Origin of the sequence: Hymenobacter telluris (genome assembly GCF_017313265.1) — a bacterium.
In the GTDB taxonomy this organism is placed as follows: domain Bacteria; phylum Bacteroidota; class Bacteroidia; order Cytophagales; family Hymenobacteraceae; genus Hymenobacter; species Hymenobacter telluris.
Window position 1 is genome coordinate 172,768 of sequence record NZ_JAFLQZ010000002.1, and the last position, 115,343, is coordinate 288,110.

General features: G+C 57.0%; 94 protein-coding genes and 2 tRNA genes (1 of these 96 running past the window's edge). 42 read left to right on the forward strand and 54 right to left on the reverse strand.

From position 1 onward, the window contains the following. On the forward strand, positions 1-237 hold the final stretch of the coding sequence (gene rfbC, locus J0X19_RS03090; protein ID WP_206980969.1) for a dTDP-4-dehydrorhamnose 3,5-epimerase. It extends 306 nt beyond the left edge of the window; 237 of the gene's 543 nt are visible here — the last part of the coding sequence; its start codon lies beyond the left edge, outside the window; the stop codon is at positions 235-237. Between the two features lie 189 nt (positions 238-426). Here the strand turns inward: rfbC and J0X19_RS03095 are convergent, their stop codons facing one another. Further along, entirely contained in the window at positions 427-1,734 is a 1,308-nt protein-coding gene (locus J0X19_RS03095; RefSeq protein WP_206980971.1) for a UDP-N-acetylmuramoyl-tripeptide--D-alanyl-D-alanine ligase, read from the reverse strand. A 61-nt stretch (positions 1,735-1,795) separates the two neighbouring features. On the opposite strand from J0X19_RS03095, the gene J0X19_RS03100 reads away from it, so the two are divergent. After that, complete coding sequence (locus J0X19_RS03100) at positions 1,796-4,072, forward strand: FG-GAP-like repeat-containing protein (RefSeq protein WP_206980979.1); 2,277 nt, start codon at positions 1,796-1,798, stop codon at positions 4,070-4,072. A gap of 92 nt (positions 4,073-4,164) precedes the next feature. Here the strand turns inward: J0X19_RS03100 and J0X19_RS03105 are convergent, their stop codons facing one another. The 6 genes from J0X19_RS03105 to msrA form a co-directional block, all read right to left on the reverse strand. Further along, the gene (locus J0X19_RS03105; protein WP_206980981.1) at positions 4,165-4,956 is read right to left on the reverse strand and encodes an amidohydrolase; all 792 of its coding nucleotides are present in this window, start codon (positions 4,954-4,956) and stop codon (positions 4,165-4,167) included. Positions 4,957-5,166: 210 nt separating this feature from the next. After that, positions 5,167-6,327, reverse strand: a complete 1,161-nt coding sequence (locus J0X19_RS03110; protein WP_206980983.1) for a pyridoxal phosphate-dependent aminotransferase — start codon at positions 6,325-6,327, stop codon at positions 5,167-5,169. Positions 6,328-6,425: 98 nt separating this feature from the next. After that, positions 6,426-6,662, reverse strand: coding sequence for a DUF6252 family protein (locus J0X19_RS03115; RefSeq protein WP_206980991.1), 237 nt, complete (start codon positions 6,660-6,662; stop codon positions 6,426-6,428). Between the two features lie 5 nt (positions 6,663-6,667). Continuing rightward, entirely contained in the window at positions 6,668-6,964 is a 297-nt protein-coding gene (locus J0X19_RS03120; protein ID WP_206980992.1) for a hypothetical protein, read from the reverse strand. A 222-nt stretch (positions 6,965-7,186) separates the two neighbouring features. Further along, a complete protein-coding gene (locus tag J0X19_RS03125; RefSeq protein ID WP_206980998.1) occupies positions 7,187-9,490 on the reverse strand; it encodes a PAS domain-containing sensor histidine kinase in 2,304 nt (767 codons plus the stop codon). 227 nt (positions 9,491-9,717) lie between these two features. Continuing rightward, positions 9,718-10,398 (reverse strand): peptide-methionine (S)-S-oxide reductase MsrA, encoded by a 681-nt coding sequence (gene msrA / locus J0X19_RS03130; protein WP_394369088.1) that lies wholly within the window; start codon positions 10,396-10,398, stop codon positions 9,718-9,720. A gap of 190 nt (positions 10,399-10,588) precedes the next feature. On the opposite strand from msrA, the gene J0X19_RS03135 reads away from it, so the two are divergent. The 6 genes from J0X19_RS03135 (at position 10,589) to J0X19_RS03160 (ending at position 16,910) form a co-directional block, all read left to right on the forward strand. Further along, complete coding sequence (locus J0X19_RS03135; protein ID WP_206981000.1) at positions 10,589-10,984, forward strand: hypothetical protein; 396 nt, start codon at positions 10,589-10,591, stop codon at positions 10,982-10,984. A gap of 97 nt (positions 10,985-11,081) precedes the next feature. After that, on the forward strand, positions 11,082-11,339 hold the full coding sequence (locus J0X19_RS03140) for a hypothetical protein (RefSeq protein WP_206981002.1): 258 nt from the start codon (positions 11,082-11,084) through the stop codon (positions 11,337-11,339). A gap of 438 nt (positions 11,340-11,777) precedes the next feature. Continuing rightward, positions 11,778-12,233, forward strand: a complete 456-nt coding sequence (locus J0X19_RS03145) for a DUF2141 domain-containing protein (protein ID WP_242581928.1) — start codon at positions 11,778-11,780, stop codon at positions 12,231-12,233. Between the two features lie 96 nt (positions 12,234-12,329). Further along, complete coding sequence (locus J0X19_RS03150) at positions 12,330-15,221, forward strand: TolB family protein (protein WP_206981005.1); 2,892 nt, start codon at positions 12,330-12,332, stop codon at positions 15,219-15,221. A gap of 166 nt (positions 15,222-15,387) precedes the next feature. Then, the gene (locus J0X19_RS03155) at positions 15,388-16,092 is read left to right on the forward strand and encodes a dioxygenase family protein (RefSeq protein ID WP_206981007.1); all 705 of its coding nucleotides are present in this window, start codon (positions 15,388-15,390) and stop codon (positions 16,090-16,092) included. Between the two features lie 110 nt (positions 16,093-16,202). Continuing rightward, positions 16,203-16,910, forward strand: coding sequence for a pirin family protein (locus tag J0X19_RS03160; RefSeq protein ID WP_206981010.1), 708 nt, complete (start codon positions 16,203-16,205; stop codon positions 16,908-16,910). A 139-nt stretch (positions 16,911-17,049) separates the two neighbouring features. On the opposite strand, the gene J0X19_RS03165 is transcribed toward J0X19_RS03160, so the two are convergent. The 3 genes from J0X19_RS03165 to J0X19_RS03175 all read right to left on the reverse strand — a co-directional run bounded on the left by J0X19_RS03165 (position 17,050) and on the right by J0X19_RS03175 (position 19,579). Then, positions 17,050-17,808 (reverse strand): LytR/AlgR family response regulator transcription factor, encoded by a 759-nt coding sequence (locus J0X19_RS03165; protein WP_206981012.1) that lies wholly within the window; start codon positions 17,806-17,808, stop codon positions 17,050-17,052. After that, positions 17,805-18,929 (reverse strand): sensor histidine kinase, encoded by a 1,125-nt coding sequence (locus J0X19_RS03170; RefSeq protein WP_206981013.1) that lies wholly within the window; start codon positions 18,927-18,929, stop codon positions 17,805-17,807. The genes J0X19_RS03165 and J0X19_RS03170 overlap by 4 nt, the downstream gene beginning before the upstream one ends. Positions 18,930-19,093: 164 nt before the next feature. Beyond that, a complete protein-coding gene (locus tag J0X19_RS03175) occupies positions 19,094-19,579 on the reverse strand; it encodes a YdeI/OmpD-associated family protein (RefSeq protein ID WP_206981015.1) in 486 nt (161 codons plus the stop codon). 168 nt (positions 19,580-19,747) lie between these two features. Between J0X19_RS03175 and J0X19_RS03180 the strand changes: the two genes are divergently transcribed. After that, on the forward strand, positions 19,748-20,482 hold the full coding sequence (locus J0X19_RS03180) for a LytR/AlgR family response regulator transcription factor (protein ID WP_206981017.1): 735 nt from the start codon (positions 19,748-19,750) through the stop codon (positions 20,480-20,482). Between the two features lie 136 nt (positions 20,483-20,618). Here the strand turns inward: J0X19_RS03180 and J0X19_RS03185 are convergent, their stop codons facing one another. Then, complete coding sequence (locus J0X19_RS03185) at positions 20,619-23,069, reverse strand: hybrid sensor histidine kinase/response regulator (RefSeq protein ID WP_206981019.1); 2,451 nt, start codon at positions 23,067-23,069, stop codon at positions 20,619-20,621. Between the two features lie 351 nt (positions 23,070-23,420). On the opposite strand from J0X19_RS03185, the gene J0X19_RS03190 reads away from it, so the two are divergent. Continuing rightward, positions 23,421-24,404 carry an AAA family ATPase gene (locus J0X19_RS03190; RefSeq protein WP_206981021.1) on the forward strand — a complete coding sequence of 328 codons (984 nt, stop codon included), beginning with the start codon at positions 23,421-23,423 and terminating at the stop codon, positions 24,402-24,404. Between the two features lie 24 nt (positions 24,405-24,428). Here J0X19_RS03190 and J0X19_RS03195 read toward each other — a convergent pair whose 3' ends face one another. The 3 genes from J0X19_RS03195 to J0X19_RS03205 form a co-directional block, all read right to left on the reverse strand. Beyond that, entirely contained in the window at positions 24,429-24,728 is a 300-nt protein-coding gene (locus J0X19_RS03195; RefSeq protein WP_206981023.1) for a hypothetical protein, read from the reverse strand. A 246-nt stretch (positions 24,729-24,974) separates the two neighbouring features. Continuing rightward, positions 24,975-25,802 (reverse strand): hypothetical protein, encoded by an 828-nt coding sequence (locus J0X19_RS03200; RefSeq protein WP_206981025.1) that lies wholly within the window; start codon positions 25,800-25,802, stop codon positions 24,975-24,977. After that, positions 25,799-26,359 (reverse strand): RNA polymerase sigma factor, encoded by a 561-nt coding sequence (locus tag J0X19_RS03205; RefSeq protein WP_206981034.1) that lies wholly within the window; start codon positions 26,357-26,359, stop codon positions 25,799-25,801. Before J0X19_RS03205 ends, J0X19_RS03200 begins: the two co-directional genes overlap by 4 nt. A 236-nt stretch (positions 26,360-26,595) precedes the next feature. On the opposite strand from J0X19_RS03205, the gene J0X19_RS03210 reads away from it, so the two are divergent. Further along, a complete protein-coding gene (locus tag J0X19_RS03210) occupies positions 26,596-27,408 on the forward strand; it encodes a class I SAM-dependent methyltransferase (RefSeq protein WP_206981042.1) in 813 nt (270 codons plus the stop codon). Here the strand turns inward: J0X19_RS03210 and J0X19_RS03215 are convergent. From J0X19_RS03215 to J0X19_RS03225, 3 genes are all read right to left on the reverse strand, one after another. Continuing rightward, entirely contained in the window at positions 27,405-28,676 is a 1,272-nt protein-coding gene (locus tag J0X19_RS03215) for a lipopolysaccharide biosynthesis protein (protein ID WP_206981043.1), read from the reverse strand. The genes J0X19_RS03210 and J0X19_RS03215 overlap by 4 nt on opposite strands. 55 nt (positions 28,677-28,731) lie before the next feature. Beyond that, on the reverse strand, positions 28,732-29,916 hold the full coding sequence (locus J0X19_RS03220; protein WP_206981045.1) for a glycosyltransferase: 1,185 nt from the start codon (positions 29,914-29,916) through the stop codon (positions 28,732-28,734). Between the two features lie 154 nt (positions 29,917-30,070). Beyond that, positions 30,071-30,334, reverse strand: a complete 264-nt coding sequence (locus J0X19_RS03225; protein ID WP_206981048.1) for a hypothetical protein — start codon at positions 30,332-30,334, stop codon at positions 30,071-30,073. A 197-nt stretch (positions 30,335-30,531) separates the two neighbouring features. On the opposite strand from J0X19_RS03225, the gene J0X19_RS03230 reads away from it, so the two are divergent. The 4 genes from J0X19_RS03230 to J0X19_RS03245 all read left to right on the forward strand — a co-directional run bounded on the left by J0X19_RS03230 (position 30,532) and on the right by J0X19_RS03245 (position 36,819). Continuing rightward, on the forward strand, positions 30,532-33,414 hold the full coding sequence (locus tag J0X19_RS03230; RefSeq protein ID WP_206981050.1) for a TonB-dependent receptor: 2,883 nt from the start codon (positions 30,532-30,534) through the stop codon (positions 33,412-33,414). A gap of 47 nt (positions 33,415-33,461) precedes the next feature. Continuing rightward, positions 33,462-34,904: a cell shape-determining protein MreB gene (locus J0X19_RS03235; protein WP_206981051.1), complete on the forward strand. Its 1,443-nt coding sequence runs from the start codon at positions 33,462-33,464 to the stop codon at positions 34,902-34,904. 161 nt (positions 34,905-35,065) lie between these two features. Beyond that, the gene (locus J0X19_RS03240) at positions 35,066-35,956 is read left to right on the forward strand and encodes a YicC/YloC family endoribonuclease (RefSeq protein WP_242582000.1); all 891 of its coding nucleotides are present in this window, start codon (positions 35,066-35,068) and stop codon (positions 35,954-35,956) included. A 317-nt stretch (positions 35,957-36,273) separates the two neighbouring features. Beyond that, positions 36,274-36,819 (forward strand): hypothetical protein, encoded by a 546-nt coding sequence (locus tag J0X19_RS03245; protein WP_206981056.1) that lies wholly within the window; start codon positions 36,274-36,276, stop codon positions 36,817-36,819. Between the two features lie 119 nt (positions 36,820-36,938). Here the strand turns inward: J0X19_RS03245 and J0X19_RS03250 are convergent, their stop codons facing one another. The 6 genes from J0X19_RS03250 to J0X19_RS03275 form a co-directional block, all read right to left on the reverse strand. After that, a complete protein-coding gene (locus tag J0X19_RS03250) occupies positions 36,939-38,189 on the reverse strand; it encodes a M28 family metallopeptidase (RefSeq protein ID WP_206981058.1) in 1,251 nt (416 codons plus the stop codon). Between the two features lie 101 nt (positions 38,190-38,290). Further along, the gene (locus J0X19_RS03255; protein ID WP_206981060.1) at positions 38,291-38,698 is read right to left on the reverse strand and encodes a VanZ family protein; all 408 of its coding nucleotides are present in this window, start codon (positions 38,696-38,698) and stop codon (positions 38,291-38,293) included. A 19-nt stretch (positions 38,699-38,717) separates the two neighbouring features. Then, positions 38,718-39,098, reverse strand: coding sequence for a glycine cleavage system protein GcvH (gcvH, locus tag J0X19_RS03260; RefSeq protein ID WP_206981062.1), 381 nt, complete (start codon positions 39,096-39,098; stop codon positions 38,718-38,720). Positions 39,099-39,265: 167 nt separating this feature from the next. Further along, entirely contained in the window at positions 39,266-46,576 is a 7,311-nt protein-coding gene (gene sov / locus J0X19_RS03265) for a T9SS outer membrane translocon Sov/SprA (RefSeq protein WP_242581931.1), read from the reverse strand. Positions 46,577-46,877: 301 nt separating this feature from the next. After that, positions 46,878-47,483 (reverse strand): Holliday junction branch migration protein RuvA, encoded by a 606-nt coding sequence (gene ruvA / locus J0X19_RS03270; RefSeq protein WP_206981071.1) that lies wholly within the window; start codon positions 47,481-47,483, stop codon positions 46,878-46,880. Between the two features lie 113 nt (positions 47,484-47,596). Next, positions 47,597-49,861 carry an NADP-dependent malic enzyme gene (locus J0X19_RS03275; RefSeq protein ID WP_206981072.1) on the reverse strand — a complete coding sequence of 755 codons (2,265 nt, stop codon included), beginning with the start codon at positions 49,859-49,861 and terminating at the stop codon, positions 47,597-47,599. 445 nt (positions 49,862-50,306) lie between these two features. Between J0X19_RS03275 and J0X19_RS03280 the strand changes: the two genes are divergently transcribed. The 10 genes from J0X19_RS03280 to J0X19_RS03325 all read left to right on the forward strand — a co-directional run bounded on the left by J0X19_RS03280 (position 50,307) and on the right by J0X19_RS03325 (position 62,195). Continuing rightward, a complete protein-coding gene (locus J0X19_RS03280) occupies positions 50,307-51,071 on the forward strand; it encodes an SDR family NAD(P)-dependent oxidoreductase (RefSeq protein ID WP_206981074.1) in 765 nt (254 codons plus the stop codon). A gap of 132 nt (positions 51,072-51,203) precedes the next feature. Beyond that, entirely contained in the window at positions 51,204-52,061 is an 858-nt protein-coding gene (locus J0X19_RS03285; RefSeq protein WP_206981076.1) for a fumarylacetoacetate hydrolase family protein, read from the forward strand. A gap of 128 nt (positions 52,062-52,189) precedes the next feature. Next, entirely contained in the window at positions 52,190-52,978 is a 789-nt protein-coding gene (locus tag J0X19_RS03290) for an SDR family oxidoreductase (protein ID WP_206981078.1), read from the forward strand. 611 nt (positions 52,979-53,589) lie between these two features. After that, a complete protein-coding gene (locus tag J0X19_RS03295; protein ID WP_206981946.1) occupies positions 53,590-54,252 on the forward strand; it encodes an exopolysaccharide biosynthesis polyprenyl glycosylphosphotransferase in 663 nt (220 codons plus the stop codon). A gap of 110 nt (positions 54,253-54,362) precedes the next feature. Further along, positions 54,363-54,641, forward strand: coding sequence for a PID-CTERM protein-sorting domain-containing protein (locus J0X19_RS03300; RefSeq protein ID WP_206981080.1), 279 nt, complete (start codon positions 54,363-54,365; stop codon positions 54,639-54,641). A gap of 55 nt (positions 54,642-54,696) precedes the next feature. After that, complete coding sequence (gene xrtX, locus J0X19_RS03305) at positions 54,697-55,236, forward strand: exosortase X (RefSeq protein ID WP_206981082.1); 540 nt, start codon at positions 54,697-54,699, stop codon at positions 55,234-55,236. Then, positions 55,223-55,771 (forward strand): XrtX-associated membrane protein, encoded by a 549-nt coding sequence (locus J0X19_RS03310; protein WP_206981084.1) that lies wholly within the window; start codon positions 55,223-55,225, stop codon positions 55,769-55,771. The genes xrtX and J0X19_RS03310 overlap by 14 nt, the downstream gene beginning before the upstream one ends. 207 nt (positions 55,772-55,978) lie before the next feature. After that, positions 55,979-56,440, forward strand: coding sequence for a hypothetical protein (locus tag J0X19_RS03315; protein WP_206981086.1), 462 nt, complete (start codon positions 55,979-55,981; stop codon positions 56,438-56,440). Between the two features lie 112 nt (positions 56,441-56,552). Beyond that, positions 56,553-60,980: a CusA/CzcA family heavy metal efflux RND transporter gene (locus J0X19_RS03320; RefSeq protein ID WP_206981094.1), complete on the forward strand. Its 4,428-nt coding sequence runs from the start codon at positions 56,553-56,555 to the stop codon at positions 60,978-60,980. Between the two features lie 33 nt (positions 60,981-61,013). Further along, positions 61,014-62,195, forward strand: a complete 1,182-nt coding sequence (locus J0X19_RS03325; protein ID WP_206981096.1) for an efflux RND transporter periplasmic adaptor subunit — start codon at positions 61,014-61,016, stop codon at positions 62,193-62,195. A gap of 79 nt (positions 62,196-62,274) precedes the next feature. Here the strand turns inward: J0X19_RS03325 and J0X19_RS03330 are convergent, their stop codons facing one another. Further along, positions 62,275-63,612 (reverse strand): T9SS type A sorting domain-containing protein, encoded by a 1,338-nt coding sequence (locus J0X19_RS03330; protein ID WP_206981104.1) that lies wholly within the window; start codon positions 63,610-63,612, stop codon positions 62,275-62,277. A 218-nt stretch (positions 63,613-63,830) separates the two neighbouring features. On the opposite strand from J0X19_RS03330, the gene J0X19_RS03335 reads away from it, so the two are divergent. Next, positions 63,831-64,043 carry a hypothetical protein gene (locus J0X19_RS03335; RefSeq protein ID WP_206981107.1) on the forward strand — a complete coding sequence of 71 codons (213 nt, stop codon included), beginning with the start codon at positions 63,831-63,833 and terminating at the stop codon, positions 64,041-64,043. Between the two features lie 60 nt (positions 64,044-64,103). Next, the gene (locus J0X19_RS03340) at positions 64,104-64,559 is read left to right on the forward strand and encodes a hypothetical protein (protein WP_206981109.1); all 456 of its coding nucleotides are present in this window, start codon (positions 64,104-64,106) and stop codon (positions 64,557-64,559) included. A gap of 70 nt (positions 64,560-64,629) precedes the next feature. Here J0X19_RS03340 and J0X19_RS03345 read toward each other — a convergent pair. The 4 genes from J0X19_RS03345 to mutS form a co-directional block, all read right to left on the reverse strand. Continuing rightward, positions 64,630-64,713, reverse strand: a tRNA-Leu gene (locus J0X19_RS03345). Further along, entirely contained in the window at positions 64,696-65,169 is a 474-nt protein-coding gene (locus J0X19_RS03350) for an HNH endonuclease signature motif containing protein (protein ID WP_206981111.1), read from the reverse strand. Before J0X19_RS03350 ends, J0X19_RS03345 begins: the two co-directional genes overlap by 18 nt. Positions 65,170-65,241: 72 nt before the next feature. Next, positions 65,242-65,317 (reverse strand) — tRNA-Gly (locus J0X19_RS03355). Between the two features lie 258 nt (positions 65,318-65,575). Beyond that, complete coding sequence (mutS, locus tag J0X19_RS03360) at positions 65,576-68,317, reverse strand: DNA mismatch repair protein MutS (RefSeq protein ID WP_206981951.1); 2,742 nt, start codon at positions 68,315-68,317, stop codon at positions 65,576-65,578. Between the two features lie 210 nt (positions 68,318-68,527). Here mutS and J0X19_RS03365 point away from each other — a divergent pair, with 210 nt between their 5' ends. From J0X19_RS03365 to J0X19_RS03380, 4 genes are all read left to right on the forward strand, one after another. After that, positions 68,528-69,076, forward strand: coding sequence for an RNA methyltransferase (locus J0X19_RS03365; RefSeq protein WP_206981113.1), 549 nt, complete (start codon positions 68,528-68,530; stop codon positions 69,074-69,076). Between the two features lie 179 nt (positions 69,077-69,255). Beyond that, positions 69,256-71,910, forward strand: a complete 2,655-nt coding sequence (locus tag J0X19_RS03370) for a T9SS-dependent M36 family metallopeptidase (RefSeq protein ID WP_206981116.1) — start codon at positions 69,256-69,258, stop codon at positions 71,908-71,910. Positions 71,911-72,024: 114 nt separating this feature from the next. After that, positions 72,025-72,432, forward strand: a complete 408-nt coding sequence (locus tag J0X19_RS03375; protein ID WP_206981118.1) for a hypothetical protein — start codon at positions 72,025-72,027, stop codon at positions 72,430-72,432. Further along, positions 72,429-73,262 (forward strand): J domain-containing protein, encoded by an 834-nt coding sequence (locus J0X19_RS03380; RefSeq protein ID WP_206981120.1) that lies wholly within the window; start codon positions 72,429-72,431, stop codon positions 73,260-73,262. Before J0X19_RS03375 ends, J0X19_RS03380 begins: the two co-directional genes overlap by 4 nt. Before the next feature lie 103 nt (positions 73,263-73,365). On the opposite strand, the gene J0X19_RS03385 is transcribed toward J0X19_RS03380, so the two are convergent. Beyond that, positions 73,366-74,139: a TerC family protein gene (locus tag J0X19_RS03385; RefSeq protein ID WP_206981122.1), complete on the reverse strand. Its 774-nt coding sequence runs from the start codon at positions 74,137-74,139 to the stop codon at positions 73,366-73,368. A 100-nt stretch (positions 74,140-74,239) separates the two neighbouring features. Further along, positions 74,240-74,731 carry a YajQ family cyclic di-GMP-binding protein gene (locus J0X19_RS03390; protein WP_206981124.1) on the reverse strand — a complete coding sequence of 164 codons (492 nt, stop codon included), beginning with the start codon at positions 74,729-74,731 and terminating at the stop codon, positions 74,240-74,242. 229 nt (positions 74,732-74,960) lie between these two features. Between J0X19_RS03390 and J0X19_RS03395 the strand changes: the two genes are divergently transcribed. Both J0X19_RS03395 and J0X19_RS03400 read left to right on the forward strand, forming a co-directional pair. After that, positions 74,961-75,404: a GNAT family N-acetyltransferase gene (locus J0X19_RS03395; protein WP_206981126.1), complete on the forward strand. Its 444-nt coding sequence runs from the start codon at positions 74,961-74,963 to the stop codon at positions 75,402-75,404. 74 nt (positions 75,405-75,478) lie between these two features. Beyond that, positions 75,479-75,964, forward strand: coding sequence for a PaaI family thioesterase (locus J0X19_RS03400; RefSeq protein WP_206981128.1), 486 nt, complete (start codon positions 75,479-75,481; stop codon positions 75,962-75,964). 96 nt (positions 75,965-76,060) lie between these two features. Here the strand turns inward: J0X19_RS03400 and J0X19_RS03405 are convergent, their stop codons facing one another. The 3 genes from J0X19_RS03405 to J0X19_RS03415 all read right to left on the reverse strand — a co-directional run bounded on the left by J0X19_RS03405 (position 76,061) and on the right by J0X19_RS03415 (position 78,907). Beyond that, positions 76,061-77,068: an NYN domain-containing protein gene (locus J0X19_RS03405; RefSeq protein WP_206981131.1), complete on the reverse strand. Its 1,008-nt coding sequence runs from the start codon at positions 77,066-77,068 to the stop codon at positions 76,061-76,063. Positions 77,069-77,736: 668 nt separating this feature from the next. Continuing rightward, the gene (locus J0X19_RS03410) at positions 77,737-78,477 is read right to left on the reverse strand and encodes a metal-dependent hydrolase (RefSeq protein WP_206981133.1); all 741 of its coding nucleotides are present in this window, start codon (positions 78,475-78,477) and stop codon (positions 77,737-77,739) included. A 211-nt stretch (positions 78,478-78,688) separates the two neighbouring features. Next, positions 78,689-78,907, reverse strand: a complete 219-nt coding sequence (locus J0X19_RS03415) for a hypothetical protein (RefSeq protein WP_206981135.1) — start codon at positions 78,905-78,907, stop codon at positions 78,689-78,691. A gap of 200 nt (positions 78,908-79,107) precedes the next feature. Between J0X19_RS03415 and mfd the strand changes: the two genes are divergently transcribed. After that, complete coding sequence (gene mfd / locus J0X19_RS03420) at positions 79,108-82,632, forward strand: transcription-repair coupling factor (protein WP_242581944.1); 3,525 nt, start codon at positions 79,108-79,110, stop codon at positions 82,630-82,632. Between the two features lie 8 nt (positions 82,633-82,640). Here the strand turns inward: mfd and J0X19_RS03425 are convergent, their stop codons facing one another. From J0X19_RS03425 to J0X19_RS03445, 5 genes are all read right to left on the reverse strand, one after another. Further along, the gene (locus J0X19_RS03425) at positions 82,641-83,618 is read right to left on the reverse strand and encodes a P-loop NTPase fold protein (protein ID WP_206981962.1); all 978 of its coding nucleotides are present in this window, start codon (positions 83,616-83,618) and stop codon (positions 82,641-82,643) included. Then, on the reverse strand, positions 83,512-84,720 hold the full coding sequence (locus tag J0X19_RS03430; protein WP_206981137.1) for a Clp protease N-terminal domain-containing protein: 1,209 nt from the start codon (positions 84,718-84,720) through the stop codon (positions 83,512-83,514). Before J0X19_RS03430 ends, J0X19_RS03425 begins: the two co-directional genes overlap by 107 nt. 291 nt (positions 84,721-85,011) lie before the next feature. Beyond that, positions 85,012-85,917 carry an alpha/beta fold hydrolase gene (locus J0X19_RS03435; RefSeq protein WP_242581946.1) on the reverse strand — a complete coding sequence of 302 codons (906 nt, stop codon included), beginning with the start codon at positions 85,915-85,917 and terminating at the stop codon, positions 85,012-85,014. 234 nt (positions 85,918-86,151) lie between these two features. Beyond that, on the reverse strand, positions 86,152-86,547 hold the full coding sequence (locus J0X19_RS03440) for a response regulator (protein WP_206981139.1): 396 nt from the start codon (positions 86,545-86,547) through the stop codon (positions 86,152-86,154). Between the two features lie 7 nt (positions 86,548-86,554). After that, positions 86,555-87,979, reverse strand: coding sequence for a PAS domain-containing sensor histidine kinase (locus J0X19_RS03445; protein WP_206981141.1), 1,425 nt, complete (start codon positions 87,977-87,979; stop codon positions 86,555-86,557). Positions 87,980-88,305: 326 nt separating this feature from the next. On the opposite strand from J0X19_RS03445, the gene J0X19_RS03450 reads away from it, so the two are divergent. After that, a complete protein-coding gene (locus J0X19_RS03450) occupies positions 88,306-88,650 on the forward strand; it encodes a hypothetical protein (protein WP_206981142.1) in 345 nt (114 codons plus the stop codon). A gap of 169 nt (positions 88,651-88,819) precedes the next feature. Then, positions 88,820-90,034: an acyltransferase family protein gene (locus J0X19_RS03455; protein ID WP_206981143.1), complete on the forward strand. Its 1,215-nt coding sequence runs from the start codon at positions 88,820-88,822 to the stop codon at positions 90,032-90,034. A gap of 36 nt (positions 90,035-90,070) precedes the next feature. Here J0X19_RS03455 and J0X19_RS03460 read toward each other — a convergent pair whose 3' ends face one another. Further along, the gene (locus tag J0X19_RS03460; protein WP_317194744.1) at positions 90,071-91,099 is read right to left on the reverse strand and encodes an ABC transporter ATP-binding protein; all 1,029 of its coding nucleotides are present in this window, start codon (positions 91,097-91,099) and stop codon (positions 90,071-90,073) included. Positions 91,100-91,180: 81 nt separating this feature from the next. Next, on the reverse strand, positions 91,181-91,786 hold the full coding sequence (locus tag J0X19_RS03465) for a DUF4136 domain-containing protein (protein WP_206981144.1): 606 nt from the start codon (positions 91,784-91,786) through the stop codon (positions 91,181-91,183). A gap of 179 nt (positions 91,787-91,965) precedes the next feature. Between J0X19_RS03465 and J0X19_RS03470 the strand changes: the two genes are divergently transcribed. Next, positions 91,966-92,673: a hypothetical protein gene (locus J0X19_RS03470; RefSeq protein ID WP_206981145.1), complete on the forward strand. Its 708-nt coding sequence runs from the start codon at positions 91,966-91,968 to the stop codon at positions 92,671-92,673. Positions 92,674-92,687: 14 nt separating this feature from the next. Here the strand turns inward: J0X19_RS03470 and J0X19_RS03475 are convergent, their stop codons facing one another. Then, a complete protein-coding gene (locus J0X19_RS03475; RefSeq protein WP_206981151.1) occupies positions 92,688-95,141 on the reverse strand; it encodes a TonB-dependent receptor plug domain-containing protein in 2,454 nt (817 codons plus the stop codon). Positions 95,142-95,432: 291 nt separating this feature from the next. Between J0X19_RS03475 and J0X19_RS03480 the strand changes: the two genes are divergently transcribed. Further along, a complete protein-coding gene (locus tag J0X19_RS03480; RefSeq protein ID WP_206981153.1) occupies positions 95,433-96,431 on the forward strand; it encodes an aldo/keto reductase in 999 nt (332 codons plus the stop codon). 87 nt (positions 96,432-96,518) lie between these two features. Here the strand turns inward: J0X19_RS03480 and J0X19_RS03485 are convergent, their stop codons facing one another. The 6 genes from J0X19_RS03485 to J0X19_RS03510 form a co-directional block, all read right to left on the reverse strand. Then, positions 96,519-97,226, reverse strand: coding sequence for a DsbA family oxidoreductase (locus J0X19_RS03485; protein ID WP_242581949.1), 708 nt, complete (start codon positions 97,224-97,226; stop codon positions 96,519-96,521). 123 nt (positions 97,227-97,349) lie between these two features. Next, the gene (locus J0X19_RS03490; RefSeq protein WP_206981155.1) at positions 97,350-98,363 is read right to left on the reverse strand and encodes a fatty acid desaturase; all 1,014 of its coding nucleotides are present in this window, start codon (positions 98,361-98,363) and stop codon (positions 97,350-97,352) included. Positions 98,364-98,518: 155 nt separating this feature from the next. After that, positions 98,519-100,540: a LysM peptidoglycan-binding domain-containing protein gene (locus J0X19_RS03495; protein ID WP_206981165.1), complete on the reverse strand. Its 2,022-nt coding sequence runs from the start codon at positions 100,538-100,540 to the stop codon at positions 98,519-98,521. Positions 100,541-100,554: 14 nt separating this feature from the next. After that, complete coding sequence (gene gatA / locus J0X19_RS03500) at positions 100,555-101,997, reverse strand: Asp-tRNA(Asn)/Glu-tRNA(Gln) amidotransferase subunit GatA (RefSeq protein ID WP_206981167.1); 1,443 nt, start codon at positions 101,995-101,997, stop codon at positions 100,555-100,557. A gap of 14 nt (positions 101,998-102,011) precedes the next feature. Then, positions 102,012-102,437: a twin-arginine translocase TatA/TatE family subunit gene (gene tatA / locus J0X19_RS25090; RefSeq protein ID WP_206981175.1), complete on the reverse strand. Its 426-nt coding sequence runs from the start codon at positions 102,435-102,437 to the stop codon at positions 102,012-102,014. Positions 102,438-102,449: 12 nt separating this feature from the next. Then, the gene (locus J0X19_RS03510; RefSeq protein ID WP_206981177.1) at positions 102,450-102,677 is read right to left on the reverse strand and encodes a Sec-independent protein translocase subunit TatA/TatB; all 228 of its coding nucleotides are present in this window, start codon (positions 102,675-102,677) and stop codon (positions 102,450-102,452) included. Positions 102,678-103,016: 339 nt separating this feature from the next. Between J0X19_RS03510 and J0X19_RS03515 the strand changes: the two genes are divergently transcribed. Beyond that, positions 103,017-103,967 (forward strand): GAF domain-containing DNA-binding protein, encoded by a 951-nt coding sequence (locus J0X19_RS03515; RefSeq protein WP_206981179.1) that lies wholly within the window; start codon positions 103,017-103,019, stop codon positions 103,965-103,967. A 383-nt stretch (positions 103,968-104,350) separates the two neighbouring features. On the opposite strand, the gene J0X19_RS03520 is transcribed toward J0X19_RS03515, so the two are convergent. The 7 genes from J0X19_RS03520 to J0X19_RS03550 form a co-directional block, all read right to left on the reverse strand. Next, positions 104,351-105,748 carry a murein hydrolase activator EnvC family protein gene (locus J0X19_RS03520; protein ID WP_242581951.1) on the reverse strand — a complete coding sequence of 466 codons (1,398 nt, stop codon included), beginning with the start codon at positions 105,746-105,748 and terminating at the stop codon, positions 104,351-104,353. Then, on the reverse strand, positions 105,732-106,493 hold the full coding sequence (locus tag J0X19_RS03525; protein ID WP_206981181.1) for a DUF4292 domain-containing protein: 762 nt from the start codon (positions 106,491-106,493) through the stop codon (positions 105,732-105,734). The genes J0X19_RS03520 and J0X19_RS03525 overlap by 17 nt, the downstream gene beginning before the upstream one ends. Beyond that, entirely contained in the window at positions 106,486-108,315 is a 1,830-nt protein-coding gene (locus J0X19_RS03530; protein WP_206981183.1) for a tetratricopeptide repeat protein, read from the reverse strand. The genes J0X19_RS03525 and J0X19_RS03530 overlap by 8 nt, the downstream gene beginning before the upstream one ends. A gap of 238 nt (positions 108,316-108,553) precedes the next feature. Beyond that, entirely contained in the window at positions 108,554-109,564 is a 1,011-nt protein-coding gene (locus J0X19_RS03535) for a sugar phosphate nucleotidyltransferase (RefSeq protein ID WP_206981186.1), read from the reverse strand. 117 nt (positions 109,565-109,681) lie between these two features. Next, the gene (gene dut, locus J0X19_RS03540; RefSeq protein ID WP_206981188.1) at positions 109,682-110,116 is read right to left on the reverse strand and encodes a dUTP diphosphatase; all 435 of its coding nucleotides are present in this window, start codon (positions 110,114-110,116) and stop codon (positions 109,682-109,684) included. A gap of 113 nt (positions 110,117-110,229) precedes the next feature. Continuing rightward, positions 110,230-111,732, reverse strand: a complete 1,503-nt coding sequence (locus J0X19_RS03545) for an oligosaccharide flippase family protein (protein ID WP_206981190.1) — start codon at positions 111,730-111,732, stop codon at positions 110,230-110,232. A gap of 125 nt (positions 111,733-111,857) precedes the next feature. Continuing rightward, on the reverse strand, positions 111,858-112,646 hold the full coding sequence (locus J0X19_RS03550; protein WP_206981192.1) for an enoyl-CoA hydratase/isomerase family protein: 789 nt from the start codon (positions 112,644-112,646) through the stop codon (positions 111,858-111,860). Between the two features lie 237 nt (positions 112,647-112,883). Between J0X19_RS03550 and mscL the strand changes: the two genes are divergently transcribed. The 3 genes from mscL (at position 112,884) to J0X19_RS03565 (ending at position 114,965) form a co-directional block, all read left to right on the forward strand. Continuing rightward, positions 112,884-113,306, forward strand: coding sequence for a large conductance mechanosensitive channel protein MscL (gene mscL, locus J0X19_RS03555; protein ID WP_206981194.1), 423 nt, complete (start codon positions 112,884-112,886; stop codon positions 113,304-113,306). A 107-nt stretch (positions 113,307-113,413) separates the two neighbouring features. Further along, the gene (locus tag J0X19_RS03560) at positions 113,414-114,415 is read left to right on the forward strand and encodes a DUF3078 domain-containing protein (RefSeq protein WP_206981196.1); all 1,002 of its coding nucleotides are present in this window, start codon (positions 113,414-113,416) and stop codon (positions 114,413-114,415) included. 109 nt (positions 114,416-114,524) lie between these two features. Continuing rightward, entirely contained in the window at positions 114,525-114,965 is a 441-nt protein-coding gene (locus J0X19_RS03565; RefSeq protein WP_206981198.1) for a hypothetical protein, read from the forward strand. Positions 114,966-115,343: the final 378 nt, after the last annotated feature.

A 115,343-nucleotide genomic window follows, 5' to 3' on the forward strand; every position in this document is an offset into this window, starting at 1 on the left:
GATGCGCAGCGCTACAACATGCTGTACGTGCCCGTCGGCTTCGCGCACGGCTTTGTGGCCCTGGAAGACGACACGCTGTTTCTCTACAAATGCTCCGGCTATTACCAGCCCAGCGCCGAGGGCGGCATCCTCTGGAAAGACCCCAGCCTCCGCATCAACTGGGGCATCGACGACCCCAAAGTGTCCGACAAAGACCAAATCCTGCCCGTCCTGCAAGGCTTCGAGAGTCCTTTCTAAACCGCGGATTTTGCAGATTAATCGGATTGAACAGATTGCGGTGACGATTGAAAACGAAAGAAGGCTGCCAAGTGGTAGCCTTCTTTTGTTTTACACGTTTTATACGCCTGGCGTATCATGTGCCTGGTTTACAGCTTAATAATCGTCCGCAAAATTCGTGTAATCCGATTAATCTGCAAAATCCGCGGTTCAGACGAGGGTTAGCAGCGTTTCCAGGCCCATGCCGCGGGAGCCTTTGATGAGAATCTGGCGGCCTTGTAGCGCCTGGGCTTGCAGCCAGTCGGCGACTTCGGCCTTGGTGGCGAAATAGTGAGCTGCCCCACCGAAAGCTGCATGAGCCAGGCGCATTTCCGGGCCAATCAGTACTACCGTGCCAAATGGCAAATCGGCTAGCAGATGACCTAGTTCCGCATGTTCACCGGCGCTTTCGTCGCCCAGCTCGAACATGTCGCCTAGTATCACCACTTTGTTATCGTTGCTGGTGCCGGGGCGGGCCGCGAAGCTGCGCAACGCCGCTGCCATGCTACTGGGGTTGGCGTTATAAGCATCCAGAATAACCTCGTTGCGGCCGGTTTGCACCAGCTGGGAGCGGTTGTTGGTGGGCGCGTATTCGGCCAGCGCGGCCGCAATATCGGCGGTATGTACCCCAAAATGCTGCCCCACGGCGGCGGCGGCGGCCAGGTTCGGGAAGTTGTAGTCGCCGGTAATCTGAGCCTCCACCAGTGTATTATCTGCCAGGCGCAACGTGATGTTGGGGGTGGCTCCTACGAAAGTGGCGGGGTACGTATCGGTAGGGGCGGGGTAGCTGACGCGCTGCGGCACCACTTCCGCCAGGCCCGGCAGCCGCGCATCCAGCGTGTTCACGAAGGCCGTGCCGCCCGCTGTGGCCAGAAACTGAAACAACTCGGCTTTGCCTTTGGCAATGCCCTCCTGGCCGCCAAAGCCTTCGAGGTGCGCCTTGCCGATGTTGGTAATCAAACCGTGGGTGGGCTCGGCAATACTGCTGAGCAGCGCAATTTCGCCTTGGTGGTTGGCGCCCATTTCCACAATGGCCAGCTCGTGCTCATCGGGGCGGATACCAAGCAACGTGAGGGGCACCCCAATGTGGTTGTTGAGGTTGCCGCGGGTGTACTGCACCCGAAAGCGCCGGCTCAGTACGCTGTTAATCAGTTCTTTGGTGGTGGTCTTGCCGTTCGAGCCGGTAACAGCCAGCACCGGCATAGTAAGTTGCCGGCGGTGGTAGCGGGCCAGCTCTTGCAGCGCCAGCAGCGGGTCAGGCACGTAGGTGTAGCGGGCAGGGGCGGTGGCGGCCAGGGCGGCATCGTCGACTACGGCGTGGCGGGCGCCCTGGGCCAGGGCCTGAGCGGCAAAGTCGGCTCCGCGAAACGAAGGACCGTTGAGGGCAAAAAACAGAGTGTCCATCTGCGGCTGCCGCGAATCGGTGCTGACGGAGGCACTGGCACGAAACTGCTCGTAGAGGGCCGCTATATCTTGCATGATGTTTGTAGTAACTTAGACGTAAATTCTTGTGTTCTACCGAAAAGCAACGATGCCTTCTATGATTTCACGTTTCCTGTTCACTTGCGCTTTACTGGGCAGTTACATAGGCACGCACTCGGCTGTGGCACAGTCTACGGCATTCGGCTTCGAGCTTCGGTCGGTGGCAAAAGTAGTGCAAGGTACCGATACCCTGCGCCATGCCTGGGCCGGTGGCCTCGACTCGCCGCAGTTTTCCAACATCGACCTGAATGCCGACGGGCAGCAGGACTTGTTTATTTATGACCGGCGGCTGCGGCGCGTGCAGACCTACCTGAACGTGGCCAACCCGGCCGGGGGCCGCCAGTGGCAATACGCCCCCGACTACGAGGTGCTGTTCCCGACGGGCATGCACGGCTGGGCCCTATTGCGCGACTACGACTGCGACGGCCGCCCCGACCTGTTCACCAATGGCGACAGTGAAGTGGATATTCAGGTGTACCGCAACGTGGCCGGTGCCAACGGGCTGCCTACATTTCAGCGGGTTACTGCTGTAGTAACGGCGCTTATCGGTGCCAACCAGGTAAACATTGATACGGGTAACCATCTGCCTGCTATTGAGGATATTGATGGCGACGGTAAGGTGGATATTCTGATTTATGATTGGTCTACGCTTAAGTACATCACCTATTACCGCAACGTAAGTCCAACGTGCGGGGGCTTGCAGTTTCGGGTGGCGTCTACGGCGTGGGGAAACATTCAATCCTGCCTGAGTACCTGCGGCTCCTATAATATTTTCAATGGCTCGCTTTGCCGACCAACGGGTACGCAGCACAGCTCGGGCAGCAACGTAACGGTGCTGGACTTCGACGGCGACGGCGACAAGGATTTGCTGGTAGGGCGTGATTTCTGCACCCAGCTGACCTCGTTCACCAACCAAGGAACCAGCGCCCAAGAGGCGTTTACGGATGCCAATATCAGCAACGCCTTTCCGTTCGGAACCACGCCCGCCCGCGTCCCCAACTTTGCTACCGGTTACCACGTGGATGTCAACTTCGACGGCCGCCGCGACCTGCTGGTAGCGCCCGCCGTGTATGACAACCTCGACACCATTGAAACCCGCCGCTCGGTGTGGTACTACGAAAATGCGGGCACGGGTGCCGCAACCAATTTCCAGTTCCGGCAGAACGATTTCTTGCAGCGCGACATGATTGAAACCAGCTCGCTGGCCAGCACCACGTTTCTGGACGTGGATGGCGACGGGCTAAAAGACATGCTGGTGGCCGGTACTCGCCACGACGTAGGCACCTTGTTCACGGCGTCGTTGGCGCACTACCGCAACGTTGGTACGGCTAGCCGCCCCATCTACAAGCTCGTCACCAACGATTACCTGAACCTGGCCGCCAAGAAGTATGCCCGCCTGCAACCAGTAGCAGTGGATCTGAACCGCGACGGCGCCATGGATCTGGCGTTTACTGGCTACGAAACCTACGGTCGGGATGGGTTTCTGCGGTTTACGCTCAACCAGGCGGCACCTGGGATGCCGGCCAGTTTCAATACCACCACGCTGCGCTCCATCAGCAACTTGCCCAACAGCCAGTTTGATACGGCTGCTTTCTTCGATGTGGATAACGACGGGTTCGTGGACTTGCTCTACGGCACCAACACCAACCGCACTGACCTGCCCGCCGGCCAAAGCCTGCGCTACTACCGCAACAACGGCAGCAGCACCCTGGAAACAGCCTTCGTGATAACCAACTCTGATTACGGCCAGATTCGGACCGCTACCAACACCCGCCCGATTAATCTGTGCCCCGTGGTAGCCGATTTTGACGGAGACGGCGCCCCCGACCTGCTCACCGTGGATGTCAGCGGCCAGATTCGTATGTTCGGTAACATTCGGGCGCAGAGCGGTATCTTCCTGGACCGCACCAGCCTGTTCTACAACACGCTGCTTGCCACCTATAATGATGGTCAGTTAGGCATTCGGGACCAGAACCACATCACGCTGGCCGCGGCCGACGTGAATGGGGATGGCGCACCAGAACTGTTCATTGGCATGGAAAGCGGGGGCGTACTGGCCGCGGCCACCCGCAACCGGGTGCTGAGCACCCGTGGGGCTTCTCAAAACCTGGCCCTCTCGCTGTATCCTAACCCGGCCACAACCACTACCACCGTGGAAGCACCGCGCCCAGTGCGCCTCACTCTCTTCGACCTCACCGGCCGTGTAGTGCGCACCGTAGCAACGCCCGCTCGCCAGCATCAGCTGGATTTGCGCGGCTTGGCGGCTGGCCTCTACATTGTGCGCTGCGAAACCAATGATGGCCAGCTAGGCGTGCAGCGCTTAGAGGTGAAATAGTGAGGTGGTGAACTGGTGAGTTTGATGTTCCGCTTGCGCCAAATGCGTAGTATGTGCGGGTTGAACATCAAACTCACCAGTTCACCACCTCACTATTTCACCAACTGCGTTAGCTCGAAGGGGTCGGCATCGTGCAGGGCCGGAAACCGCTCCCGGAACGCCACGAGGTCGGCGTGGCGTAAGGAGCGGGTGATGCCGGTTTCCTGGTTGCCTACTTCTACCAAGTACTCGCCGCGCATATCCAGCAGCGCCGAGTCGCCGGAGTAGGCGAGGCTGTTGCCATCAATACCCACACAGTTTACGCCCATCGTGTACGCCACGTTTTCAATGGCGCGGGCGCGCAGCAGCGTCATCCAGGCGGTGCGGCGGGCAGCGGGCCAGTTGGCTACGTACAGCAGCAAATCGTAGGGTTGGGTGGCAGAGTTGCGGCTCCATACCGGAAAGCGCAAATCGTAGCACACCAGCGGGCAGATGCGCCAGCCGCGCCATTCTTCAATCAACCGTTCGGTGCCGGCGGTGTAGGTGTGCTGCTCGTTGGCCATCGTGAACAGGTGGCGCTTGTTGTAGTAGCTTAGGCTGCCATCAGGCCGCACCCAGAGCAGACGGTTGTAGTAATGGCCTTCCTCCTTGATGATGATGCTGCCAGTGATTACGGCTTTGCGAGCCGCCGCCAACTCTTGCAGCCATGCTACCGTGGGGCCATCCATGGGTTCGGCTAGCTTGGTAGCTTCCATGCTGAAGCCCGTGGTGAACATTTCGGGCAATACAATCAGGTCGGGAGATAAAGAAATTTCGTCGATATGCCGCTGTAGCTCAGCGCGGTTGGCGGTGGGATCGTGCCACTGCAGAGAAGCCTGCACGAAGGATACAGTTAAGTCAGACACAATGGTAGGGCAATAGGAAGGTAGGAGAAGCGCGGTATTTCTATTAAGAAATATAAGACGGTTGACAGCAGAAAAGAGTTATGCTAGCCTAAAATAATTTCCGGTGCGGCAGGCAACAGATTGTCGTCAGCAGAACATCAGAAATCAACCTTCAGCTTGCCAGAAAGGCGGTATTGCTAAGGGCTTGATACGCACGCGTGCGGAGTGTTCTTAAAGGAGGCGCAGCCGCTCGGCGGCGGCCCGTAGCGTGGTATCCTGCTTGGCAAAACAAAACCGGATCAGGCCTTCGTCGTGGCCGTTGTGGTAGAACGCCGACACGGGCACCACGGCCACGCCTGCCTCACGGGTTAGGCGCTGGGCAAAGGCCACGTCGGGCTCCGTGGAAATGCGGGCGTAGCGGGCCAGCTGAAAGTAGCCGCCGGGTACCGGCAGCAACTCGAAGCGCGACTCAGCCAGCAACTCCCGAAACAGGTCGCGCTTGGGCTGGTAGAAAGCGGGTAGCTGCTGGTCGTGGGTGGGGTCGGCGGCCAGCACGTCGGCAAGGGCGTGCTGGGTAGGTGTGCTCACGGCAAAGGTGAGGAACTGATGCACCCGGCGCACCTCGGCCGTCAGGGCCGGCGGGGCCACGCAGTAGCCCACCTTCCAGCCGGTGGCGTGGTAGGTTTTACCGAACGACGACAGCACGAAAGCCCGCTCCCGCAGCGCCGGTTGTTGCAGCACGCTGCCATGCGGCTGCCCATCAAATACCATGTGCTCGTACACTTCGTCGCTGAGCACCAAGATGTTGGTGTCGGCCAGGATGTCAGCTAGCGTATCGAGGTCGGCAGCGGAGAGGACCGCGCCGCTCGGGTTGTGCGGCGAGTTGAGCATGATCAGGCGGGTGCGGGGCGTGAGAGCGGCACGTACCCGGTCCCAGTCGGGGCGGAAGGTGGGCGAAGTGAGCGGCACGTACACGGGCACGCCGCCTTGCAGCCGGATGGCCGGGCCGTACAGGTCGTAGGCTGGCTCCAGCACCAGCACCTCATCACCGGGGTGGACTACGGCGGCCAGCACAGCATACAGGGCCTCGGTGGCGCCGCAGGTAACGGTTATTTCGGTGGCCGGATCGGGGGCGGGCACACCGTACACGCGGGCGGTTTTGGCGGCAATGGCCTCGCGCAAACGAGGCAGGCCGGGCATGGGCGCGTATTGGTGGTGGCCGGCGGTGCGGGCGTGGCGGGTCAGGGCCTCTTGCAGCGCCAGCGGCGGGTCATAATCAGGGAAGCCCTGGGCCAGATTGATGGCGCCGCACTCCTGGGCCAGCTGCGTCATCACCGAGAAAATGCTGGTGCCCACGTCGGGCAGCTTGGAAACTATAGTGGGCAGAGCCATACGGAAAGTCGGGGGGCAGTGGAACAGACGCCCAAAATACACCGCCCCGCCGAAATGTTTCCGCCGCCACTACTGCTATTGGCTTCCGGCCTTAAGGTTTACAGTTGGTAGTCGAAACGCCCATCCGTGACGCGGATGGAGTTGCAGCCGGGCTTGTAGAGCGTGAAATCGAACGTGCCGGAGATGATACCCGCTGTCAGGTCTAGGCGCGTGATGGTAAGTGTGCCCCGGCGGTAGGTGGTGGCACTGTCGTTTGTACTCCAATAACAGTTGGATTTTACATCGTCATAACTAGCCTTGGTGTCCTGTGGGTTGCGGAGAGAATAGCTACCCAACCCTGCTATGCGCCGAACAAAACAATGTATTGAGATTCAGTGGTGGTACTTCCATAGATGCGGTAAGCACGCACATCGAGGACGCCGCCGGTTGAAACCCGGTCATAAGACACGCTATAGTTGGCGGCGCCACTATAGCCCTGTGGGGTCCACGGCTTGCCGTTAACCAAGCAGCCGAAGGTATTGGCCCCAGTCTGGGTAGCAGGCGGCAACTGGCTGAGCGGGCTGGGGGCGTCTTGCTTGCACTGGCTTAGGCCAAGCAAAGCAGCCAGCAGTATAGAAGGATAAAGTATAGGACGCATACTGAATAAGGCAAGAATTGAAACGATACGTATTTCGAAAAAGCTCTTGCCTCAACTGAGCCAGAGGTTATTCAGGCGGGGTAGCAGGATTAGCGAGCCGGATATAGAATTGAGGAAGAAGTATATGAACGTCCCAAGTAATATCGAGAATTGATTGAGCTTAATGCTACAGCCTGAAACTGTGGCTGCAAGAGAAGCATTGGAATTATCTAGCCTGCCTGGCTACCCAGCCACCGTCTCCGCTGCCTCCGGCAGGTACACCCGGAACGTGCTGCCTTCGCCCACGATGCTGTCCACTTCCACGCGGCCGCCGTGGCCCTGCGCAATGCGGTTGACGATGTAGAGCCCCATGCCGGAGCCTTCTACATGGCTGTGGAAGCGGCGGAACAGCTGAAACAGCTGGGTGCCAAACCGCGCTAGGTCGATGCCAAGGCCGTTGTCTTGTATTGTAAGCACCAGATTACCGGCAAGCAATGCGCTGCTTACCCGGATGCGAGGGGGGCGGTTGGGGGCGGCGTACTTGAGGGCATTGCTGAGCAGATTATAAAGGATGCTGTGCAAGCTGGGCCGTACAAACAGCACTACCGGAGCTGCCTCAAAATCGGTAGTGACTGTGGCGCCGGAAGCAACCAATTGCTCCTGAATGCTAAGCAGCACTTCCGCCGTCAGGTCGGCCAGTGCCACCAGTTCCGTAGCCACGTATTCGCGCTGCTTTTGCACCTGCACCAACTCCGATAAGCCGTTGATGGTGGCGTACAGTTGCTGGAGTGTGCGCTCGAACATGCCAACCAGCTGGGCAGACTGCGGGTCGCGGAACTGGGTGGTGTGCCGCAGCTCTTCGAAGATGCCCGTCATGTTGTTCAGGGGCTGGCGCAAATCGTGTGAGGTGGTGTACACAAAGTTATCGAGGCTCTGGTTGCTGCGCAGCAGCTCGGCATTCTGGGCTTGCAGCTGCTCGCGCAATTCGCGTTCCTCGTGTACATCGGTATTGGTGCCCAGCCAGCGCAGAATGCGGCCATCGGGGCGGCGGATGGCTTCGGCGCGGGCCAGAAACCAGCGGTACTGCCCGTGCTGGTCGCGCCAGCGGTGCTCGGCCTCGAAACGGGTACCCTGCTCCAAAGCAAGCTGCCAGCGGTGCAGGGTGTTGGGCAGGTCGTGGGGGTGAATGAACTGCTCCCAGCCCCATTCCTGCAGCTCCTCGAACGTGCCGCCCGTGAAATCGTACCAGCGTTGGTTGTAGTACGTCACGCCGCCATCGGGCCTCGATACCCAGGCCATGGTGGGCAGCCCTTCCAGCGCCTGCCGAAACTCTTGGTCCTGCTGCCGGATTTCTTCCAGCAGCTCGGCGGCCTGCTGCTTGGCCTGCACTTGTTCGGTTACATCAATGCCGAAGACCAGAATTCCCTTGGTGTGGTTTTGCTCGTTGAGCAGGGGCTGAAATACGCCGTTGAAAAACCACTGCTGCCGCGCGGCTTCCGGAGCAGGCGACTGAAACGGCACCTCATGCAGCACAATCGGCTCCCCGGTGCGGTACACTTCATCAATAAGGTCAATGAAGCCTTGTTCCACCAGCTCGGGCGCGGCCTGGGCAGCGGGCAACCCCACGCGTGCCTGCCCCCGAAACAGCTGCTGAGCCCGCTCGTTTACGTAGTGGTACACGTGGTTGGGGCCAATGAGCGTGGCAATGTAGGCGGGTACCTGGCTCAGAATTTCTTGCAGCTGCTGGTCTTTTTCTTCGAGTAGCTGGCGGGTGCGCTTCTGGTCGTCGATGTCGGTGCTGGTGCCAAACCAGCGCACAATCTGGCCGGTAGCATCGCGCTGGGGCAGGGCCTGGCTCAGAAACCACCGGAACGAGCCATCCTGGGCCCGAAAGCGGTGCTCCATTTCATAGGGCTCCCCGGTGCTCAGCGAATGGCGCCACCGGGCCCGCACCCGCGGCTGGTCGTCGGGGTGAGTCATGGACCGCCACAAGCCCGGAATATCGGCGTTAGCCAACGACTGGCCGGTGTAGGCCATCCAGCGGGCACTGAAGTACTGGTAGCGGCCGGCGGCGTTGGCTATCCACACCAGCTGCGGAATCAAATCGGCCAGAAACAGAAATTGCTCTTGCTCCAGCATAGGGCGGGCGGCAGCTACCACTGAGGCGGTTGGCTGGTACTCCTGAAGCTGGCAGAGCAAGTACCGCAACGGCGCACCTAGCTCCGAGCCAGCCCAAACCGGAGTGAGGGTAAGGTGCATCACCCGCGGGGCCACTTGGCCAAGCTCGGCGGGCAAGCGTAGATATACCGGTAGCTGACTGGGCTGCTTGGTATTTTGCACGGCGGCCACGGCGGCGTCCCAGGCAAGAGGCCCACCCTCAACCCCGAATAGCTCGATGGCCGCCCGGCCCAGCAATGGGCCGGAGCAACCCACCAAGGCCTGCGCCGCTGCATTAACTGCCACTACCGTTTGGTTGTGCGGCAATAGCGCCAAACAAGGAGCCGGCAAGGCATCAAAAAGTAGCTGGAAGTCAGGCAAATCGGTCATGGACGCAGTGCGCGCAGAGCAGCATGTGCTCCCGGCTTTTACCCCCAAGGTAAGAGCCTGGCCGGAACTTCACTAACTAGTTCAGCTAGAGATTAAATGCCGGTATTTTCTACTGTTGAGATTCAGAAAAGCCAAGAGCCCAGTGGGCGCCAACTCCGTTAAGAATCGACGCCCGCCGGGCCCTTTTATAAAAGAGCAAACCAGCGCAGGTGCTGGCGGTAGCAAGGCTACAGCGGGTTCTTGAGCAGCTGCGGATACGCCTTCCGAAACTTGGCAATCTTGGGGGTGGATACCGACTGGATATACGGGTTTTCGGGGTGGATGCGGTAGTAGCCCTGGTGGTAGTTTTCGGCGGGCCAGAACTTGCTGAACGGCAGCACCTGCGTCACGATGGGGTTCGGGTAGTGCTTGGACGCGTTGACGCGCTTGATGGTGGCCTCAATCAACTGCTTTTCTTGTGGGGTGCGGTAAAACGCAATGGAGCGATACTGCGGGCCGGCATCAGGGCCTTGGCGGTTGAGGGTAGTTGGGTCGTGGCCGGCCAGGAAAAACACGTCGAGCAACTGCTGGTAGCTGATTTGCTTGGCATCGTAGTACACTTCAAAGCTTTCGGCGTGGCTAGTTTGGCCGCTACCCACCTGCTCGTAGGTGGGATTGGCCTCTTTGCCGCCCGAGTAGCCCGATACCACGTATTTCACCCCCTTCAGTTCCTCAAATATTTCCTCGGTGCACCAAAAGCAGCCACCCGCAAACGTGGCTACCGCCAGGCCTTGCGCCTGCGCAGCCGTGGGCATGCCGCCCGCCGTGGAGCGCGAAAGAGTTTGGGCATCGGCGGGGCGCTGCTGGCTGCACGCCATGGTGAGTAGCAGCAAGCCCATTAGGTAAGATTTCAATTTCAAAAACGACATGGGAAAATGAAGAGTGCGTAAAGAAAAACGACGGTTGATGTACGAAACTTGACGGGTATCGGACGTGCTATGTAACAATCTGACCAGGTAGTCTCGTTCCTTGTCAAGAAATTGTATCTGAGTAAGTAGGTTGTATTTCTCGCTTACTTACACCTCGTCCATCTGTCATCCGCTTGCTGCAACCCACCTCATGGCCCAACGCATACTTGTGCAAACTCCACACCTTACTATTACCTACGATTACATAAACGAATGGCTCTATGTGGATTGGGCCAGTGAGCAGGATATGGAAACCGTGCAAACCGGCTGCCTGCAAATGCTGGAATGCCTGCGCGACGAGCGGTGCCACAAAGTGCTTAACGACAACCGCCGCGTAATGACGATGTGGTCGGACGCGGCAGAGTGGGGCGGACACGTGTGGTTTCCGGCCATGGCCGATGCCGGCTTAGAGTATTTTGCTTGGGTGTATTCGCCTAACGTGTATAGCCGCCTCTCCACCGACCTTACGCTTCAGCACACCAATCGGCCTCTCATTCTCACCTTTGACAGCCTCGATACTGCTGCTGCGTGGCTAAAGCAAATGTGACGGGTATAAGCGCTGCACTTGAACGTATCGTAATATTACCATTAACTCTTTTATATATTTTATCGTAATTACTATATAATTCTACTTATTATTGGTTATGTCAAAGTTTAGGCCGCTTCCACTCTCACCGGATACCTCCCTCGCCGACCCTCGGGTGCGCGAGAAGGTAGCTACCTGGATGAAAGATTTCCACCGGGAACAGGTGGCAGCAACAGGCAGCGCCGAAATGCTGCGGGTATATTGCCAGGCCCTAAACAACTGGATACTCAACCCAACCACCGATGCGCACCACATCGAAATGCTGGTTGATGAAATCTGCCACACGGCCCAGTTGGAAGACCCCGATAGTGAGTAGTATGGTATAAAGCGCAGTGTGATGCTTGAAACACACGTGCCACCAGTTGTAATGCAGATTGTATAAGGGAGACGAGTCCTGGCGTCCTGTGAAACAGGGCGGAAGAGGTATTGCACAAAAGAAGGTGGCGCTACTTACGGCAGTAGTACCACCCACGGGCCAAGCGGCCGGCTGTGCGTCGGATTTGCATACGGAACAGTTAGTGAAACGCTCGAAAAGGCTCCTTAACCAACTCATTCTCGGTCTTAAAAACAATAAAAACTATATATAATAATGAAAGCGCAATGCCTACCGTTTAGGCAGCAACTGAAAAAGCGCCCTCCAATGAATGCAGGATTCCGGCAATAAGGCTATATTGGCTTTTCATCGTGTCGGCACTTTTACCGCCGAAGCGCAGTTAAGCTCTTACTTCTTTCGAACCAGCACCGAATTCCGTTTATGAACACACTACAGCGCACTTTTCTGATGGCCGCTGGTAGCGCGCTACTAGCCGTCCCGGCCCTGGCCGCCGGCGACAATCCAACGGGCACTTCTTCGGTTACCGTGGTAGTATCGGCGCTGGTTTCCACGAGTTCAGTGGTGAAGCTGTATTTCTACAACGTGCGCGACAAGTTTTTGCAGCACGGCGGCTATGCGTTCATGCGGGCCATTCAGCCGGGCGGGCAGCAGCAGATTACGCTGCCCATCACGCTGCCTAACGGCGAGTGGGCCGTGGCTATTACGCAGGACACCAACAATAACGACAAGCTGGACAAGAATTTCGTGGGCATCCCGACCGAGCCGTACGCTTTTTCCAACAACGTGCGCCCCACGCTAGCCGCCCCCGATTTCAACGACTGCAAATTCGTGGTGAATGGCCCCGGCAAGGTGGTCAACATCGTGCTGAAAAAGTAACGCTATCCGTTAGAACAGCAAGCCCGCCCCGCGCCACGTGGGGCGGGCTTTATTTTGGGCGGGGTTTTCGGTTTCTTGCAGGCTGTCTGTTCTTCTATGCGCAAGTTTCTGCTGACTGCCACGGCGGCTCTCTCGTTGGGGGCAGGCCAGGCCCAAACTCTCCCGGTTCTCGACCAAAACCCGCCTTCGTTGCGCTGGCAGCAGGTGCACACCCCGCACTTTCGGGTGCTGTACCCGGCGGGGTTCGAGGCCGCCGCTCAGCGCACCGCGCAGCAGCTAGAGCAAGTGCACGGGCCGGGCGCGGCTACGCTAGGCGTGCGGCCCCGCCCAATTGCGGTGGTGCTCCAGACCCGCACCAGTGTCAGCAACGGGTTTGTCACGTTTCTGCCCCGGCACGCCGAGTTTTTCGCCACGCCCGAGCAAGGCATGGGCCTTGGTACGGTGGATTGGCTCAACCAACTGGTGGTGCACGAGTACCGGCACGTTGGGCAGTTCGAGAAGGGGCGGTACGGTATTGGGCGGTTGCTGGGGCCGTTGCTGGGCGATGGGGCGCTGGGCGTGGCAGCCGTGGGCATACCGCAGTGGTTTTTCGAGGGCGACGCCGTGGGTACCGAAACGGCCCTTACCCGCAGTGGCCGGGGCCGGATTCCGTCGTTTGGGGTGGGCATGCGCGCCAACCGGCTGGCGGGCTTGCGCTTCAACTACCAGAAAGCCAACAACGGCTCCTTGCGCGACTATGTGCCCAACTGGTACGTGCTGGGCTACTACCTGACGTCCTACGCCAAAACCCACTACGGCCCCGACGTGTGGGACCGGGCCCTGACTGGCTACAACCGGTTTCCGTTCTACCCGTTTTCGTTTTCCGACCACCTGCGCCGCACCACTGGTTTGCGCGTGGAACAGCTCTACGCCCGCACCATGGCCGACCTGGACTCGACGTGGCAGGTGCAGCAGCGGGAACTGCAACCCACCGCGGCGCGGGAGCTACTCGGGCAGTACCAGGGTCGGGTGTTCACCGAGTACCAATACCCCCAGTACCTTACCGATACCACCGTAGTAGCCCTCAAGTCCGGCCTCGGCGACATTGCGCAGTTTGTGGTGCTATCCACAGCCACTGGCCGGGAGCGGAAGCTGTACGTGCCCGGCCCGTTGAATTTGCCGGAAATGCTGGCCGTGGGTGGTGGCAAGCTGCTGTGGCCCGAGTACCGGTTTGACGCGCGCTGGCGGCAGCGGGTGTACAGCGAGCTAAAGGTGCTGGACCCGCGCACCGGCGAAGTGGCGCGCCTGGGCCAGCGCCACCGCTACACGGCGGCCAGCTTGTCGCCGGATGGCAGCCGGGTGGTGGCCTTCGAAACCGATTCCAGCTACCACCACGCCCTGTCGGTGCTCGATGCCGGCACCGGCGCCGTGCTCACCACCTTGCCCAACCCCCCAAATACCTTCTACGCGCAGCCCCGCTGGATGCCTGACGGGCAACAGCTAGTGGCGGTGGCGCTGAAGCCGGCCGGCAAAACCATCGAGCTGCTCAACCCCGCAACTGGGGCCGTGCGCGCCCTGCTGCCCGTTGCCAACGTCAACCTCTCCAACCCGCAGCCCTGGGGCGAGTACGTACTTTACAACTCGCCGCAGTCGGGTATCGACAACGTGTACGCCGTGCACACCGGCACCGGCCAGACCTACCAGGTCACGTCGCGGCCGTTGGGAGCATACCACGCAGCACCGTCGCCGGACGGGAGGCGGCTGGTGTTCCACGAGTACCGGGCTACCGGGGCGCGGGTAGTGGAAATGCCGCTCGAACCCACTACTTGGCGGCCCGTGCCACCGGCTACCAGCGCCGTTTCGGGGCCGTATGCCGAGGCGCTGGCCGCGCAGGAGCCTGGTGCCGCCTGCACAGTGCCGGTGCTAGCCGCCGCTACTGCCCCCGATACCACGCGCCGCTACCCTACGCAGCCATATTCGGTGTTGCGCAACGCTTTCAATGTATTCAGTTGGGGGGTGGTGCAGAGCCCAGCCGGCAACAGCGTGAGTGTGGGTGTTAGGTCGCAGGATGTGCTGAGTACCACGCAAGCCATTGCCGGGGTCAGCTACGACCAGGCGGAGCGCACGGCGGCGGCGTTTGGCGGCTTCAGCTACCAGGGCCAGTATCCGGTGTTTGATGCCGACCTCACCTACGGCGGCCGCAACGCCGCCCGCTACATCGACCGACTGCGGAACCAGGCCCTCGACAGCCTACGGCGCGACCAGTGGCGCTACGCCCGCCTCACGGCCGGTTTGCGGCTGCCGCTCACGCTCACCCGCTCGAAATATCTGGAAGCCCTGACGCTGAGCAGCTACTACCTGCACGAGCGGGTGTACGACTACGATTTGCCGGTGCGCTTCCGTTCCGAGCCCGGCCCCAACCTGCCCGTACACGCCCTGCAAACCACGCTCAGCTACGTGCGGCAGCTGCGCCTGAGTGCCCGCGACGTGGCGCCGCGCTGGGGTGGCTCGTTGCTGCTTACCTCGCGCCTCACCCCCTTCGGTACCAACCTGCAAGCCCGGCAGTGGGCGGGGCAGGGCAGCGCGTTTCTGCCGGGCATAGGCAAGCACCACGCCCTGCGGCTGCGGGCCGGCTACCAGTGGCAGCAGCAGCGCCAGTACCAGTTTGCGGCGGCCGTGTCGTTTCCGAGGGGCGAAGGCTACGTGAGCTTCGACAGGCTGCGGGCGGCTTCCGTGGATTACTACCTGCCGCTGGCCTATACCCACTGGAGCATTGGGCGCTGGCTGTACGTGCAGCGCCTGCGGGCCAACGGCTTCCTGGATGTAGCGCAGGGCCGGAGCGTGGGCGTATCCGGCGCGCGCGACTACCGCAACGTGGGCCTCGATACGTCGGTGCTGTTCAATGTGCTGCGCCTGCGCACCCCTCTGGAAGCCGGCGTGCGTGTGGTGCTCGATACCTACACCCAGCAGCTGGTAATCGAGCCGCTGGCGTTCAGTATCCGGCTGTAGCGCGTGCTGAAGTACGCCCACGCAGAAGCAGCACCTCTGGATTTTCAAAGCAGATAAGGAATCTGTCGATGTAAAATCCGTGGTTGTCGATTGGGCTGGAAAGAAGCTGGAAGAGGGGGCGAAATTCAGGTATTGAATTAGCAACCCCACTAGCCCACCTGTTCCCATGGAAAGAAAGCACTTCCTCAAAAGCCTGTTGGTAGGCGCCATGTCGGCCCCGGCCTTGCTGGCCGCCTGCGGCAAAGACGACGAAACCGTAGCCCCCAGCACCGACTCTACCAGCTCCGGCAGCTGCACCGTAGCCCCCACCGAAACGGAAGGGCCCTTCCCCACCAAAGTGCCGGCCAGCTACGTGCGCAGCAACATCGTGGATGGCAAAACCGGCCACCCGATGACGGTGAAAATCACCATCAAAAACGCCAATAACAGCTGCGCCGTGCTGTCGGGGGCACTGGTAGATATCTGGCATTGTGATGCCGAAGGCAACTACTCCGAGTACGGCGGCACCGGCATGCAGGCCACCAACTACCAGAGCGTACACTTTCTGCGCGGCCGCCAAATCACCGATGCCAACGGCCTCGTGACGTTTACCAGCATTTTCCCCGGTTGGTATTCGGGCCGCGCCACCCACATTCATGTGCACATCTACTCGGCCAGCGGCACCTCGCTCAAAGTCACCCAGATAGCCTTCCCCGAAGGCACCGGCTCGGCGGTGGCCGCCGTGAATGGCTACGCCAAAGGCATGAACGGCTACACCTACAACGCCTCCGACAACGTGTTCAGCGACGGAGTAACGCAGGAACTGGCTACCGTCACGGGCAGCACCTCGGCCGGGTTCGAGCTGGCCATTACGCTGAACGTGGCGGTTTAGAGTATTGAGTAGCAAGCCGCGACTAGTACGCTGCTACATCAGCAGCGTACTAGTCGCGGCTTGCTACCCGCGTCTTAGTACTTATTACTGAACACCTACTGCTTACTATCATGATCAAGCAAACACCCGGCAAGATATTTCTGGCCGACCAGCGGGGCCTGACGGAAACCAGCCGGTTTCGGCGGTACAGCACGTTCAATTTCGGTGGCTATGCGCACGAGCACAAGGCGCCTTTCGGAAGGCTGCACGCAGTGAATGAAGAAACCTTGGGCGGCGGCCAACACTTGGAATTTAGAGCCGACCGAGACACGCACGTCTTGTTGATTCCGGTAACGGGTGAGTTGCTGGTAAGCTTACCCACTCAGGAAAACGCAGTAGTGGAAGTGGAGACTATGCACTTGCTAACTGTACCGGCCGGCAGCACTATTAGGTTGCGCAACCCGTACGCCAGCGAGTTGGTGACCTTTCTGCACCTCTGGGTACAGACCAATGCACCAGTGACAACCATCAGCAGCCAGCAATACGTGTTTGGGCTATCTAGCTCCGGCGGACAGCTTGCGGAAGCGGCTGCTCCTCAACAGGCGTCAATGCCCGTGCCTTTCTCGGTGTATTTAGGCCGGTTTGCGGGCCGCCAGGAAGTGGTGTATCAACTGCCACGGAAGTCGTCGTTCTTCGCTTACGTGCTGGCCGGGGCCTTTGAAGCAGAAGGCCGGTTGCTGCACGAGAAAGACAGCCTAGCTTTGTGGGAAACCGATGAAATAGAACTGGAAGCCCTAAGCAATAATGCCTTGCTGCTGGTGCTAGAACTGAAATCGTAAGTAAAAAAAGAACGGTGTAGAGACGCGACACTTCGCGTCTCGGCGTCCGCGCTGTTTGATTGGTCCAACTAAACAGGCTTAGCAACGCCGAGACGCGAAGTGTCGCGTCTCTACACCGTTTTGGTGGTTACGTGAATTCTTATTTCCAGCGGCTTACAAACTGGTCGAAGGCTTCGCGGTAACTGTCGCTGACGGGGATGGTTTCGGTGCCGATGTGCACCGTGCCTCGCCCGATGGCCGCAATGTGGCCCAGCCCCACAATGTAGGAGCGATGAATGCGCATGAACTGCCGCGCCGGTAGCTTCTCTTCCAGCGCCTTCAGGCTGGTGAGCGAGAGTAGCGGCTTGGTTTCGCTACGGCGGTACACTTTCACGTAGTCTTTAAGCCCTTCCACGTACAGAATATCGTTGAAAGGCACCCGCACGAGTTGGTACTCCACTTTCAGATACAAGTAATCCTCGGTGGGCTCACTGGGAGTGGGCGCAGCGGGCAAAACAGTCGGCGTGGGTTGTTGGGTTAGCTCGGCGTAGGATTTAGCTTTGTTAGCCACGCGCAAAAAATCGTCGTAGGAAAACGGCTTCAGCAGATAATCGAGGGCATCTACCTTGTAGCCGTCCAGCGCGTACTGGTTGAAGGCAGTGGTGAACACCACCCGCGGACCGCCACCGCCGGGGCCCCGGTCCAACAGCTTAGCTAGTTCCAGCCCGTTGAGGTCGGGCATTTGAATGTCCAGAAAAATCAAATCAATAGGGCCGGTTTGCTGCTGCAACCCGCGTAGTGCTGCTACGGCGCTGCCGTAGCTGGCCACCAGCCGCAGAAACGGAGTCTGCTCGATGAAGCGCCCCACCAGTTTCAGGGCCAGCGGTTCATCATCGACGGCAATACAGTTGAGCGTCATGCTTGCAGAGTTAGGGTGAGGTGCACGTAGTATTCGTGCGCCGGGTCGTTTTTGGTTACAGTGAGCGTGTGGCGTTCAGGATACAACAATGCCAGCCGCCGCCGGGTATTGGTTAGTCCGATACCGTGGTTTTCATCCAAGGCCACTGGCCGTTCGGCAAAAACGGAATTGCGCACCTCCACGTCCAGGGTGTGGAGGGTGGGCTGCCGCACTGTGATGTGAATGTGGCTGGGCGCCAGCGCACTAACTCCGTGCTTGAAGGCGTTTTCCACAAAGGTCAGCAACAGCATTGGCGCAATGGGCGCGTCGTGGAGGTTGGCGGGCGTGTCGTATCGCACCTGCACGTTGTCGGTGAGGCGCAGCTGCATCAGGTCGATGTAGTCGCGGATGAACAGCAACTCCTGGCTAAGCGGGGCGGTACCGGCCTGGGTGTCGTAAAGCACGTAGCGCATCATGCGCGAGAGGCGCAGAATGGCTTCCCGGGCTTCGTCGCCGTCGAGCAGCGTGAGGGAATAGATGTTGTTGAGCGTGTTGAAGAAGAAGTGCGGGTTGATTTGGGCCTTCAGCCACGCCAGCTCCGTCGTCAGCTTTTCCTGCTCTAGCGCTTGCCTGATTTGCGCATCGCGCTGGCCGCGCTGTACGGCTGCCACACTGGTACTCAAGCCTAGCACCAATAGGGTCGAGAACATCACCGCCGGATTCACCCACTCATTGTGCTGCTGGCGCATCCGGCGGGCCGGCTGCCTGCCGGAAGGTGGGCGCTGGTTGAAGGGCGCCCCCGAACGTTGGAACTGCGGCCGAAAAAACGGCGGTCCTACGCCGTAGTGCTTCTCCAAAGCCCGTTGTGCCTGCCGATGCGGTATTGCCACGGCCAGCACTAGCCCTAACAGAAATAGCGCGTAGCTCACCCAGCGCCGCTTATACAACAGGCGCGGCACAGCCCATTCCGCATTCAAATAAAACACTCCCAACGACGCCACAAACAAACTGCCTTGCAGCAAGTAGAACGGCACCTCGGGCAGCTGGCTGCCGGGCTGCACCGCCACCAGAAAACCTACCAATAGCCAGATAACGGCGTGCAGCAGGAAAGGCTGAGCTTGGCGGGACGTGAGAAGGGGCATAGTGCACAGAAACGAATGATTGGTTTCAAAGGTAGCCGTAGGTACCGCAGGCAGCACAGCACAATCGGCCAAACAGGCAGAAGACTATACCACTGCCGTTACTACACCGGCTAGCCGCCCTGATTTTCAGGGGTGGCAGCGCCTGCCCGTTACCGATTTGGTGGCTATGATTTCCGGAAAGGATGCCGACCCAGCGCCAGCCGTTCGGCTAGCTCCACTGCCCGGCGCGCTCGGGTTTCCGGCAGCTTGGCCGAGGCAACGAGCTGCGCCATAGCACGCCGGTGGCTGGCCGAATAGTGATGAAACCCGGTTTCGGCTTCGGGCCAGGCGGCCAGGGCTTCGGCCAGCTCTTCGGGTAAGTCCACCACGTCTGGCTGCGGGTCGGGCATGAGGCTAACCGTTACGTGCTGCCCCAGCTGCACGTCGGCCGCGCGGCACAGGTCTTTATTCAGCATCAGATAGCGCCCGCCACCGGGTAGCGGCAGCAGCCCCAGCCGCACCGGAAAGCTGTTTACGGTGCCTACCATGCGCTTGGCAGCCTTGCCTCCCAGGGCCTCTACCACTAGCGGCGGCACCACCACAATTTGGGTTGGCATAAAGCTAGGACCACCCGGTTCCAGCAGCGCCTGAAAGGTTTGATAATCAGCCATACTTGAAAGTAAGCTAGGGTCATGAGTGAAGCGCAACTGAAATTAGCGGCCCCGAAGCGAAGCCAGGCAGCTTCAGCATTTTCAGTAAAACGGCTACTCCCGCAAACAACTCTTATATTTCGCTAAATAAGCTACATATTTCGGCCTTTTCTCACATTCTGCTATTCTATGTCCAATCCGGGCGCACTCACATGCTTGGTCATCGACGATGACACGATGAACCGGCTCACGCTGGAGCACTACATCGGCCTAACAGAATCGTTGCAGCTAGTGGCTTCGCTGAGCGACGGCGCCCAGGGGCTAAACTTCTTCCGGGCGGGCAATAAAGTAGACTTACTGTTTCTGGATGTCGAGATGCCCAACCTCAGCGGGCTGGAGCTGCTGCGCGTCCTCACCGACCCGCCCGAGGTAATCCTGGCTACGTCGTATGAGCATTTTGCCGTCGATGCTTTTGCCTTGCGCGTAACCGACTATCTGGTAAAGCCTTTCGATTACGCCCGGTTCAGCCAGGCAGTGCAGCGCGTGTTGGAGCGCCGCCCAACATCCACCATTCAGCCCGCACCGCCCAGCGCCCCGGCTCCCCCGCCTTCCTCCGACCTGTTCGTGAAGGTGAACAACCGCATGGTGCGCCTCAACTTCGACGAGGTGCTGTACATTGAGGCCCTGTCGGACTACGTGACCATCGTCACGCCGAAGCAGAAGCACATCGTCTATACCACGCTTAAGTCGTTTGCGGCCCGCTTGTCCTTCGACCATTTCGTGCGCGTGCACCGCTCCTACATCCTGAATATGAAGCAGGTGGAGTCTATAGAAGACAACACCGCCCGCTTGCCTGGCGGCCACCAGATACCCATTGGCGTATCGTATCAGGAAGCTTTTTTCCGCAACCTGAACCGTTTTTAGGCTTTACAACAAAGCGTATTGCCGAAAAGCTACTTACTGAAAGGCCGTACAAAATGTAGCGCGGAAGCCACAGGAAATCTGTTCCGCGCTACATCTCATAATAGCAAAACCTGTCAGGTTCAGGCTCCAGGATGATTCAGCCCACCGTTTGCTGCAGTGAGGCGCACACTCGTTCCAACAAGCCGCTCAAGCTCTGGGCAGCCGATTGGCGTGCTTCAGGTACGGCGTTCAGGTCTTCGAGAACCGATAGGTAATCGAAAGCAGCGGTAATCTGAAACAACTTCAGGGTGGATTTCAGCTTGTGCGCCAGCGTGGTTAGCGCCAGCCAATCCTTGTCGGTAGCGGCCGCCTGCAAGTCGGTGGCGGCCACGGGCACCTCCAGCAGGAATACGTCTATCATGCGGCGCATAAACTCCTGGTTGCCGTGGGCGTTGCGCTCCAGTTGGCTCAGGTCGAAGAGCGGCCCAACCGGCTGCACTGGTTCCGCCGAAGCACTGGCAGCAACCGTCGGCGCGGGCGCAGGCAAAGGCGCCGTGACGGGAAACAGCTGGCTTACCAGTTTCTGATACAGGTCGGTTTCCTCGAAGGGCTTGGTTAGGCAGTCGTTCATGCCGGCTTGTAAGTACCGCTCCCGGTCGGCGCGGAAGGCGTTGGCGGTGAGAGCAATAATGGGCACGCTGGCCCGCGCTGGGTCGGTGCTTTGCCGGATGGCCTCGGTTACTTCCAGCCCGCTCATACCCGGCATCTGAATGTCCATCAGCACGGCATCGTAGGTGCGGGCCTGGAACAAGGCCAGGGCGTTGGGGCCATTCACGGCGCTATCTACGGCAATACCCCAGTTCTTGAGAATGAGCGTGGTAAGCTGCCGGTTCACGGCGCTGTCTTCGGCCAGCAGTACCCGGGCTCCTTGCAGGCGCTGGTAATCGGGCACGGGCGGCGTGGGAGCCACCTGCTGGTCGGCGGCCTTGGGCAGCGTGAGCGTAAACATAAACCAAGAGCCCTGCCCCGGCGTGCTGGAAAGCTCCAGCTTTCCGCCCAACTGTTCCACCAAGCTGCGGCTGATAGTGAGACCGAGCCCGGTACCACCAAAGCGCCGCGCCGTATCGGTATAAGCCTGGGTGAAATTCTCGAAAATCTGCTGCTGCTTTTCAGCCGGAATACCAATGCCCGTGTCGCGCACCCAAAAGCGAATGGTAACAGCCTCCGGCGTCTCGCTAAGCACGTCGGCTCCCAGCGTAACGCTGCCACGCTCCGTAAACTTGATGGCGTTGCTGAGTAAGTTGAGCAGTACCTGGTTCAGCCGGTACGGGTCACTCATCACCACTGGTTCGGTGAGAACCAGCGGCTGAATATCGAAAATCAGGCCTTTTTCCGCGGCCCGGTAGGCCAGCGTTTGGGCGGCCGTCCGAACAGATTTACTGAGGTCGAAAGCAATGTGTTCCAGTTCAAGCTTGCCGGCCGAAATCTTCGCCATATCTAATACATCATTGAGCACAGCCAGCAAATTACGGCCTGATGCCAGAATGGTGTCTAGGTATTGGCGCTGCTGGGCGTCGAGTGGGGTTTTGGCCAGCAAACCGGCCATACCCAATACGCCGTTCATGGGCGTCCGGATTTCGTGGCTCATATTGGCCAGAAAGTTTTCCTTGGCCAAGGCGTTGGCCTCCGCTTCGCGTTTGGCACGCAGCAGCTCGCGCTCCGCCTGCACGCGTTCAGTTATGTCTTGCCCGTAGGCTACCACGTAAGGCTCTTGGCCCGGTTCATCTACTCGGAAATTATTGAACAGCACGTAATGACGCTCGTTTTGTTGATTGACAATTTTCATTACCCCTTGGCGATGCTTGCTGGTGCTGATTTCGGTAAGATATTGCTGCACTTCGCTTTGCAAGGCATGGGGTACGGCCTGGGTGAGGTGTGCCCCTACAATAACCGAAGCTGGCAGCCCCATCAGCTCCTCCACCGCTGGGTTCACCGACAGCATGCGGCCCTGCAAGTCGTGGGTGCCAATAAGGGCCTGGGTATGTGCCAGCAGGTCGCGGTAGCGCTTTTCACTTTGTTCCAGCGTGTCGCGGGCCGCTTTTACCTCTGTAATGTCGGTGGCAATGGTTAGCACGTACACGGTGCCATCGGGCTGGGGCAACGGCAGCTTATCCAGCTTAAACCACAGTATCTGTCCGTCGGCCAGGGTATAAGAACTCTCCTGTGACACAGGCTTCTGCTGGCTCAGCACGGCGCAGTGCGCAACTTCCCAGGCCGGCAGACTTAGGTTTTCGGTTAGGTCGAGGTGTAGCGGCGTAACGGCGTAGTGGCTGCGCTCAGCCAGTTCATCGAAGGCGCGGTTCCGAAAAACCAGTTGGCCCTGGGCGTCGCGGACGTACATAACGTGGGGGCTGGTGTCCGTAATCTGCCGGATCAGAGCTTGCCGTACGTCGGCGGTAGCGTCGGGCTGCTGGTTGCGCGCCTGGAGTTGCTGTTCGCGCTGGCGGGCAGCTGCTAGTTCCCGCCGTAGCTCGGCCACCTGCAACTCGGCCGCGGACTGCGCTGGCTGGCTGGTGAAGAGCGGGGTGGGAGAAGCAACTGATTTCATATAGTATAACAGGCTCTACGCGGTTTCTAGCCTCACTAAGGTACGGTTAGCCCTTTCGCAAGCCAGCTCACCTAGCTGAACTATACAACCTAGCCGCCAAGTACCCCAACTCACTCGGTCAGTAACTATAGCAATTGCCTTATGAATTGCAATTTCCTCTGTTAAGTACAATTAGTGTGTTTCTCATTTAAAGGCTTATTAGAAGGATTGAATTGGGCTTTGGGGTTGAATTACTTTGCTGGACAACAGAAGCGGGTAGGAACTGCGTTGTACAGCGTGCCAGGTTCTTAATGCCCACGAAGCCGCCTGATTCTTTACCTTAGTGCCACTTCCTTTCTTTGCCTACTGCGTATGCTTTCGCCTACTTCCGATTCCACCCCCGATTATCAGCAGAAAATCAAGCAAGTTTTCGCCGAAGTAGGCAAAGTGGTAGTGGGGCAGCAGTACATGGTTGGCCGGCTATTGATTGGCTTGTTTACAGGCGGCCACGTGTTGCTGGAAGGGGTGCCAGGCTTGGCTAAAACGCTTACTATCAGCACCTTGTCGAAGGTATTGCACCTGGATTTTCAGCGGGTGCAGTTCACGCCCGATTTGCTGCCGTCCGACTTGGTGGGCACCATGATTTACAACCAGAATCAGTCGGTATTCGAAGTGAAGAAAGGGCCCATCTTCGCCAATCTGGTGCTGGCCGATGAAATCAACCGTTCCCCGGCCAAAGTGCAGAGTGCCTTGCTGGAAGCCATGCAGGAAAAGCAAGTAACCATCGGCGAAACCACGTATCCGCTGGATTTGCCGTTTTTGGTGCTGGCCACCCAGAACCCTGTGGAGCAAGAAGGCACCTACCCGCTGCCCGAGGCCCAGGTCGACCGGTTTATGATGAAGGTGTTTGTCGATTACCTCAAGAAAACCGATGAGCTGGAGGTAATGCGCCGCATGGCCAATATGAGCTATGTAGGCGAGGTAAACCCCATCCTGACCAAAGAGGATATTTTTGGAATCCGGCAGCAAATCAACCAAGTACAGATTTCCGAAACGCTGGAAAAGTACATTATCGAGCTGGTATTCGCCACCCGTAAACCAGCCGACTACGACCTGGCGCAGTTTCAGCAGTATGTGCAGTTTGGCGTGAGCCCCCGGGCCAGCATTGCGCTGCACCGGGCCGCCAAAGCCGTAGCCTATTTCGATGAGCGGGACTACGTGCTACCCGAAGACATTAAGGACGTTGCCGCCGATGTGCTCAACCACCGCATTCTGCTCACCTACGAAGCCGAAGCCGACGGAATCCGGACTCAGGATTTGATTGAAGCTATTCTGGGTAAAGTGCCTATCAGCTAAATAAACTGCGCCGAAGCGCGGCGCCTACTGAATAGTGGTGGTCAGGGCTGGCAGATAAAAAGCAGTAGGCTCAAAAAAGGGTACCGGGCCGTTAGGAGTGCCGGGGCGGATAGGGGTGATGTTGCGCAGCAAACTAGAGTGGGTAGGTAATTGGCTAAGTTGGGCGCTGGCGGCAGTACGGCTCGTCAATCGACCTACTATCAGAAGGGAAAACAGGAAAGCCGTGAGCAGCCATAGCTCAATAGAGCGGGTACGGTCAGCCGAAACGGTCTGATTATGAGCAGGTAAGGACGGTTGGGTAGAAGCGTGTAGTAAAACAGACATAGCAGTACTATAAGGGCCCTTCAGCACGGGTAGTTAGCAGGTAAAACGTGACTTGGCTCTCAGATTCAAGCGCGCTCTTGCCCAGACAGGACGACTGGCCAAAAGGCTGCTGCGTGTTGCTCGTAAAGTGAATAATTAAAGTTCGACAGCAACTAGAAGAAGGGTATGCTGCTGATGAATAGAGGGTTGAAGGAAAGTTTAGATTCCTGTTTTTTTACTTAAAACTATAACTGGTGCCAACTATTGCTAGGAGGCTGGCTGGCCGGCCCGGCGTGGCCCAAACAGGTGCTGCCAGTGCTTGGTAATAGAGTTGCGAATGCGCCGCAGCCGGCCTCCGCGCTCTTCCAGCCGGTGCTTTGGCACCCGGTATTCGGGGCGCCATTCGCGCAGGCTCTCGTTTTTAAAGCTTTGCTTCGGAAGCTCCGCGGCGTATTTGGAATGCGCTGAGCCGGCGGTATCCCGCAAGCGCAGGTTGGTGGCCTCCGTCGGCGGGGTTACTAGCGCGCTATTTTCAAGCTGACTGCTGGGTACTACCTGGGCCGGCGAGGGCTCCGTAGCAACTGGGGCAGTGTACACTACGGGTACTTCGGCAACAACCGGCTGCGTAGCAGCTATACCTGTAGCAGAGTCGATAGGCTCGGGAATGGCTGTTGCGCTGGCTTTACGGTCAACAGATGCAGCCAAGACCGGCCGCACGCGCTTAGCCACGGGGCTGGCGCTTACAACTGGCACAGCGTGTATTGGCTGGCTGGCTGGCGGAAGCTGTGGTGCCTTGTAGGCAGTCAACTCTTTGGTTGGCTGCGGGTCGGGCCGGGCAGGTGCCTGCGTAGTTACGGCTGGCTGCGAGTTTGGCGTTGGCTCAGTAGGATGCGGTAACAGCCAGCCCACCGCTACGCCCACCAGCCCAACTGCTGGCAACAGCAGAAGTAGCGGCACTTTTCGGGGCGGGCCCGGCATTGCCGACAAATGACCTTCAATACCACTCCAGATATGGCCGGAAGGCGGTAAGTCAAAGTCACTGAATGTGTCACGCAACGACTGGTCCAACCGGTCGTCTTCGGGTTCCTCCATCATAGTCGGATGTAGTTATTCTGTTGTAGATAAAGATGTTGCAATTGCTTGCGGGCTTTGCTGAGCTGAGCTTTTGAGGTGCTTTCCTGTATATTCAATAATTCACTTATTTCGCGGTGAGAGTAGCCGTCTACGGCGTACAGCATGAGAACGAGCCGGCAGCCATCGGGCAGCTTTTCCATGAGGGCCAGCACTTCCGCCACGTTCAGCCGGTCGAAGGCCGAGGAATCGGTGGCGGGTGGGTCGGGTATGTCATCGAGGGTAGCGCCTTGGGTTTGGCGGCGGAGCCGGCCGCTTTGCCAGTGGTTGATGGCCGTTGTCACGACAATGCGTCGAATCCAGCCTTCAAGCGTGCCCTCAGCCCGAAACTCGGTTAGGTGAGTGAAAACTTTCACGAAGGCATCTTGCAAAATGTCTTCGGCTTCCGGGAGCGTACGGGCGTACCGCCGCGCCACCCCCAGCATCCGGCCGGCATAACGAGCGTACAACGCCCGTTGAGCGGCTGGTTCGCGGCGGGCGCAACGGGCAAGCAGAGCGTCGAGTTCGGAAGAGGCCGGCATGCAAGGTAGTTTCACCCCCCGAAGTGGGTTGCACTAGGCAGACAAGCGGCGACGCTAAAAGGCTGCTAGCGGGGACAGATTTTTATTTATCGGACACTAAAACGAGAGGGCTACTCCACTATCGGCTGTGTTTTATTCTTACTAATAACGCTGTTTTTGGTAAGCTCAAGCGGCCTCGAAAGGTAAAATCCCGAACACACGCTTAGCTTTGCGCGGTCCTCTATAGATGCTGCACATTGTCACGTATTTCCAAAACTCTGCGCGGTCTGGCTAGTCTGGTTCGTAATCCGTGGCTGCTCAACAATGTGCTGGCCACCGACGAAACGGCGTGGCAACAGCGGGCCGCCCGCCATTCCGGGCGGGGAGTAACGGCGCAGGGACTGCCGGCAGTGCCACTCACCCATTTCCTCTCTGCCGGTACGCATACGGTGCGGCCGTTTGCTTTCCGGGATGGCGGTTCTTTGCCAACCGATTTGCTGCTGCTCCGCGCTATAGTGGGGCTGGTGCCAGCATGCCGCTACTTCGAGATTGGGACGTGGCGCGGCGAAAGTGCCGCCAACGTGGCGGAAGTGGCGGCTTCGGTGCATACGCTCAACTTGTCGGCCGACGAAATGCGCCAGCTGAAGCTAAGTGAGCGGTACATAGAGCTACACGGTTTTTTTTCGCGGCCATTGCCCAACGTGGTGCACCTGCACGGCAACTCTGCCACGTATGATTTGGCTGGTCTGGGGCAGTTCGACGTGGTGTTTATTGACGGTGACCACCGGTACGAAGCCGTGCAAACTGATACGCGCCGCGTGTTCGAACACTTGGTAGGGCCGAATACGGTGGTGGTGTGGCACGATGCCAGCCGCCAGCCCGCACAGCCGCGCTGGGAAGTGCTGGCCGGGATTCTGGATGGGTTGCCGGCTTCAGCGCCGGGACAGTTAGTGCAGGTTGCCAATACGTTGTGCGCGCTGTATTCGCCGGCGGCTTTGCCCACGCATACGCCCAACCTGCTCGCCGACCCGGTGCCGTATTTCGAGCTTACGTTGCAGGTAAAACCCTAGCTGCCCAGGCGCTGCCGCACCAACGACCACGCGTAAGTGGCATCGGACGGCCCCGGCAGGAAAGACCACGGCGCCGCACCCGTAGCCCGGTGAAAGTGGTGAAGCAAGAAAGCAGCGGACACCATGTACGACAGCGTGCTAGCCAACGCCGCGCCGCGAATGCCGAAGCGCGGAATCAGGAACGTGCAGGCCGCCAACGTCATTAATAGGCCCAGCACGGAAGCGGTGTTGTTGATGCGGTACTGCGCCAGCCCGGCAAAATAGCTGCTACACAAAATCTGGAGGGCCATAATGATGCAGCCGGGAGCCAGCAGCAGAATAACCGGTCGGGCGGCGCTAAATTCCGGCCCGAACACTGCTGCCAGCACTGCCGGAGGCAATAGCGCCAGCACGCCAACGGCCCCCATCGTGCTCAGCACTGTGAGCCGCGACACGCGCATAGCCGGTGCTATGGGAGCGGCTACTTTATCGGCATGTATTAAATCGACATACTGCACCAGCGCCGTGCTGCGCGGAATCAGCCAGATGGCCTCGGTCAGGGCTACGCCTACCGAGAGGATGCCCACGGCACGGGCATCGGCAAAATGCGCCACGAAATAGTAGCTGAGGCGGTAATTGGCGAAGGCCAGAATATTGGAGAAGTGCGCTCCTCGGCTGTGGCGGGCCAACTCCCGAACGGTAGCCCGCAGGCGGCGGCCACCGCGCCGCCTACGGTCGGGCTGCTGCCACAATGGGCGCAAGCTCAGCAGTAGCGGTACGCTGTAAGCCAAGTAGCTGGCGTAGTAGTATACGGGCACTACGCGCTGGTTGAGGACCATAAATGCCAGCAACAAACCACCCGCCAGCAAGGCTACTTGTCCGGCTACCAAGCGGTTGTAGGCCGCTTCCTGCCGCCGCCCGAGCAGCAACGACGTATTTATTGACAGAAACGCCTGCAATAAGGCCAGCGCCAGCAAGTGGCCGAGGTAGCCGAGCGACACGTTGCGCACCGAAGCCACCACGGCAGTGCCTGCCAAACAAACCGCTGTAGCCCAGCCGTAAGCAGGCAGCAGCAGGTGCCACAAGTTCCGGCGGGGCGCTAGGTAGATGAGCGAGGAGCCTCCTAGCAATCCAATAAATAGAAGCAGCGCCGCACAATCCGTAACAAACAAGCTCACCGCGCCGCGCCCCGCCGCCCCCAGGTAGCGCGCCGTCAGCCACACCACCGCAAAACTGAGCAGGGCCGTAGCTAAGCGGGTGACGAAATTACCAAGGATGCGGCGGACCATGCTTGTAAGTGAATAGTACCCAGAAAAAGAGAAAGTGAAATGGTGTGGGTAGCCGTTAGTGTACTCCTAAAACGTCTTTGTAGAAAGCCGCAAATGATTGCCCAATAGCTGGGTAGCTGAAATGAGAATCGGCGTATTGCCACAGGTGCTGCGCGTCGAATTGCTCGGGATGATCTAGCACCCGGAGCAAGGCTGCCGCTAATGCGTTTTCGTCGCGGGGCGGTACCAGATAGCCGCGGGTGTTGTCGGCCGGTAACAGCTCGGGCACCCCGCCTACGTGGGTAGCTACGGCAGGCAGGCCGCTGGCCTGGGCCTCTACCAACACGCAAGGCAGATTCTCATAGTTGCTGAACAATACAAAGCAGGCACTCCGCCGCATTTCAACAGCTACCTCTGCTGCCGGAAGCTTACCCAGAAACGTAACGGTACCCTCCTGGGTCAGGTGTAAGTCGGCTGCTAGTTGTTGCAGCTGCGCCTCGGCCCGCCCGTAGCCAGCAATGCGTAGCCGCACCTCAGGGTGGATAAGCCGCAACCGAGCTACCACGCGCAGCAAGCCACTCAGGTTTTTGGCTTGTTCATTGAAAGCGGCTACATGCAACAACCCGTGCCGCTGCCCTGGCTCAAGGGGCGGATGGAAAAGCTGCGTGTCCACTACGTTCGAAATTATTACCGTCCGGGCGTTGCGTATTCCCAACTCACTTAATGCCTCGCACAGGTTCCTGGATACGGTATGCAGGCCCGCCGCCGCCCGTACCACCCGTTGCGTCAACCACTGCCGCCGCCCTCCTATATGGTGTGCGTTCTGAGGAAGGTACAGCGTCCAGTGCTCAGTCACTACGTACGGAATACCCTGCACAAGTTTCAGAAACCACGCAAACAGCCCCGTCCGTAGCAGCACGTGCACATGTATCAACTGCGGTGGGTGGCCCCACTGCCGCCGCAGCCGCCGGTAGCCTAGTCCCAGGCACCAGAAGTAGAGAACAAGCTTTAGCGGCTTATCCAGCAGCCCAAAGCCCGTGGGCCGGGCACGGTAGTAGTAGCGTAGGGTAGGCACGCTTGCATGCAAATCCGCTTCGCAGTCTATCAGGCGGGGCAAGGGGCCACGCGCTACGGCGGCAAAAAGCACCGCCGTTTCGGCGTGCGGGGCAATAGCGGCTACGTGCCGAGCTATAAAGTCGCCGTCCTGGTCGTCGTAGCGGTTGGGATACCACTTGGGCAGGTGCAGAACGCGGGGCTTCATTAAAGAGAGGGTAGGGGAAAGGGAATGGCCGCAAGCCGGCACAATGTACTACTTCCCGTCGGCGCAATAGTTTGCCGCCGAAATAGCCACTTTGCAACATAAAAAAAGCCTGCCCCGAAGCAGGGCAGGCTTTTCAACCATTGTATGGGGAAATCTATTGGGTAACTACGAAGCGCACCGCCTGCGCGGATTTACCAGTCGCCACCGAAACCACATATAACCCAGCCTGCCACAGAGCTGGCCGCTCAATAGTGTGCGCACCAGCAGCCAGTTTCTGGGCGTTGCGTACCGTGGCTACGGTACGGCCGGTAATGTCCAGCCCGCGCCCTGTTGCAGCGCCAGCCTTTTGCAGCCCGAATGTCAGCTTGGTGGTACCCTCGGGTGGGTTAGAAGCTACGCTCAGCTTGCCTCGGCGCATCGACGGCTTTGTTGGCCAAGGTTGTGCCTGGTTGGTGGTTTGTTACAGGTGGTTACTAGGTAAAAGCTAATTATATTCTGGTTTTGCCATGTAGGAATCCCGCATTAGATGCTGGAAAAGGGCCTTTACGATTTGGTAATATTGAGGATACACTGAGGTAACGCTGAAGCAGGAGCTTTGCGGCATAATTCAAGCCCATGAACCTGATTCTTACCCGTTTTCTGACTTTGCTGCTGTTCTTACTTGCTAGCAGCTCCGCCATTTGGGCCCAGACCGGCACCATTAAAGGCACCGTAAAAGATGCCACTACGCAGGAGCCTATTATTGGGGCTAGCGTAGGCGTGCCAGGCACTTCCATTGGGGCCGCCACCGACCTCGACGGCAACTTCACCCTGAACAAAGTGCCAGTAGCTACTTATTCGTTGGTTATCAACTCGGTATCTTATTCCACCAAAACCATTCCGGGGCTGCAAGTGGAATCGGGCAAGGTAGTGGTAGTGAATACCCAGCTGAACAGCTCCTCGGCCGCCCTCGGCGAAGTGGTAGTAACGGCGCAACGCCGCACCAATACCGAGGTAGCCGTTATTTCGGAAGTACGCAACGCGCAGTTAGTAGCCGTGGGCGTATCGAGCGAGCAGATTGTGAAGTCGCAGGACCGCGACGCCGCCCAGATTGCGCGCCGCGTGCCGGGCGTAAGTATTCAGGACAACCGTTTCGTGCTGGTACGCGGCTTGGTGCAGCGCTACAACGCCGTGATGCTCAATGATGTGATGACGCCTAGCTCGGAAGTGGATACGCGGGCGTTTGCCTTCGATATGATTCCGAGCAGCGTTATCGACCGGATGATGATTTTCAAGTCGGGCTCGGCTGAACTGCCCGGCGACTTTGCCGGTGGTGTAATTAAGGTATACACCAAGCGCGCCCCCGAAGAGAACTTCACCTCGTTCAGCGTGCAAGGCGGCTACCGCAATGGCACCACGTTCAAAGACGTGCAGAAATACGAAGGCGGCAAATACGATTGGCTGGGCTTCGACAGCGGCAAACGCACCATCCCCGACAACTGGCCCGGCAAAATCAGCCGTGACCTTCCCCTCACGCTACAGGCTGCTTATGGTCGTCAGTTGCCCAACAACTGGGCAGTGCGCTCGGCGCAGGCCGCTCCCGATTTGCGGCTTTCTTTCAGCATGGGTCGTCGTTTCGAGCTAGGCGAAAAGCAAGTAGGTACGCTCACCAGCCTCAACTACGGCAATTACCACGTAGCCACCACGCCTAATCTGACCTTCTATACTTTGGGTGACGACCCCAAAGCTACCAACGCCGAATACCAAGACCAGGCTTACAACAATGAAGTGCGTTTGGGCGTGGTGCAAAACTTCTGGTTGCGTTTAAATAGCCACAGCACCCTGGAGTTCAAGAACCTGTTCAACCAGCTCGGTGCCGCCGAAACGGTAGTACGAGAAGGTGAAGATAAGGTAGCTTCCAACGAATCTCGCTCGTATTCCGAGCGGTTTGAGAGCCGTAGTATCTATTCGGGCCAGCTGATTGGCAACCATGAGTTACCCAACGACAAAACAACCGTCAACTGGGTAGGTGGCTTTGCTTATACCCACCGCACCGAGCCCGACTGGCGCCGGGTACGATACCTGCGCCCCCTAGGCGGACTTGACACCGACGGTTCACCTGCGCCTTTTGGGGTAGCAACCGGTGCTCAGCCTGTATTGACGGATGCTTCGCGCTATTTCTCTAAGCTCAACGAGCGAGTGGAATCAGCGGCACTCAATGTAGTGCATCAATTCACAACAGATTCCACCAATAAAGAAGGTGGCATCAAGTTGAAGGCCGGGCTTTATGCTGAGCGCAAAGACCGTGACTTTTCGGCCCGCTGGTTCGGCTATACCAACGTGGGCAATACCGGTGCTACTGGCAGCGGTACCCGCTTGCAACCCGTCGACCAGGTGTTCAGCAACCAGAACCTGACCGGCCAGAACGGCGGCTTTGCCTTACAGGAAGGTACTGACCCCAACGACGTGTACGATGCTAGCAACACCCTGGCGGCCGGCTATGCCAGCCTTACTCTGCCACTCGGCAAGTTTACGGGGGTAGCAGGCTTCCGAGGCGAATACAACGACCAAGTGGTGAACAACCAGTTCCGCGGTGGCGGCACTGTGAAAGGTGGGCAGCGCCTGTTCAGTCCCTTGCCTTCTCTAAACCTGTCGTACAACCTAACCGATAAGATGCTGATGCGTGCGGCTTATGCCTCAACCATCAACCGGCCTGAGTTCCGGGAGCTTTCCACTTTCCGCTTTTACGACTTCAACCTGAATGCCGACGTGCAAGGTAACGCCTCCCTGAAAACGGCTAAGGTTCAAAACCTTGATTTGCGCTGGGAAATGTATCCTTCTACGGGCGAGCAAATCACACTGGGCGGCTTCTACAAGCACTTCAACGACCCTATTGAAACGTTCATGAACAGTTCGGTGGGTGGGGCCAACGTGTTGGGTTATTCCAGCGTGAACACGCAGTCGGCTACCAGCTATGGAGTGGAAGCCGAAGTACGGAAGTCGCTGGCCGGTATATCTGCCTCGCGGTGGCTGGAGCGCCTGTCGTTTGTTGGTAACTTCTCCTACATCTACAGCCGAGTAGAACTAGGGGAGTACGTAATGATTCCGGATGCCAGCGGCCAAGTGAAGTCGACCTATGTAGGTGATACGCAAACGCAGCGCCGCCCTTTGCAGGGCCAGTCTCCTTACCTCATCAACCTAGGTGCTTATTACAACGACGACGAGCGTGGTACACAACTGAGCTTGCTCTACAACGTGGTAGGCCCGCGCATTTTCGCAGTAGGCAACGTCGACAACCCCACTCTGTTTGAAGTGCCCCGTAACGTGCTGGACCTGGTCCTGACCAAGCGTCTGGCCAAACACTGGGAATTGCGCGCCGCCTGGCAAGACATCTTCAACCAGCCCGTGCAGTTGGTGCAAGACTTGGACCGCAACAACAAGTACTCAAACAACGATGGTGCCTACCGTTCGTTCCGCCGGGGCTCCAGCACCACGCTGGGTCTGAATTTCAATTGGTAATAGCAGCCGTTGGCTCCTCTATTGTTTCATTCACCCAAACCCCTTTTATGAAACGCTTTCCGAAAATGTTGCTGTTGGCTATGCTGGCCTTAGCCAGTGCTTCGTCGCTCAGCAGCTGTGAGGACAACAACGATAACGCTCCTTCCACGCAAGATCCCAGCGGCCCAACCGATAGCGCCGGTCGTGTGATTCTGGAGGGCGAGATTAGCGCAAACCGCACGTTGCGCGCCAACGAGAAATATCTGCTGAAAGGCTTTGTGTACGTCACGAGCGGTACCACCCTAACTATCGAGCCCGGTACTAAAATCTTCGGCGACCAGACCACCAAAGGGGCGCTGATTATTGAGCGTGGCGCCAAAATTATTGCCGAAGGCACCCAGTCGAACCCCATCGTTTTCACTTCCGCCAAAGCGCCCGGCACCCGCAACTACGGCGACTGGGGCGGGCTGGTACTGGTGGGTAGCGCGCCCATCAACCGCTCACTCAGCACGGAGATGGAAGGCGGTATTCGTGGCAATTTCGGGGGCACCAGCGTAGCCGATAATTCAGGCAGTCTAAAATATGTGCGCATCGAGTTTGCTGGTATTCCGCTCTCGACCACCGCAAACAGCGAAATCAACGGCCTGACGATGTACGGCGTAGGCTCGGGCACCCAAATCGACTACGTGCAGGTGTCGTATTCCGGCGACGATTCCTTCGAGTGGTTTGGCGGCACCGTAAATGCCAAGCACTTGGTAGCTTACCGCGGCTTCGACGACGACTTCGACACCGATTTTGGCTTCACCGGCAAAATACAGTACGGCCTTTCCCTGCGTGACCCGCAATTCGCCGACCAGTCCGGTTCCAATGCCTTTGAGTCAGACAACTTCAACCCCGGCACTCCTGCCACCGGCGACAATGCTGGCCTCCCGCTAACGGCACCTGTGTTTAGCAACATGAGCGTGTTCGTGACGGCCGGTGCGCCTCCCACCACTCAAGCGTCGGGTAGTGGGGTATACCAGTCGGCTATGCACCTGCGCCGCAATACGGCTATCAGTATCTATAACTCTGTATTCGCAGGGTATCCTGAAGGATTGCGCCTTGACGGCATTTCAACCTGGTCGAACGTTCAAGGCAATAATAACGCGCAGCTAGACCTACGTGGTATCACTGTTGCAAACTGCAACACGCCACTGCGGGCTACCAATAACACTGGTACTGGTGCTTTCACCGATGCGGATGTGCAGACGTGGTTTAACGGCTCCGGCAAAAACAACCAGGTAGTGGCTAGCACTGGTCTGATGGCCCTGGGCCTGAATGCCAACTCGTTCAACCTCAATGGCCCGGCTTTCACGCTTCAGAGTAGCTCGCCGCTGCTGACGGGCGCTATCTTCGTTGGCAAAACCGCCGACTCATTCTTTACCAACGGCTCGTACCGGGGCGCTTTCAACGGCTCCGACAACTGGACTCAGGGCTGGGCCAATTTCGACCCACAGAACACGGCCTACTAGTTCGTAGCTGCATAATACTGCTCTCTTGCAAAAGAAGCCGGAACATATGTTCCGGCTTCTTTGTGTTCAGGCCAGTTCTGGTTCACCTGTTGCGCTACTGACCGTGGCGTGGTAGCTACCTTTGCCTTATATCCCTTTCACTTCCCTATATGCTCCAATCGATGACCGGGTACGGCGTTGCGCACCGCGACACTACCCTCTATTCCGCCAACGTTGAGGTTAAGTCTCTGAATTCGAAAACTCTAGACCTCACTCTTCGGCTACCACGCTTTTTGCAGGACAAAGAATTGGAGATTCGCAACCTTGTGGCTAAGAGCTTGGTGCGCGGGAAAGTGAACCTGAATTTCGATTTTGCCCGGGTGCGCGCTACCGGTGCGCAAGGCACTATTGTAAACCAAGCAGCTGTAGCGGCTGCTTATCAGGAACTAACTGAGTTGAGCGCGCGCACCGGTGCTTCGCTGGAGCAACTGACGGCTATTGCCAAAGCGTTGCCTGGCAGCCTGCGTTTGCCAACGGAAAGTGCCGTCCAGCCCGAGCAGGAAGACGATACTATAATAGGATGGGAGGAGCTGTTGCCGCTAGTGCAAGAAGCACTGGACCGCGTAAATGAATTTCGGCGTACGGAAGGCCAAGCGCTGACCACTGAAATCTTAAGTTACCTCGACAACATCCGGATTCAGCTAGCTGAAATAGAACGCCACGACCCAAGCCGGGTAGAGCAGGTACGGGAGCGGCTGCGCACCCATCTAGCCGACTTGGCCAGTAGCGAGCAATTCAACCAGAATCGGTTTGAGCAGGAGTTGATCTACTACATAGAGAAGCTAGATATCGCCGAGGAAAAAGTACGGTTGGTCAGCCATTTGCACTATTTCACCGAAACTGTATATATCCCAGAGCCCACGGGAAAGAAATTAGCGTTTATTTCGCAGGAAATCGGACGAGAAATCAACACAATCGGTTCTAAAGCCAACGACTCTATTGTACAGCACCTAGTAGTCGGTATGAAAGAGGAGCTAGAGAAAATAAAAGAACAAATCAATAATATTCTTTAAGTGCAATTAAATGCGGTGTCACATTGAATATAACTTTTCAATGTGACAGTATAATTGATATTGCGCTTTGCCTCCTGTTGATTTTAGTCTATTACTCATGATTCAGTTTCATTGATAAATTTATAAAATAAGATTATGCCTCAGAATGCTTTAAAAAAGGCGTTTTTAACGACCTGCGATGAATGTGCGATATTTATTTTTTGGATATTTCTTGCAGATGGAATTTTAGTTCGTAAATTGTGTTATCCAAACAGAGTATCACTGTGATGCTTGGAGATAAACTTAAGTTGATATCCACCTTTTTTCAGTCACTTATTATGAAAAAAGTAGTACTTTTTCCTCTGTCTTTCTGCCTCATGCTTTTGCTGGCGGCATTCCGGCCTTACGCTGAAGTTGAGCTCATCAAAAAGCGCGTTCTGAGTGAGCGGGTTGAGATTCTTATCCCCAAAGGATTTGAAGTGATGAGCGAACAGCAAATGGACTTCAACTACGCACGGGCGCAAAGCCGGCCCAGCGTAATCTATACCAACAGCAAAGAAGCTAGCCTAGCCTTCACGTACACGGACAACACTGCCGATCAGGATATGATCGACATCTACGCCAACAACTTCTACAAAACCTACTCCAAGCAGTTTAAAGAGGCTAAATGGTTTGGGAATGGAGTGAAGGAAATCAGCGGCCGTAAGGTGGGTTATCTTGAGCTAATGAAGCCTGAACTTGGGCACGAGGTATATCAGTTGATTTTCTTCACTGACGTAGAAGGCAAGCTCCTGATGTGCACTTTCACCTGCGCCGACCGTCAGAAGCCGGAGTGGGAAACTGTAGCCAAGCAAATTATGGCCTCAGTTAAAACCAATGAATAAGCACCAAGCTTAATATCCTTCCTTAACAGGAAAAACCCTTGCGGGGATCTGAATGCTGCCAATGGCATTCGGATTCCCGCAAGGGTTTTTATTGAGCCCTGGATAGCTCCTAAGCTACTTCACTTGGTCTCCGGTTGCGTTTGGAGCGCATCAAGAAAACTGCGGATTAATGTAAAGACGTTGGCGAAAGCAGTAAGCGGCAATGTTTCCGGCCGGTCCTGCACATCGTGGTAGGCTGCTATGCCACCACGGGTGTATAAGAAGAAAGCCGGTACACCTCGCTCTGAGAAAGGGAAGTGGTCGGAGTTGGCAGCTTTGCCTCGAGCGGCTACACTTTTCAACGCGTGTTGCGACTCGTTGAGGTGTTGCAGCAGTTGGAACTGCGCAGGAAACTCTCGGCCATTCACTACGGTGGCCCCTTCGTCGCCAGTGCCTAGCAAGTCAAGGTTTATCAGGAAACGGATGCGGTTCAACGGTATCAACGGATGTTCCACAAAGTACCGTGAGCCAATCAAGCCAGCCTCTTCGGCGCCAAATGCTAGGAAAACCACAGAGTAGGCTGGCCGGTTTTCAGGCCGGGTATAGTGCGCGGCCAATTCCAGCAACATGGCGGTGCCACTGGCGTTATCATTAGCTCCTGGAAAATACGCTTCGTTGCCCATTTGACCCAGATGGTCGTAGTGGGCAGTAACTACCAGAAACGAATCGGGTTGGATCCGGCCGGGGATATAGCCAACAATATTCTGGGTGGGGTACTGGTGCCGTAAGTTGGCTTCCACTCCGATGGTAAGCCACGGTAGCGCATTCTGCCAACGGTCGGAGAGGAGTTGCAGGCGTATCTGGGGGCTTTGCTCAGCACTTAAGGAAGCAGTAAGTTTCCGCGCTACCAGCGTAATACGAGCAGCTGCGCCATTTAAGGAGTTGCGCAGACTATCGTCGGGAAAATTGGGGGCCTCTAGCCGGGCCAGCTGACGAGCAGGTATCACCACGGCTTGGCCAGCCAGCCTGTGCGCTAACCACCGACGACGAGCGGCGGCATCGGTGAACACCAGCGAATCAAAGATAATGGCGCGACTGGCTACGTGGCCGCCCCCGGAGTTGGGTTCGGCAATGAAATCAACGCCAGGCACAAAGCGCCGAGCAGACTTGTGTGAACTGCCAGCGCTGGCCTGAAACTGTAGTTGCCCCGGAAAAGTATTGACGTCGAGCGAAAAAGCCTGGGTGTATTTTGGGGCTAATGGCTGTAGTCCAAGCTTCTGAAAACGTTGGCGCAAATACGAGGCGGCCCGCTGTTCACCTTGCTGTACGTAGCCTCGCCCGTGCATGGCGGGAGCAGTGAGGTCCTGAATGGTTTGCCGGACCCGCGGCATATCTTGAGTAACACCCGGAGTGGTAGTCAGGAAGTAAACAGGTGCTATCCATAACCACTTCTTCACGGCCCCGGGCATGGCTACTGTATTGGAATAGCTGGTTACTCCCACCAACGGCGCGTGGCATAGCCTAGCAGCAAGCCAACTACTACACCCAAAGCGTCGCTGATGCCATCAGACCATTCGCCGTGCCGGCCGAGGTTCATGGTCATTTGGAGTACTTCAATCAGCAAGCCGAATGCAGTACCGCCTAGTAACACTACCAGGTAGCCCCACCGCCGTAATTGCGGCCAAGCCTGCTGCCGGCGAACCGAGAAAATGGTGAGTACAGCCAGTACCACAAACACAAAGGCATGAGCCGCCGTGTCGAAGGAGATTAACTCCCACGGAGGTAGCTCCGGCATTTCCTGCGCCGGGGTTAAGGTCAGCACTAAAACCACGGCCGCCCACGCCAGCGGCAGCCCCATCAGGGGCCGGCGCCGGGGCGTGGGCGGGGCAGTTGCTAGCATAGAAGCCACAGCGGAATACTTATGCGCCTACCAACTCGCCATAGGCTTCAGCCGACAGTAAGCCTTCCAACTCGGCAGGATTAGCAATGGAGATTTTCACCATCCAACCGTCACCGTAAGGGTCGGAGTTTACGGCTTCGGGAGTGCCGTCGAGGTGGCTGTTGATTTCCAATACCGTACCTGAAATTGGGCTGAACAGGTCGGATACAGTTTTTACTGCTTCCACGGTGCCGAACACCTCATCCTGCGCAATTTCTTTGTCGAGCGTGTCGATATCCACATACACGATGTCGCCGAGTTCTTTTTGGGCGTGGTCGGTGATGCCAACGTAGGCAACGTCACCTTCAACGCGGACCCATTCGTGCTCTTTGGTGTATTTGAGGTTTGCGGGCAGATTCATGGAAAGCTGTTTTGAAAAGGAGGGATGACCGCACGGGCGCGGGAGACCAAAAGTACGCGGAAGTAATGAAGAGGTGAAATAGTGGGCTAGCGAAAAGGTGCGGTTCAGGTTCTAATTACGCAATCAGAACCTGAACCGCACCTTTTCGCTAGCCCACTATTTCACCTTTACTGCGACAAACTGTAGCGGAGCTGAATACCGCCTTCCGTGGTGGAGTTGCGGTAGGAATTCTCTACGCGTGGTTCGGTAATGGTTTGGGTGAAGAAGAATTGCAGATTTAGGCGCTGGTTCAATACATAATCGACAGTAGGCCGGAGCTGGACCTGTTTGGTACCGTTGGTGGCAATACCAGTTGGGCGGCCAATAGATGCAGGCAGGGCGGCCGTGGCGTTCTGCGGGTCTACCACGTCTTCAATCGTGCGCTGAATGGTCACGTTGTCGCGGATGCTTAAGTCGAGGCGGGCAGTTAACTCGTTTTTCAGAATCTTTTGCTCACCGCCAATGCGGAACGGCAGCTTGAGCCGGTTGGTAGCGTAACCAAACCCGATAACCAGCTCCTGCGTGTGCAGCTCGGTCACTTGCGCGTTGGTGGTGTTAAGCGCTACGGCCCGCTCCGTCCGGATTTCCAGGTTGCCGGTAATCTTCTCCAGCGTCTGGAACCGCACCCCGATAAGCGGGGTAAGGCGCTCGGCAATGCTTACCTGCCCCAATACGTAGTACGGAATGTACTGGCCCGTAGCGTTGGTGATGGTGCTTAGCTGCGCGGGCTCGGCCGTGTAAACCGAGGACGTGGTGTAGCTGGCCACATTGTACACCGAGGAATACGCATGCGTAAGAGCAATAGAGCGGAAATACTTTTTCACGAAAGGCAACTCAGCCAATCCGTTGTACTGAATATTCCAGTTAGGAATGGGCAGTTGCGCAAAGGGCTTGAACTTCTTGGCCTCGTAGCCATCCGACGATTTGCCTTTGTAGGCATCCAGGAAAGCGGGTATCAGAACGTCCTGCGAGTTGTAACCATAGTAGCCCAGCGGTACCGTGGTGGGACCGGCTGACGTTGGAACGGTTGCCTGAAGCCGCTGCTGCACAAACTCACGGTTTTTCCTGAACCGGTCGAAGGCCTTCGAGAAAGTACCGCTTGAGGATAAGTCGCCGAACAGGGTTTGAATGGTGACAACCGAAGTGCTGAACGACCCCGACCCCAACGGATTGCTAGCTGTAGGCACTGCTCCCGGCAATGGCAGCAGCGTGGTTTCATCTACTATCGTGCGGTAAAATATTTCCCGGTTGCGCACCAGTTGCCGCCGGCTTTCCACCTGAATGTTGAAGTCGCGGAAGGGTTCCAGGGTGGTGCGAAGCGTCAGGTTTTCGGTGAGCAGGGCACTGAGGGGCGTGTTCAACAGGTCGCTGCGCTGGGTGTACCAGCCGTTGCGGTTAGCCCGTGCGTACAGGCTGTTCAGGTCGTACTGCCGGCCCAGCAGGAATGGCACGCCGGGGGCATCCCAATCGGAGTTGAGGCCGAAGAATCGGGTGCCGGGCAGGTAGCCAGGCAGCAGCGTACCGTTGCTGCGCGTGTACGTGAAGTTTAGGGAGCGAGCCGTCATCAGGGACCGAAGCACGGCTTTCAGCGCGCGTAGCTCCGGGCCTTTGGCGGTGTCGGGCGCAGCGGCTTGGTCTTTACCATCTGGGCTAACGCGGCCCAGGGCTGGGGCGGCGGTGCCTTTGTTGGGGCCTTTGCCGGGTGGCGGGGCATTGTTGATGATGTTGAGGAAGCGCACTTTGTTGTAGAGCTTCACCAAGTCAATTTTGCCGTTGGCACTCAACTCGCCATTGTTCTGAATGGTGTTGCCCAGCTTCACTTCCTCGGTAGCGGTGCTGTCGGGCTCCGAAGGATAGATGGGGGCCCGCAAAGCCGTGGAGGCCGCCTGCCAGGTGTAGTTAGCGGCGTAGCGCGCATCCGCCGACAGCCAATCGGTGAGCGGGAACTTGTCGAGGGGCAGGCGGTAAGTGAGGGCTACGGTTTGGTTGAAGTTGGTGGTCCGGCCGCCGCGCAGCAGGTTGTTGCGCAGCTGCTCCCGGTTGGCGCGGGCCTCCGGCGAATCGTCGATGGTGCTGCCGATGCCTTCGTCAATTACCGAGCGGTTATTGGCCGTGTAGTCGAACGTGAGGGCCTTGGTGAGGGCCCACTGCATGTCATAAATACGGTTGAAATAGAACGACTTCTGGAACACCCCCGGAATGCCCAGCGTGGACGGCACCGTGCCCGGCTCCAGTACCCGCTGCAAGAACCGCTCGTTGTAGCGCCGGTCGATATCGGCCCGGAACGAGAAGCGCGACGGAAGCGGCGTGAAGTTCACTTCCTGCAAAAACTTCAGGTACGGCGAATCCAGCGCCTTCACCCGGGCCAGTGGGGTGTAGTTCTTGGGCGTGGTCTGGTACACGTAGGCCACGGCCCCGGTGTAGGTGCGGGTGTAGTCCCGGTCGGTGTTGATATCAGTGTGGGTGCGCTCAGTGTAGGAGTAGCTGAGCGCCAGGTTCTCGATGTCGTAGGGCTTGGGTTTTCGCTCGGTGTTGGTGCGTTCCTTGCGCACGTTCAGCACACTGATACTGCGGCTGTTGGTTTGGTCGATGACCTCCTTGCGGTACTCTGCTCGTTCGGCATCATTCTCAAACTTCCGCAACGACTGATTTAGCTCGGTATCGGGGTCGAGCGGATCATACTTGGGCGAGCGGCTTTCGTGGCCGGCCTGAATCAGCACCGGTACGCGCAGGCCCAGCTTCTCGGGGAAGAACTTTTCCACGGCCACCGTGGCATTTACGTCGCCGCGCTTGATGTCGTCGAGGGAGCGTTGGGAAAGTTTATCCTGCAAGCCCCCGAACCCTACCGATGTGAAACTGCCGGTAGCCGTAATGTTGGCCACGTCGGCCAGTTTGGTATTGAAGCGGGCCGTGGCGGCCCAGCCATTTTCCTTGTCGAAGTCGAACACCCGCAACTCATCAGCCCACAAGCACATCGACTTGGACTGCAAATCGTTGGCCGGGTTGAACAAGCCAATCATTGCGCCCTGCACCGCACTGATGTCGGGGTTGCCAAGCACCGTGATGCTGGAGCCGTCGGGGAAGGTCTTCACGAAGGGAACCTGATACGATACGCTCAACTGGTTACGCTCGGCTTTGGCATCAATAAAGCGCTGAAGCTCAACATCTACGCGGTTAGCCAGTGGCCACACTTCCTCGGCCGTGATGTTGCCTCCCCCGCCCGTGGCGCGGGTAATTACCAGTGGCAGGCGATACTCGTAGTAGTTCTGGTTGTAGTCGGTACCGAGGCGGATGAAGGCCTGCATTTGACCGTCGCGTATGGTTTCGTCTTCGGTCTGAGCGTGCAGGAATAGGCGCAGCTTTTTATAGCGCACCAGGTTCAGGCTAAGGTTTTTGTAAGCTGCCTGCCCAAATCCGTCGCGCAGGTCTTCCACGCACAGCCTCAAGCTTTGCTCGTTCTGCTGGCGGTTTACGGTGCTGGAGCCGTACTCTTTGTCGCGCTGAATGCCTGGCGGTACCACGTAGGGTACGGCACCAGCCGTGTTGCTGCCCCCGTTTTCTTCCACCCCTACGGTGCTGATGTTGAAGGCAGCAGCAGCGTCGCCGCAGTTCACGCACGGAATGTTAGGGTCGGAAATCGGGCCGAGGTAGCGGCGCCACTGGTTGGCAACAAATTGGGGCTGCACCAGCCGCAGTACCACTGGCTGCTGCCACTCGGTGAGCACCATGCGCAAAAACCGAATCGACTTGAAGCTGGGCGGCGAACCATCGGGACTCTGCACGCGGGTGGGCGTGCGGATAGGAATCCGGAACTGGTACCACGATACCTGTTCGCCGCGGATGCTACGCGTCACTTTGTCTACCACGTAGTTGTTGCCAACGGCAAGCTGATCTTTTTTCAGATTCAGCTCATATTCAAAATACCGTTCGGTTTCGGAAATAACGTTGTCCCGGTTTAGGTCCTCCTTGTCGGGGAAAGACGTGGAGCTGAGCTGGCTATTTTCGCGGGAGTTACCCTCCATGCCGTTGTAGCTCTTGTAGCGGCCCAGAATGTTCACGTTGTTCTGGTCGTAAAACGGGTCGAGGTGGTGACGGAAGTTGTCACCCGACGGGTCGTCGCCGAAGGCCGAAGAAAAGAAGGCCTGCTCTTCGGTGTCATCCAAACCATCCAAACCAATATCCTGCCGGGTCCGGCCCGAACTGTTGAAGGCATCAGTCAGGAACTGCTGGCGCGTGACGCGCCCCCACGGCGTGCGGCGCGTGATATTATCTGGGTCAGCAGGGTCGGTAGGCAGGCCATTCTCAAACTCGTACTGATTGTTGTCACTCAGGACGTCTTCCGATATCGAGCCCAGGTTGATGAGCAGCTTGCCACCCGTTGTGTTGTTGGTGGGCGGGTTCACGCTGTCGTCTATCTGGCCATTGTTGCCATTGATAAACGGGTCCAGCATCCAGAACTCCAGGTACTCCACGTTGGCGTTGTCGAAGTCGGTGTCGAAGGTGATTTCGCGCGAAACTGCTCCGTAGTTGCGAATTGCTTCTTGGCCAGGGAAACGGCCGCTGGCGGCTATGGGGTTGTAGTTGTATTGGCCCCGCTCGGCCGGGTAGTACGCCAAGTCAAATGAATACTCGAAGCCGTTGCCGGAGGTGCCCACGTCGCGGTTCGGGAAAATTTCATTCCGCTCTATGCCTCGGATGTAGTGGTTGCGTACTTCGCCGATGTTGGCGGGCTTGTTGGTACCGTTGGTATAATACGTCTGGTCGATAGAATACCACGCCAGCTTGGCCCGGCGAAACGCAGCGGTACTGTCGTTGCTGTTGAAGTTAGGGAAGGAGCGGGGCGTGGAGCCCAGCCGCCAGGCCACCGCCGAGTTTAGGCCGCCCAGCGTGTAGGGCGTGCGCGCATTCTCGAAGTCATCCAGATACGATACGCCGTTTTCCCCGTTGCCCAACTGCGACTTACCGGGAAGCAACTGCGCAAACTCGCCGCTAAAGGCCACCGACGACGGCTCCTTGGTGTTGATAAACGGCAGCATATCCAGGTACTTGGTGAGGGCGCGCGAGTCGCGGCGCATGTTCACGTCGAAGCCGTAGATGGTGTTGTTGCCGGGCTCGTCGCCGATGTTGACGCGGTTGATGCCGGGGGCTTGGTTTTCGCGCAGGTGCAATACCGTCGCGCCAAAGTTGATGTCGGGGTTGAGGCGGTAGTCCATGCGCATGCCAAGCAGCTTGCGCGGCTGCACCTGCACCAAGGCGTTTTTCTCGAACTCCACCCGCAGCTCGTTGGCCGAGTTGAGGTAGGCGGGGTTCAGGATTTTCACAATGGCTTGGTCGTAGAACACCTGGTAGTCGCGGCCTTCTTCCAGCAGCACCGAGCCCGCCCGCACGCGCACCGACCCTTGGGCAATACCCAGGCCGGGCAAGCTGATTTCGTTGGTGGCCGTGGCCTGAAACCGTCCCCGCAGCACAAACTTGTCTTTCTCGGTGCGCTGTTGCGCGTCGCTCTGCACCTGGGTGTACAGCTCCTGGTACACGTACTTGTTGATCAGGGCATCTTCAGCTCCTGCCACAAACCGGGTGCGCAGGAAGTCGCCAAACGGCTCCACCACCGGAAAGATAATCTTGCCTAGTTCCGGGTCGATGGTAATGCCGGGAAAGAAGTCGAAGTTACCGTCGGGGTTCTGGTCGTTGTTGGGGTTTACGTTGTCGAGGTTGAGCACTTCCACCAGCGGCCGGTTGATTATCTGGCTGCCTTCCTTCAGCGAAATCTGGTCAACCCCGGTTTCGTCGTCCTTGTAAATGATTTGAAGCTGGAAGTTGTCCCGGTTGAGCTGCGAGGCATTCAACGGGTACACGTTCTTCATCATCAAATCCCAGGTGGGCAGGTTGCCCGTCAGCAGGTTGGGGTTGTTGGTGGCCGCGTTGGGGTTGTTCTGCGGCGTATTGATGGTGGGGTCGTTGAGGTTCACCAAGCCCACCGCCGGGTTGGTGGCCTTCAGCATCTTCATGAAGATAACCTGGTCCTGCCCCACGGTGCCGTAATCATCCACCAGCTCCCCTACTTTATAAGTGCGGCCGTTGTAGATGTACTCGTAGCTCACGCTCAGCACCTGCTCGGGTAGCAGCGAGGTATTGAGCGAGAGGTAGCCGAGCTGCGCATTGAACGTGTATTCGCGCGCATCGAGCTTGCGGGCCCGCACGTGCTCATAGTCCACGTTCTTGCTCAGGTTTTGCAGCGGCAGCGTGTTCAGGTAGTTGTCTACCGTTAGCTCGCCGCGGGCTGCGGCGCCACCGTTCAGAATGGCCTGAAACTCCTGGTTGCTGGCGTTGGAAGCCGTGCTGTTCGTGCCAGACCCTAAAAGCGCCCGCCGATACACCCGCCGGGGCTCGCCTAAGTCCATGAGGGCTACCACGTTGCGCAGGTTGTCGCTCTGGCGGTTGTCGTTGGTGATGTATACCTCCAGGCGCCGGATTTCCACGCCGCTTTGCACGGTGGGCAGGTTGCGCAGGGCCTGGTTGTACCGGTCGCGGAAGAACTGGCTCAGAAAGAAGTGCCGGTCCCGCTCGTACTGGCTGGCCTTGATTTCAAACTGCCGGCCTTGGGCGCCGTTCTGCACCCGCACTTCATCGGCTTGGCCGCGCAGGGTGCTGGCTACCGCCGTTACGGCCATGCGCCCGAATTGCAGCTGGGTTTTCACCCCGAACAGGTTTTGGCCGCCCTGAATCAGGGAGTTGTTGAGCGGCAAGCTCACGTTGCCGAGGTCAATCTTCCGGATAATATCAGTGTCGAAGCCCGTGTAGTCGAGCTTCATGTTGTTTTCGAAGTCGAAGGCGGCTTTGGTGTCGTAGTTGAAGGTGAGGCGCACCTTCTCCCCAATCTGCCCGGTCAGGTTCAGGTTCAGGTTCTGGTCGTACTGGAAGTCGCCGATGCGCTGCTGGCGGAGCGTGAGCGTCGGGTTATCGTTGCGGCTGAACCGGGCGCCGGCCCGGAGCGTAACCGCCCCGGCAGGCCGAATATCCACGTAGCTACCGCCGAAAATCCGGTCGGCCATGGGGCCCAGGTAGATTTTGGGGATGATCCGGCGGGTTGCCGCCGTATTCTCATCACCGGTTACGCCGCCAGCCGAACGATTTCGAAAGTAGTCTCGTATAGCCTGACGTTGCTGCCATTCAGAGTATTCCCGAAAGCTCATGCGGCTAGGGTCCCGGAAGTCAAGCTCCTGCCCAATCCGCTCCTGAATATCGAAATACTCTAGGCTGTCATCGGGCGAAACCTGCTGCGTGATGTTCGACGGCAACCCCAGGATAAGGGGGGACCGGCGGCGCTGCGGCGACAAGGGCGTGCCGGCTCGGTCGGCGGGCGCCACTTTGGGCCGGCGACTGGAACGGTAGCGGCTGGTGTCGGGCAATACTACCCGGGGTGTGTCGGGCGCGGGCATCAGCCAGGGCATCCGGCCTTGGGCGCTCTTGCCAGGAAGCCAGGAACTCCACAGCTGCTGCAAAGCAAAAGCGGAACTTCCCAACGATTCAGCCTGCGACCACCAAGCCAACAGCGACGCAACCACAACCAGAGAGGCGGTGAGGGACTTCTTACCGGAGTTCAAGTGCTACAAATGAAAAAAGATACGGGTGGCACGTAGTAGCGAGACATAAGTACTAGGTAGTTGGGATGGAGGGCAATGGCTCCAATAATGAAAGCAATGTCCTCAGTCTTAATACTTACTACTTATATCCTGATACTCAATTCGACTTAAGAGCAAACTTAATCAATTCCTCTACGCTCAGGTCGTTACCGTGCTTATTCTGAATCTGATCCAGCGTTTTCTCGGCAGCCGACCGGGCAAATCCCAGCGTTACTAAAGCCGACAACGCTTCACTCCGATTGGTATTGTGTGCCCGCGCCAGCGGAACCGTGTCAACCCCGGCCTTGGCCAGCAATTCATCTTTGCGCAGCCGGTCCCGCAGGTCGATGATAACGCGTTGCGCCGTTTTCGGCCCCACCCCTTTAATGCTCTGAATAGCCCGCACATCCTCGTTGATGATGGCGTGCCGGATTTCGCCCACGCTCATGCTGCTCACCATCACAATGCCCGTGCCCGGCCCAATGCCCGATACGGAAATAAGGTGCAGAAACAGTGCCCGCTCGTTAGGGTCGAGAAAGCCATAGAGCGTGTGGGCGTCCTCCTTGATGTGCTGAAACGTGTAGAGCTTCGCCTTGTCGCCCTCGGCCGGTAGCTTGCCGTAGGTAGCCAGCGAAATCTTGATTTCGTAGCCTATGCCGTTCACGTCGAGAATGGCTTGGGCGGGGTCTTTATAGGCGAGCTTTCCTTCGATGTACGCAATCATGGGAAAAAGTAGAGGTAATAGGGTGCCAGTGAAAACGCCTTTGCAGGCGTTTTCTATCCCAAAAATACTGGCATTCTCGGCTAAATAAATTGGATAAAAGCGGCCGGCTACATTTAGCCGGCTTGCTGTGCATCCACCACAGCAATGGCCGCCATGTTCACTATTTCACGTACTGAAGCACCTAGCTGCAAAATGTGCACGGGCTTGCGCATGCCCATCAGCACGGGCCCAATTACCTCAGCCCCACCAATTTCCTGAAGCACTTTGTAGGCAATGTTGCCGCTAATCACGTTCGGGAAAATGAGCGTGTTGGCCCCTCCTTTCTCGGCCAGCACCGAAAACGGGTACTGCTCTTGCAACAGCTGCGGGTTGAGGGCTGTGTTGGCCTGCATTTCGCCATCCAGAATCAACTCGGGGTAGCGGGCTTTGGCTAGCTCGGTGGCCCGGCGGGCTTTGTCGGGCAGGGTGCCGGGGTTGGAGCCGAAGTTGGAGTAGCTGATAACCGCCACCCGCGGCTCGGTGTCGAAGAAGCGTACGGCTTGGGCGGTGAGGCCAATAATGTCCACCATTTCCTCGGCCGTGGGGTCGATGTTTACGGTGGTATCGGCGAAGAAGAACGGGCCTTTCTTGTGCTGGATGATGTACATAGAGGCTACGCGCTTCACACCGTCTTCCACCCCAATTACCTGCAACGACGGCACAATGCTTTTGCTGTAGTCTTTGGTGAGGCCCGTAATAACGGCATCGGCGGCACCGGTTTCCAGCATCATCGAGCCGTAATAGTTCCGCTCACGCAGCAGGCGCTGCGACTCGTAAAGCGTGAGGCCCCGGCGCTGCCGCTTTCGGAACAGCATTTCGGCGTACTCGTTGCGCTGCTTGTCCTCGTTCAGGATGTTGATAATCTCGCAACCCGTCAAGTCCAGGTTGTTGGCGTCGGCAATGGTCTGGATTCGGTCGAGTGGGCCCAGCAGGATGGGCTTGGCAATGCCTTCGTCGTGCAGGATGGTGGCCGCCTTGAGAATCTTGTAGGTATCGGCCTCGGGAAACACAATGCGCTTGGGGTTGGAGCGCGCTGCCGAGGTAATGCGGTTCATCAGCTTCTGGTTCACGCCCAGGCGGCCGCGCAATTCGTCTTCGTAGGCCGTCCAATCGGTAATCTGCACACGGGCCACACCGCTTTCCATGGCGGCCAATGCTACGGCCGGGCTAACGGCCGTAATCAGGCGCGGGTCCAGGGGCTTCGGAATCAGGTAGGTGCGCCCAAAGGCCAGCGTGTTGTCGCCGTACGCGCGGTTCACCATATCGGGCACCGGCTCTTTGGCTAGCTCAGCCAGCGCCTTCACGGCGGCCAGCTTCATTTCCTCGTTGATTTCAGTGGCCCGAACGTCCAGCGCACCCCGGAAAATGTAGGGGAATCCCAGCACGTTGTTCACCTGGTTGGGATGGTCGGAGCGGCCGGTGGCCATAATGATGTCGGGCCGGGTGGACATGGCCAAATCATAGGCAATTTCCGGATTCGGGTTGGCCAAGGCAAACACAATTGGGTTGTCGGCCATGGTCAGCAGTAGCTCGGCGGGCAGCACGTTGGCCGCCGACAAGCCCAGGAACACGTCGGCGCCCTGCATGGCCTCGGCCACGGTGCTCACGGTGCGCTTGGTGGCAAACTGCATCTGCAAGGGGGCCAGGTCGGTGCGCTTCTCGTTGATGACGCCGTCCTTGTCGAACACCACCACGTTTTCCAGCTTCAAGCCCAAGGCCAGGTACAGCCGCAAGCACGACACCGCCGCTGCGCCCGCACCACTTACTACCAGCTTGATTTCATCGATTTTCTTGCCCACCACTTCCAGCGCGTTCAGCAACGCCGCCGACGTAATGATGGCCGTGCCGTGCTGGTCGTCGTGCATGAGCGGAATGTTCATCTGCTCACGCAGGGCCGTCTCGATGCGGAAACACTCGGGGGCTTTAATGTCTTCGAGGTTGATGCCGCCGAACGTGGGCTCCAGCGCCTTCACAATCCGGATAAACTCGTCGGGGTCGGTGGCGTCAATTTCGATGTCGAAGCAGTCGATGCCCGCAAACTTCTTGAACAATACGCCCTTACCTTCCATCACCGGCTTGCTGGCTTCGGGGCCGATGTTGCCCAACCCCAGCACGGCCGTTCCGTTGCTGATAACCGCTACCAGATTGCCTTTGGCCGTGTATTTATACACGTCGTCTTTGTTATTGGCAATGGCCAGGCAGGGCTCCGCAACACCCGGCGAGTAAGCCAGCGCCAGGTCGAGCTGGGTGCTGACAGGCTTGGTGGGTACCACCTCAATTTTGCCGGCGGGGTTTTGGGAATGGTAATCTAGCGCGTCCTGTTTATTGATTTTAAGCATGGGAAAAGTTCCGGGGTGAGATGCCGCTCGTGCGGCGCGGGTTAGGCAAGTTGGGGCGAAATCAGCCGGAATCAAAGCTGAGGCTACTGGATAAGCCCGTAAAAACCTTCCCTGTCAGCAGGCTAGCTGCGCCTGAGTAGCCGTGCAGAATGCAAGCGGCACCAGCAAAAGCGCCGCTTACAACCGGCTGGTGCAAAACTTTGGCTATAAAGCTGGACTACTGGCAACCGTAAAGGTTTGCGGTGACCAATGACCAGTTATTCACACACGGTTGAATTGAAAACTAGTGTCCGAGGCCAGCAGAGTTCCTTGCAGTCCTTATACCTTGCACCCCCGACACTACATTTTACTGGCAGTGCATTCAGTTGCGAGTTTGGCCGCCGGCAGTAACAAGCTTGGCAAAGCCAGCTTACACATCCACGCATTATAGCAGAAAGCAACCTTTATGTTCAGTTTAGCTGGGAAGAAAGCAGTTATTACGGGCGGTGGCAGCGGCATCGGCAAAGCCATGGCCCTCACGTTTGCCCGGCAGGGGGCCGAGGTGCACATTCTGGAGTTGAATGCCGAAGCGGGCGAGCAAGTGGTGGCAGAAATTCGGGCGGCGGGCGGCCAAGCGGCCGCGCACGGCGCCGACATCAGCCAGCAAGCCCAGGTGGTGGCCGTCGTCAACCAGATTGGTCCGCTCGATATTCTAATCAACAATGCTGGCATTGCGCACGTTGGCACCGCCGAGACGACTTCCGAAGCCGATTTCGACCGGGTGTACAACGTAAACGTGAAGGGGGCCTATAACTGCCTGCACGCCACGCTGCCGCAGATGAAAGCCCGCGGCGGCGGCGTTATTGTGAACCTAGCCTCCATTGCGGCGCTGGTGGGCCTCACCGACCGGTTTGCGTACTCCATGAGCAAAGGCGCCATCTTCGCCATGACGCTGTCGGTGGCGCGCGACTACCTGGCCCACAACATTCGGTGCAACAGCATTTCGCCGGCGCGGGTGCATACGCCGTTTGTGGATGGCTTCATTGCCAAAAACTACGCGGGGCAGGAGCAGGAAATCTTCGATAAACTCTCGCGCAGCCAGCCCATCGGCCGCATGGGCACCCCCGACGAAGTGGCGGCCCTGGCCCTATACCTCTGCTCCGATGAAGCCGGCTTTGTAACCGGCTGCGACTACCCGCTGGACGGCGGCTTCACGAAGCTGAATAATTAGTGAATCACTGATTGTTGCACTGTTTAATGGTTGATTTTTTAACTACCTAAGAGCCATTCAATAGTACAACAAACAGCAATTCAGCTATTTAACAATTCGGTAATTCAACAATTTAAACCTCAACCCACATCCATGAAATTAATTCGCTACGGCCAGCCCGGCCACGAGAAGCCCGGTGTGATACTAAACGACCAGCAACTGGACGTATCCGCTTTTGGCGAGGATTACAACGAAGCGTTTTTCGCTACCGATGGGCTGACCCGGCTAACTGAGTTTGTGCGTGCCAATACGGGTAAGTTGCCCGCAGTTGCGGCCAATGAGCGGCTAGGGGCCCCGGTGGCTCGGCCCTCCAAAATTGTGTGTGTGGGCCTGAACTACGCCGACCACGCCCGCGAAACCGGTGCCACGCCCCCGCCCGAGCCGGTGCTGTTCTTCAAGTCCACTACGGCGCTGATAGGGCCCAACGACGACATTGTCATCCCGAAAAATTCCACCAAAACCGACTGGGAAGTGGAACTGGCCGTGGTAATTGGCAAGCAGGCGTCGTACGTGGAAGAAGCCGACGCGCACGAGTACATTGCGGGGTACGCGCTGCACAACGACGTGTCGGAACGGGAGTTTCAGCTGGAGCGCAGCGGCACCTGGGACAAAGGCAAAGGCTGCGACACCTTCGCGCCCATCGGGCCGTTTCTGGCCACCCCCGACGAAGTAGCCGACGTGGACAACCTGCGCCTGTGGTTGAGCGTGAACGGCCAGAAAATGCAGGATGGCACCACCGCCAACCTGATTTTCCGGATTCCGTTCCTGATTTCCTACATCAGCCAGTTTATGACCTTGCTGCCCGGCGACATTATTTCCACTGGCACGCCGGCCGGGGTGGGGCTGGGCTTCAACCCGCCCGTGTACCTGAAGCCCGGCGACGTAGTAGAACTGGGCATTGACGGCTTAGGCACGTCGCGCCAGGAGCTGCGCGCTTACACCAAACAGTAGTTTCAGGTATATCCTTCTCGCTACGTGGCCGCTAACTTGTCGGTCGGCTGCGTAGCGAAAAAGGATGGTTGTGTTGTTCTCATTATTCCTTCTGTTCAACTCTCGTCACGCGTTTACTGGTTTTTGGTATGAATTTGCAGCTACACAACAAGGTGGTTATCGTAACTGGTGGGGCTAAGGGCATTGGGGAAGGTATTGCGCGGGTGCTGGCGGCGGAAGGCGCTATTCCCGTAATAATAGGCCGCAATGCCACCGATAATGACGCCTTGGTAGCTTCGATTACCGCTGCCGGAGGGCAGGCGGCGGCCGTTACAGCCGAACTCTCCGACCCGGCCGCTTGTGAGCGGGCCGTGCAGGAAGTGGTGGCGAAATTTGGGCGGATTGAGGGCCTAGTGAACAATGCGGGCGTAAACGACGGAGTAGGCCTGGAAAGCGGCGACTATCAGCGCTTTATAACCAGCTTGCACCGCAACGTGGTGCATTATTACCTGATGGCGCACCATGCCCTGCCGGAGTTGAAAAAATCGAGGGGCGCTATTGTAAACATCACCTCTAAAACGGCTGAAACCGGGCAGGGCAACACCTCGGCCTACGCTGCGGCCAACGGCGGGCGTAACGCCCTCACCCGCGAGTGGGCCGTGGAATTGCTTAAATACAGCATCCGGGTGAATGCCGTAATGGTAGCCGAATGCTGGACCCCCGCCTACGAAACCTGGATTGCCACGCTGGCTGATCCAGAGGAAAAGCTGCGCGAAATTACCAGCAAGATTCCGCTGGAAAACCGCATGACCACCGCCGAGGAAATAGCCAATACCACGGCGTTTCTGCTGTCGGCGTGCAGCAGCCATACCACCGGCCAAATTATCCATGTGGATGGGGGGTACGTGCACCTCGACCGGGCCTTAGCTAACGCGTAGTGTTTGGGGCATAAGAAGGGAGTTGCCTGATTTTAAAAGGAAGCTCTCTGCTTATGTAATCGGGCCACAGGCCAGCAGTAACTGTTGGGCTAGGTTGAATTGCTTTCTACGAAAGCAACAGGACAAGTTGCACCCATAGTGAGGTGGGTAAGAATGTGGAGCAGCAGCTGGTTTGCAGGTTGCCGTCTGTACAGCTTAGCAGATTTATCAGCTTGCAGGGTATTCTATAAGGGCATATTTCATTCTGCTGTGAGGGCAGACCAGGTTTGAATTTGGCGTTCAACACGTAAACGCAAACTAACCCCGAGCTAACCGGAGCCACCAGCTAAGCATAGGCTAGCTAGTGGCTCCGGTTAGCTTGTTTTGTGGGTATGCAACGCGAAGAATTGTAGAACATGGCGTGCAATACCGACCGGGAGCAGGCAAATGATTTACTAGACTATTTATATATTATATTATTATTTTGTGTTTTTTTATATTATATTAATATTCTTAAAAAAACTTGTATTAAAGCCTTTGATATATAGGGGAGTTCCATTAATATTGTTTCAACAAAATATAATCTTTATTTAATTCAAAAGCCGAGTGTCATGTTGTTTGTATGGGATTCCATGCTGCGGTTAGGAGAGATTGATAGTGCTGAGGATTTATATTATTCAAGACAATCTCCCGTTGTTCTGGGGGCTTTTTTACGTAAGCGCATATTCGATGTAGTATTTGCTGGCTTAGTAGCCATTTTGCTGCTCAGTTGGCTGGTTCCGTTGATTGCTTTATGCATCAAACTGGACTCACGCGGCCCGGTGTTCTTTCGGCAGCTGCGCACCGGCAAACACGGTAAGCCCTTCTACTGCCTCAAGTTCCGTAGCATGCGCACCAGCGCCGATGCTGACCGCACACAAGCCAGCCGCCACGACAGCCGCATCACACGGCTAGGAGCATTTCTGCGTAAAACTAGCCTTGATGAACTGCCGCAGTTCTTCAATGTGCTCAAAGGTGAAATGTCGGTAGTGGGCCCTCGGCCACATATGTTGCGCCATACCGAAGACTATGCGCAGGTTATCGACAATTTCATGGACCGGCACCTGATTATGCCGGGCATTACGGGCCTAGCTCAAGTATCAGGCTACCGGGGCGAAACCAAAGAAGTACGGGCCATGGTCGACCGGGTGCGCGCTGATATCCGCTACCTGCGCAATTGGTCGTTTCTGCTGGATCTTAAAATCGTGTTGCTCACGATATGGCAGGTTATCAAGCCCGACGAGCACACTTTCTAAAGCTGGACAAACCCAGTATTCTAGAAATTATACTAGTATCAGCCCAGGCATATTCTGCTCGCAGTCTGCTCACACCTGTTTTCCTTTCTTAATCCTTACCTCCCCCATTCATGAAATTATTTTCCACCCTAGCCCGATTAGGGGCTGCTCTGCTGTTTGTAACGCAGTTCAACGTGCCCGCACACGCCCTGAACCCGATTATCAACATCCACATTCACGGCCCTAATTGCAAACCTGGCTGCACCATCGGTGGTGGTGATCCTTCGCCTACGCCCACACCTACTGGCGCTCCTATTGATGGTGGCGTTTCGCTGTTGTTGGCCGGCGGAGCGGCATATGCCGTGCGCCGTATCCGGAAGGGCAACAAGCAGGCTTCCGTAGCTGAATAGGTAGGGGTGGAGCAGGCCCTTGTGGTCTGCTCGCTCACCTTTTGCGGTTTATCTTATGCTCACCTTGCATCCTCTGCTGCGGTTTGCACTTATTTCTGTTGTCCTTTATTTAGTGTGGTTTTTCGGCTACGAGCACTATCTGGCCCTAGATGGTCGGTTGGATGCCGTTCTGACTCACAATATTGCAGCAGTAAGCGCAGCCATTCTTCGTCTGCTGGGTTTTCCAGCCGCCGTATCGCCTGCCCAGGCCAACCTGATTTTGCTGGCCAACCAGCCCACCGTTTTTATTGGAGCCTACTGCGACGGGATGGTGCTGTACGCGCTATTCAGTGGCTTTGTGCTGGCTTTTCCGGGCGGCGGCTGGCACAAACTGTGGTTTATACCGTTGGGGGTGCTTCTGATTTACAGTGTTAATATCCTCCGGATTGTGGCCCTGTGCCTGAATCACCAGTATTCGCACCAAACGGTTGATTTCAACCACCATTACACCTTTACCTTCATTGTGTACGGGTTTATTTTCCTGCTGTGGATTTGGTGGGCTACCCGCTTAGCTACTCGCAACGCAGCCAGCCCCGTGCAACATGCTCACGCGTGATTATCAGCCGGCCCTGGTGCCAATGGAACAAGCAATTCCAGCCAATAGCAACTGGCTTTTGCGCGGGGTAGGGGCTGTTGCCTTATTTGCTTTGTTGCTAGTAGCTACCTTATCCAATGAGTATGCCTACAGTGTGCTTGGCAATTTCTGGGCGCATGTGTTTGAACTGCTGGGAATTGGGCCGGCGGCGGCCTTGCCTGAGGCAGGCACTTCGGTTGGTGCCGTGCTGAATCGGCCCCGCAATCTGCCGGCGGTGCTTTCGTACGGGGCGTTGTACGTGCTGGCTTGCTTGGGCCTGCTGTTCCTGATGCTGCCCCATGCCCGGCAGCGGCGCTTAGTGCTGGGGTTCTATGGCATAGCAGGTACGGTTTTTCTGCTGCTGCTGGTCCTGAGCCGGCTCAGCCATATGGCCGTGCTGGCTGTGCTGGCTAATCAGTTGCTGCATTTTATTGTTTCGCTGGTGCCCGTTATAGTGCTAGTGCCCCTGCTGCGGTGGTATTCAAACAACCAGCCTGCCTCCAAGCCCACCCAATGAACTGAGTAACCGGAGTTATGAAAACTGTTGCCAAGAGGCGGCTGGTGTTGTTCCCACGAACACCGGCCGCCTCTTGTTGTTGATAACACCGGACGTATCCTTTGCTGGTAGCTGGGTCAGTCCTGGCCGCTGAGAACTGAGCCTTGCCGGAGCTAGCACCCTCAAATCAAGCAGAAGTGCCAGCCAGGATTTATCTTTGCCCCACTTATGCTCCGGTTTCCGCGCCATACCATTCGCTTGATTGCCGCGACTTTGCTGGTCGTGTTCCTGAGCGCGCTGCTGGGGCCGGCCTTGGTGCTGGCCGATGCGCTGCGCCCTCAGGCAGCCGACGACCACCTGCATCTGCCGGGCCTGCCGCAGGCTCATCACCACCACGAAAGTGAAAAGCAGCTCCAACTGCATCTGAAAGCGGGCCCGGTCAAAAAGCATCATTCCTGCCAAACCTGCACCAACGACGACGAGCCGCCCCTGGCAGCTCTTAAGCCGTTGGCGAAGCTGCTGGGCGAGCTGGCCGCGCCGGGACTGCTGGCCATGCCGCCCGTGCAGAGCTACCGGTATCAGGCATATCAGGCCTGGGACCGGCAGCGCGCCGTGGTGCTGGTGCCGCCCGACTACCTGAAACCCAAAATTCCGGATTTAAGGGTATTTCTGGGGTCGTTAACTATTTAACCTGCCGAATCTGTTTAGGGTCCGCGCTGGAACGGCTATGTCGTGCCCAGCGCGGACCTTTTGCGTACTGTTTGCAGTGGTTTCATAGTTTTTCTTTCCCGTTAGGCAGCTTATGCTTGATCGTATTATTCAGTTTTCCATCCACCACAAGCTGCTCGTGGGGTTGTTCACGCTGGCGCTTGTGGTGTGGGGCAGCTACTCGGTGGCGCACTTGCCCATTGATGCCGTACCCGACATCACCAACAACCAAGTGCAGGTCATCACCCAAACGCCTTCCCTCGGGGCTCCTGATGTGGAGCGGCTGGTGACGTTTCCGGTGGAACAAGCCATTGCCACCATTCCGGAAGTGCAGGAAGTGCGCTCCTTTTCGCGGTTTGGCCTCTCCGTGGTTACCATCGTTTTCGATGAAAGCACCGACGTGTACTGGGCGCGTACCCAGGTGAGTGAGCGGCTCAAGGAGGCCGAGCGGCAGATACCGCCCGGTACCGGCACGCCCGAGCTGGCGCCGCTCACCACCGGCCTAGGCGAAATCTACCAGTATGTGTTGCACCCGGCCAAGGGCTACGAGCGGAAGTATTCGGCCACCGAGCTGCGCACCATGCAAGACTGGCTGGTGCGTCGCCAACTGCTGGGCACGTCCGGCGTAGCCGACGTCAGCAGCTTCGGGGGCTACGTGAAGCAGTATGAAGTGGGCCTAGACCCCGAGCGGCTGCGGAGCCTCAACGTGACGGTAGCCGATGTATTTGCCGCGCTAGAGCAAAACAACCAAAACACCGGCGGCGCCTACATCGACCGAAACCCGGTAGCCTATGCCATCCGAACCGAAGGATTAGCTGGCTCCCTCGACGACGTGCGCCGCATGGTGGTGCGGCCCGCTACCACGGCCACGGGCGTACCCGTGCTGGTGCGCGACGTAGCCACGGTGCGCTTCGGCCACGCCATGCGCTACGGCATGCTCACCCGCAACCAGGAAGGCGAAGTGGTAGGCGGGCTGGTGCTCATGCTGAAAGGCGCTAACTCGTCGGCGGTTATCAAGGCGGTGAAAGCACGCATGGCCACCATCCAGAAAACCCTACCGGCCGGCGTAGTAATTGAGCCGTTTCTGGACCGTACCAAGCTGGTAAACCAGGCCATCAGCACCGTCACCAAAAACTTGGCGGAAGGCGCCCTGATTGTGATTTTCGTGCTGGTGTTGTTCCTTGGTAATTGGCGGGCGGGGCTGGTGGTGGCCTCGGTTATTCCGCTGGCTATGTTTTTCGCCATTGGCCTGATGCGCCTGTTCGGGGTGTCGGGCAACCTGCTCAGCCTGGGCGCCATCGACTTCGGGCTGATTGTGGACGGTGCCGTTATTATTGTGGAAGCCATTGTGCACCGGCTGGCCGGCCTGACGCGCCCCGCCGGAACTGCCGACCTACAGCCCGCCGAAATGGACGAGGAAGTGTACCAGGCGGCCAGCAAAATCCGCTCATCGGCCGCCTTCGGCGAAATCATCATCCTGATTGTGTACCTGCCGTTGCTGGCGCTGGGTGGCATTGAGGGCAAGATGTTCCGGCCGATGGCCCAAACCGTGGGCTTCGCCATTCTCGGCGCGTTCATCTTGTCCTTGACCTACGTGCCTATGGTATCGGCGCTGGTGCTGAGCCGCCGGACGCACGCCGCCCCAACTTGGTCGGACCGGGTGCTGAACAGTTTGGCGGCCCGCTACCAGCGGGTGGTGGAGTGGGCCTTGGGTGCCAAAGCTCTGATACTGAGTGCCGCACTGGCGCTGCTGGTTGGAGGTATTCTGTTATTTAGAACCTTGGGCGGCGAGTTCATCCCGACGCTGGAAGAAGGCGACTTCGCCGTGGAAACCCGCGTGCTGCCCGGCTCGTCCATTACCTACACCGCCGAAAAAGCCCAGCAAGCCGCCGGAATTTTGCTCCGAAATTTTCCCGAGGTCAAGGAGGTAGTGGCCAAAATCGGCTCCTCGGAAATCCCCACCGACCCCATGCCCGCCGAAGCCTGTGACTTGATTGTGGTGCTCAAGGACCGCCAGGACTGGACGTCGGCCAGCAACCGCGAAGAGTTGGTCGAGAAAATGTCGGCGAAACTCACTCGGATTCCGGGCGTTACGTTCGGGTTTCAGCAGCCCATCCAGATGCGTTTCAACGAGCTGATTTCAGGCGCAAAGCAGGATGTGGTGCTGAAGATTTTTGGGGAAGACCTGCAACAGCTCGACTATTACGCCCAGCAAGTAGGCAACCTGGTGAAAGACCTGCCCGGTGCCACCGATTTGTATGTGGAGCGTAGCACCGGCCAAGCCCAGATTGTCGCGCGCCTCGACCGGGACCGGATGGCGCAGTACGGCTTGTCGGTGGCGGCCGTGAACCGCACGGTGCAGGCGGCTTTTGCCGGCCAAGTGGCGGGCCAGGTGTTCGAGCAGGAGCGCCGTTTCGATTTGGTGATACGCCTCCAGGAAAGCTACCGCCAAGACATTCGTAACCTGCGCCAGTTGTTCATTGCCACCCCCGACGGCCGCCAGATTCCGCTGGAACAAGTAGCGCAAGTGGAACTGGTGCCCGGCCCCAGCCAGATTCAGCGCGACGATGCCAAGCGCCGTATTACAGTGGGCTTCAACGTGCGGGGCCACGACGTGGAAACGCTGGTGAAACAAGTGCAGCAGCGCCTGGAGCGGCAAGTGAAATTTGCGCCTGGCTATTACGTCACCTACGGCGGCCAATTCCAGAATCTACAGTCGGCGCGTGAGCGGCTGCTGATTGCGGTGCCAATGGCGCTGCTGCTCATCTTTCTGCTGCTCTATGCTACGTTTAACTCAGTTAGCCAGTCGGTTATGATTTTTACGGCTATTCCGCTTTCAGCCATTGGGGGCGTGCTGGCGCTGTGGCTGCGGGGCATGCCGTTCAGCATTTCGGCGGGGGTGGGCTTCATTGCGCTGTTTGGGGTGGCTGTGCTCAATGGCATCGTGCTTATCGGCTACTTCAACCAGCTCAAGGCCGAAGGCGTAACCGACCTGCGCACCCGCATCCTGGAAGGCACCCACGTTCGGCTGCGGCCCGTGCTCATGACGGCCACTGTAGCGTCGTTGGGTTTTCTGCCCATGGCCCTATCAAGCTCGGCCGGGGGCGAAGTGCAGAAACCCTTGGCGACGGTGGTAATTGGCGGCCTTGTAACGGCTACCTTGCTTACCCTGCTGGTGTTGCCCGTGCTCTACTATCTGGAAGAAACCTGGACCACCCGCCGAGTTGCCAAAGCTAGTGGTGCTGTAAATAAGCCAGTTATAACGAGCCTGTTCTTCTTGACGCTGATAAGCTGGTCAGGCGCCGCACAGGCCCAAACTCCCGGCACGCCGGAAGGCGGCCCCCTGAACGCCAGCCAGGCCGTGGATGCCGCCCTGCTGGGCAGCGGCACGGTGCGCGGGGCCGAGCAGCAGCTAGCCGCCCAGCAAGCTGCCGTGCGCGGCGTGCGCGAATGGGGCCGTACCACCGTGCAGGCCAGCTACGGGCAGTACAACTCGGTGCACAACGACAATCAGGTGAGCATCACGCAGCCGTTGGCGTGGCCGGGCTACTACGGTACCCTCACGGCGCTGGCCAAGGCGCAGGTAGCCACCAAAGAACAGCAGCTGGCCGTGGCCCGCGCCGAATTGCGGCGGCAGGTGCGGCTCCAATACGAAGCCGCCGTGCACGCCCGGCACCGCCTGCGCACCCTGCGCACCCAGGATAGTGTGTACACCGAGTTTGCGCGGGCTGCCGAAGTCCGCTTCCGCACCGGCGAAACCGCTCGGCTGGAAGTAGCTACGGCGCAAGTGCAGCAAGGCGAAACCCACACCCGCCTCACCCAAGCCCGCACCGACTACCAAGTAGCCGCCCGGCAGCTGCAGGCTTTGTTGCAACGGCCGCAACCCGTAACCATAGCCGACAGTGTGCTGCAACCCCTGAGCCCGCAACGCAACGTGCCGGTTACCGATACCGTGGCGCTCAGCCGCAGTTTGCTGGCCCAGGTGCTACGCCAGCAACTAGCCGTAGCCCAGGCCGAAACCCGCGTGACGCAGGCGCAAGGTAAGCCAGGACTGAGCGTAGGGTACTTCAACCAGTCGCTCATCGGGCCGCAGACGGTGGATGGCGTACCACGCACCTACACCGCCACCGACCGGTTTCAGGGTGTGCAGGCAACGGTGGCCGTGGCTCTGGTAACTGGGCCGCAACGCGCGCGGGTGCAAGCGGCGCGTCTACAGGAAAAAGTGGCCGCCACCAGCTACGCCCGCTACCAGATTGAGCTGACGAGTAGGGTGGAAGAGCTGCTGTTGCAGCGCGCCGAGCAGCAGCAGCGCCTGCAATTCTACCAGCAAACCGGGTTGCCGCAAGCCTCGGTCATCATTCGCGTGGCTACCAAAGGCTTTAAGGCTGGCGAAACCAACTACACCGAGTACCTGCTCAACCTGGACCGCGCCCTGCGCCTGCGTACCGACTACCTCGACGCGCTGCTCCAGCACAACCAAACCGTCATCGAGCTAGATTATCTGTTGGGCACCGGCGAGTAGCCTAGCCGTTTCTTCTAGCTGAAAATGAACCTCATGTCCACTGCCTTTTATCGAATAGCGCTTCTGTTCCTGCTGCTAAGCACCGCCTGCCACAACTCCGACGAGCCCGCCGCTGAAACCGCCAAAGTCCCTGCCACCATAGCCCCCGATGACACTCCCCCCGACCAGGTAACCCTTTCGCCCGATGAGCAGGAGTTGGCTGGCATCCGCACGGGGCCTATGATGCAACGAGTGCTAGGGGCGGGGCTGAAAGTGAACGGGGTGCTGGATGTTCCGCCCGACCAGTTGATGTCGGTTACGGCTCCGCTGGGCGGCATCGTTGAAAGCACAGCGTTGTTGCAGGGCACGCATGTGCGCAAAGGGCAGGTGCTGGCCGTTATCCGCAACCCCGAGTTCATTCAGCTGCAACAGAGCTACCTGGAAACTAAAAGCCAGCTGCAATTTGCGCGTGCCGAGCTAGACCGGCAGCGAGAGTTGGTGCGCGAGGAAGTTTCTCCTCTGAAAAACCTGCAACGCGCCCAGGCCGAGTACGGGGCCTTACAGGCTCAGGCTGCCGGCCAACTGGCCCGGCTCCGGCTGGCGGGGCTGCCGGTGGGCACCCGGCCGCTGGCTACTACGGCAGCATTGCGAGCCCCTAAAGATGCTTTCGTGAAAACCGTAAACGTGAGCGTCGGCCAAAGTATCACCCCCACCGATGCCCTGTTCGAACTGGTTGACCCCGACCACCTGCACGTAGAACTGACCGTATTCGAGAAAGACGTGCCGCAGCTACGCAAAGGCCAGCGCATCCGCTTCACGGTACCCAACGACAGCAGCACCGAGCGCCTGGCCACCGTATACCTAGTGGGGCGTACCGTCGATGAGCAGCAGCGCACAGTCCGCGTCCACGGCCACCTCGACCGGGAAAATGACCCCGCCTTGCTACCCGGCATGTTTGTGCGGGCCGTCATCGAAACCACCTCGCGCCGTACCACCGCCCTCCCCGACAAAGCCGTAGTCGATTACGAAGGCCGGCAGTACGTTTTCCGGCAGGAGCCCGCCGCCCGCGGCAAGCAGGTGTTTCGCATGGTACAGGTCCGCCGCGGTGAGCAAGCCGATGGCTACGCCGAAGTGCTACTGCCCGCAAGTTCCGCCGGAGATACTACCGCCCGCTACGTGGTAGAAGGCGCCTACTCGCTGCTGGGCAAGCTCAAAAACGCCAGCGAGGAAGAATAAGGTAGATGCGGTTGGCAATTCAATGATAAGGCCCAGCGTGCATGTGCGCGCTGGGCCTTATCTATAAGTAGAGGGGGGCTTACTGGACCACTAGTTTCTGGCGGCTAATACCCGCTTCAGAGGCAATTTCCAGCGTGTATACCCCGGCTTTATACGCACTCAGGTCGAGGGTGAACGGCGTAGCTGGACCGCCTTGCCAGGTACGACGCGCTACTTGTCGGCCCAGTGCATCGGCAATCTTTAACTCTACGCTCGTCCTCATGTGCTGGGAGGTAATTGTAAAGCGCCCGTCGGTGCTGGGGTTTGGGTACACCTGGAAGCCGAATTGCTCGGGTGCTGCCGCCCGGGCCGAAAGCGTAGTGCTGGTGAGTCGGCGCATCCCAGTGCCAGCACCAGTTAGTGGATTTACGCCGCCAGTCCAGGCTGCCGTAGAGCTCACCGCATCCACAAACAGATTGTTCAGCGTGTTTTCCAGCGTCACCCAGGTTTGGCCGTTGTCACGCGAGTAGGCCGTGCCCCTGATGCCGTCACCCAGATCAGGGCCGGTGCTGATGTACTGGCTGGTACCAGGTACGTTATCAAGCCCCCACGCCGGGAAATTGCCCGTGAATGTAACCCGCGTCCAAGTCAGGCCGCCATCGGTGGTACGCTCCAACAGGCGGGTGCCCGTGTCCTGGTCCAAGAAAGAAGCCAGTCCGTTCTGCGCATCCCGGAAGGCTAGGTTTTGTATCCCATCTACAAGTCCCGTAGCAGCTACAGTCCAGGTAGCACCTTTGTCGGTGCTGCGGAACACGCGGCCTTCCAGTGTTCCAACCCAAATAGTATTGCCTGATACGGCATATACGTTATCGGCGGCATTTTCACGCAGAGTCGAAGCCGGTGTATTCGCAACGGTGGTCCAGGTGACTCCTCCATCAATGGTTCGGTAAATTTCCAGTGGCCCACTCGCAACCGGCGGATCACCCACGCAAACGCCTTCTGTGGCGCTGAAAAAATGCACCGCAGTGGGGTAGCTATTGGTGCTGCCAAACTGCTGCGGTGTGGTTTGCCGCACCCAGGTTTGGCCACCGTTTGTCGTTTTCAGAATGCGGCTATTGGCTCTATTCCCTACGACCCCAACCCAGGCGGTATTCGCATCAACTGCCGTGAGGCAACTCACAAACTCGTCGGCAGTCAGCACCCCGGTCACGATTCCCGTAGTCCAGGTAATACCACCATCCGTACTCCGGGCTACTTGGTTGGTGTCGTCGCCATTCAAGTCGTACCCTATCGTCCACACCGTAGTTGCATCAACGGCTTTAATGAGGAAGGGCGCCGCCACGGGGTTGGTAAAGCCGATGGGCTGCGTCACCCATTGCGCTTGCACAGTGGTAGCGGCAAGCAGCAGGCCTGTGAGTAATGGTAAGGAAGTTCTCATACGTTGAATCAGCAGTAAAATGGGGAGGAACATAATGTATAGGAAGGAGTAGGGAGTAAGCAGTTTAGTTGCTTGTACCGCACTATATATCTTTTAATCGATAGTAGGCAGCCTTCATCAAATCATTACAAACACTACACATTGAGGTGACACTGCCGCCCGAATTTTGCCGGGCCTTCGGTTGCACAACTCGCAACACCTGAAGTAGCCTGCGCTTTATGCCCGCTAACACCTTTGAATCATGCCCGGCGCCCACAGTAAGCAGCTCGTTGCCAACAAAACCAGAGCCCACTACGGTGCGGCGGCTCCTAAGCATCCGGATTGCTTTGCAGCTTAGTGGGCAACCGACGCTCACTGCCGCCAGTCATATCCTGCTAGCCCGGTACGTAGCCGGCCAACTACCTCTTTCCGACATTATACCACTGCTATAGCAGTGTGTTAGCTTCCGCTCGCCGCAGTGTACGCACTGCTTTTTCTATTGCCCCACCCCTATGAAAGCCAAAAAGCAAGAACTGGTTGCTACCCTCCTAGAAGCCTTGGCGCCACAGCTAAGCTTGGTAGTACCAGCAGGCCACAAAACGCCCAAGCCGCTGCTAAAAACCGTGCGTCAGCTCGCCGAACAGCTAGTGCGCGTCCGCAACAAGCAAGCCTCTAAAGCCGGTAGCCCCAAACCCAAGGAACTGCGCCAAAAGCTCACCGATGAATTAGTAGCCGTTCTCGATGCGCATTTTGCCGAAGACGTACTAGCCGAGCAGGAAAACAAGGTCATCACTGAAACCGCAGAAGAATTGGCAGCCAAACTCACCAAGCTGCGCAGCAAGCAAACGCAGAAACCAGCCTTCACCGACACTGTTGCTACCGACACTACACAAGCAGCGCCAGCAAAACAAGCACGTCGTAAACGCCCCAGAGCTATACCACCTGTGAGTGTACCTGCTGCAAGCTAACGGTAGAGGCCCAGGCTGTACCTCAATAACGCAAGAAGCCCCTTCGCAAACTGCAAAGGGGCTTTTTTTGTACCAGAGACGGGAATCGAACCCGTACTTCCTTACGGAAACGGCATTTTAAGTGCCGCGTGTCTACCTATTCCACCACTCCGGCTCTTGCTTGATTCTTCCCCCGATAGGTTGAAGTTAAAGCGTGGCAATTTGGGCACAATAACTGTAAATTCTCAATTCTGTGGTCATTATTTATGCCATTTATATGGTGTAGCTCCAGCGGTATTGGTTGTCCCAACCAGTCTCTCAAGTGGCATTGTTCACATATAGGCTGTTTATAACCTGATGCCAACAGGCGCTTTTTCAAGCGGTTACTTGAAGTATATGAGGAGTTTTCAATAAGTATTTCCGCCCAGTGACAGCGTCGCCCAAAAGGTTGAAATCGATGTCCGGTATTCCAGCCTTTTCCGGTGAAATGATCTGTACTTATTTCCAGACGGGCAATGCGTGCCTGGACTGTTTTATAATTTCCTCCAGCAGCCACCAGACCGAGTCGGGCAAGGACTTGCGCAATAGAAAAGCTCTGCGCTACTATCGCCAAAAACTGTTCATCGCTCAACCGGCTTCTCATCCTTTGTTTCCTGAAAGGAACCCAAAACAAAAAGAGGATGTCGCGGTGGCAACATCCTCTTGGAGCGGGAGACGAGGTTCGAACTCGCGACCTCGACCTTGGCAAGGTCGCGCTCTACCAACTGAGCTACTCTCGCTTGAGTCAGCCACCGTAGTGGCGTTTTGGTGTGACAAAGGTACTACAGGAAATCAAGTTGTCAAGGGTGAGCCCTAAAAAAAGTCTGTTTCCCACTGCTGTTTAAGCGGTTTTTGCTGATTGTCAGGGAGAAAAATTTCGAAAGGGTTTTGCCCATGCGAGTAAGCAGTACGAACATAACCCCTTTGCCAAGGGGGATGGCAGTAGCAAATGAGGTGGCCTGTGCAGGCTAAGCCACCTCATTTGGCTGTTGCTTTTGTTATTTTCCGCCTACTGCCAACTTCAGCTCGTTTAGTTTCAAAAGGGCTTCAATCGGGCTCATGGTATTAACATCCAGCGTCTGAAGCAGCTCCCGCACCCGTCCTAAGGCTGGGTCGGCGGGCTCGAACATGCTGAGCTGCAAGCTAGGACGGGGGGCATTGTGTACCGCTGCAACGGGCTGGGCTTTGGGGCCGCGTGCAGGTTCTGCGCCGTTAAGCGGTACCACTTTGCCACCACCCAAGTTTTCATCGAGGCCGGCCAATACTTCATCAAACTCGGTGGGAGCTTCGGTATCGAGGCCGGCGCTGGCGCGCTCCTGCTCCAAGTGGTGCATGATTTCGTTGGCTCGTAGGACCACCGAGGTGGGCATGCCGGCCATGCGGGCCACATGGATGCCGAAGCTGTGCTCGGAGCCGCCTTCCTGGAGCTTGCGCAGAAACAGAATGCGGCCATCGGCTTCGCGCACGGCCACGTTGTAGTTGCGCACCCGCGGGCAGTCATCGGCTAGCTGGTTGAGCTCGTGGTAGTGGGTGGCAAACAGCGTTTTAGCGCGGGCTTTGGGGTTGTTGTGCAGGTGCTCCACCAACGCCCAGGCAATGCTAATACCGTCGTAGGTGCTGGTGCCGCGCCCGATTTCGTCCATCAGCACCAAGCTCCGATCCGACAAGTTGTTGAGGATGCTGGCGGTTTCGGTCATCTCCACCATGAAGGTGCTTTCGCCCTTGCTTAGGTTGTCGGAAGCGCCTACGCGGGTGAAAATCTTGTCGATGATGCCGATGGTAGCCGCTTCAGCGGGCACGAACGAACCGATTTGGGCCAGCAGCACAATCAGGGCGGTTTGGCGCAGCAGCGCCGACTTGCCGGCCATGTTGGGGCCGGTTATCACCACAATCTGCTGGTCTTCCTGGTCGAGGTGAATGTCGTTGGGAATGTACTGCTCGCCGGGCGGTAATTGCCGCTCGATAACCGGGTGCCGCCCGGCCTTAATATTCAATACGGTGCTGTCGTCAACGGTAGGCTTCACGTAGTGGTATTGCCGGGCCGTGGCTGCAAACGAAGCCAGGCAGTCAGTTACACCAATGGCGCGGGCGTTCTGCTGAATCTGGGTGATGTACTCGGCCGCCGACAGCACCAAATCGTTGTAGATGTTCTGCTCGATGACGAACAGCCGATCTTCGGCGTGCAAGATTTTCTCCTCGTACACCTTCAGTTCCTCGGTGATGTAGCGCTCGGCATTCACCAGCGTCTGCTTCCGAATCCAGGTGGCGGGCACTTTGTCTTTGTGGGCGTTGGTGACTTCGAGGTAGTAACCAAAAACCTTGTTATATGCCACTTTCAACGACGAAATACCGGTTTCCTGCACGGCCCGCTGCTGCAACTGAAACAGGAAGTCCTTGCCCGAAAACGCAATGCCGCGCAGCTCGTCCAGCTCTTTGTCTACGCCATCATTAAGCACGCCGCCTTGGTTGGTGAGGATGGGTGCATCGGGCCGGATTTTCTGCTGGATTTCCTCCCGCAACGCAGCGCAGGCGTTGAGCTGGTCGGCCATCTTTTGCAGCGCCCGGATGCCGGATGCCGCCAACTGCTCGCGCATGGGCGCAATGGCTTCGAGGGCGCGGGCCAGTTGGAGCAGCTCGCGCGGATTGATGCGGCGCACGGCCACTTTGGAAATCAGCCGCTCCAGGTCGTTGATTTGGCGCAGGTGCTGCAACAGGCTTTCCAGCAACTCGGGGGTTTGCAGCAAGGCCTCCACGGTGTCGAGGCGGCGCTGAATCTGGGCGGGTTCTTTCAGGGGCAGCACCACCCACTTGCGCAGCAGCCGGGCCCCCATCGGCGTCACGGTCTGGTCGAGAATATCAATGAGGGGCACGCCGCCGGGGTGCTGGGCGTGCACCAGCTCCAGGTTGCGCACCGTGAATCGGTCGAGCCACACGTACTTATCCTCCTCCAAGCGCCCGATGCTGCCGATGTGGCCGACGTCGGTGTGCTTGGTTTCGGCGAGGTAGTGCAGAATGCAGCCGGCGGCCGTAATGCCTTCGCGCAGCCCATCAATGCCGTAGCCTTTGAGCGACGTGGTGTTGAAATGGCGCGTGAGGGTATCGTGGCCGTAGTCGTAACCGAAAACCCATTCGTCCAGCGCGTAATGGCAATAATCGGGGCCGAAATGGCCTTCAAACTCTTGGCGGCTTTTTTTGCAGAACAGCACTTCGGCCGGCTGGAAATTCTGGAGCAGCTTGCCGAGGTATTCCACCGTGCCCTGCGCCACCAGAAACTCGCCGGTGCTGATGTCCAGGAAACTGATGCCGGCTTCCTGCTTGCCGAAATGCACGGCGCAGAGGTAGTTGTTGGAGCGCCGCTCCAGCACGTTGTCGTGCAAGCTCAGGCCAGGCGTAACCAGCTCCGTGATGCCGCGCTTTACTAGTCCCTTGGCTTGTTTGGGGTCTTCGAGCTGGTCGCAGATGGCTACGCGCTGCCCGGCCCGCACCAGCTTGGGCAGGTAATTGTCGAGGGCGTGGTGAGGGAAGCCGGCCAGCGGTGTTTCCGAGGCCGTGCCCGCGCCGCGCTTGGTGAGTGTAATATCCAGAATGCGCGAGGCCGTCACGGCATCCTCCCCGAAGGTTTCGTAGAAGTCGCCGACCCGGAACAGCAGTACCGCGCCGGGGTGGGCCTGCTTAAGCTGGTAGTACTGCTTCATGAGCGGCGTATCGACCACGGGAGCGGGGCCAAGGGAGCCGTGCATGCGGATGGGTTTCTTGTCGGGGGCGGCGGTGCTTGTTTTCACTAGGGCAGAATGTAACACCAAGCTCCAGCTTGGTGAGGCGTTGGTACGCAACGTAGGCATCGTGGCAACGGTAGTGGTGCAACGATTCACCAAGCTGGAGCTTGGCGGTGCAGGCGGTTCGGCAAGCTAACAGCAGCCACCTACGGGCGTGTTCCTACCTTTGCAATTATGCGCAAACTCTCGATGGAAGAGCTGAACCGGCTGACGGTGGCAGACTTCAAAAATACGCGAAAATTCCCCCTCACCCTAGTGCTCGACAACGTGCGCAGCCTGCACAACGTGGGCGCCGCCTTCCGCACCGCCGATGCCTTTGCCATTGAAAAAATCTGGCTCTGTGGCATTACTGGCCGGCCCCCGCAGCGCGAAATCACCAAAACTGCCTTGGGCTCTACCGAGTCGGTGGTGTGGGAATACGCCGCTACTACGCTGGACGCCTTGCAGCAGCTCCGGGCGGCCGGCTACGTGCTGGTAGCCGTGGAGCAAACCACCGGCAGCCAGCAGCTGCCGGCTTTTCAGCCCGACCCAACCCGGCCCCACGCGCTGGTAATGGGCAACGAGGTATTTGGGGTGGAAGACGAAGTGCTGGCTTTTTGCGACGCCGCCGTGGAGATTCCGCAGTTTGGTACCAAGCATTCCCTCAACGTGAGCGTGGCGGCGGGCGTGGTACTCTGGGACTTCCTGAGCAAGCTGGGCTTCACCACCGGCCGCGAGCTATAACCTGATAGTCAATTAGCTATCCGGGTCTGGTACGTCGGTAACGCAAGATGGCCTGCGGGCTGAACAGTAGACTGTATTTCATCAGATTCTGTTTAGATTTGAAACTTAGCCCTGCCAGGTGCGGGGCGGTTGCCACTTTGCGCTTTTCTTTTCCATCTCCTTCCTATCACTTTCACTGGATGAAATTAACTTCTACTATGTCGGGCTGCCGGGTACTGGCCTTTGCGGCCGTGCTAGGCCTGCCCACCCTGGCAACTGCACAGCAACAACCCTTGTCCCGCGCCCTGGCGGCTCTCACTGCGCAGGCCACCCGGCAAGGACTGAGCGAACAGGATTTGCTGAACCCCGTTGTTACCAGCCAGCACACCGATGCCAGCACTGGCCTGACGCACATCTATCTGCGCCAGCGCCACCAAGGCATTGAAGTGTACGGTGCCGTTGCAAACGCCACCGTAGCCGCCAACGGCAAGCTGGTGGCTTTGCGCCACAGTTTCCTGCCCAACGTAGCCGCCCAAGCCCGTACCAGCAGCCCCAGCCTAACGGCGGCACAAGGTGTAGCCGCTGCCGCTCGTGCGCTGAGCCTGCCAGCCCCGCGCGCGCTAAGCGTGGTGAAAGATGGCCAGCCCACTGCCGGCCTGGTGTTCAGCAAAGGCGGTATTTCACTGGATGACATTCTGGTAAAGCTGATGTATCAGCCCTTGCCGAGTGGGGAACTGGCGCTGGCCTGGGACGTTACCATCTCGACGCTCGACGCGCAGCACTACTGGAATGTGCGCGTAGACGCCAGCACCGGCGCACTACTCGACCAAGCCGACTACACGATTTCAGAGCCGGTGTCATTTGCTGAGCTTACCCAGCGCAGCTTGGCTACCCAAACCTGGCCTCAGGTAACCTCGCAGCCTACCACCGGCAACCGCGTAACCGTACCCAACTCCTATAGCGTATTCCCGCTCACCATCGAAAGCCCAAACCATGGGGCCAGCCAATTGGTGGTGAATCCGGCCGACGCTATGTACTCGCCCTTCGGCTGGCACGATGTAAACGGGGTGGCTGGTGCTGACTCCACCAATACCAAGGGCAACAACGTGTATGCGTACCTAGACCGGAACGGACTCAATACCTTCCGCAAAGGAGCCAGCCCTGATGGCGGGGCCACTCAGGTATTCGACTTCCCGTTTGCTGCCGCCGCGCAGCCTACCACCAACTCGGATGCGGCGGTAACCAACCTGTTCTACTGGAACAACCTGATGCACGACGTAATGGCCTCGAAAGGCTTTACGGAAGCCGCCGGCAACTTCCAGGTGAAAAACTACTCCAATACGGGTATTGGCAACGACCCTGTGCGTGCCGAAGCCCAGGATGGAGCCGGTTTGGCAACTCCCAACCTGAACAATGCCAACTTTACAATAACGGCCGATGGGCAGCCTCCACGCATGCAAATGTATGAGTGGTCGGGGCTGACCTCGGTGAGCGTTACGGCACCTACTGCCCTGGCTGGCCCACTGAATGTAGCAGAAGGGAACAATGGCCGGACGCTTAATGCCGTAGGCCCTATCACTGGCAATTTGGTGGCCGTAAACGATGGCTCGGCTCAGCCGACCCGTGGCTGCAACACCCCGCTGGTAAACGCCGCCGCTGTGAACGGCAATATTGCACTGATTCGGCGGGGCAAATGCAACTTCTCGGCAAAGATTAAAATTGCCCAAGACGCTGGCGCCCGCATGGTTGTCATGATGGACAGTATTCCGAACGCTGCCGCGCTGGTAACCATGGCCGGCACCGCTCCCGATTCGGTTGGTATTCGCATTCCGTCGGTGTTCATTTCCTACAACGATGGTATTCGGCTGAAAACGGCGCTTGATGCCGGCCAGACGGTGACGATTACGGCTGGCTCCGCACCGCGCCGCGACGGCGACTTCGACAACGGCATTGTGGCGCACGAATACGGCCACGGTATTTCTGGTCGTCTGACCGGCGGTGCCGCCAACGCTACCTGCCTCAACAACGCCGAGCAAATGGGCGAAGGCTGGAGCGACTTTTTTGCTTTGTGGATGACCACCAAGCCCGGCGACCTGGGTACTACGCCCCGTGGTATCGGAACGTATGCTTCCTACGAGCCCACTACTGGCTTCGGTATCCGGACGCAGATGTACAGCACCAATATGGCCCTCAACGACCTAACGTATGCTGACCTGGGAGCAAGCCCCTACACGGCCGTACACGCAATAGGCGAAATCTGGGCGGCTACGCTCTGGGATTTGAACTGGGCCCTGATTGGCCGCTACGGCTACAACAACGACCTCAAAGCCCTGACTGGCGGCAACAACGTGGCCCTGCGCCTGGTAATTGAAGGCCTGAAGCTGCAAGGCTGCCGCCCCGGTTTCCTCGATGGCCGCAACGGCATCCTCAAGGCGGATTCTGCCCTGAACAATGCCGCCAACTCGGCGCTTATCTGGCAGGTATTTGCCCGCCGGGGTATGGGCTTCAACGCCGTGCAGGGTTCCAGCGCTGTTATTACCGATCAAACGGCTGGCTATTCGCTGCCACCTACGCTCAGCGTAGCCAAGCGCCTCAACGAACAGCTGCTGGAAGTGTACCCGAACCCGGCTAACAGCCAGATTCTGGTGCGCACGCAAGTGAACAGCAAGGCGTCGGTAGGAGTGGAGCTGGTAAACCTGATGGGCCAGGTGGTACGCTCGTCGTCGGTGGCGGCCCACACGGTGCAGCAGGAAGGTGTGAAGCTACAGACTGCCGACCTGAGCGCCGGTGTGTATGTAGTACGCCTGACGACTTCAGAAGGTACTATCACCAAGAAAGTGGTGGTGCAGCACTAAGCTCTCCAGTCTCTTTCTTTTCAAGTATCGGAACCCGTCTGGCAACCAAGCCAGGCGGGTTTTTAGTATGTAGGGCATGTAGTGCGTTTATTTGCAGCTTAATTGCCTGTGCCAATGTCCTTTCGTTCTGATGCCGCGCTGTTGGCGCTACGCCCCGCTCTTGCAGTAGCACCCGCTACCGGCGACGCCACCGCCGGCGACTTTCTACACCACACCCTACGGCCAGTGCTCAAAATGCAGAACGAGCTGCTACTGGCCGTAGTAGCCGATTTCGTGCGCGACCACCACGTGCCGCTAGCCACCGCTTCCGTTTCCGACCAGCAACGGCTACTCACTGAACTGCTTACTCGCAACGTGAAGCTGCGTTACACAGTAATAGGAATAGTGAGTGGCCTTTTTACTAGCGACGAGCTAGCGTACTACCGCCAGCACCGCCCCGAGTTAAACCGTCGACTATTAGAGTTGGCCGTGCGGCGAGTGCAGGATCAGGCTGAGGAGGTAGTGAAATTATTGGCCGTATGAAAACATATTACGCTATTCTGGAGCTCGACGAACGCGCAAGTCCCGACGACATTCGCCGGGCCTACCGCCGTTTGGTGCTGCTGACGCACCCCGACCGTACCACTGACCCCACCCAGCACCGCCGGTACCTGGCCGTGAACGAAGCCTACGAAACGCTGGGCGACCGGGGGCGCCGCCTCCGCTACGATGCTCATCTGGCCCGGCAGCGGCAGCCACTTCCTCCTGTATTCACCTTAGATGAGGTGGCGCCCAAACCGCAATCCGCTCCAACTGCGCCGCGCCGAGGCTTCCGGATACCCTTTTTGCAAAACCAGGACCCCAAGCACATTCCGCTGCATATCCGCTACGCTGCCGAAATTCAACGGGCGTTGCCCCGCTTTCGGATGGCCGCCTACGCCAGTTTGCTGTGCGTGCTGCTAGTTGCCGTAGACTTCAACCGCACGGAAATCTTGCCTGATGAAACGGTGCAGGAAACCGAACGGGTATCCAGCAGAACCAAAAGGGGCGACTGGTACTACTTCCGCATCTTCACCGAAAACACCAGTTTCAAAGTGAACAGTACCATTGACCTAGCTAAAGGCGACCAGGTGATGGTAGAGCAGACGCCGTGGTTCGGGAAGGTGAAAAACGTGACCATCAACTCCGGTAAAATGCAAGGCAATACGCTGCAAATCAGCAATTTTGATTTGCTCTGGTCGTTGGCGGTGCTGGTAGCAGGCAGCGCCGTGCTGGTGATTTTTCTGGATGTACGGCCTGATCGGGCTTTCAACCTGGGGTTTGCCAACTCGCTGGCCGCCTTTTTTATGGTGGTGTATCTGTTTTTTGTGTGAGCAATATGCCCCCGTTGAGGTACAGGCAGTAGCTATAAAAAAGGCCCGCAACTAGAGTTGCGGGCCTTTTTTTACAAAGTCACTAACCGGGCTACCGGTTGCGCTAATCGTATTGCGACTCACGCAGATGCACGGGGGAAGTTTTCTTACGCAAGCGCATATTCAGGATTTCCACTACCAGCGAGAAAGCCATGGCAAAATAGATGTAGCCCTTCTCTATTTCCTTGTGGAACGACTCCATTACCAGCATCACCCCAATCATAATCAGGAAAGAGAGAGCCAGCATTTTGATGGTTGGGTTGCGGTTCACAAAGTCGGCTACCACACCCGAGAAGGCCAGCATTACACCCATCGACAGGATAACAGCCGCAATCATAATCAGCACGTTATCAACCAGCCCGACGGCCGTCAGGATGGAGTCGAAGCTGAAAACGATGTCGATGAGGATGATTTGGAAAATGATGCTACCCATTGACGCGCCACCTTTACCGTTAGCCGTGCTTTCGTCTTCTTCACCTTGGAGCTTGGTGTGAATTTCGGTGGTGCTCTTGCCAATCAGGAACAAGCCGCCGCCCAGCAGAATCAGGTCGCGGCCGGTTACGCCAAACGGCTCATTCATCCACGGCAGATTCAAAGTGAACAGCGCCGACTTCAGCCCCACAATCCAGGAAATACTCAGCAGCAGCCCAATCCGGAACAGCAGCGCCAGCAGCAACCCGATGGTACGGCCCCGGGCCTGCTGCTCATGCGGCAACCGATTGACAATGATGGAGATAAAAATGATGTTGTCGATACCCAACACGATTTCCATGAAGGTCAGCGTGAGCAAACTCACCCAGGTCTGCGGGTCGGAGAATACCGAAAAGTCGAAGTGCATTGGTTGGTTGTTGAATTGTTGATTGTTGAATTGCGAAGCGGTTGATTATTGCAAGATTGGACGTTAGATGCCCAACAATTCAACAATCAGCATCCAGCAATCAGCTTTTCATATTCACAAATTGCAGCGGCTGGCCAATGTCGGTGCGGCGCAGCAGGGCAATAACAGCTTGTAGCTCGTCGATTTTTTTGGCCGTAACGCGCACCTGGTCGTCCTGCATTTGGGCTTCCACTTTCAGCTTGGCGTCTTTGATGGCCTTCACGATTTTGCGGCCCGCCTCTTTATCTACCCCGGCCCGCACCTTGATGGTTTTCTTCACCAGGTTGCCACTGGGCTGCTCTTCGGCCGTGAAATCGAGGGCGGTGCCATCAATACCTTGCTTTACCACCCGCGCCAGCAAAATATCTTCCAGCGCCTTCACGCGCATCGAGTTTTCCGAGCTTAGCAAGATGGTGTTGGCTTTCTTATCCAGGTCCATCCCGCCTTTGGTGTCGCGCAGGTCGTAGCGGGTTTGAAGTTCTTTTTTGGCTGTGTTTACCGCATTTTCGAGGGTTTGCGGGTCCACTTTGCTTACAATATCAAAAGAGGCCATGAGAAGGAGAAGGTTAAAAGAAACAGGAAGCAGGCAAGCCTGCCGCCTTTAGGTTAAGCGGAGGGCAAAGGTAGGAAGTTGGTGTACGAATATTTGCGGAAAACAGTGAAGTACGTACCTGGCAACGAAGCAGGAAAATTGCGCCGTAAAAACATCAGGGGCTGCTTTACCTTATAGCCTTGTTATTCCGTTTTAGCTTTCTTTCCTCGTTGCTACAATCAGGTTCGTTATGGCTGTTCGTTCCCCCCAAACCTCGGCTGAGTGGTCGGCTTACTACCAGTTGCGTTACGAAGTGCTCCGCCAACCCTGGCAGCAGCCGGTTGGGTCGGAGCGGGTACCCGAAGACGAAGACCCCGCCACTGTGCACGCGCTGTGCCTGATGCCAACGGATGCAGTAGCCGGCGTCGGGATGCTCCAGTCGGCAGGGCAGGGGCGGGGGCAGATTCGGTTTATGGCCGTAGCGCCCGCCTGGCAGGGCCACGGCATCGGCCGCGAGCTGCTGGGGTATCTGGAGGAGGTAGCCACGCAGCTGGGGTACGCCGAAATAGTGCTGCACGCCCGCCAAGCCGCGGTACCGTTTTATGTGCGGCTAGGCTATGCTATTGTGGCGCCGTCGCACACGCTGTTTGGTAGCATTCCGCATTTTCTGATGAGCAAGGAGTTGGCGCAGTAGTCAACCGGTACCTTCGGGTAGCTTGCCCGGCAAAAACGTCTGCTACGCTCACTCAATTCCCCGATTTTTCTCTCATGGAACAACTCCCCGATGTAGCCACGCTGGTGGCCATCTACAACCAAATAAATACTTACGGCCGCGTGAATGGCATGGACCTGACTGTGCAGCAACCCGGCGTAGTGCAGTACACCATGACCATCCGCGACGAGCATCTGTCGTCGCCGGGCACTTGCCACGGGGGCGTGCTGGCGGGCCTGATGGATGCGGCGTTGGGCGCGGCGGCTCTTTCCTTAGCCTTCACCGCTGGGGAACTGGTATCCACAGTGGAATTTAAAATCAACTACCTGCACCCGGTGCATCTGCACGACAACCTGGTGGCACGCGGCACCGTGGAGCACAGCGGCAAAACGCTGGTAGTAAGCAGTGCCGTTATCAGCTGCCCTGCCCGTAACCAGCTGGTGGTAGCCCGCGGTATGGGCACGTTCAACCGCTACCCCGCCGACAAGCGTAATTTCCATCAGCTGTTATTTCCTGATGCCGGACTAGGCGAAGTGAAGTAAGCTGCACCTAGCCTGATTTTGCCACTAGTAGAAAAGCAAAAAGCCGCCGGAATACCGGCGGCTTTTCAATAAGCAAATGATACGCTACTACGAAAACTACAGGCGCTCCGATGAGTCGGCCGACTCAGTTTCGGTGTGCTCCTCGTCATACTCGTCGCCTTCCTCCATCTGAGGGGCCTCTACTTTGCGCACGTTGCGGGCACAGTCTTCGTCGCGGTGGTTGCGGCCTACGGTGAACTCCACCCAGTCGCCTTCGCGCAGCTCGTTGAAGTCGCCTTCCGACATGTCGGCGTAGCTGAAGAACAGGTTGTTGGGCGGCATCACCACGAAACCGAAACCGTTTTTCAGGTTCTTGATGGTGCTGATACCTACCGTGCCAACCGGACCGGCAGCCGTAGGGCCGGTGGGCCGAACGGGCTTGGCTGGGGCTGGGAAAGCCACGGGCTCTGGCGTGTTCACAAACATGCTTTCAATCAGCTCGTCCCCATCGGTGAGGCCCTGGTCGATGATTTCGTGCATCTGCACGGGGTAGGTAGCTTGCTCCAACAGGTGCTGCGAGGCGCGGGTTACGCGGGCTTCACCTTTGAAGTCAACGTACTTGAAGTCCCAGTTCAGCAGCATGACGCGCGTGCCGATGGTGTTGAGCTTCTTGATGAGCGGTGCGTAGTCGGAGTCGCCGGCAATCAGCACTACTACGTCGTAGCTCTTATGCAGCGTCAGCTCCAAGGCCTCCAACGACAGCCACACGTCGATGCCTTTTTCCTGCAAACGACCGTCGCGGGTCTTGAGGGGCATGTAGTGCGTGGCAATACCCATGTTCATGAGGATATCGTCGAGCAGCCGGTCGTGGAACAGGCGGTCTTTATCGCGAGCTTCCGTAGCCGAAAGACGGCCCCGGAAGAAATGGGAATCAATAACTCGGCTCAGACGCAAATCAACGTCTTCTTCCTCTGCCACTTGGTGGCGAATAAATTCGTGTAGGCCTTCCAGGCTGATACGAGCCTTACGGTCATGCTGGAAGTAGTAGTAATCACTGATCTTAAGGAAATAATTGCCGTCGTAGAAGACGCCGATCCTAATCAGAGGGCTATTTATCTGGTTCATACTGAAAAAAAGGGTTGGAGGTAAGCAAGAGGTGTGTGTGATATAAGGGAGCGGGTAATCGGAGGCGGTAAAACTCAGGAGGGTTACCTACCTGAGCAAAGGTACAAAGCTTGGAGTTTTGACGTCGAAGTTGGAAAAGTAGTAGTGCGTGATAACCACTTCTTTACAAAGGCGGATCAAGTGAGTGCCTACGCACAAATTAGTCGCAGGCAATAAGAAACGGCTGTTAGGATGAAGAAGATATGAGGAAGCAAGTTTCTCTTTTCCACTGATAATCCCAATGGCCAGCCAGGAATGTGCTGTGTAGGAAAGCTGCTACGCCTGGTATTAATGTAATATTAGGAAATATATATTTTATATGGTGCAGATTGAAAATCAGTTGAAGTCTCTCCTCTTCTATCCCGTGCTACGGTTCAGCTTCAGCGCTAATTTATTGCAGTTAAACGTACGCCACAAATAATGCCGTAATCTTGAAGGTCTGACTTCAAGTGGAATAGAGCCACTTTTATTCAGGCCAGGGTAGCACGATTACGCTACTACTTTCTTTCTGTGTTGATACACAAGTGCTTGAATAACACGATTTGCGCATTCTTGGTTGCATAAGCCATTTGACGAAGTGTTAAAAAAATCCTTGGATAACGCAATTCTAAATAAATGGTCGTCCAACTTTAAAAATTCATCTTTCCGATTACCAGGCCGAGTACCAGCAGTCCATAGCCAGTACAGATGCTCACTTCCAGTAAGTTACCACTCGGCGAACCGGTTCGGATAAGGGGGATTTTCAGGCAGGTATCAGTAAGGGGCATAAACCACTTCACGCCGGCCTTGGTAAGCGTATCGGCCAGTAAGTGAGATGCATAGCCCCCGCCGGCGAATAGCGCTACGCCGTGCCAGCCCAAACTCTGGTTGGCTAAGTGGCCGATGTAGGTCCAGAGGCCGGCCGCCCAGATGGTGTGGGTCCAGGAGCGGTGCGCGGTAAACGGGGCCACGGCCACAAACAAGCCCACCATGCTCAGCCAAACGTAGCCAGTGTAGAGCCCCGCCATAACCGTGCTCAGGCCCGTGAACAGCAGCGCCAGCTTGCGGGCCGAGCCACCCTGCATGGCCGCTCCTAGCAGCCCAAACGCCAACGCCGCCGTAAAGCCCATGCGCCTATCCGGGCCGGGCGGCTCCAGAAAGTGCGTGTAGAGCGCCAAGCCCGCTGCTACCAGCACGAAGGCCCACCGCACGTAGTTCTGCGCGAAGCCCAGCCGTTTGCTGAGCCGGGATTCAGGATGGTCGAGGTCGGGCGCCAGGGCCGAAAAACCAGCCAGCGCAATACCGGCCGGCGAAAACTTTACCCCAGCTACTAAGCCGCCAATGGCAACGCCGGTAATAAGGCCAATGGCCAGGTGAGAAGAACCGCGCAAGAGCAATTACAGGATAAATAGACTATAGCAAGCCACTGGTTACATTGCAGCCAGCGAGAGTACAATAGTAAAGATTGTATCAGCAGCACAATAATGATTTCGTCAGATTGGCTTATTCCTTCTATGAAGGGCTGATTTTCAACTGCCAACTATTTACAGCACGCTGGCTAAAACCATTGCCGAACCTGAACAGCAAAGCCGGCAATGCGGCTTACCATTGGCCCGAACTGCCCTTGAGGTTGCTGCTGGTGCGGATATCGTCCACTTGGTTTTCGAGCAGGGCAATGCCTTGCCGGAAGGCATTGGCGGCTTCTTCCTGCTCTTCGGGGGCGAGGGGGCCGTGCTCCTGGACTTGCTGGCGAAGCTGGCGCAGGTGGTCGAGGAGCTGGTCCCAATCCTGACCGGCGGGCTCGTGAGTTGGTTCTGTCATGAAGAGGGTAGCAGAGCCGGGTTAAGCGCGTGAAGTTGGAAGGTACAACGCACACCACGAAAATGTTGCGGAAACTTTCGGGGGCAGGCGGTGGTATTGGATAGCGTGTGCCGTGGCGCACCGTTTTATAGTGTCGCCCGACCGGATGTTCGTCCGGCCGGGCTTCTACCTTTGCTTCCTCTCCTAGACTATCCGCCGCTTTGAAGGTTTCTGATTTTCTCCAGCTATACTCTCTCGACCCTACCGTTATGACGGTGGGAGCCCGCCTGAACCCGGCTACGCGCAACTCGCTCCGCGGGGTTGCGCCGGCTGAGGCCGTGGCGCACCCACGGCTGCACCTGCGCGGCCTTGTTGGGAGCCAGGATGCAGTGTTGGCCGCGGCTATGCATACAGCATTTCCCGACCAGCATCACCTGTTCATTCTGCACGACCGGGAGGAAGCCGCGTACTTCCTGGCCGACTTGCAGCACTTGCTGCCTAATGAGGAGCCGTTGCTGTTCCCGAGTTCCTACAAACGGCCCTACGCTTTCGACGAGACAGAAAACGCCAATGTGCTGATGCGGGCCGAGGTGCTGAACAAGCTGAACTCGCACCGCGGCCCCAAAACCGCCGCTGAGCAAGCCACCGAAGACGCGGAAGACGCCGCCAAGCCCAAGACCAAAAAGGGGGCGCGGGCCAGCGTGAAAGACACGGCCGGCGCCATCATCATCACCTACCCGGAGGCGCTGTTCGAGAAGGTAATCAACAAGAAAAGCTTGGTAGCCAACACGTTCATTGTGAAGAACGGCGACAAGCTGGACGTGAACTTCATCAGCGAGATGCTGGCCGAGTACGACTTCGAGCGGACCGACTTTGTATATGAGGCGGGGCAGTTTGCGGTGCGCGGCGGCATCGTGGACATCTTCTCGTATGCCAACGAGCTACCGTACCGGATAGAGCTGTTCGGCGACGAGGTGGAAACCATCCGGACGTTCGACCCGGAAAGCCAGTTGTCGGTGGAGAAGCGGGAGCAGGTGAGCATCATCCCGAACGTGCAAACCAAGCTGCTGCAAGAAACGCGGGAGGCGTTCCTGGACTTCATTCCGAAGAACACCACGGTGTGGGCCAAGGACATGCGCCAAACCCTGGACGTGGTAGAAGAATCGTTCGACAAGGCCGAGGCGGGCTTCCAGGAGCTGCTGCTGACGGCGGGCGGCACTCAAATCGTGAGCAAGCCCGAGGACCTGTTTGAGACGGGGAAGTCGTTTAAGAAGCTGCTGGAAGGCTTTGCAGTGGTGGAGTTCGGCAAACGGTTCCACTACAAGGCGGGGGCCGAGGAGTTTCAGTTCACGGCCAAGCCGCAGCCGAGCTTCAACAAGGACTTCAACCGGCTGGTGAAGAACCTGCACGAAAACCAGGAGAAAGGCTACACCAATATCATTGCGGCCGAATCGGTGCGACAGGCGGACCGGCTGCGGACCATCTTCGACGAACTCGATAACAACGTACAGTTTCAGCACTTGCTGCTGGGACTGCGCGAGGGCTACGTGGACGAGACGCTGAAACTGGTGGTGTACACCGACCACCAACTGTTCGAGCGGTTCTACCGGGCGCAGGAAGGGCGTAAGTTCTCGAAGAAGAAAGCCCTGACCCTGAAGGAGCTGCGCACCTTGAGCCCCGGCGACTACGTGGTGCACCAGGACTACGGCATTGCGCGTTTCGCGGGCTTGACGCAGGTGGAAATCAACGACCGGGTGCAAGAGGCCATCCGGCTGGTGTACCGTGACGACGACGTGCTGACGGTGAGCATCCACGCCCTGCACAAGATTGCCAAGTACTCGGGCGCCGAGGGCACGCCGCCGAACATGAGCAAGCTGGGCTCGCCGGAGTGGGAGAACAAGAAGAAGTCGGTGAAGAAAAAGGTGAAGGACATTGCGGCCGAGCTGATTCGGCTGTACGCCAAGCGCAAAACCGCGCCCGGCCACGCCTTCGCCATGGACTCGTTTATGCAGGCCGAGCTGGAATCGAGCTTCATCTACGAAGACACCCCCGACCAGGCCAAGGCCACCGAAGACGTGAAGCGCGACATGGAAGTGCCCCACCCCATGGACCGGCTGGTGTGCGGCGACGTGGGCTTCGGCAAGACGGAAGTGGCTATTCGGGCGGCGTTTAAGTCGGTGGCCGATGGCAAGCAGGTGGCCGTGCTGGTGCCCACCACCATCCTGGCTATGCAGCACTACAAAACGTTCCGGGAGCGGCTGGCGGCCCTGCCCGTGACGGTGGAGTACGTGAACCGCTTCAAGAGCACCAAGCAGATCAAGGAGACGCTGGGCCGGGTGGCCGAGGGCAAAACCGACATCCTGATTGGCACACACCGCCTCACCAACAAAGACATCAAGTTCAAGGATCTGGGCTTGCTCATCATCGACGAAGAGCAGAAGTTCGGGGTGAAAACCAAGGACAAGCTCAAGGAGCTGAAGGTAAACGTGGATACGCTCACGCTGTCGGCGACGCCGATACCGCGTACCCTGCACTTCTCGCTGATGGGCGCCCGCGACCTGAGCGTGATTGCCACGCCGCCCCCGAACCGCCAGCCGGTGCAAACCGAGCTGCACGTGTTTGATGAACTGCTGGTGCGCGACGCGGTGGCCCGCGAAATCAAGCGGGGCGGGCAGGTGTTTTTCGTGCACAACCGCGTGAAAGACATCGACGAGCTGGCCAACATGGTGCTGCGCCTGGTGCCCGATGCCCGCGTAACCACCATCCACGGCCAGATGGAAGGCGACCTGCTGGAAAAGCGCATGATGAAGTTCGTGGACGGTGACTACGACGTGCTGGTGAGCACCAACCTGATTGAGTCGGGCCTGGATATTCCGAACGCCAACACCATCATCATCAACCGCGCCCACATGCACGGCCTCAGTGACCTGCACCAGATGCGCGGGCGCGTGGGCCGCTCCAACAAGAAGGCGTACTGCTACCTGCTCACGCCGCCGGTGGCCGGTTTGCCCAGTGATGCCCGCAAGCGCCTGAGCACGCTCGAAGAATTCTCGGACCTCGGCGACGGGTTCAAGGTGGCCATGCGCGACCTGGATATCCGGGGGGCGGGCAACCTGCTGGGCGGCGAGCAGTCGGGCTTCATCAACGACCTGGGCTTTGAAACCTACCACCAGATTCTGGACGAGGCGGTGCAGGAGCTCAAGGAAACCGAGTTCCGCGACCTGTTCCTCGGCGACCCGACCGAGCGCCTGCAAGCCGCCATCAAGGACAGCGGCCCCAAGGAGTGCAACATCGAAACGGACCTGCAAATCCTGATTCCCGACTCCTACGTGAGCAGCGTGTCGGAGCGCTTGCAGCTGTATAGCAAGCTCGATAGGGTGAAAAGCCCCGAGGAGCTGCGCAAGCTGGTGGCCGGCATAGTGGACCGGTTTGGACCGCTGCCGGCGGAAGTGGAGCAACTGGCCGACATCGTGCGGCTGCGCTGGCAGGCTTGCCAGGTGGGCTTCGAGAAGCTGACGCTGAAGAAGAACCTGCTCAAAGGCTACATCTCGGCCACCAACAACGAGCCCTACTTCCAGAGCGACACCTTCGGCAACATCCTCAGCTACGTGCAAACCCACACCCGCACGGCCAGCATGAAGGAGCGCAAAGAGCAGCTCATCGTCAGCATCGAGGAAGTGAAAACCGTGCAAGTCGCCAAGCGCATCCTCAGCGAGTTAGGGAGTGAGGAGAAGGTAGGGGTGTAGATACTAGTCTAATATCCTACAACCATTTCAACTACTGACGAAATTTCCATGATTAAATCTCTGTTCATTTTGTACTGTATACCTAAGATGGTTATTGTATGCAAATTGTTATTTGTGCTCACTTTATTAGTTTCTTGAATTCCATCTAACTCGAAGCATTTGAGTATTAGCATTCCTGCAAGCAAATGTCTTACCTGTTCAATTTGCAGTTGTGATGAAAAATTTAAATACTTCTTGAACAATAGATTTCTTGCTAATAAATATCTGTAGTAATAAATTCTTATTTGTCTTGGTGTTATCTCTGTGTCTAGATTTCCAATGATATTTGATATAAATTCAAATTCTTTTGCACTAAGTGCAAAGGGCTTCGATGAATTTTGAGAAATTTCTATTTCCTCTTGTTCGTATAGATCAACGTTAATACTTTGCGATTCGTGATAAATGGGTTTAGTTACAGATGCAGTTGTTTGCACGTTGTCCGTTTTTTGTGAAGTATCTTTAATTGTATCAACCTGTCCTCTTGTGAAAGCCTTAAATAATTCTATTTTATCGCCTAAGGAAAGTCTACCGAGTTTTATTCCTGCAATAAATAGTTTGTCTAGGTATTCTCTAACCATTTTATTAGATAATTTCTCGGCCTCAATTTGCTTGTTTTTTAAGGATAGATCTTTGTCTATAAAATCAAAATATTTTCGCTTAACTGCTAATTTTAATAATCGTTCGTCAATTGCAGTTAGTACAACCATCTTATTCGATATCTCATTGTCTTCAAGCATAATTCTTAAAGAATCTATTATTTGAATTATTTTATCTTCGTTACATCTGTCTATATCATCAACTATTAATAAAATTTTTTCATTATTTCCTTTCAGCCATGCTTTAACTAGCGCTCTTATTTCCTTTTGTACTTCTGCTTGAATTCCTAGTAAGGAAAAAAAACGATTTTTTATCGCTGTATTGCTTGAATAAGGTATTCGCAGATAGATAGGTGGATTTTACTATCGACTTTAATAGTTTTATTCCAGCTATGGAAACAGGTATCAGAAAACCAGCTACAAGTAATCCCTTGAACTTTTCTCCACCTTCAGAAAAGATCAAAGGTTTATATGTGTATAATGAATAAGTTATGATTACTATTCCTAGTAATATGATAGAAGAGGAAGCAATATTGTAGTATCCATTTCGTATGATATTTAATTTAAATACTTTGTATAGCCTATCAACTAATCTTGAGAATCTCCATTTATATTCACTTTTATAATAGGCTTCAGACATAGATTCATACAAGTATGCCCATACAGCAGGAGTGTCTTGATATTTCCACGCGTGAAAGTCGACTTTCTTATATGTATTATTTTTTAAATTTATATCTTCCCAAACCAAATTCATTAAGAAAGTCTTGCCTCTTCCCCAATTGCCAAATATTCCTATCATTTTGCCTTTGTCAGTAGCCTTGAGATTAATTATCAAATCGGCTATTTCTACGGCAATATCTTTTATTCCAATTGCTGGTTCTATGTGATCTTGTATACTAATTAATGATCTTTCTAGTATACTTTTTAACTGTGATAAATTTTCAGGGTCTGATAACGTGTCTTGATCTTGCTGTATATTTATAGTTGAAGTTTCATTTTCATTAATTGTTTTAGAATATTTATTTAAAACATTTTTTAAAGATTCATAATTTATATTTTGTTTTGCTAGAAGTTTTGAAACAATATTTTCTTCTTCACGAATTATACTGGAAAGCATGTGAGCTGTTCTTATTATTTCAGATTTATATATAGTTGCTTCTAAGTATGTTATTTTTAATATTTTTTCACTGATTTTTGTTAAAGGAATAGAACCGGTGATGTTTATATCCGTTAAATGTTCAGTGTTTAATGATATAATTCGGTCAATATTTTCCTTTAACTCATTTATATTAATATTTAATTCATGTAGTATATCTAAAGCGCTATTGTTTCCTTGTTTTATTATTGCTAAAATGAAGTGTTCAGGCCCTATAAATTGATTTTTTACTCTGATTGCTTCTTCTCTCGCAAGGCTTATACACTGTTTGACATGGTCTGAAAATTTTCTGTCCATCGTTGTTTATTTTAAATTAATAAATATCCTATCTGTTTTGGCAGGAGAAATGTCACCAAAAATATATGGGTTTCATACAATAGTAACACTTTTACTAGGCTATATCATATGACAATTATTGTTGACTACACAATCTTAAAGTGGCTTAGCAGCATAAAGACACGCTACAGTAAATCCTCTCACTTTACCTGTTAGCTCAACAGTTTATATCGTGTGCCAAGGGCTCTTTCACAGCAACGCCCCCAACCACACGGCGGGGGCGTTGCGTTTAACTACTGCCAGAAGCGGCGGCTACTCGGCGGCTTGGTGGGCGGGGGCGCTGGCGGCCGAGGCGGCGGTTTCCCGGCCGGTTACCGACAGAATCAGTTGCACGGTTTCGGTGGGCTGGTCCCAGTGCGGGAAGTGGCCGCAGTGGTCGAACCAATACAGGGAAGCATCGGGGAAGGCGGCGGCGGCGCGGCGGGCTTGGCTGGGGAAGCACACCCGGTCTTGCCGGCCCCACCCAATTACCAAGGGGTGCCGGATGCTGCCGCGTGGGGCACCTTCCTGCTTTTTGCCGTAGGCCAGGTCGCGCAGCAGCTCATCGAAGATGGGAGTGTGTACAAAGCTGCGCAGCTCCGTCAGCGCTACCGCGGCGGGCACCCGCCACGGCCGCGCCGAAAACTGCGCCAGCAGCAGCGTCCGCCCCACAGTACTGCCCGTGAGAGTGGGCAGCGCCGGCTCCACCGCCCGCAGCAAGCGCACCGAGCCCGCCACCGAGTAGTAGAAGAATGGTATCTGCCAGCCCTGCCAGAACCCGCCGGGGTCGAGGGCCACCACGGCACCCACCGCGCCGCGCCGGGCCAGTTCCAGTACCATGCGCGCACCCATCGAAGAGCCCACGCAGTCGATGCCGGTGAGGTGGTGAGCGTGCAGCCAGGCGGCTACGGCGTCGGTGAGGGCGTAGAAGGTGTTGGGGCCGGGGAGCGGGGGCGTCTGGCCGTGGCCGGGCAAATCGATGGTTATTACTTCGCGGTGGGCGGCCAGCTCGTCGAGGATGGGGTTCCAAGAGTGGCTGCTGCCGCCAATGCCGTGAATAAGCAGGAGCGGTTTGCCGGCGCCGTGGCGGGTGTGGTGCAGGTGCATAAGAGGGGTAGGATAGAGGATGAAGTGGTTGCCTGTGCTCGGGGGGAGCTGCTGCCAGTCGGGCGGCAGCAAGTGGCTGAGGTGGTAGTACGTGCGCGCCAGCTAAACAGCTATCCTACAGGTTTCCTAGGTGCATGGCTTCGGCGAAACCAAGCCCATTGCCCCCAACACCAACCCTGACGGTACCGACAACCCCGCAGGCCGCCAGCAAAACCGCCGGGTGGAGATTATTATATCATAACACCATACACAACCGGGCTGTACCACCCACATACTGTTTCAAACTTGTTCGCGCTGAAATGGGGCTTACTTGCTTTGCTCACTTATTTCGGTGCGAATGAGCTTGATCATCTGGCTGTCAACGGGTTTATGAATCAGGCCCGATACCAGGGTGTACTCTTTGGCCCGCTGGGCGTCGGAGGCGGCCAACGACGATGTAAGAACGTAGATGTGGCACCGCTGAGCCAGTTCCTGTTCGTGGGGCTTTAGGGCGTCCAGAAACTCCCAGCCGTCCATTACGGGCATGTTCAAATCCAGGAAAATGACGGCGGGAGCCCGGTCGGGGAGGTGTTGCTCAATGTAGTGTAGCGCGTCTTGGGCTGCCAAGAAAGAACGGATATTATCCGAGAACCCCTCGCGCTTCAGTAGCATCTCCGTCAGAAACACACTGGTCGAGTTGTCGTCAATCAATAAAATATCCATGTGGTGCTTAGCGTAGGTGGATAGTAAAACGGGTGCCTACTCCCTCGTGGCTGCTAACCGCAATGTGCCCGCCCATAGCCTCCACGTGGGTTTTGACTAAGTACAGGCCCATGCCGCGGCCAACGTGCTGGGAGTGAAACCGTTTGTAGAGCTTAAAAACATCGGAGCCGGCTTTCTGCAAATCAAAGCCCGAACCGTTGTCGGCGAAGGTAATTACGATGTCGTGCTCGGGGCTTACGGTACTCTCAATTTCCACTTGCAGCGGCCGCGCATCGGCGCGGTACTTGATGGAGTTGGAGAGCAAGTTGAAGAAAATGCTGTAAAGGTAGGCCCGGTTGCCGTGCACCCGCACATTGGGGGGCACTGCCAGCCGAATGCTGCCGCCGCACTGCGCCAGCGGCACTTCCAGCGTGCGGCGGGCCTGCTCAATTACGTCCAGCAGCAGCACCTGCTCGGGGGCTACCACGTTGCGGTTGTCGCGGATGGTAAGGATGGTGTTCATATCCTGCAACACGGCATCCAGCTGATGGGTATTGAGTTGCAGGTGCTGGCGGATTTGCTCGAAGTCGTAGGAAGCTGGTTGGGCGGAGGACAGCAGGTCCACTAAGCCCATGATGTTGGCCAGCGGACCCCGCAAATTGTGCGACACGATGTAGGTGAACTGCTGCAAATCATTGTTTTGCCGGTATAGCTCCTCGTGGGCCTTCACCCGGTCGGTAACGTCGGAAAAATACACCGACAGCCCTTCTTCCGATGGAAAGGCCTTTACATCAAACCACATCTGTAACCGCTCGAAGAAGCCCTCGAAATGCACCGCCTGCCCAGTGCTGATTGCCTGCGTGTAGTGCTGATAGAACACGCCGTTGGCTTCCTCCGGAAACACGTCCCACACGCTTAGGCCCAGTATATCGTCGCGCTGCACGTTCAAAAGCCGCTCCACTTCACTGTTCAGGTACGTGAAGTGCCAGTTGTGGTCGACCAGAAAAAACGCATCGGTAATGCTTTCAAATACAGTATGAAGCTTTTGGGCCTGCTTCTGCACCATCAGCTGCGCGGCGGCTACTGCGGTAATGTCGCGGAACACGGCGTGTATTCCCGTTATCTGGCCGTCGTCCATCAGCGGCACCTTGGTGATGTCGAAACGCCGCGGCTCCAAGCCATCAAATTTCACATCGGTCTCAAAGCGCACCTTCTTGCCCCGAAATGCCTCAAGTAGCTTCTGCTGAAACAACGGGCGCTTATCGGGCGGTAAAAAGTCCGACAACGGCCGGTGTAGCACTTGCTCCTTGGGTTTGTTGATATGAGCAAGAAACGCCTGGTTGGCGTCCAGAATAGTCCCTGTAGCGTTCTGGAATAGCACCAGGTCCGGATTATTTTCAAATAGCGAGCGAAACCGTTGCTCGTCTTGTACGAGCTGTAAGCTGGTATTCATACACGTCGTAACAGGGGTATAAGCCTTCATAAATACGAAGGGCACGGCAGTTTGTATGTATGTGCGCAGCGTAAATCCGTAAGTAGGCCAGGGGTGGGCAGTTAAATACTCGTTGTTTTGAAGAAGTTGATTTATTGCATCACCACACAAGCAATGAGTTAGCGCCCAATCCAAAAGGCTTAGCGTTAAGGTCGTCAACTTGATGCCATCCTTTTGAGTACGTTCTCCTAACTGCTTTTCGGCTGTCGTTGGCTGCTTGATCTGTACTGGCTGAATGAACCCCACTGGGCGCAGGAAATCCGGTAGTTTGCAGTAGCTTGGCGGTCATGAAGCAACTTGTAGTACTATCCGTACTGGCTTTGGCAGCCTGTGGTAAAGCCGATAAATTCCGGTATCCGGTGGTCGTAACGGCCGAAACGGCGGCCATTTACATGCAGCCCGATACGTCTGCCTACACCCGTATTCTGGTGGTCAAGCGCGGCGACACCCTCGACCTAAAATCGGCCGCGGTGAATGGTTTGTACACCGTAGCGCCCAAGCCCGGCGGGGAGCTGTTTCCGAAGCACAGCGCTAAAGGCTTCATCGACAGCCGGTTTGTGCAGGTGCCAGATTCCACGCTACGTGCCTCCGAAGACCCCCGGTTTCCGCGCGGCGGCAAAGCCGCACAGTAGCCGCACTGCTGGCAGCGCACCGCTTGTCGGTTAGCTCACACGCACTCCAGAAGCAGCGTACTCTCTGTGTGCTGTTAGTTGAGCAGTGAGCGGATGTGCCCTTGGTGTGCCTTGTGTCCACCGGCACTTACTTTACTGCATCGTACTATCTAGCTAGCCTCTGTTCACGGTGCCTGCCTCCGCTACTCCTGCCCTCCCGCCGCACACCCTACACTACCTCGACGGCATTCGTGGCTTGGCCGCAGTAGTGGTGGTGGCGCATCACTTGGCTAGTGTATTCTACCCCGCCCTGATTACGGCCGATCCGCAGGCTATTCGCCTGGGTGGCTGGGAACTGGTAATAGCAGGCAGTCCGCTCAATGTTGTGCTGGGTGGGCATTTGGCGGTGTGTTTGTTTTTTGTGCTGAGCGGAGTGGTGCTGAGCGAGCAATACTTTCGCACCGGCCAGCTGGCGGCAGTACAGTCGCAGGCGGCGCGGCGCTACGTGCGGCTGGTGGTGCCGGTGGGGTTTTCGGTGCTGCTGGCGGCTGGGCTGCACTGGGCGGGGGCGTTTCGGCACGTTGAGCTAAGCCGCCAGCTCGGCAACACTTGGCTGGCCGGTTTCTGGCAGGAGCCGCTGGGTGCGGGCTGGGAGTTGGTGCTCGATGCGCTGATACGTGTGCCGCTGAACGGCGAAGCCAAGTACAACCCCGTGCACTGGACGCTCAATACCGAGCTCATTGGCTCCTACTTTGTGTTTGCCTTGCTGGCGCTGTTCGGCAATTTTCGGCGGCGCGGCTTGCTCTACGTATTCATGCTGGTGGTGCTACAGTTCGCCAACCTCAGCTTCTATCTGGCCGCTTTTACGGTGGGCGTTGCGCTCAATGATGCCCGGCATCATGCCGCTTGGCCTGTGGGGCTGCGGCGCAACCGGCGGGTGGCAGCAGGGCTGTTGCTGCTAGTGGCGGCGTTGTTAGGCTCGTTTCCGCAAGCTGGGTTTGTAGAGGTGGAAGCCACTGCCTACCGGTTTTTGCAGCCCTCCTGGTTCACGCACGACCGAGCTATGCAAGTGGCACACATACTAGGGGCAGCAGCTTTCATTGCGGCAGTTATGGCCTCGCCCACGCTCCGGCGCGCCCTGGGTGCTAAGTGGCTACGGTGGTTAGGGGGTATTTCGTTTTCCTTGTATCTGCTGCACTTTCTGGTTATTGCCACGTTCACCAGCACGGTATTTTTAGCACTGCCCCCACAACTGAGCTACCATACCGGCGTGTTGTTGAGCGTGCTAGCCACGGTGCCCGTATTGTTGTTGCTGGCTTGGGCAATGTACCGCCTGGTCGATTTGCCCGGCATCAGGTTGGCGCGGTGGCTATACCAACGGCTATTTCAGCCCGCCGCTGCGTAGTGGGTTAAGCGCGGGCATAGTTGCCTACTTGGTGCCTTACACAACCCACGCGCCCGCCGCTGCCACCGATACGTACACTGGCGCGCCAACTGCAAAATCGGCTTCTGTTGTCCGTACCAAAACTTGCGTACCAAGCACCCGTACGTCCACTTCCGAGTAGCTGCCGAAAAACCGGGTAGCTGCCACTGTGCCAGGCAGGCCGCCGTTGTCAGTAGCACTCAGCCTCAGCTTTTCGGGGCGAATGAGTAGGCGTTTGCCGGCTGGGCGGCTGGCTTTGGTACCGCTGAGCTTAGCAAAGGCTTTGGCCGCCGGTCCGTCCAGCAGGTTGTAGTCGCCGAAGAGGCCGGCGGTGTATTCGTCAACGGGTTGATGGTAAATCTGGCTGGGCGGGCCTTGCTGAATGAGGTGGCCGGCTTTGAGCACCATGATTTCCTCGGCCCAGGAAAGCGTATCGGTGGGGTCGTGCGAGATGAGCAGGCAGGTGATGCCCAGCTTATCACCAATGTCCTGGATAACGGCCTTCAGAATGGCCTTGTGTACCCGGTCGAGGTTGGAAAACGGCTCGTCGAGCAGCAGAAGCTTGGGGGCCGTGAGCAGCAGGCGGGCCAGGGCAATGCGTTGTTTTTCGCCCCCCGACAATTGATTGGTTTGGCGGGTAGCCAAATGGCTGATGCGGCACACCTCGAACAGCGTCGGCACATCCAAGGCCCCGAACCGGTTGGCGTAGCGCAGCACCTGTTCCACCCGCAAAAACTTGGGTAGCTCGAAATGCTGCGACAAATACGCAATGCCGTCGTGGCCGGGCATGAGCTGTTCGGTAGGCCCTTTCACCCTATTACCCTCAAACCGCACCTCGCCGCTACTACGCTGAATCAGGCCCGCTATGATTTGCAGTAGGGTGCTTTTGCCCGCGCCAGTTTCACCGGCAATGGCCAGCTTCTGAAACTGCCGCTGCGTGAAACTGACTTCGTGCAAGGCAAAAGCGCCTTTTTCCTGCAACGATACGCGGGATACACTCAGCCAGCTTGGGGCGCCGGCCAGAAAATCGGGGGATGAATTTTGCACCCTCAAAGGTAGCGGTAAACAACCGCCCCCGCTCAGAACCTGAACGGGGGCGGTTGATTGGTAGAAAAGCCTGGAAGCCGGTTAGCTCTTTTCAGCCACCGGAAACTTGTCGAGAATATCCTTGGCCGATTTGGCAAACTCAGAGCCGATATTGGCGGGGTTGCCCACTGGGTCGGCCACGGAACCGCGCCATACCAGGTTGTTGGTGCGCGCATCCACGAAGTCCAGAATCATGGTGCCTTCCTGGTACGTCTCGGTGCGGTAGCCGGTGTTGTAGAACGGCGACGAATAGAAGTAGCCGTAGTTGATGGGCAGAAACCGGCCGCGGTACGACATGGCGTATGGATACGCGAAGCCGGTGGCCGGCGGGTTGGCTACGGTGCGTTCGGCCTCCTCAATATAGAGGTGGTAGGTGAGGTAGAAATCCGGCTTGGTACGGCCTTGCGCCTGCCGAATACCACGCTTAGCCAACTCCGAACTAATGGCATTCTGGATGATTTCGTCGTTCAGGGTGCTCTTGTAAATGGGGTTTTTGGAGTCGGCCGATTTCACCTCGGTCTTGGCCCAGTCGTAGGTGCGGTACTGGCTGAAATCGACGCCGGGTTTCTGTTGAACGGTAACGGCCGGCGAGCAGGCGCTCAGCAGGCCAACCAGCAGCACAAGCGCTGCCTGCAAAATGGTTTTCATAGTAGTGGTCAGGAGTGGATGATGTACCCTCTGCTATACCCCGGATTTCACTGGTAAGTTACAGCCAGTGCCGTTCCAATAAGCTGGCTAAACAGCTGGTTAGAGCCAAAAGCCATAAATTTTGCATGTTGAATACTTAACGCATACAACCACTTAAGGCTTGGTTTCCTCTTTACCACATGCAACGCGTTTTTCTACTCTTTCTGGCCGCTGCGCTGACCTGCTGCGCCCCCGGCCGCTTCACTACCAGCACCCTGCGCCCAGCCGCCCTAACTGCGCACCGAACCGTCGCCATTCTGCCCTTCGATGTGGAGCAGAACCGTATCCAACTTAGTGATATTCGGTTTCCGGGCGCCGATACTACCCTCACCGCCCAGCAGCGCATCCGACAGGAGTGGACCGCCAAGCAGCAATGGGAAGGCCGGCACGTAGCCTATCGGTTGCAGGAACTGTTCTACGACCAGCTTCAGGCCCAAAAGCCCACCCGCGGCTACACGGTGCAGTTTCAGGAGGTGCGCGAAACCAACCGGCTGTTGCAGCAAGCCGGCATCACCTACGAAAACCTACCCGACAAAAGCCTAGAGGAAGTACGGCAAGCGCTGGGCGTCGATGCCATCCTGTCGGGCGAAACCCTGCTGTTTCAGCCATTGCCCAACGGGGTGGGGCTGGCAGCGCGCATCCTGCTCAACGAGCCGCTGCTTGGTAATCAGTCCATCATCCCAGCTAGCGAAGCCACTACCAGCCTCACCCTCTACGACTGCCGCGAAAACCAACTGGCGTGGCGGCTCGACTTTCAGCGCACCGGCAACAATGCCCTCAAGCCCGAGCGCCTGGCTGAAAACCTGGTACGGGCCGCGTTGCCCAACTTCCCGTACAGCCGCAAATAGCTGCTACTACGCACTTAGCGGCTTTGAAACTGTGTGGTGCCATGCCCCGGTGAGCCTGCGGCCGATACGCCTTCGAGGGTGAGGCGGTAGGTGCCGGCTTCGTCGGAGGTGTAGAACGATACGGTGGCTTGGCCGCTGGCATCGGTGCGGATGTTGGGGTTCCAGTACAGCGTAGCGCTCCGGAAATCGGGCACGTTGGCGTTGCGGTTGGTGGCGTAGGCCGGTGCGTAAAACTCACGCACCTGGTAGTAGCGCGGCATCAGGTAGGTTTGCATGTTGGGCGAGGGCGGGTCGTTGGAATAGTCGTAGTCGGGGTTGCCGCGCTTGGTGAAGATGGCAATGACGCCCCCACCGCCCCGAGAACCATAAATAGCCGCCGATGTGCCTTTCAGCACCTCCACGCTTTCCACATCCGTCACCGGAATGCTGTTCACAATGCTGGCATCCGACATCGGAATACCGTCTACCACGAACAGCGGCGTGCCCTGGCCCCGAATCTGCACCTGCATGTCAAACGGGTTACCGGTAACTGTGAGGCCCGCCACTCGGCCTTGCAAGAGTTGCAGCACGTTGACGTAGCTGCTGGCGGCCGGAATATCCTTGGTTTTGACTACTACATCGGCCTGGCCATAAATCCGGCGCGAGTCGGGCTGCAGGGCGCGGCCTTTTACGGTTACGTTGCCCAGCATAATGGTTTTGGCGTTGGGGCTGTACTGGCGCTCCACCACCTGTTGGCGCCGGCTGCTGGCCAGGTAAGGCGCTTTGGTAGGCGCGGTGTCGGGTAGGGGGCGGACCGGCGTTTTGCTGGTTTCCACTAGGCGCCGGTCGAGCTTGATGGTGGGGTTTCGCAACCCTTTTCTTCCTCTCACCTGCACCAGCATCCGGGCACTGTCGCGCCCCGAGAAACCGGCAAACAGAAAGCGCCCCGCCGAATCGGTGGTGGCTTCGGTGATATCCGAACCAGACCCAAACCGGAACAACGACACCGTGGCGCCGGCAGCGGGTACCTGTTTGTTGTTGAACACCTGTCCGCTCAAGCTCAGCAGTTGCTCCAGCGGATACGGATAGTCGCCGAACTTGCCTGCCAGTAACGGCTTCCACGCAAAGCGGCGCCATCCCTGCGTAAGCAGCAGGTTATCAAGCGCCTGTCGGGTTTCGGGCAACTGGTTGCGGAAGTAGAAACCGGGCTGCTCTACGCGGCCGTGCAGGTCGGAAGTCAGCAGTAAATACGTACGAATATCGGTAGCGCCGGAATCGAGGGGCACCAGCGCAGTGCTGTTGACGGCCAGCGCAAACTGCCCGGCGGCCGGCTGGCCGGCTTCATCGGTTACCCCCACCCGGAGCGTTACTTTCTCGCGGGAGCCGTAGGTGGGCTTGTCGGGTTGCAGGCTGATGCGCAGGCCGGGGTTGGTGTTGGTGAAAGCCAGCCGCTCGCACCGGGCCACCTGTTGCCCGTCAAACAATGTGAAATGCACTACCCCGCCCGGAAACCGTTCTTTCGGAATGTTGGTGGAGAACGTACCGCCGCCTGTAACCTCGCCCTGCCCGGCATACACCACCTGGCCCCGAACGTGGCCCACCAGCGTAACACGCTCGGCCGGAGCGTTGGGCGGCAGCTTGCACTGTATGGCTACCTGGTAGCTGGAACCCAACTGCAACACGCGCATAGTAAAGCCCGTGGATTGTGCAGTGGGTAGCTCGTGCCGGATGCGTTGGCCGTCGGGTTGGCGCACGATGGCCGTGTACCGCTTGCCTGCCTCAGGCTGCAACTGAAACCGCCCCATGCCTAGGTGCTCACTGCTGAACTGCGCCACCTGCTTGCCAGTTTCATCTTGCACAATGCCTTGTATGTTGGCGCCCGCGCCGTACATATCGGTGGCTTTAAAGCCTACAATGCTGGCTAGCCCGGCCACAAACTGCCCGCCCTCAGGAAAAAACTGTACGTCCAGCCACTTGGATTCGGGCTGCGCTACGGGTGTGGTAGCGGCGCGCCGCCGGGGTTTATTTGGCAGCGCATCGGTGTTGGCCCATACCGTGACCGAGCGGCTAAAGAAGTAGTTGGGGCTGGAATTGCGCATCCAGCTGGTGTAGGCCCGCACGGTGTAAGTGCCCTGGGTAAGCGTGTCAGACAGCTGAAAGTCGCCGGGGGCGGTGCCGTTTTTCAGTTCCAGCATTCGTTGCTGCACCACTTTCTGGTTGGGCGCAAGCAGGTCGACGTACAGCACCCGGCTAAGCGTGTCGGGCCGATGGGCATCGGCTTCCACCACGTAGGCCTTAAACCACATGATTTCGCCCACTGCATACGTGTCCTTATCAAACTGAACGTAGGTTTTTTCGGGGTAGGTGCTGGCATAGAACCGGGTCAGTTGCCGCATTACCTGCTGGATAAACGTATCGGGTGGCCCCTGAAAAGCTGCCAGCAGCAAACCCAAGCCCAAAAGCACACAGATGATAAGGTGACGTCGCATAACCGGAAATAGAAGGGAGGGTAAAAGGCGCTGGCTACGGTGGCAAGGTGCAGGTGGATACTGCAACCATAAAGCCCGCAGTATCCGCTGGTTCTACGGCAATTTCGCCGGGAAAGACGCCCGGAGGTAACCGCGCTTTTCGGGTGGGTGCCACAGGGGCCAAACGGGTAGCAGCCCACGCTTTGTGGTAAGCGGCGCCGTAACCTTGGCCCGGTCATTGGGGTATCTACTGCTGCTAACACCCTGCGGCCGCTAAAAATGCTGGCCGCTCTAAAATAGAACAACAAACCAATGGAATACAGAAAGTTAGGAGACTCAGAAGTTGAGGTTTCGCGCATCACGTTTGGTAGCTGGGCCGCCGGCGGCTGGATGTGGGGCGGCACCGAGCAGAACGATGCCGTGGGGGCCATTCACGCATCCTACGACCTGGGCGTAACCAGCATCGACACGGCCCCTATCTACGGCATGGGGCTGAGCGAAGAAATTGTGGGCGAGGCCATCAAAACCCTGCCCCGCGACAAAGTGCAGATCCTGACCAAGTTTGGAATGCGCTGGGACCTGGCCAAAGGCGACTTCGCCATGAAAACCAAGAACAACGACGGCCAGGACATCGACGTGTATAAGTACGCCGGGCGCGACAGTATCATCAAGGAGTGCGAAGACAGCCTGCGCCGCCTCGGCACCGACTACATCGACCTGTATCAGCAGCACTGGCCCGACGTGACTACCCCCATCGATGAGACGATGGAAGCCGTGAGCCGGTTGATTGAACAAGGCAAGGTGCGCGCCGCCGGGGTCAGCAACTACTCGGTGGCTCAGATGGAAGAAGCGGAAAAAACGCTGCACATCGTGTCCAACCAGGTGCCCTACAGCATGCTGCGCCGCGACATCGAGCAGGATGTGCTGCCGTATAGCCTGCGGCACAACAAATCCATTCTGGCGTACAGCCCTATGCAGCTGGGCCTGCTAACCGGCAAAATCAAGCCCGGCCAGCATTTCGACGACAGTGACCTGCGCGCCACCAACCGCCTGTTCACGCCGGAGAGCGTAACCCGTGTGAATGAGTTTCTGGAAAAAATCCGGCCGCTGGCGGAAAGCAAGAATGCCACGCTGGGCCAGCTGGTGCTCCGTTGGACGCTGGCCCAGCCCGGTGTATCGGTGGTGTTGGTGGGAGCCCGCAACGCCGAGCAGGCCATCCAAAACGCCCGCGCCATCGACTTTGAGTTGGTAACCCACGAGGTGGATTTCATTACTGAGCGGCTAGAGCAGATGCATGAGCAAACGGCTTAATACATCGTTTTAGAAGCAAGCACCAGCACAACAAAAACGGCTGCCCCGCAAGAGGCAGCCGTTTTTGTTGAGTGGCTGGCAGGTAAGCTAGCAGTTGCCGTTGATGTCGCAGGACGCCCCATCGGAACCAGCTAGTTGTATGGGTTGCGGACGGGCTTCTTCCCACACTTTCTCCAGCACTTCCTGAAACAGTTCGGTGGGCTGCGCGCCAGACACGGCGTACTTGTCGTCGAACACGAAATAGGGTACGCCACGCACTCCAATCTGGCGCGCCTGGTACTCATCGTGCCGCACTTCTTGCTCGAAGGCGTTGGAAGTCAGCAACTGCTCAACCTCGGCCGTCGGTAATTCCAGTTCATTACCGATGCGGGCCAGCGTGGGCACGTCGTTGATGTCGAGGCCTTGTTCCAGATAGGCTTTGAATAGCCGCTCCTTGGCGGCATCTTGGCGGCCGTGCTGCTCGGCCAAGTGCACTAGGCGGTGCGCCCGCAACGAGTTGGCCGGTACAGCCCGGTCGAAGTCGAAGGTCAGGCCCTCTTCTGCGGCCGATTGGGCCATGTTGGCGCTCATCTGCCGGGCCCATTCTTCGGGCTTGCCATACTTGCTGGCCAGCAGCGCGTACTGGCTGACGCCGGGCTCGGGGTTGGCATTGGGGTCCAGCTCGAAGCTGCGCCATTTCACTTCCACCTCATTGGCGTGCGGGAACTTGGCCAAGGCTTTTTCCAGCCGCCGCTTGCCCAGGTAGCAGAAGGGGCACAGAATATCAGACCAGATTTCGACTTGTATCTTTTTCATGAGCAAAGGATTCGGAATATGGCGTCTATAAGTGAAAACCTGCTCGAAAAGTTTTGCCGGAAAACAAAACGCCCCCAGCGGACAGGCTGAGGGCGAACAGGTAGGCTGCTGGTGAGCGAAATACTAGGCCGAAACGCCTTCCACCAGTTGCTTGTCAGGAATGGAGCTGTCCTGAAGCGTGGCGTGGCCACGGCTCCGACGCGTGATACGGGAGAAAAGGCTGATTTCCTGATCGAAAAGGAACGTGAAAAACAGCTTGGTGTAGGAGCGGTGATGCAGCAGGGGCTCGTAGAACTCGGGCGCTACGGCCTTGAGGCGCGGCAGCTTGTTCCACGGAATCGAGGGCATGTCGTGGTGCTCGTTGTGGTAGCCTACGTTCAGGTTGATACCGTTCAGTGGGCCGTAATAGCTATACGTTTCCTGCCGGTCATCGAGGGTGAGGTAGTGCTCCTGAATCCAACGGGCGCCCAGCGGGTGCAGGCCCACCGAAAACCAGAAGCTCAGAAACAAGTAGCCCAGCGCCATCCAGCCGAAGAAATACACAATGGCAGCATCAAAAGCCAGCTGCGCCACAATGTTGGCCACCACAAACCGGTCGAACACTGCTACCTCGCGGCAGCGAATCGTACGGATAACCTGAAACAGCGGGAAAAAGAACAGCCATACCGCTTTGCCCAGCGAGTAATTCTTAATCAGCTTGGCCTCGTACCAGTCGGGCAGGTCGGCGTCCAGCTCGTGCACGCCCTGAAATACGTGGTGCTTGATGTGGAAATTCTTGAACGAAATAGCTGTAGGAATTACGGAAGCAAAATTGGCCACAATACCCACCGCTACGTTCTGCCACACCTTCCGAAAAATCAGATTGTGGGCCGCCTCGTGGATGACTACAAATAAGGTGTGCGAGAAAAACGCACCCACGAAATAAGCCGCCAGTGCCACAATGTACCACGGCTCGTTGCGCAGAAACACTGCCAGTACCACCTGCGCCGCTACGCACGCCACGCCAATGAGGGCAGTAGCGGGAGTGCGGGTCATTAGCTCCTTCACTTCCGGATGAGCTTTTACAATCTGGCGGGTACGCACCCGGTGTGGTTCTGGTGTATCGACCAGAACAAAAGTACTAGCTGTAGAAGACATCGGGAGCGTAATGACGAGAAGTAAACAGAATCCCAAAGCTACAACTAGCAACCGGAACACCTACGTTACCGGCTGGCAGTGAAATGGTACTGTGAAAGCCTCACCGCCCCCGAAAGGTTTCCGGTGGGCTGTATCCTGCTGGCTTGCGCTGAAAATTAGCGGGCTACTATCAGCTTTTGCCCCGGCTTCACTTCATCGGAAGTGAGATGGTTAAGCTGCTTGAGCTGCTCTACCGTCACGCCTTGGTAGCGGCGCGAAATGTTGTAGAGCGTGTCACCTACCTGCACCAAGTGCACCTTCTTGATGGTAGGTTGCGCAGCAGGTTGGGGCGTGGCGGCTACCTGTGCGGTCCGGCTGGGTTTCGGTGACGCCGGAGTGGGTGCCGGGGCTTCTTCTTTCTCGGTTTCTTGCTCGGCCGGGTCTGCAAATACCAGCTTCTGACCGGGTGCTACCGTGCTGGATTTAAGCTTGTTCCATTCCATTACCTGCTTCACGCTCAACCCCCGGATTTCGGCTATGCGGCTTAGGTAGTCCCCTTTGCGTACCACGTATTCAGCGGAAACACTTTCGTCGGCCACGGTAGTTTCAACTGCTTCCAAGGCCGGCACAACCGTATTGGCAACCGAAGTACGAGCTACCTGAGCAGACTCTTTAGCGGCAGCCACTGCGTCCGTTGGTTCGGGTTCCGAAGCTGCTGCAACGCTGGCAACCGTTCCTTTGGTGGGTTTGGCTACCGGCGAAGTGAGGTGAGCAGGTGCTCTGAGCTTGCTGTTTGCCGCCAACGCTGCTGCTGTTGGCGCTGGGCGCGTAGCTGGTGCAGCTACCGGCACAAACACAACTAGCTGCCGGCCTGGCGCCAGTGCCCGGCCTTTGCGCAAGCCATTCCAGCGGTTTACTTGGGCGGTGGTTACCTCATAGCGGCTGGCTACGGCTGCCACTGTTTCGCCCCGCCGTACCTTGTGCTGTACCCGCCGGAAACGTGGAGCGGGTGCTTCAGTCTGTTCGCGTGGTGCGCCTTCCGCTAGCATAGAGCGCGACGGAAAAAGCTCAGTGCCAGACAAGCGGGGCATTATTGGAGCTAGCAACTGTGGCTGATCGGTACGGGGCTGGCAGTAGTCGAACAGCGTGGCGCGGTCAACCTGCGCCAGCTGAGGCCGGGCTGTAGCCGGTAACTGCACCGCGTACGAGCGGTAGCCAGCCGGCAGCCACGGATGCCGTAGCTCCGGGTTGTAGTGGTGCAACGCCAGCGAATCATCAAAGCCGCAGGCTTGGCTCAGGCGCCGCAAATCCAGGGCCCGGCCATTAAGTTGCAAGGTATCAGTGGCTTCGGCGTAGCGGTATTTCAGCTCCGGCGAATGAAGCTGATGCGCCTGCGCGTACTTCATCGAGTACATGATGGCCGTGAAAGTCGGCACGTAGTTGCGCGTTTCCCTCGGCAGATTGGGGTACAGGTCCCAGAAGTTCTTTTTGCCGGTGCGCCGCATCACGCGCTGCATGCTGCCCGCGCCCCAGTTGTAGGCCGCCAGCACCAGTTCCCAATCATGAAAGACGCCGTATAGATAGCGCAAATGCTTACAGGCGGCTTCCGTCGATTTCTCGGGGTTCATCCGCTCGTCCACCCACTCATCGCGCCGGAGCCGCAAGTCACCCGCCGTAGGACCCATGAACTGCCACAAACCAGTAGCACCCACATGCGACTTGGCCGTTGGTATCAGAGCCGATTCCACTACCGCCAGGTATTTCAAGTCAACGGGTAGGTTGTACTTGGCCAAGTACTTCTCGAACAGCGGGAAATACACATTCTCGCGCTCCAGCACCCGCTGCATGTACTTGCGGTTGCGCTCCGTGAACAACGTCACGAACGACATAACCGACGGATTAAACGCGTGCGGCGCATCCGTTTCAAAGCAGGCTATCCGGTCCCCCACCAAGTCGCGCAATTCGGGCGGGGTTTGCAGCCATACCAGCCGCGCCGAATCGACGGGGGTAGGCGCGGCCACCAACGAATCGGGTAGCAGCAGCGGCAACTCCAGCACTTGGGTTGAATCGTCGGGGCTGCCGGTTCGAGGTACTTCCGGCGTCCGTGCGGGTAGCGTTTGGCCCACCGAAGGACGGACCAGCGCAGTTAACAGCAGGAGGGTAGAGGCAACACGAACCGGCAGCAACAACTTTTTCATTGATCCACCAAAAATTAGGGCAGAGCCGGAGTGAGAGTTTCTGTCAGTGACTTGGCAAAGGCCAGCAAGTGCTCTTCGCGGAAAGCGCCGCTTATCACCTGCAAGCCAATAGGCAAGCCCGCGGAGTCTTCACCCGCAGGTACCGACAAGGCCGGTAAACCAGCCAGCGACGCCTGTACCGTGAAGATATCCGCCAAATACATAGCCAGTGCATCCTTGGTGTTCTCGCCAATGCGGAACGCCGTGGTAGGAGCCGTAGGCAGAATCAGGAAATCGTACTGGCGCAGCAATTCGTCGGTCTTTTCCTTGATCAAACGCCGAACCTGCTGGGCCTTAGTATAGTAGGCGTCGTAATAATCAGCTGACAGCACGAACGTACCCAGCAGAATCCGCCGCTGCACTTCCGAGCCGAAGCCCTGCGAGCGGGTTTTCTTATACAACGATTCCAGGTCGGTGGCATCGGGGGCGCGGTAGCCGTATTTCACCCCGTCAAACCGGCTCAGGTTGGAGCTGGCTTCGGCAGTGGTCAGGATGTAGTAGGTCGGCACCATGTAGTCGAGGTAAGGAAAATCCACCGCGTCTACTACGTGGCCCTGGTTGTGCAGCCCTTCCAAGCTGGTTTCCAAGGCTTTCTTGATTTCCGGATGCAAACCCGGCCGTTCCACGGCGTCGCGGATGTAGCCGATGCGGTAGTGCGGAGCGGCTTCCAGCAGCTGGCTGTAGGCGGGCACCTCACGCTGGCTGGCTGTGCTGTCGAAATTGTCGGCCCCGGCCATTACTTCCAGTAGCAGCGCCGCATCGTCCACTGAGCGGGTAAGGGTACCAATCTGGTCGAACGACGAAGCGTACGCCACCAAGCCGTAGCGCGAAATGCGCGAATATGTAGGCTTGAACCCTACCACCCCGCAAAAAGCCGCTGGCTGCCGCACCGAGCCGCCCGTATCCGAGCCAATCGATGCTAGGCACATATCGGCCTGTACTGCCACCGCCGAGCCACCCGACGAGCCGCCCGATACTCGTTCTTCGTCAATGGCATTGCGCACCGGTCCGAAGTACGACGACTCATTGGAAGCTCCCATGGCAAACTCGTCGCAGTTCTGCCGGCCAATAAAAATGGCATCCTCGTCCAGCAAACGTTGCACGGCCGTAGCCGTGAACAACGATTTGAAGCCGTCGAGAATGTGGCTGCTGCTTTGGAGCGCGTGGTCTTTGTAGGCCAACACATCTTTCAGCCCGATAACCATACCGGCCAGCTTACCCGCCGTGCCGGCGGCCAGCTTGGCATCTACGGCATCGGCTTGGGCGCGTGCTTCTTCGGGCCATACTTCCAGAAAAGCATTCAAGCGGCCGTTCCGCCGCTCGATGTTATCTAGGTAATACTCCACGAGCTGACGACAGGTCGTGTTGCCTGCCGTCAGCTCGTTACGAACTTCCGTGAGAGAATGAAAGAGTCTCAAATCAAAGGAAATAGTTAGGACATTTGATCAAGACGGGGCCGTTCGGCCGTCGTCGGGGCAGCGGGTTCAGCGCTGGTAGGTTGGGCTACGGGTGGGGTGTACGTAGTGCCCGGCGACGAATAGGTAGGCTCGGTTTGCACGTACGCATCATCGGGCAGTTGCTCCGGGGCTGGGCCTGGCGTTGGGCTCGAAACCGGCGGAGTAGGCGCAATATAGTTCTGGTTGAACTGCTGCTGATACGGTTGCTGAGGCTGTTGACCGGCATTCTCGAACTCGCTGCGAATCTCGCGCGAAGCGTCCTTAAACTCCCGAATGCCTTTGCCTAGGCCCCGAGCTAATTCCGGAATCTTGTTAGCCCCAAAAAACACGAGGATGGCAACCATGATGAGCAGCATTTCGCTGCCCCCAATGTCGCCGAGAAACAAAAGTGGCGTCTGCATGGGTCAGAGTAATTAGTAGCGAGGCTGGTTAGGGTCGTTGGGGTTGCGGGGAGGGTTTTGGTCGCGGTACTCTGGCTTATCCTCCTTGGAAGCGTCCTTGAACTCGCGGATGCCTTGGCCCATTCCACGGAACAACTCCGGAATACGCTTGGCACCAAACAACAGAATAATAGCGAATACAATCAGCAAGATTTCGGTCGTGCCAAAGTTGCCGATCAGAAAAAGCGAGGAAAGCTGCATAGAAGAGGGCTGGTTAAGCCGGTTTGGAATGGAAAGCCTGAGATACGCATACGGATGCAAGTCAGGATTGGTAAAGATACCCCATAATTTTAAAATGGTTGGCCGACCCGCTTCCAAGTAAATGGGATAAGGGGGCAATCTAAAGCCGGAAGATGATGCGTAGATGAAGCCTGCTCCATCCTGATTTATAGCAAGTTTATCGTGGCGAATAGCGTATTGATAGGGCAGAATTGCATGTTCACCGTTTTAAGCTTCTCTTTGCAGTTTGTTACTATGAGATAGTACAGATAAATCTATTTCCGCTACCCGTCCCGCCCACCTCAGTGCCTACCTGCAGAAATGAGTCCAGCCGCCAAAATTACTCGCCCGCCAGTATCCGCGTTGCAGCAGCCTAATGAAGCTGAGCGGCTGGAAGTGCTACGCAATTACCAAATTCTGGATACCCCTCCGGAAAAGGCCTTCGATGATTTGGTGCGGCTGGCGGCTTACATTTGCGGTACGTCCGTGTCGTTGGTTTCGTTGATTGATGCGGAGCGGCAGTGGTTTAAAGCCAACGTTGGGCTGACGCAATACCAGGAAACCCACCGCGACGCCGCTTTCTGCCAATACGCCATGCTCTCCAACGACGTGTTTGAAGTAGCCGACGCCACTCAGGACCCTTTGTTTCGGCAAAATCCCATGGTGATAGCCGATCCAAACATCCGGTTTTATGCGGGAGCGGCACTGATTTCGCCGGAAGGTATGCCGTTGGGCACCATTTGCGCTCTTGATACCGAACCCCGGACGCTTACGGAGCAGCAGCGCGACGCCCTCCGCATCTTGGCCCGCGAAGTGGTAGCACACCTGGAGCTGCGCCGGGCGCGGCTCCAGCTAGAGATGGAGCAACAGAAACTCGAAGGCTTACTACGCATGGCCAATAACGCAGCCGAATCGATGTTTGTGGGCAGCCGCAACGAAATTTTCGTGAAGCAGGACCACAAGTTGGTGCGCGTACATACCGAGGATATTCGCTACGTTGAGGCGTTAGGTGATTATGTGAATATTTATACTTCGCGGGAACGGTACACTGTGTATAGCACCATGAAGGAGCTAGAGGCTAAGCTGCCAGCTCGGGAGTTTGCGCGTATTCACCGCAAGTACATTGTCTGCCTCGACCGGATTACGGCTATTGAAGGAGATACTATTGCTGTAGATACCGGCCGCGGTACTGACCGCCAAGCCAATCCAACTACTGTTCCAATCGGTAATTCTTACAAAGCCGCGTTATTGAACAGATTAAATCTGATTTGAGGCTCAAAGCAGTAACCCAGGCGTAAAGGTGGTAAATAGTGCCATTCGCCGGGAAAAAGGTGGGCTTCGGCGAAATGATGTCACTTGTAAAATTACAAGCTTCTATCTTTCGTCATGTTATCGGGGTTGTACTAGTTGAAGGGTTATCATTATTGATTTACAAGTCAACTGGAAAGGCACTGATAGCTAAGTTTGTTTTCATAGCTCAGAAAGACACCATGCCTTGCATGGTGTTTTTTTTTACTCTGAATCTGTCTTCCTTACTGCGGTTTTCCAACGACCAGCCGCTATTCTGGCACCCAGTATCAATTACAGGAGGGGTGATTTCTGTCTTGAAATCAGACAAAAACCACCCCTCCTGCAGTAATAGTCAACTTAAGGCTTTATCGGCGGCCAATCCAGTTTTCGGGGTTTAGGTTGGCACTGTTGCGCCATACCTGAAACTGCAATTCCGAAGTGCCTTCCGAGTTGGTATATACAGTGCCAATGGGTTGCCGCATTTTCACGGTTTCGCCTTCGCTCACGCTTACACCCCGGAGCTTGGCATACACCGTGAAGTACTCGCCGTGCTGAATCATAACGATGTTGTTCATGCCAGGTACGTTGGCTACCGTCAGCACTTTACCATCGAAAATGGCACGTACCGGTTCCCCGGCACTGGTTTGGATGTCGATGCCGCGGTTTTCCACCACCACGTTTTTCAGCACGGGGTGGTTGTGCCGCCCGAAACGCTGCGAAATAAACCCCTTGGCCACCGGCCACAACAGGCGGCCCCGGTTATCGGCAAAAGACGATGACAGCACTGCTGTTTCGGGTGTGAGCGTAACCCGGTCGGTACGGGTGGGGGCGGCTTCGGCAGGGGCGTCGTAGGTGCCTCCGCCAGCCCCAGAACTCCGGTTGGCGGCAGCGCGCTGGGCCCGTTCCCGGGCAGCGGCTTTAGCGGCTGCTACCCGGGCAGCACGGGCAATTTCCTCCCGTACGCGCTCCGCAATCAGGTTATCGAGGCGGCTAATAGCTTTCTGGCGGTCGGCTAGCTCCTGCCGTAGGCCTTGCTCTTGCTGGCTGAGTTTGGTTACCACTTGGTCCTGCTGGGTTTTCATGGTCAGCAGGTTGTTTTTCTCGGCTACCTGCGTGGTCAGCAGCGTGCCTTTCTCTTCCTTCTTGACTTTTAAGCCAGTAAGCTGCTGAGTGAGGCGCTGTTGAGTGCCAGTAATCTGGGCGGCCTGGGCCTTACGGACTTCCGAGTACTGCCGGATGTAGCGCAACCGCAGCATAAACTGGTTGAACGACTCGGCCGCAAACAAGAACATGATGCGGTTGTAGCTGTTCGCCGTTTTGGAGGCTGAATAAATCAGGCGGCCGTATTCGGCTTTCAGCTGGTCGAGGCTCTGGCGGGTTTGCTGCACCTGCTGCTCGGTTTGCTGCACATCGGTTTCAATGTATTTCAGCTCCGAGGAGATATTGCGAATCACGCCTTGCTGCACCGTCAGCTTTTCCTTGAGTGCATTCAGCTGGCCCAAAGACGCTTCCTTTTGGCGCTGCGTCTGCTCCAGAATGCGGCTGGTTTCCTGAATGCGCTGCAACGTGGCGCGCCGTTCCCGCTCCAGCTGCGCCTTCGATTTGGGGGCTGCGGTGCGCCGCCGGGTAGTGGTGGTAGTACGCTTGCGAGTGGTAGTGGTGCGGCGTTTTTGCTGCGCCTGAGCAGCACTGTCGGGCACGAGTATACCTACCCAAACGGCTAGCATCAAGAGCAGCAGCCAGCGCTTACTTTTTGCGGGCATAGCCTTTGGGAATGGAGAAAGGAAACAACAGCCGTTCCTTGTCCACGTCTACGTTGCGGTAGGTAATGGTGAGCGTAGCCGGCGCCGACTGACCCTGCTGTAGCTGCACCGTGGTGGTGTGGGCAAACGGGCTGGGGTTGCGCTCCAACGCCTGAAAATCCGAGTAATTCACGGTCACCTTATTCTGCGTAACCGAGTCGCGGACGGTTAGCTGCTGCACCCGGCCTTTGCCAAGTTCAATAAGCTGTTGCACCAGCAACCCAGCCTGCTGATAATTCACTTTCTGCACGGCGCTTTCCGTACTTACTTTCGGCACAGTAGCCTCACTTACAGGAGCTAAGTAATTGCCAAGCAGTAGGGCTTGCAGCATATCGAACGTGACGGGTACGTTCAGGCGCTTGCTTAGGTAGGCATAGTCGCCGGCGTAATATTCGCGGTGCAGCTTGTCGAGCACCTGCACCGAGTCTTGGGTGATATAAGCCCGGAAGCCCTCGAACCCAATCAACGAAGCCGAAATCCAGATAACACTGTCTTTACGAATGCGGATGTTGAGGTTGCCGCCTTGCTGTTCATACTGCGCTTTGCCTTTAGCCGACAGAAAACGGAAATCCAGGTTGGTGGCTCGTACGGCTTCGGGTACGGGCCGCGCCGCAGTCGGCTTGGCGGTGGTTGGGAAGATTTTGCGGTTGCAGCTTCCCAACACGGTGGCCGCCAGTAGCAAGCCCAGGGCAATGCGTTTACTCATACAGTTTTTTGTCTTTGATCTTGCGGTCAATCAGCTCGGAAGTGCCGCCGTTTTTCTTGGCCCGTAGCCATTCCGCGTGGGCCTTGTCTTTCTCGCCGAGTTGATACAATACGTCGCCGTAATGTTCGATGACGGTGCCGTCTTTGGTGGTTTGCAGGGCTTTTTCCAGGCTTTGGCGGGCCCCGGCGTAGTCCTTTTGTTTGTACAGCACCCAGGCATACGTGTCGAGGTAGGTGTCGTTGTCGGGAAACTGCTTCACCAGCTTGCCCGCCATTTCCTTGGCCCGGTCCAGCTTCTCGCCCCTGATCGAGAGAAAGTAGCTGTAGTTGTTGAGCGCCTGCGCGTTGTTGGCATCAAACGCCAAAGCAGCCTCATACGCCGCATCCGACTTCTTGTAGTCTTTCACTTCGTGGTAAGCATCACCAAGCTGACTGTCGAACTGGGCCAGTAGCTCAGGGTTGTCGGTGGCCAGCTTGCGGCCGTATTCCAACGACTTCACGCCTTTAGCTGGTTGCTTTTTCAGCATGTAGCCCACGCCGTTGTAAAACCACAGCGGCGCCTGGTTTGGGAACAGCTCCAGCGCCCGCTCGGAGTGCCGCAGCAACGAGTCGGTTTGGTTAAGCTCGGCATCAATTAGTACCACTTGCTGCCAGATCTGGTAGCGGCTGTTGTCGAGCTTGATGGCTTGCAAATACGTGTCGCGCGCTTCTTTTTTGCGGTTGGTGAGGGTCTGGATGTCGCCGGCCACGGAGTAGGCTTTTGCATCCTTGGGGTGTACCCGCACGGTAATGGCGGCCAAATCCAGAGCGGTTTGCTCTAGTTTGGGGTTCGGGAGCTGCTTGATATAATCCACCAGCACGCGCACCTTGTTATCAATGTCGAGGCCGGGGCTCTCGAAGGCCAGCTTGATCTGCTTTTCCGACTCGGCGGTGTTGCCTTGCTGCCGGTACACGTCGGCCATAATCATGTGAGCCTGCGCGTTGTCGGGGTCGGTGCGGAGGGCTTGCTGGGCTACTCGCAGGGCGTCGGGCAGGCGGTTGTTGGCGGCGTACATTTCGGCTTGGGCCAGCACGTACCGGATTTCGTCGGGGTTAGCCTTAATCAAGGCTTCTCCTTCTTGCAGCGCCTTATCGAGGTTATTCTGCTTGAGGTAGATCTGCTGCTTCTTGAACGATACTTCATCAAGGGCGCCAAACTGCTTTTCGGCCCGCTCTAGCGTGGTCAGGGCTTCGGGCAGCTTGCCTTGCGCCAGGTACAAATCGGCCAGGTTGAACAGGTAGTAGCCGGAATCGGGCACGTCCTGAATCAGCTGGGCGTACACCTTCGTGGCTTGGTCGTACTGCTTCTGCGAGGCGTAAATCTGGGCCAGCAGCAAGTAGTAGTACGAGTTCTTAGGGTCGAGCTTGACAGCGGCCTGCGCGAAGTTGGTGGCGTCCTTGAGGTTACCGCTGAGCAGGTTGGTTTCCGCTATTTTGTAGCTGATGGCCGCGTTGGTAGGGTTGAGGGCGTAGGCCTTCAGCAACCGTTCCAGCGCCTTGTTGTAGTCTTCGAGCAGCACAAACTTCACGCCGTCCACGAAGAACGACTCGCTCATGTTTTTGTCGCGCTCCGAAAGCTGGCGCTGCTGGCTAACGGCTTCCAGCTCGGCCCGCTTGGCCAGCTCCTTCCGCTCTTTGCGGCTGAGCTTGCCCGGTTTGGCGGGCTTGGGTTCCGCTACCTTGTCGGCGGGAGCGGGCGTGGCAGGCCGTTGCTGCGCCCAGCCGGATTCAACCGTCAGGAGCAACCCCAGCACCAGGGAAAAAGAAAGAAAAACGCTACGCATGAAAGCAGGAGTGCGGAGCAGGCCGCCGGTCAGAGAATACAGAACGAGGTGAAGATACCCAAAACAACGGAGCCAGCCCCGCACCTCTGCGTAACGCGTTGGCTGATTGTTAATTGCTGAATTGATTAATTGTGAAATGGTTGATTGTTGAATTGCTGAAGCTGTTCAACATAACAGCCCATCAGCAACTCCGCAATCAACCATTTCACAATTGATCAATTCAGCAATCAATAAACCCTCACACTTTCAGGGTGTTGTAGTCGCCGAGGCTGAGGTCGTTCGGGGTGCTGGCCACGGTGGCAAAGTTGCCAATCATGGAGCTGGTTACGTTGGCATGTGCTACCGTAGCCGACTGCTGCACAATGGAATTAGACACCACCGAGCCGCGAATGTTGCTTTTGTCGCCGACGGATACGTGCGGACCTACCACCGAATCGGTGATGATGGCACCTTCACCGATGTAAACCGGCGGAATCAGCACCGAGTTCGTCACTTTAGCCGATTCGGCCACTAAGTTTTCGCCGCGCTCCAGCAAGTACTCCAGGTAGCGCTGGTTGGTGTACACGGTAGCGTCTTTGTTGCCGCAGTCCAGCCACTCAGTTACGCGGCCCGGCACGAAGGTCGTGCCTTTGTTTTTCATGTTTTCCAGGGCGTTGGTGAGCTGGAACTCGCCTTTGTCCTTGATGTCGTTGTCGAGCAGGTATTGCAGCTCCTGGCGCAGGTACTCGCCGTCCTGGAAGTAGTAGATGCCGATGATGGCCAGGTCGGAAACAAACGTTTCGGGCTTCTCTACGAAGTCGGTAATCTGACCTTGCTCGTTCAGCTTCACTACGCCAAACGGCTTGGGGTCTTCCACTTTCTGCACCCAAATAGTGCCAGGCACGCTGGAATCAAGCGTGAAATCGGCCTTGAAGAGGGTATCGGCAAAAGCTACCACTACCGGGCCTTTCAGCGCCGACTGCGCGCACAGGATAGCGTGGGCCGTGCCCAGTGGCTCGTCCTGGTAGTGAATGGTGCCCTCGGCGCCTACCGACTCAGCAATTTTCACCAGGCTTTTCTCTACTTCCGCCCCGAAGCGGCCGATGATGAAGGCCACCTCCGTTACCGGTTCGCCGCACACTTTGGCAATGTCTTCAACCAGACGTTGCACGATGGGTTTGCCCGCAATTGGAATAAGTGGTTTTGGAACTGTGAGCGTGTGGGGGCGCATCCGCTTGCCCATGCCGGCCATCGGGACAATAATTCTCATGTGGTTGGGGAGTTGAAATGTTGGTAAGGTTAATCTATTTACTTATTCAGGGGCTGAACTTCTAACGAAATAGAAGATTATTTGGAATAGTCGGCCGTCATGCAGGCTGCAATGCGGTTAGCTGACCCCCGTGCTGCCATAGCCACCGGCACCGCGCGCCGTTTCGCTGAGCTTTTCGGTAGGCTGCCAGCTAATGGTTTCGTGGCGGGCCACTACCAACTGTGCAATTCGCTCCCCATCCTGCACCACAAAATCGGTATCGGAGAGGTTGACCAGCAGCACTTTCAACTCGCCACGGTAATCGGCGTCGATGGTGCCTGGGCTATTCACAATGCCGATACCGTGCTTATAGGCCAAACCGCTACGGGGGCGCACCTGCATTTCGTAGCCCACCGGAATTTCCAGAAACAGCCCTGTAGGAATAAGAGCACGTTGCAAGGGCTTCAACGTAACGGGCTCCGTGAGGTTGGCTCGCACATCGAGGCCGGCGGCGTGGGCAGTCTGGTACTCCGGGAGCGGATGGTGGGAGCGGTTGATAACGGGAATCTGCATCAAGCAAAGGTAGGGCTCGTTTGACGTTGCTTGCTGTCGATAATAGTATTTTAAACTAGCCTCTTCACTTACTGAAAAAGCACTCCAGTTTAACCCGCGAAAAGCAGCGAAAACTAACGGGCCAGCGCGCGCCGGGGCTTTTCCACTACTACAATCAGGGCCACAAATACGGCGCACAGCCCCAGGTGCCAAGCGTGGCGTACCCAATAATCAGCTGGGGTGATGAACCAGCCCAGCGCCACCACCCCGGAGGCCACCAGCAGCCACGCCAGCAGGCGGCCCACCGGGTAGGGCACCGGAAAATGCCGCTCGCCCAGCCACCAGCAAATAGCGGCCATCATGAAGTAGCAGGCCAGCGTAGCCAGCGCGCAGCCCATGTAGCCCAGTACCGGAATAAGCAGCAGGTTGAGCGCAACGGTCAGCACGGCACCGGCGCCGCCAATGTAGGTGCCATAGTAGGTCTTATCGGTGAGCTTGAACCACACCGACAGGTTCCAATACACCCCCAGAAACAGGTTGGCCATCAGCAAGACGGGTACCACCGCCACCCCTTCACGGTACTCGGCGCGGCGCAGAAATGCCTGGGCAAAGTCTTCGATATTGATACTGATAAACACGAAGATGAACGCGCAGCAGAGCGTGAACCACTTCAGCACCAGCGCAAACGTAGCCGGCGAGTTTTTCTCGGTGCTTTGGGCGAAGAAGAACGGCTCGGCGGAATAGCGGAACGCCTGAATTACCAGGCTCATGAAGATGCTGAGCTTGTAGCACGCCCCATAAATACCGGCCACCGTCTCACTGCTCTTGCCTGGGTAAAAGCCTTTGGGTAGCCAGGCTGGCAGCAGAATCCGGTCCAGCGTTTCATTCACCATGCCGGCCAAGCCCATCAGCATAATCGGGTAGGCGTAGACCAGCAGCGGCTGCAAGGCCGCAAAATCCAGCCGGAAACGGAAGCCGGCAAACTCGCGGGCTAGTAGCAACAGCGTGAGGGCACTGGCCGCCAGGTTGGAGAGAAACACATAGCCTACCCCGATGCTAGGGTCGTAGATGCTGGCTATGACTGGTTGCAGCACGCTCAGGTACTCGCCCGCCATGATGTCGGGGCATACGATGATGAAGAACAGGTTGAGTGCCACGTTCAGCACAATGTTGGCCATGCGAATGGTGGCAAACTTGCGGGCCTTGTTTTCCAGCCGCAGCCGGGCAAACGGAATGGCCGCTACGGCGTCCAACCCCAGAATCAGGGCCAGCCACACTGCGTATCGTTCCTGGCCCGAGGGCAAGCTCAGCAGCCGCAGCAAAGTGCCCGCCTGCCACGCCAGCACCGCCGAAAACAGTACGCTGCTTACCAGCAGCAAGCTCAGCACCCGGTTATATAGTAGCTGCCGGTCGGTGCCGGGCCGGTTGGCAAAGCGGAAAAACGTGGTTTCCAGCCCGTAGGTAAATAGCACGTTCAGAAAGGAAACGCAGGCGTACAGCGCCGTTACAATGCCGTACTCGGCGGCTTCAAACCGAGCCGTATATACTGGCACGAGCAAATACGTCAGCACACGGCCAACAATGCTGCTCACGCCATAGATGGCTGTCTGAGAAGCCAGCTTTTTCGCTACACTCATGTACTCAATTAAAAATTATGAATTAAAAATTAAAAATTGGAAAAAGGCCGCCGTGCCTGAAGCAGGAGCAAGAAGTAGCAAACCGGGGCCGCTTTTAATTTTTAATTACCAACTTTTAATTCAAGCTACTTGCCCGTAAACGCCGCGGGGCGCTTCTCTAAAAAAGCCTGGGTGCCTTCCTTGAAATCATCGGAGGCAAAGCAGCGAGCAAAGGCGTTGGCCTCGGTTTGGTAGCCGTGCCGCTCATCGGCGAAGTAGGCATTCACGCTGTCAATCACCAAACCCACGGCCAGCGGGGCCTTGCTCAGGATGCGGCTCAGCAACTCGCGCGTGAAGGTTAGCAGCTCGGCGGCGGGTACTACGTGGTTTACCAGGCCCAGCCGCAGGGCTTCGTCGGCTTTCACCATGTCGGCCGTCAGCATCAGTTCCAGCGCTTTGCCTTTGCCAATCAGCTGGGTCAGGCGCTGGGTGCCGCCGTAGCCTGGTATCAACCCCAGGTTCACTTCGGGCTGCCCGAAGCGGGCATTTTCGGCGGCTATGCGCAGGTGGCAGGCCATAGCCAGCTCGCAGCCACCGCCCAGCGCAAAGCCATTGACGGCCGCTACTACGGGCTTGGGGCTTTCCTCAATCATGCAGAATACTTCCTGGCCCTGCTCGGAAGCGCGCCGGGCCAATGGCTCACTCAGCGCCGCCAGCTCGGCAATATCCGCGCCGGCCACGAAGGCTTTGTCGCCGCTGCCAGTCAAGATGATGCCGCGCACCTGCTGGTCGTCGAGGGCCTGCTGCATGGCTTTGCCAATCTCGCTGATGGTGGCGCCGTTCAGGGCGTTGAGCTTGGTGGGACGGTTCAGGGTGAGCGTCAGGATGCCGGAAGTGGTATCCAGGTCGTAGAGAAGATTTTCGAAAGAAGCCATAGAGCGGAAAAGGAAACAGGCGGTAGCAGATGCCGGCAAAGATAGCCGAAATCGGAAGCCAGCTACCGACCTGTAGCGCACCGCAAGCTGACTTCAACTGCTAGAAATGTATGGCAGAAGATAGTGAGGACTTGGCCCGCTAGATTATGTTCTGTGGTGGATACCTGTTGAGGTATTAAATAAATATTATATTGGCTTGTGTATTTTGTTCATTCATCACCGTAACCATTTAAGCGTATGGGATTTGTTTCCGAATTCAAGGAGTTTATTTCCAAAGGAAATGTGCTCGATTTAGCAGTTGGTGTCATCATTGGCGGCGCATTTGGCAATATCGTCAAGTCGTTAACGGATGATATTCTGATGCCAGTGTTAAGTCTGCTTACAGGCGGAATGGACTTCAAAGATTGGTTTCTGGCGCTGGATGGTACCTCGTACAAAACGCTGGAAGAAGCCAAGAAAGCTGGCGCTGCCACTGTCAATTATGGCTTGTTTCTGAATGCTGTTATTACCTTTCTACTAATGGCGTTTGCTATTTTCTGGATTGTGAAGCTGGCTAATCGTTTCAAAAAGCCACAGGAAGTGGTAGTAGCCGACCCTGGCCCTACCAAAGACCAAGTGCTGCTCATGGAAATTCGGGACGCCCTGCGCAACCGCAGCTAAGCTCCTGCTGTCGTAGTTTCTGGTGAAAGCCGGCTTCCTCTCTTGCGCTGCTAGGGAGGAAGCCGGCTTTCTTTGTCCCCGGATTTTCACTTCATTTTCTAGTTCCTATGAGAATAGCTGCCCTTATTCGACGATACTACGCAGTATGCAGCCTGTTACTAGCCTTACCGGTGGCTACCCTGGCGCAGGCAATTCCAAACCGGGCTCCGGTTCCGCAGGAAACGTTCAGAATATCCGCCGAGGTAGATACGGCGCGGGGTTGGCGGCATGGGGGAGCCGGTACGCTCAATTTCAGTCAGGTGAGCCTTAGTAACTGGGCCCCGGGCGGGCAAAGCTCCCTGTCGTTGCTGGGGCTGGGTAATAGCTACGCGCATTACCGCGGCGAAAAGCACTCCTTCGATTTGGCGGGCAACCTCGTGTATGGCTTGCTGAAAGCCGGCAAAGCCAAGGTGCGCAAAAACGACGACCGGCTGGAAGTGAACGGCCGCTACGCCCGCAACTTCGCCCCCAAATGGTCGTATGCCACGCAGCTAAACCTGAAAACTCAGCTTACACCCACCTACGACGCCTCGAAAACCGATTCTCTGCTGTCTAAATTCTTCGCACCCGCTTATATCCTGGCCTCCTTAGGTTTCGAGTATAAGCCAGACGAAAATTTCTCGTTATTTCTGTCGCCTGTCACCGGTAAATTCACTGTAGTAGCCGACCGGGCGCTGGCTGATGCCGGCTCGTTTGGCGTGAAAGCCGCCCGGCTGGGCCCCGACGGCTTGCCAGTGCGCAACACCGGTGAGCGGCTGCGCGAGGAACTGGGCGCGTACCTCAACGCCCGCTACCGCCGGCCCCTCATGACCAACATCACCTATCAAACACGGCTGGAACTGTTCAGCAACTATTTCCACAACCCGCAGAACATTGATGTGAACTGGGAAAACTTGATTGATTTCAAAATCAATAAATTCTTTAGCGCCAGCGTTGCTACCACATTGATCTACGACGACGACATTCTGGTGCCGCTAAACGCCGACCAGCAAAATGCCGAAGGCACGGCCCGCGGCCGACGGATTCAGTTCAAAGAAACGCTAGGTATCGGGCTGACTTACAAGTTTTAAAGAAATTGAACTATCTTAGCATACTGCCCGTTGCCGCGCTAGAAATACTGCCCCTTTTTGCCCGCTGATTTCCGCCGGTCCCACCCGCCTATTTTACCCATTTTCGCGCATGAAACAACTGTTAGCTGTCTTGGTGTTGATTTTCGCAGGCTTGCTAAACCGCACCGCCTATGCCCAAGCTCCTACTCTTCCTTCCGATGGACCAACTGCCCGCCAAGAGCAGACTCCTCGCAAGCGCAAAGCTAGCTCCGTGGATATTGCCAACATGCAGCGGCGCATGAACATGAACCCGGAGGAAGCCAAGCGCGACCAGCAGTTGGAGGTATTGCAAGCCCGCGCTGGTGGTGGCAACACTAGCTTCGGCCGCGCCGCAGGCCCAGCCCGGCAGTACGAAAAAGGCAACGGCGGTTTCACGGTGCGCAAGTTCAAAGCCAGCAAGCACGCCCGCAACGCCATGATGAAGCGCGGGCAGAGCCGCCCCGCCATGGGCATCGACCCCAAAGGCAAACCATTGAAGCACAAGAAGAAAAAGCATTTCCTGTTCTTCTAACCGATAGGTAGTTACTCTAGCAGATCTACAATAGACGATAAAGGAAAAAGCCCCGGTGCATAGCACTAGGGCTTTTTTCATCTTTAGTGGAATCGGGGCCACCGTTCGCCCCCGGTTTAACTAAAGAAGGCACTTGTAACCGGTTGGTTACACAAACTTTAAAACTGCTGCCACCACTACGACAGTTAATATCTAGGAGCATCTCTGTTGAGACTCGGCAACGCTGAAAGAACTGTCGTACCACAGCAGATGATTATATCGTTATAGGTGTGTAGTCCAGATGGTGTGCTTGGTTATCGGTGGCAGAAGAAACGAAAGCAACTATAGGCAATGGGTTCATCGTGGAAGAAAGGCGACACGCACGCATAGCGAAGAGCT

What these genes read in the sequence shown, in the direction of transcription:
- J0X19_RS03095 (WP_206980971.1), bottom strand. Translation starts at nt 1,734, where the DNA reads ATGCAAGATATAGCGGCCCTCTACGAGCAGTTTCGTGCCAGTGCCTCC.
- J0X19_RS03100 (WP_206980979.1), top strand. Translation starts at nt 1,796, where the DNA reads ATGATTTCACGTTTCCTGTTCACTTGCGCTTTACTGGGCAGTTACATA.
- J0X19_RS03110 (WP_206980983.1), bottom strand. Translation starts at nt 6,327, where the DNA reads ATGGCTCTGCCCACTATAGTTTCCAAGCTGCCCGACGTGGGCACCAGC.
- J0X19_RS03120 (WP_206980992.1), bottom strand. Translation starts at nt 6,964, where the DNA reads ATGCGTCCTATACTTTATCCTTCTATACTGCTGGCTGCTTTGCTTGGC.
- J0X19_RS03125 (WP_206980998.1), bottom strand. Translation starts at nt 9,490, where the DNA reads ATGACCGATTTGCCTGACTTCCAGCTACTTTTTGATGCCTTGCCGGCT.
- msrA (WP_394369088.1), bottom strand. Translation starts at nt 10,398, where the DNA reads ATGTCGTTTTTGAAATTGAAATCTTACCTAATGGGCTTGCTGCTACTC.
- J0X19_RS03135 (WP_206981000.1), top strand. Translation starts at nt 10,589, where the DNA reads ATGGCCCAACGCATACTTGTGCAAACTCCACACCTTACTATTACCTAC.
- J0X19_RS03140 (WP_206981002.1), top strand. Translation starts at nt 11,082, where the DNA reads ATGTCAAAGTTTAGGCCGCTTCCACTCTCACCGGATACCTCCCTCGCC.
- J0X19_RS03145 (WP_242581928.1), top strand. Translation starts at nt 11,778, where the DNA reads ATGAACACACTACAGCGCACTTTTCTGATGGCCGCTGGTAGCGCGCTA.
- J0X19_RS03150 (WP_206981005.1), top strand. Translation starts at nt 12,330, where the DNA reads ATGCGCAAGTTTCTGCTGACTGCCACGGCGGCTCTCTCGTTGGGGGCA.
- J0X19_RS03155 (WP_206981007.1), top strand. Translation starts at nt 15,388, where the DNA reads ATGGAAAGAAAGCACTTCCTCAAAAGCCTGTTGGTAGGCGCCATGTCG.
- J0X19_RS03160 (WP_206981010.1), top strand. Translation starts at nt 16,203, where the DNA reads ATGATCAAGCAAACACCCGGCAAGATATTTCTGGCCGACCAGCGGGGC.
- J0X19_RS03165 (WP_206981012.1), bottom strand. Translation starts at nt 17,808, where the DNA reads ATGACGCTCAACTGTATTGCCGTCGATGATGAACCGCTGGCCCTGAAA.
- J0X19_RS03170 (WP_206981013.1), bottom strand. Translation starts at nt 18,929, where the DNA reads ATGCCCCTTCTCACGTCCCGCCAAGCTCAGCCTTTCCTGCTGCACGCC.
- J0X19_RS03175 (WP_206981015.1), bottom strand. Translation starts at nt 19,579, where the DNA reads ATGGCTGATTATCAAACCTTTCAGGCGCTGCTGGAACCGGGTGGTCCT.
- J0X19_RS03180 (WP_206981017.1), top strand. Translation starts at nt 19,748, where the DNA reads ATGTCCAATCCGGGCGCACTCACATGCTTGGTCATCGACGATGACACG.
- J0X19_RS03185 (WP_206981019.1), bottom strand. Translation starts at nt 23,069, where the DNA reads ATGAAATCAGTTGCTTCTCCCACCCCGCTCTTCACCAGCCAGCCAGCG.
- J0X19_RS03190 (WP_206981021.1), top strand. Translation starts at nt 23,421, where the DNA reads ATGCTTTCGCCTACTTCCGATTCCACCCCCGATTATCAGCAGAAAATC.
- J0X19_RS03195 (WP_206981023.1), bottom strand. Translation starts at nt 24,728, where the DNA reads ATGTCTGTTTTACTACACGCTTCTACCCAACCGTCCTTACCTGCTCAT.
- J0X19_RS03200 (WP_206981025.1), bottom strand. Translation starts at nt 25,802, where the DNA reads ATGATGGAGGAACCCGAAGACGACCGGTTGGACCAGTCGTTGCGTGAC.
- J0X19_RS03205 (WP_206981034.1), bottom strand. Translation starts at nt 26,359, where the DNA reads ATGCCGGCCTCTTCCGAACTCGACGCTCTGCTTGCCCGTTGCGCCCGC.
- J0X19_RS03215 (WP_206981043.1), bottom strand. Translation starts at nt 28,676, where the DNA reads ATGGTCCGCCGCATCCTTGGTAATTTCGTCACCCGCTTAGCTACGGCC.
- J0X19_RS03220 (WP_206981045.1), bottom strand. Translation starts at nt 29,916, where the DNA reads ATGAAGCCCCGCGTTCTGCACCTGCCCAAGTGGTATCCCAACCGCTAC.
- J0X19_RS03225 (WP_206981048.1), bottom strand. Translation starts at nt 30,334, where the DNA reads ATGCGCCGAGGCAAGCTGAGCGTAGCTTCTAACCCACCCGAGGGTACC.
- J0X19_RS03230 (WP_206981050.1), top strand. Translation starts at nt 30,532, where the DNA reads ATGAACCTGATTCTTACCCGTTTTCTGACTTTGCTGCTGTTCTTACTT.
- J0X19_RS03235 (WP_206981051.1), top strand. Translation starts at nt 33,462, where the DNA reads ATGAAACGCTTTCCGAAAATGTTGCTGTTGGCTATGCTGGCCTTAGCC.
- J0X19_RS03240 (WP_242582000.1), top strand. Translation starts at nt 35,066, where the DNA reads ATGACCGGGTACGGCGTTGCGCACCGCGACACTACCCTCTATTCCGCC.
- J0X19_RS03245 (WP_206981056.1), top strand. Translation starts at nt 36,274, where the DNA reads ATGAAAAAAGTAGTACTTTTTCCTCTGTCTTTCTGCCTCATGCTTTTG.
- J0X19_RS03250 (WP_206981058.1), bottom strand. Translation starts at nt 38,189, where the DNA reads ATGCCGCGGGTCCGGCAAACCATTCAGGACCTCACTGCTCCCGCCATG.
- J0X19_RS03255 (WP_206981060.1), bottom strand. Translation starts at nt 38,698, where the DNA reads ATGCTAGCAACTGCCCCGCCCACGCCCCGGCGCCGGCCCCTGATGGGG.
- gcvH (WP_206981062.1), bottom strand. Translation starts at nt 39,098, where the DNA reads ATGAATCTGCCCGCAAACCTCAAATACACCAAAGAGCACGAATGGGTC.
- sov (WP_242581931.1), bottom strand. Translation starts at nt 46,576, where the DNA reads ATGCCCGCGCCCGACACACCCCGGGTAGTATTGCCCGACACCAGCCGC.
- ruvA (WP_206981071.1), bottom strand. Translation starts at nt 47,483, where the DNA reads ATGATTGCGTACATCGAAGGAAAGCTCGCCTATAAAGACCCCGCCCAA.
- J0X19_RS03275 (WP_206981072.1), bottom strand. Translation starts at nt 49,861, where the DNA reads ATGCTTAAAATCAATAAACAGGACGCGCTAGATTACCATTCCCAAAAC.
- J0X19_RS03280 (WP_206981074.1), top strand. Translation starts at nt 50,307, where the DNA reads ATGTTCAGTTTAGCTGGGAAGAAAGCAGTTATTACGGGCGGTGGCAGC.
- J0X19_RS03285 (WP_206981076.1), top strand. Translation starts at nt 51,204, where the DNA reads ATGAAATTAATTCGCTACGGCCAGCCCGGCCACGAGAAGCCCGGTGTG.
- J0X19_RS03290 (WP_206981078.1), top strand. Translation starts at nt 52,190, where the DNA reads ATGAATTTGCAGCTACACAACAAGGTGGTTATCGTAACTGGTGGGGCT.
- J0X19_RS03295 (WP_206981946.1), top strand. Translation starts at nt 53,590, where the DNA reads ATGCTGCGGTTAGGAGAGATTGATAGTGCTGAGGATTTATATTATTCA.
- J0X19_RS03300 (WP_206981080.1), top strand. Translation starts at nt 54,363, where the DNA reads ATGAAATTATTTTCCACCCTAGCCCGATTAGGGGCTGCTCTGCTGTTT.
- xrtX (WP_206981082.1), top strand. Translation starts at nt 54,697, where the DNA reads ATGCTCACCTTGCATCCTCTGCTGCGGTTTGCACTTATTTCTGTTGTC.
- J0X19_RS03310 (WP_206981084.1), top strand. Translation starts at nt 55,223, where the DNA reads ATGCTCACGCGTGATTATCAGCCGGCCCTGGTGCCAATGGAACAAGCA.
- J0X19_RS03315 (WP_206981086.1), top strand. Translation starts at nt 55,979, where the DNA reads ATGCTCCGGTTTCCGCGCCATACCATTCGCTTGATTGCCGCGACTTTG.
- J0X19_RS03320 (WP_206981094.1), top strand. Translation starts at nt 56,553, where the DNA reads ATGCTTGATCGTATTATTCAGTTTTCCATCCACCACAAGCTGCTCGTG.
- J0X19_RS03325 (WP_206981096.1), top strand. Translation starts at nt 61,014, where the DNA reads ATGTCCACTGCCTTTTATCGAATAGCGCTTCTGTTCCTGCTGCTAAGC.
- J0X19_RS03330 (WP_206981104.1), bottom strand. Translation starts at nt 63,612, where the DNA reads ATGAGAACTTCCTTACCATTACTCACAGGCCTGCTGCTTGCCGCTACC.
- J0X19_RS03335 (WP_206981107.1), top strand. Translation starts at nt 63,831, where the DNA reads ATGCCCGCTAACACCTTTGAATCATGCCCGGCGCCCACAGTAAGCAGC.
- J0X19_RS03340 (WP_206981109.1), top strand. Translation starts at nt 64,104, where the DNA reads ATGAAAGCCAAAAAGCAAGAACTGGTTGCTACCCTCCTAGAAGCCTTG.
- mutS (WP_206981951.1), bottom strand. Translation starts at nt 68,317, where the DNA reads ATGCACGGCTCCCTTGGCCCCGCTCCCGTGGTCGATACGCCGCTCATG.
- J0X19_RS03365 (WP_206981113.1), top strand. Translation starts at nt 68,528, where the DNA reads ATGCGCAAACTCTCGATGGAAGAGCTGAACCGGCTGACGGTGGCAGAC.
- J0X19_RS03370 (WP_206981116.1), top strand. Translation starts at nt 69,256, where the DNA reads ATGAAATTAACTTCTACTATGTCGGGCTGCCGGGTACTGGCCTTTGCG.
- J0X19_RS03375 (WP_206981118.1), top strand. Translation starts at nt 72,025, where the DNA reads ATGTCCTTTCGTTCTGATGCCGCGCTGTTGGCGCTACGCCCCGCTCTT.
- J0X19_RS03380 (WP_206981120.1), top strand. Translation starts at nt 72,429, where the DNA reads ATGAAAACATATTACGCTATTCTGGAGCTCGACGAACGCGCAAGTCCC.
- J0X19_RS03385 (WP_206981122.1), bottom strand. Translation starts at nt 74,139, where the DNA reads ATGCACTTCGACTTTTCGGTATTCTCCGACCCGCAGACCTGGGTGAGT.
- J0X19_RS03390 (WP_206981124.1), bottom strand. Translation starts at nt 74,731, where the DNA reads ATGGCCTCTTTTGATATTGTAAGCAAAGTGGACCCGCAAACCCTCGAA.
- J0X19_RS03395 (WP_206981126.1), top strand. Translation starts at nt 74,961, where the DNA reads ATGGCTGTTCGTTCCCCCCAAACCTCGGCTGAGTGGTCGGCTTACTAC.
- J0X19_RS03400 (WP_206981128.1), top strand. Translation starts at nt 75,479, where the DNA reads ATGGAACAACTCCCCGATGTAGCCACGCTGGTGGCCATCTACAACCAA.
- J0X19_RS03405 (WP_206981131.1), bottom strand. Translation starts at nt 77,068, where the DNA reads ATGAACCAGATAAATAGCCCTCTGATTAGGATCGGCGTCTTCTACGAC.
- J0X19_RS03415 (WP_206981135.1), bottom strand. Translation starts at nt 78,907, where the DNA reads ATGACAGAACCAACTCACGAGCCCGCCGGTCAGGATTGGGACCAGCTC.
- J0X19_RS03430 (WP_206981137.1), bottom strand. Translation starts at nt 84,720, where the DNA reads ATGGACAGAAAATTTTCAGACCATGTCAAACAGTGTATAAGCCTTGCG.
- J0X19_RS03440 (WP_206981139.1), bottom strand. Translation starts at nt 86,547, where the DNA reads ATGGATATTTTATTGATTGACGACAACTCGACCAGTGTGTTTCTGACG.
- J0X19_RS03445 (WP_206981141.1), bottom strand. Translation starts at nt 87,979, where the DNA reads ATGAATACCAGCTTACAGCTCGTACAAGACGAGCAACGGTTTCGCTCG.
- J0X19_RS03450 (WP_206981142.1), top strand. Translation starts at nt 88,306, where the DNA reads ATGAAGCAACTTGTAGTACTATCCGTACTGGCTTTGGCAGCCTGTGGT.
- J0X19_RS03465 (WP_206981144.1), bottom strand. Translation starts at nt 91,786, where the DNA reads ATGAAAACCATTTTGCAGGCAGCGCTTGTGCTGCTGGTTGGCCTGCTG.
- J0X19_RS03470 (WP_206981145.1), top strand. Translation starts at nt 91,966, where the DNA reads ATGCAACGCGTTTTTCTACTCTTTCTGGCCGCTGCGCTGACCTGCTGC.
- J0X19_RS03475 (WP_206981151.1), bottom strand. Translation starts at nt 95,141, where the DNA reads ATGCGACGTCACCTTATCATCTGTGTGCTTTTGGGCTTGGGTTTGCTG.
- J0X19_RS03480 (WP_206981153.1), top strand. Translation starts at nt 95,433, where the DNA reads ATGGAATACAGAAAGTTAGGAGACTCAGAAGTTGAGGTTTCGCGCATC.
- J0X19_RS03485 (WP_242581949.1), bottom strand. Translation starts at nt 97,226, where the DNA reads ATGAAAAAGATACAAGTCGAAATCTGGTCTGATATTCTGTGCCCCTTC.
- J0X19_RS03490 (WP_206981155.1), bottom strand. Translation starts at nt 98,363, where the DNA reads ATGTCTTCTACAGCTAGTACTTTTGTTCTGGTCGATACACCAGAACCA.
- J0X19_RS03495 (WP_206981165.1), bottom strand. Translation starts at nt 100,540, where the DNA reads ATGAAAAAGTTGTTGCTGCCGGTTCGTGTTGCCTCTACCCTCCTGCTG.
- tatA (WP_206981175.1), bottom strand. Translation starts at nt 102,437, where the DNA reads ATGCAGACGCCACTTTTGTTTCTCGGCGACATTGGGGGCAGCGAAATG.
- J0X19_RS03510 (WP_206981177.1), bottom strand. Translation starts at nt 102,677, where the DNA reads ATGCAGCTTTCCTCGCTTTTTCTGATCGGCAACTTTGGCACGACCGAA.
- J0X19_RS03515 (WP_206981179.1), top strand. Translation starts at nt 103,017, where the DNA reads ATGAGTCCAGCCGCCAAAATTACTCGCCCGCCAGTATCCGCGTTGCAG.
- J0X19_RS03520 (WP_242581951.1), bottom strand. Translation starts at nt 105,748, where the DNA reads ATGCCCGCAAAAAGTAAGCGCTGGCTGCTGCTCTTGATGCTAGCCGTT.
- J0X19_RS03525 (WP_206981181.1), bottom strand. Translation starts at nt 106,493, where the DNA reads ATGAGTAAACGCATTGCCCTGGGCTTGCTACTGGCGGCCACCGTGTTG.
- J0X19_RS03530 (WP_206981183.1), bottom strand. Translation starts at nt 108,315, where the DNA reads ATGCGTAGCGTTTTTCTTTCTTTTTCCCTGGTGCTGGGGTTGCTCCTG.
- J0X19_RS03535 (WP_206981186.1), bottom strand. Translation starts at nt 109,564, where the DNA reads ATGAGAATTATTGTCCCGATGGCCGGCATGGGCAAGCGGATGCGCCCC.
- dut (WP_206981188.1), bottom strand. Translation starts at nt 110,116, where the DNA reads ATGCAGATTCCCGTTATCAACCGCTCCCACCATCCGCTCCCGGAGTAC.
- J0X19_RS03545 (WP_206981190.1), bottom strand. Translation starts at nt 111,732, where the DNA reads ATGAGTGTAGCGAAAAAGCTGGCTTCTCAGACAGCCATCTATGGCGTG.
- J0X19_RS03550 (WP_206981192.1), bottom strand. Translation starts at nt 112,646, where the DNA reads ATGGCTTCTTTCGAAAATCTTCTCTACGACCTGGATACCACTTCCGGC.
- mscL (WP_206981194.1), top strand. Translation starts at nt 112,884, where the DNA reads ATGGGATTTGTTTCCGAATTCAAGGAGTTTATTTCCAAAGGAAATGTG.
- J0X19_RS03560 (WP_206981196.1), top strand. Translation starts at nt 113,414, where the DNA reads ATGAGAATAGCTGCCCTTATTCGACGATACTACGCAGTATGCAGCCTG.
- J0X19_RS03565 (WP_206981198.1), top strand. Translation starts at nt 114,525, where the DNA reads ATGAAACAACTGTTAGCTGTCTTGGTGTTGATTTTCGCAGGCTTGCTA.